The 115,343-nt window shown below is 35.0% G+C and carries 116 protein-coding genes, 1 tRNA gene and 3 pseudogenes (2 of these 120 cut by a window edge); 63 read left to right on the top strand and 57 right to left on the bottom strand.

Translation table 11 applies throughout. The features are described 5' to 3' along the window. From V4D31_RS00545 to V4D31_RS00585, 9 genes are all read left to right on the top strand, one after another. Nucleotides 1–987: the final stretch of a bifunctional acetate--CoA ligase family protein/GNAT family N-acetyltransferase gene (locus tag V4D31_RS00545; protein ID WP_353686298.1), read on the top strand. It extends 1,710 nt beyond the left edge of the window; the window shows 987 of its 2,697 coding nt (coding positions 1,711–2,697); its start codon lies off the left edge, out of view; it ends in the stop codon at nt 985–987. Next, on the top strand, nt 984–2,336 hold the full coding sequence (locus V4D31_RS00550) for a sigma-54 dependent transcriptional regulator (RefSeq protein WP_353686299.1): 1,353 nt from the start codon (nt 984–986) through the stop codon (nt 2,334–2,336). The genes V4D31_RS00545 and V4D31_RS00550 overlap by 4 nt, the downstream gene beginning before the upstream one ends. A 57-nt stretch (nt 2,337–2,393) precedes the next feature. Then, entirely contained in the window at nt 2,394–4,232 is a 1,839-nt protein-coding gene (locus V4D31_RS00555; RefSeq protein WP_353686300.1) for a putative nucleotidyltransferase substrate binding domain-containing protein, read from the top strand. Between the two features lie 70 nt (nt 4,233–4,302). Beyond that, the gene (locus V4D31_RS00560) at nt 4,303–5,241 is read left to right on the top strand and encodes a TIGR01212 family radical SAM protein (RefSeq protein ID WP_353686301.1); all 939 of its coding nucleotides are present in this window, start codon (nt 4,303–4,305) and stop codon (nt 5,239–5,241) included. Next, nucleotides 5,186–6,712, top strand: a complete 1,527-nt coding sequence (locus V4D31_RS00565) for a YifB family Mg chelatase-like AAA ATPase (RefSeq protein WP_353686302.1) — start codon at nt 5,186–5,188, stop codon at nt 6,710–6,712. The genes V4D31_RS00560 and V4D31_RS00565 overlap by 56 nt, the downstream gene beginning before the upstream one ends. Then, entirely contained in the window at nt 6,712–7,284 is a 573-nt protein-coding gene (locus V4D31_RS00570) for a cation:proton antiporter (RefSeq protein ID WP_353686303.1), read from the top strand. The genes V4D31_RS00565 and V4D31_RS00570 overlap by 1 nt, the downstream gene beginning before the upstream one ends. Beyond that, the gene (glgB, locus tag V4D31_RS00575; protein ID WP_353686304.1) at nt 7,269–9,173 is read left to right on the top strand and encodes a 1,4-alpha-glucan branching protein GlgB; all 1,905 of its coding nucleotides are present in this window, start codon (nt 7,269–7,271) and stop codon (nt 9,171–9,173) included. The genes V4D31_RS00570 and glgB overlap by 16 nt, the downstream gene beginning before the upstream one ends. Beyond that, a complete protein-coding gene (locus tag V4D31_RS00580) occupies nt 9,166–10,710 on the top strand; it encodes a glycosyltransferase family 39 protein (RefSeq protein ID WP_353686305.1) in 1,545 nt (514 codons plus the stop codon). The genes glgB and V4D31_RS00580 overlap by 8 nt, the downstream gene beginning before the upstream one ends. 61 nt (nt 10,711–10,771) lie before the next feature. Continuing rightward, complete coding sequence (locus tag V4D31_RS00585; protein WP_353686306.1) at nt 10,772–11,290, top strand: phosphatase PAP2 family protein; 519 nt, start codon at nt 10,772–10,774, stop codon at nt 11,288–11,290. Here V4D31_RS00585 and V4D31_RS00590 read toward each other — a convergent pair. After that, a complete protein-coding gene (locus V4D31_RS00590) occupies nt 11,287–11,472 on the bottom strand; it encodes a twin-arginine translocase TatA/TatE family subunit (protein WP_353686307.1) in 186 nt (61 codons plus the stop codon). The genes V4D31_RS00585 and V4D31_RS00590 overlap by 4 nt on opposite strands. Nucleotides 11,473–11,809: 337 nt before the next feature. Here V4D31_RS00590 and V4D31_RS00595 point away from each other — a divergent pair, with 337 nt between their 5' ends. The 19 genes from V4D31_RS00595 (at nt 11,810) to panD (ending at nt 28,543) form a co-directional block, all read left to right on the top strand. Next, nucleotides 11,810–12,817 (top strand): hydrogenase small subunit, encoded by a 1,008-nt coding sequence (locus tag V4D31_RS00595; protein ID WP_353686308.1) that lies wholly within the window; start codon nt 11,810–11,812, stop codon nt 12,815–12,817. An 18-nt stretch (nt 12,818–12,835) separates the two neighbouring features. Further along, nucleotides 12,836–14,506, top strand: a complete 1,671-nt coding sequence (locus V4D31_RS00600; protein WP_353686309.1) for a nickel-dependent hydrogenase large subunit — start codon at nt 12,836–12,838, stop codon at nt 14,504–14,506. Between the two features lie 68 nt (nt 14,507–14,574). Continuing rightward, nucleotides 14,575–15,063, top strand: coding sequence for a HyaD/HybD family hydrogenase maturation endopeptidase (locus V4D31_RS00605; protein WP_353686310.1), 489 nt, complete (start codon nt 14,575–14,577; stop codon nt 15,061–15,063). Then, entirely contained in the window at nt 15,036–15,290 is a 255-nt protein-coding gene (locus V4D31_RS00610) for a HypC/HybG/HupF family hydrogenase formation chaperone (RefSeq protein ID WP_353686311.1), read from the top strand. The genes V4D31_RS00605 and V4D31_RS00610 overlap by 28 nt, the downstream gene beginning before the upstream one ends. After that, nucleotides 15,272–15,493, top strand: a complete 222-nt coding sequence (locus V4D31_RS00615) for a sulfurtransferase TusA family protein (RefSeq protein ID WP_353686312.1) — start codon at nt 15,272–15,274, stop codon at nt 15,491–15,493. Before V4D31_RS00610 ends, V4D31_RS00615 begins: the two co-directional genes overlap by 19 nt. Nucleotides 15,494–15,495: 2 nt before the next feature. After that, nucleotides 15,496–17,397, top strand: a complete 1,902-nt coding sequence (locus tag V4D31_RS00620) for an ATP-binding protein (protein ID WP_353686313.1) — start codon at nt 15,496–15,498, stop codon at nt 17,395–17,397. A 5-nt stretch (nt 17,398–17,402) separates the two neighbouring features. Beyond that, entirely contained in the window at nt 17,403–17,951 is a 549-nt protein-coding gene (gene dcd / locus V4D31_RS00625) for a dCTP deaminase (protein ID WP_353686314.1), read from the top strand. Then, entirely contained in the window at nt 17,948–18,655 is a 708-nt protein-coding gene (gene pyrF / locus V4D31_RS00630; RefSeq protein WP_353686315.1) for an orotidine-5'-phosphate decarboxylase, read from the top strand. The genes dcd and pyrF overlap by 4 nt, the downstream gene beginning before the upstream one ends. Then, complete coding sequence (locus V4D31_RS00635; protein ID WP_353686316.1) at nt 18,652–19,545, top strand: GGDEF domain-containing protein; 894 nt, start codon at nt 18,652–18,654, stop codon at nt 19,543–19,545. The genes pyrF and V4D31_RS00635 overlap by 4 nt, the downstream gene beginning before the upstream one ends. A 78-nt stretch (nt 19,546–19,623) precedes the next feature. Further along, nucleotides 19,624–19,821 carry a HepT-like ribonuclease domain-containing protein gene (locus tag V4D31_RS00640; RefSeq protein ID WP_353687104.1) on the top strand — a complete coding sequence of 66 codons (198 nt, stop codon included), beginning with the start codon at nt 19,624–19,626 and terminating at the stop codon, nt 19,819–19,821. After that, nucleotides 19,802–20,371: an orotate phosphoribosyltransferase gene (pyrE, locus tag V4D31_RS00645; RefSeq protein WP_353686317.1), complete on the top strand. Its 570-nt coding sequence runs from the start codon at nt 19,802–19,804 to the stop codon at nt 20,369–20,371. The genes V4D31_RS00640 and pyrE overlap by 20 nt, the downstream gene beginning before the upstream one ends. Further along, nucleotides 20,368–21,117, top strand: coding sequence for a hypothetical protein (locus V4D31_RS00650; protein ID WP_353686318.1), 750 nt, complete (start codon nt 20,368–20,370; stop codon nt 21,115–21,117). Before pyrE ends, V4D31_RS00650 begins: the two co-directional genes overlap by 4 nt. A gap of 59 nt (nt 21,118–21,176) precedes the next feature. Next, nucleotides 21,177–21,932 carry a YebC/PmpR family DNA-binding transcriptional regulator gene (locus V4D31_RS00655; RefSeq protein WP_353686319.1) on the top strand — a complete coding sequence of 252 codons (756 nt, stop codon included), beginning with the start codon at nt 21,177–21,179 and terminating at the stop codon, nt 21,930–21,932. A gap of 1 nt (nt 21,933) precedes the next feature. Beyond that, entirely contained in the window at nt 21,934–22,545 is a 612-nt protein-coding gene (locus tag V4D31_RS00660; RefSeq protein WP_353686320.1) for a DUF502 domain-containing protein, read from the top strand. Further along, complete coding sequence (gene glmU, locus V4D31_RS00665; protein ID WP_353686321.1) at nt 22,545–23,900, top strand: bifunctional UDP-N-acetylglucosamine diphosphorylase/glucosamine-1-phosphate N-acetyltransferase GlmU; 1,356 nt, start codon at nt 22,545–22,547, stop codon at nt 23,898–23,900. Before V4D31_RS00660 ends, glmU begins: the two co-directional genes overlap by 1 nt. Beyond that, on the top strand, nt 23,900–25,741 hold the full coding sequence (glmS, locus tag V4D31_RS00670) for a glutamine--fructose-6-phosphate transaminase (isomerizing) (RefSeq protein WP_353686322.1): 1,842 nt from the start codon (nt 23,900–23,902) through the stop codon (nt 25,739–25,741). Before glmU ends, glmS begins: the two co-directional genes overlap by 1 nt. Before the next feature lie 35 nt (nt 25,742–25,776). Then, a complete protein-coding gene (locus V4D31_RS00675) occupies nt 25,777–27,876 on the top strand; it encodes a UvrD-helicase domain-containing protein (RefSeq protein ID WP_353686323.1) in 2,100 nt (699 codons plus the stop codon). A 2-nt stretch (nt 27,877–27,878) separates the two neighbouring features. Continuing rightward, entirely contained in the window at nt 27,879–28,166 is a 288-nt protein-coding gene (gene gatC, locus V4D31_RS00680) for an Asp-tRNA(Asn)/Glu-tRNA(Gln) amidotransferase subunit GatC (protein ID WP_353686324.1), read from the top strand. 17 nt (nt 28,167–28,183) lie between these two features. Then, nucleotides 28,184–28,543: an aspartate 1-decarboxylase gene (gene panD / locus V4D31_RS00685; protein WP_353686325.1), complete on the top strand. Its 360-nt coding sequence runs from the start codon at nt 28,184–28,186 to the stop codon at nt 28,541–28,543. On the opposite strand, the gene bioD is transcribed toward panD, so the two are convergent. Continuing rightward, complete coding sequence (gene bioD, locus V4D31_RS00690; RefSeq protein WP_353686326.1) at nt 28,534–29,256, bottom strand: dethiobiotin synthase; 723 nt, start codon at nt 29,254–29,256, stop codon at nt 28,534–28,536. The genes panD and bioD overlap by 10 nt on opposite strands. 82 nt (nt 29,257–29,338) lie before the next feature. Here bioD and V4D31_RS00695 point away from each other — a divergent pair, with 82 nt between their 5' ends. Together V4D31_RS00695 and V4D31_RS00700 are read left to right on the top strand one after the other, a co-directional pair. After that, on the top strand, nt 29,339–29,914 hold the full coding sequence (locus V4D31_RS00695) for a hypothetical protein (protein ID WP_353686327.1): 576 nt from the start codon (nt 29,339–29,341) through the stop codon (nt 29,912–29,914). Beyond that, complete coding sequence (locus V4D31_RS00700; protein ID WP_353686328.1) at nt 29,901–30,554, top strand: HAD-IA family hydrolase; 654 nt, start codon at nt 29,901–29,903, stop codon at nt 30,552–30,554. Before V4D31_RS00695 ends, V4D31_RS00700 begins: the two co-directional genes overlap by 14 nt. On the opposite strand, the gene V4D31_RS00705 is transcribed toward V4D31_RS00700, so the two are convergent. The 6 genes from V4D31_RS00705 to rpmB are packed head-to-tail and all read right to left on the bottom strand — an operon-like array spanning nt 30,549 to nt 32,505. Then, nucleotides 30,549–30,920 carry a DVU0772 family protein gene (locus tag V4D31_RS00705; protein WP_353686329.1) on the bottom strand — a complete coding sequence of 124 codons (372 nt, stop codon included), beginning with the start codon at nt 30,918–30,920 and terminating at the stop codon, nt 30,549–30,551. The two genes, V4D31_RS00700 and V4D31_RS00705, sit on opposite strands and share 6 nt — an antisense overlap. A gap of 4 nt (nt 30,921–30,924) precedes the next feature. Further along, nucleotides 30,925–31,248, bottom strand: coding sequence for a ferredoxin-thioredoxin reductase catalytic domain-containing protein (locus V4D31_RS00710; protein WP_353686330.1), 324 nt, complete (start codon nt 31,246–31,248; stop codon nt 30,925–30,927). Nucleotide 31,249: 1 nt separating this feature from the next. Beyond that, nucleotides 31,250–31,504, bottom strand: a complete 255-nt coding sequence (locus V4D31_RS00715) for a glutaredoxin family protein (protein WP_353686331.1) — start codon at nt 31,502–31,504, stop codon at nt 31,250–31,252. After that, a complete protein-coding gene (locus tag V4D31_RS00720) occupies nt 31,497–31,844 on the bottom strand; it encodes a hypothetical protein (RefSeq protein WP_353686332.1) in 348 nt (115 codons plus the stop codon). Before V4D31_RS00720 ends, V4D31_RS00715 begins: the two co-directional genes overlap by 8 nt. Before the next feature lie 11 nt (nt 31,845–31,855). Beyond that, a complete protein-coding gene (locus V4D31_RS00725) occupies nt 31,856–32,314 on the bottom strand; it encodes a DUF721 domain-containing protein (RefSeq protein ID WP_353686333.1) in 459 nt (152 codons plus the stop codon). A 2-nt stretch (nt 32,315–32,316) separates the two neighbouring features. Next, on the bottom strand, nt 32,317–32,505 hold the full coding sequence (rpmB, locus tag V4D31_RS00730; protein WP_353686334.1) for a 50S ribosomal protein L28: 189 nt from the start codon (nt 32,503–32,505) through the stop codon (nt 32,317–32,319). Nucleotides 32,506–32,589: 84 nt separating this feature from the next. Between rpmB and infB the strand changes: the two genes are divergently transcribed. Genes infB through V4D31_RS00750 form a run of 4 tightly spaced genes read left to right on the top strand, consistent with a single transcriptional unit; the run spans nt 32,590 to nt 37,023 of the window. Beyond that, nucleotides 32,590–34,848 carry a translation initiation factor IF-2 gene (infB, locus tag V4D31_RS00735; protein ID WP_353686335.1) on the top strand — a complete coding sequence of 753 codons (2,259 nt, stop codon included), beginning with the start codon at nt 32,590–32,592 and terminating at the stop codon, nt 34,846–34,848. Between the two features lies 1 nt (nt 34,849). After that, entirely contained in the window at nt 34,850–35,206 is a 357-nt protein-coding gene (gene rbfA, locus V4D31_RS00740; protein ID WP_353686336.1) for a 30S ribosome-binding factor RbfA, read from the top strand. Continuing rightward, a complete protein-coding gene (locus V4D31_RS00745) occupies nt 35,203–36,228 on the top strand; it encodes a bifunctional oligoribonuclease/PAP phosphatase NrnA (RefSeq protein ID WP_353686337.1) in 1,026 nt (341 codons plus the stop codon). Before rbfA ends, V4D31_RS00745 begins: the two co-directional genes overlap by 4 nt. Nucleotides 36,229–36,243: 15 nt before the next feature. Beyond that, nucleotides 36,244–37,023: a ParA family protein gene (locus V4D31_RS00750; RefSeq protein WP_353686338.1), complete on the top strand. Its 780-nt coding sequence runs from the start codon at nt 36,244–36,246 to the stop codon at nt 37,021–37,023. Here the strand turns inward: V4D31_RS00750 and uvrC are convergent. From uvrC to V4D31_RS00795, 9 genes are read right to left on the bottom strand one after another with little or no spacing between them, the layout of a single operon-like run. Further along, nucleotides 37,016–38,779: an excinuclease ABC subunit UvrC gene (uvrC, locus tag V4D31_RS00755; RefSeq protein ID WP_353686339.1), complete on the bottom strand. Its 1,764-nt coding sequence runs from the start codon at nt 38,777–38,779 to the stop codon at nt 37,016–37,018. The genes V4D31_RS00750 and uvrC overlap by 8 nt on opposite strands. Before the next feature lie 12 nt (nt 38,780–38,791). After that, on the bottom strand, nt 38,792–40,867 hold the full coding sequence (locus V4D31_RS00760) for an adenylate/guanylate cyclase domain-containing protein (protein ID WP_353686340.1): 2,076 nt from the start codon (nt 40,865–40,867) through the stop codon (nt 38,792–38,794). Next, nucleotides 40,857–41,900, bottom strand: coding sequence for a FecR domain-containing protein (locus tag V4D31_RS00765; RefSeq protein ID WP_353686341.1), 1,044 nt, complete (start codon nt 41,898–41,900; stop codon nt 40,857–40,859). The genes V4D31_RS00760 and V4D31_RS00765 overlap by 11 nt, the downstream gene beginning before the upstream one ends. 16 nt (nt 41,901–41,916) lie before the next feature. Continuing rightward, a complete protein-coding gene (locus tag V4D31_RS00770; RefSeq protein ID WP_353686342.1) occupies nt 41,917–42,720 on the bottom strand; it encodes a tetratricopeptide repeat protein in 804 nt (267 codons plus the stop codon). Continuing rightward, nucleotides 42,710–43,600: an MlaD family protein gene (locus tag V4D31_RS00775; RefSeq protein WP_353686343.1), complete on the bottom strand. Its 891-nt coding sequence runs from the start codon at nt 43,598–43,600 to the stop codon at nt 42,710–42,712. The genes V4D31_RS00770 and V4D31_RS00775 overlap by 11 nt, the downstream gene beginning before the upstream one ends. After that, a complete protein-coding gene (locus V4D31_RS00780) occupies nt 43,587–44,216 on the bottom strand; it encodes an ATP-binding cassette domain-containing protein (protein ID WP_353686344.1) in 630 nt (209 codons plus the stop codon). The genes V4D31_RS00775 and V4D31_RS00780 overlap by 14 nt, the downstream gene beginning before the upstream one ends. Further along, a complete protein-coding gene (locus tag V4D31_RS00785; RefSeq protein WP_353686345.1) occupies nt 44,213–44,884 on the bottom strand; it encodes an ABC transporter permease in 672 nt (223 codons plus the stop codon). Before V4D31_RS00785 ends, V4D31_RS00780 begins: the two co-directional genes overlap by 4 nt. Continuing rightward, entirely contained in the window at nt 44,884–46,518 is a 1,635-nt protein-coding gene (locus V4D31_RS00790) for a transglutaminase domain-containing protein (protein ID WP_353686346.1), read from the bottom strand. Before V4D31_RS00790 ends, V4D31_RS00785 begins: the two co-directional genes overlap by 1 nt. A gap of 47 nt (nt 46,519–46,565) precedes the next feature. Further along, on the bottom strand, nt 46,566–46,826 hold the full coding sequence (locus tag V4D31_RS00795; RefSeq protein ID WP_353686347.1) for a hypothetical protein: 261 nt from the start codon (nt 46,824–46,826) through the stop codon (nt 46,566–46,568). Nucleotides 46,827–47,109: 283 nt separating this feature from the next. Between V4D31_RS00795 and V4D31_RS00800 the strand changes: the two genes are divergently transcribed. From V4D31_RS00800 to V4D31_RS00850, 11 genes and pseudogenes are all read left to right on the top strand, one after another. Beyond that, the gene (locus V4D31_RS00800; RefSeq protein ID WP_353686348.1) at nt 47,110–49,014 is read left to right on the top strand and encodes a DUF294 nucleotidyltransferase-like domain-containing protein; all 1,905 of its coding nucleotides are present in this window, start codon (nt 47,110–47,112) and stop codon (nt 49,012–49,014) included. A 1-nt stretch (nt 49,015) separates the two neighbouring features. Then, complete coding sequence (locus V4D31_RS00805; RefSeq protein WP_353686349.1) at nt 49,016–49,705, top strand: 3'-5' exonuclease; 690 nt, start codon at nt 49,016–49,018, stop codon at nt 49,703–49,705. A 16-nt stretch (nt 49,706–49,721) separates the two neighbouring features. Further along, entirely contained in the window at nt 49,722–50,018 is a 297-nt protein-coding gene (locus tag V4D31_RS00810) for a DUF485 domain-containing protein (protein WP_353686350.1), read from the top strand. Continuing rightward, complete coding sequence (gene actP / locus V4D31_RS00815) at nt 50,018–51,556, top strand: cation/acetate symporter ActP (RefSeq protein WP_353686351.1); 1,539 nt, start codon at nt 50,018–50,020, stop codon at nt 51,554–51,556. Before V4D31_RS00810 ends, actP begins: the two co-directional genes overlap by 1 nt. A 36-nt stretch (nt 51,557–51,592) precedes the next feature. Then, a complete protein-coding gene (gene acs, locus V4D31_RS00820; RefSeq protein WP_353686352.1) occupies nt 51,593–53,560 on the top strand; it encodes an acetate--CoA ligase in 1,968 nt (655 codons plus the stop codon). 85 nt (nt 53,561–53,645) lie between these two features. After that, a complete protein-coding gene (locus V4D31_RS00825) occupies nt 53,646–56,981 on the top strand; it encodes a helicase-related protein (RefSeq protein WP_353686353.1) in 3,336 nt (1,111 codons plus the stop codon). Continuing rightward, nucleotides 56,978–58,426: pseudogene (locus V4D31_RS00830) on the top strand (DUF1156 domain-containing protein); the annotation flags it as partial. The gene V4D31_RS00825 and the pseudogene V4D31_RS00830, both read left to right, overlap by 4 nt. 38 nt (nt 58,427–58,464) lie before the next feature. Then, the gene (locus V4D31_RS00835) at nt 58,465–58,827 is read left to right on the top strand and encodes a nucleotidyltransferase domain-containing protein (RefSeq protein WP_353686354.1); all 363 of its coding nucleotides are present in this window, start codon (nt 58,465–58,467) and stop codon (nt 58,825–58,827) included. Then, complete coding sequence (locus V4D31_RS00840) at nt 58,824–59,072, top strand: HepT-like ribonuclease domain-containing protein (protein ID WP_353686355.1); 249 nt, start codon at nt 58,824–58,826, stop codon at nt 59,070–59,072. The genes V4D31_RS00835 and V4D31_RS00840 overlap by 4 nt, the downstream gene beginning before the upstream one ends. Nucleotides 59,073–59,230: 158 nt before the next feature. Further along, nucleotides 59,231–60,439, top strand: a pseudogene (locus tag V4D31_RS00845) (DNA methylase); the annotation flags it as partial. Next, nucleotides 60,436–62,967 carry a DUF499 domain-containing protein gene (locus tag V4D31_RS00850; RefSeq protein ID WP_353686356.1) on the top strand — a complete coding sequence of 844 codons (2,532 nt, stop codon included), beginning with the start codon at nt 60,436–60,438 and terminating at the stop codon, nt 62,965–62,967. The pseudogene V4D31_RS00845 and the gene V4D31_RS00850, both read left to right, overlap by 4 nt. 3 nt (nt 62,968–62,970) lie before the next feature. On the opposite strand, the gene V4D31_RS00855 is transcribed toward V4D31_RS00850, so the two are convergent. Beyond that, a tRNA-Leu gene (locus V4D31_RS00855) sits at nt 62,971–63,052 on the bottom strand. Between the two features lie 172 nt (nt 63,053–63,224). Here V4D31_RS00855 and V4D31_RS00860 point away from each other — a divergent pair. The 5 genes and pseudogenes from V4D31_RS00860 (at nt 63,225) to aroD (ending at nt 67,016) form a co-directional block, all read left to right on the top strand. After that, nucleotides 63,225–64,745: an NAD(P)H-hydrate dehydratase gene (locus tag V4D31_RS00860; protein WP_353686357.1), complete on the top strand. Its 1,521-nt coding sequence runs from the start codon at nt 63,225–63,227 to the stop codon at nt 64,743–64,745. Next, nucleotides 64,742–65,518, top strand: coding sequence for an RNA methyltransferase (locus V4D31_RS00865; protein ID WP_353686358.1), 777 nt, complete (start codon nt 64,742–64,744; stop codon nt 65,516–65,518). The genes V4D31_RS00860 and V4D31_RS00865 overlap by 4 nt, the downstream gene beginning before the upstream one ends. A gap of 195 nt (nt 65,519–65,713) precedes the next feature. Beyond that, nucleotides 65,714–65,875, top strand: coding sequence for a hypothetical protein (locus V4D31_RS00870; RefSeq protein ID WP_353686359.1), 162 nt, complete (start codon nt 65,714–65,716; stop codon nt 65,873–65,875). Nucleotides 65,876–65,896: 21 nt separating this feature from the next. Beyond that, nucleotides 65,897–66,124 (top strand): annotated as a pseudogene (locus V4D31_RS00875) (sugar nucleotide-binding protein); the annotation flags it as partial. Nucleotides 66,125–66,335: 211 nt separating this feature from the next. Further along, nucleotides 66,336–67,016 (top strand): type I 3-dehydroquinate dehydratase, encoded by a 681-nt coding sequence (gene aroD / locus V4D31_RS00880; protein WP_353686360.1) that lies wholly within the window; start codon nt 66,336–66,338, stop codon nt 67,014–67,016. Between the two features lie 38 nt (nt 67,017–67,054). Here the strand turns inward: aroD and pstS are convergent, their stop codons facing one another. After that, nucleotides 67,055–68,059: a phosphate ABC transporter substrate-binding protein PstS gene (pstS, locus tag V4D31_RS00885; RefSeq protein ID WP_353686361.1), complete on the bottom strand. Its 1,005-nt coding sequence runs from the start codon at nt 68,057–68,059 to the stop codon at nt 67,055–67,057. Nucleotides 68,060–68,259: 200 nt separating this feature from the next. Here pstS and phoU point away from each other — a divergent pair, with 200 nt between their 5' ends. Next, nucleotides 68,260–68,964, top strand: coding sequence for a phosphate signaling complex protein PhoU (gene phoU / locus V4D31_RS00890; RefSeq protein ID WP_353686362.1), 705 nt, complete (start codon nt 68,260–68,262; stop codon nt 68,962–68,964). On the opposite strand, the gene V4D31_RS00895 is transcribed toward phoU, so the two are convergent. The 6 genes from V4D31_RS00895 to V4D31_RS00920 all read right to left on the bottom strand — a co-directional run bounded on the left by V4D31_RS00895 (nt 68,950) and on the right by V4D31_RS00920 (nt 71,626). Beyond that, on the bottom strand, nt 68,950–69,285 hold the full coding sequence (locus V4D31_RS00895) for a hypothetical protein (protein WP_353686363.1): 336 nt from the start codon (nt 69,283–69,285) through the stop codon (nt 68,950–68,952). The genes phoU and V4D31_RS00895 overlap by 15 nt on opposite strands. After that, nucleotides 69,282–69,716, bottom strand: coding sequence for a hypothetical protein (locus V4D31_RS00900; protein ID WP_353686364.1), 435 nt, complete (start codon nt 69,714–69,716; stop codon nt 69,282–69,284). Before V4D31_RS00900 ends, V4D31_RS00895 begins: the two co-directional genes overlap by 4 nt. Beyond that, nucleotides 69,713–70,486, bottom strand: coding sequence for a prolipoprotein diacylglyceryl transferase (lgt, locus tag V4D31_RS00905; protein WP_353686365.1), 774 nt, complete (start codon nt 70,484–70,486; stop codon nt 69,713–69,715). Before lgt ends, V4D31_RS00900 begins: the two co-directional genes overlap by 4 nt. Next, nucleotides 70,458–70,715, bottom strand: a complete 258-nt coding sequence (locus V4D31_RS00910) for a hypothetical protein (RefSeq protein WP_353686366.1) — start codon at nt 70,713–70,715, stop codon at nt 70,458–70,460. The genes lgt and V4D31_RS00910 overlap by 29 nt, the downstream gene beginning before the upstream one ends. A gap of 17 nt (nt 70,716–70,732) precedes the next feature. Further along, nucleotides 70,733–71,419 (bottom strand): bifunctional demethylmenaquinone methyltransferase/2-methoxy-6-polyprenyl-1,4-benzoquinol methylase UbiE, encoded by a 687-nt coding sequence (gene ubiE / locus V4D31_RS00915; RefSeq protein ID WP_353686367.1) that lies wholly within the window; start codon nt 71,417–71,419, stop codon nt 70,733–70,735. Nucleotides 71,420–71,485: 66 nt separating this feature from the next. After that, nucleotides 71,486–71,626 (bottom strand): hypothetical protein, encoded by a 141-nt coding sequence (locus V4D31_RS00920; RefSeq protein WP_353686368.1) that lies wholly within the window; start codon nt 71,624–71,626, stop codon nt 71,486–71,488. A 244-nt stretch (nt 71,627–71,870) separates the two neighbouring features. On the opposite strand from V4D31_RS00920, the gene V4D31_RS00925 reads away from it, so the two are divergent. The 9 genes from V4D31_RS00925 (at nt 71,871) to tyrS (ending at nt 83,812) form a co-directional block, all read left to right on the top strand. Beyond that, nucleotides 71,871–73,817 carry a tetratricopeptide repeat protein gene (locus V4D31_RS00925; RefSeq protein ID WP_353686369.1) on the top strand — a complete coding sequence of 649 codons (1,947 nt, stop codon included), beginning with the start codon at nt 71,871–71,873 and terminating at the stop codon, nt 73,815–73,817. Between the two features lie 11 nt (nt 73,818–73,828). Continuing rightward, complete coding sequence (locus V4D31_RS00930) at nt 73,829–74,122, top strand: hypothetical protein (RefSeq protein WP_353686370.1); 294 nt, start codon at nt 73,829–73,831, stop codon at nt 74,120–74,122. Nucleotides 74,123–74,175: 53 nt separating this feature from the next. After that, on the top strand, nt 74,176–76,944 hold the full coding sequence (locus V4D31_RS00935) for an AAA domain-containing protein (RefSeq protein ID WP_353686371.1): 2,769 nt from the start codon (nt 74,176–74,178) through the stop codon (nt 76,942–76,944). 292 nt (nt 76,945–77,236) lie between these two features. Then, nucleotides 77,237–77,587: a preprotein translocase subunit YajC gene (gene yajC / locus V4D31_RS00940; RefSeq protein WP_353686372.1), complete on the top strand. Its 351-nt coding sequence runs from the start codon at nt 77,237–77,239 to the stop codon at nt 77,585–77,587. A 9-nt stretch (nt 77,588–77,596) separates the two neighbouring features. Then, nucleotides 77,597–79,219: a protein translocase subunit SecD gene (gene secD / locus V4D31_RS00945; protein ID WP_353686373.1), complete on the top strand. Its 1,623-nt coding sequence runs from the start codon at nt 77,597–77,599 to the stop codon at nt 79,217–79,219. Next, nucleotides 79,216–80,121, top strand: a complete 906-nt coding sequence (gene secF / locus V4D31_RS00950) for a protein translocase subunit SecF (RefSeq protein WP_353686374.1) — start codon at nt 79,216–79,218, stop codon at nt 80,119–80,121. The genes secD and secF overlap by 4 nt, the downstream gene beginning before the upstream one ends. A gap of 1 nt (nt 80,122) precedes the next feature. Beyond that, nucleotides 80,123–81,793 carry a single-stranded-DNA-specific exonuclease RecJ gene (recJ, locus tag V4D31_RS00955; protein ID WP_353686375.1) on the top strand — a complete coding sequence of 557 codons (1,671 nt, stop codon included), beginning with the start codon at nt 80,123–80,125 and terminating at the stop codon, nt 81,791–81,793. Further along, nucleotides 81,790–82,584 carry a 3-methyl-2-oxobutanoate hydroxymethyltransferase gene (gene panB, locus V4D31_RS00960; RefSeq protein WP_353686376.1) on the top strand — a complete coding sequence of 265 codons (795 nt, stop codon included), beginning with the start codon at nt 81,790–81,792 and terminating at the stop codon, nt 82,582–82,584. The genes recJ and panB overlap by 4 nt, the downstream gene beginning before the upstream one ends. Nucleotides 82,585–82,600: 16 nt before the next feature. Next, complete coding sequence (gene tyrS / locus V4D31_RS00965; protein ID WP_353686377.1) at nt 82,601–83,812, top strand: tyrosine--tRNA ligase; 1,212 nt, start codon at nt 82,601–82,603, stop codon at nt 83,810–83,812. A gap of 40 nt (nt 83,813–83,852) precedes the next feature. Here the strand turns inward: tyrS and flgE are convergent, their stop codons facing one another. The 16 genes from flgE to V4D31_RS01045 form a co-directional block, all read right to left on the bottom strand. Further along, entirely contained in the window at nt 83,853–85,136 is a 1,284-nt protein-coding gene (gene flgE, locus V4D31_RS00970; protein WP_353686378.1) for a flagellar hook protein FlgE, read from the bottom strand. 13 nt (nt 85,137–85,149) lie between these two features. Then, complete coding sequence (locus V4D31_RS00975) at nt 85,150–85,563, bottom strand: flagellar hook capping FlgD N-terminal domain-containing protein (RefSeq protein WP_353686379.1); 414 nt, start codon at nt 85,561–85,563, stop codon at nt 85,150–85,152. A 13-nt stretch (nt 85,564–85,576) separates the two neighbouring features. Further along, nucleotides 85,577–86,647, bottom strand: a complete 1,071-nt coding sequence (locus tag V4D31_RS00980) for a flagellar hook-length control protein FliK (RefSeq protein WP_353686380.1) — start codon at nt 86,645–86,647, stop codon at nt 85,577–85,579. Between the two features lie 95 nt (nt 86,648–86,742). Continuing rightward, nucleotides 86,743–87,198 (bottom strand): hypothetical protein, encoded by a 456-nt coding sequence (locus V4D31_RS00985; RefSeq protein WP_353686381.1) that lies wholly within the window; start codon nt 87,196–87,198, stop codon nt 86,743–86,745. Then, the gene (locus V4D31_RS00990) at nt 87,195–87,590 is read right to left on the bottom strand and encodes a hypothetical protein (RefSeq protein ID WP_353686382.1); all 396 of its coding nucleotides are present in this window, start codon (nt 87,588–87,590) and stop codon (nt 87,195–87,197) included. The genes V4D31_RS00985 and V4D31_RS00990 overlap by 4 nt, the downstream gene beginning before the upstream one ends. A 17-nt stretch (nt 87,591–87,607) precedes the next feature. Next, nucleotides 87,608–88,924 (bottom strand): FliI/YscN family ATPase, encoded by a 1,317-nt coding sequence (locus V4D31_RS00995; protein WP_353686383.1) that lies wholly within the window; start codon nt 88,922–88,924, stop codon nt 87,608–87,610. Next, complete coding sequence (locus tag V4D31_RS01000; RefSeq protein ID WP_353686384.1) at nt 88,896–89,531, bottom strand: FliH/SctL family protein; 636 nt, start codon at nt 89,529–89,531, stop codon at nt 88,896–88,898. Before V4D31_RS01000 ends, V4D31_RS00995 begins: the two co-directional genes overlap by 29 nt. Beyond that, nucleotides 89,521–90,501 carry a flagellar motor switch protein FliG gene (fliG, locus tag V4D31_RS01005; protein ID WP_353686385.1) on the bottom strand — a complete coding sequence of 327 codons (981 nt, stop codon included), beginning with the start codon at nt 90,499–90,501 and terminating at the stop codon, nt 89,521–89,523. The genes V4D31_RS01000 and fliG overlap by 11 nt, the downstream gene beginning before the upstream one ends. Then, nucleotides 90,502–92,010, bottom strand: coding sequence for a flagellar basal-body MS-ring/collar protein FliF (gene fliF / locus V4D31_RS01010; protein WP_353686386.1), 1,509 nt, complete (start codon nt 92,008–92,010; stop codon nt 90,502–90,504). Between the two features lie 6 nt (nt 92,011–92,016). Beyond that, nucleotides 92,017–92,310: a flagellar hook-basal body complex protein FliE gene (fliE, locus tag V4D31_RS01015; RefSeq protein ID WP_353686387.1), complete on the bottom strand. Its 294-nt coding sequence runs from the start codon at nt 92,308–92,310 to the stop codon at nt 92,017–92,019. A 10-nt stretch (nt 92,311–92,320) separates the two neighbouring features. Next, nucleotides 92,321–92,728, bottom strand: coding sequence for a flagellar basal body rod protein FlgC (gene flgC, locus V4D31_RS01020; protein WP_353686388.1), 408 nt, complete (start codon nt 92,726–92,728; stop codon nt 92,321–92,323). After that, nucleotides 92,728–93,063, bottom strand: coding sequence for a flagellar basal body rod protein FlgB (gene flgB, locus V4D31_RS01025; protein WP_353686389.1), 336 nt, complete (start codon nt 93,061–93,063; stop codon nt 92,728–92,730). Before flgB ends, flgC begins: the two co-directional genes overlap by 1 nt. A 60-nt stretch (nt 93,064–93,123) precedes the next feature. Then, the gene (locus V4D31_RS01030; protein WP_353686390.1) at nt 93,124–94,395 is read right to left on the bottom strand and encodes a sigma-54 dependent transcriptional regulator; all 1,272 of its coding nucleotides are present in this window, start codon (nt 94,393–94,395) and stop codon (nt 93,124–93,126) included. Next, on the bottom strand, nt 94,392–95,477 hold the full coding sequence (locus V4D31_RS01035; RefSeq protein ID WP_353686391.1) for an ATP-binding protein: 1,086 nt from the start codon (nt 95,475–95,477) through the stop codon (nt 94,392–94,394). Before V4D31_RS01035 ends, V4D31_RS01030 begins: the two co-directional genes overlap by 4 nt. Nucleotides 95,478–95,479: 2 nt before the next feature. Further along, entirely contained in the window at nt 95,480–97,060 is a 1,581-nt protein-coding gene (locus V4D31_RS01040; protein WP_353686392.1) for a tetratricopeptide repeat protein, read from the bottom strand. After that, the gene (locus V4D31_RS01045) at nt 97,044–98,030 is read right to left on the bottom strand and encodes a sigma-54 dependent transcriptional regulator (protein WP_353686393.1); all 987 of its coding nucleotides are present in this window, start codon (nt 98,028–98,030) and stop codon (nt 97,044–97,046) included. Before V4D31_RS01045 ends, V4D31_RS01040 begins: the two co-directional genes overlap by 17 nt. A gap of 137 nt (nt 98,031–98,167) precedes the next feature. Between V4D31_RS01045 and hcp the strand changes: the two genes are divergently transcribed. Next, nucleotides 98,168–99,784 (top strand): hydroxylamine reductase, encoded by a 1,617-nt coding sequence (gene hcp, locus V4D31_RS01050; RefSeq protein WP_353686394.1) that lies wholly within the window; start codon nt 98,168–98,170, stop codon nt 99,782–99,784. 131 nt (nt 99,785–99,915) lie between these two features. On the opposite strand, the gene V4D31_RS01055 is transcribed toward hcp, so the two are convergent. Then, on the bottom strand, nt 99,916–100,653 hold the full coding sequence (locus V4D31_RS01055; protein WP_353686395.1) for an ATP-binding cassette domain-containing protein: 738 nt from the start codon (nt 100,651–100,653) through the stop codon (nt 99,916–99,918). After that, entirely contained in the window at nt 100,650–101,426 is a 777-nt protein-coding gene (locus tag V4D31_RS01060; protein WP_353686396.1) for an ABC transporter permease, read from the bottom strand. Before V4D31_RS01060 ends, V4D31_RS01055 begins: the two co-directional genes overlap by 4 nt. A gap of 67 nt (nt 101,427–101,493) precedes the next feature. Between V4D31_RS01060 and V4D31_RS01065 the strand changes: the two genes are divergently transcribed. Continuing rightward, nucleotides 101,494–102,078, top strand: a complete 585-nt coding sequence (locus V4D31_RS01065; RefSeq protein ID WP_353686397.1) for a DJ-1/PfpI family protein — start codon at nt 101,494–101,496, stop codon at nt 102,076–102,078. On the opposite strand, the gene V4D31_RS01070 is transcribed toward V4D31_RS01065, so the two are convergent. From V4D31_RS01070 to V4D31_RS01135, 14 genes are read right to left on the bottom strand one after another with little or no spacing between them, the layout of a single operon-like run. Next, nucleotides 102,075–103,733: an ATP-dependent helicase gene (locus V4D31_RS01070; RefSeq protein WP_353686398.1), complete on the bottom strand. Its 1,659-nt coding sequence runs from the start codon at nt 103,731–103,733 to the stop codon at nt 102,075–102,077. The genes V4D31_RS01065 and V4D31_RS01070 overlap by 4 nt on opposite strands. Then, the gene (locus V4D31_RS01075; protein WP_353686399.1) at nt 103,734–104,996 is read right to left on the bottom strand and encodes an endonuclease Q family protein; all 1,263 of its coding nucleotides are present in this window, start codon (nt 104,994–104,996) and stop codon (nt 103,734–103,736) included. It abuts the gene before it with no gap. Next, nucleotides 104,983–105,660: a hypothetical protein gene (locus tag V4D31_RS01080; RefSeq protein WP_353686400.1), complete on the bottom strand. Its 678-nt coding sequence runs from the start codon at nt 105,658–105,660 to the stop codon at nt 104,983–104,985. The genes V4D31_RS01075 and V4D31_RS01080 overlap by 14 nt, the downstream gene beginning before the upstream one ends. A gap of 2 nt (nt 105,661–105,662) precedes the next feature. After that, nucleotides 105,663–106,370 carry a lysophospholipid acyltransferase family protein gene (locus V4D31_RS01085; protein ID WP_353686401.1) on the bottom strand — a complete coding sequence of 236 codons (708 nt, stop codon included), beginning with the start codon at nt 106,368–106,370 and terminating at the stop codon, nt 105,663–105,665. Further along, nucleotides 106,367–107,032 (bottom strand): 7-cyano-7-deazaguanine synthase QueC, encoded by a 666-nt coding sequence (gene queC, locus V4D31_RS01090; protein ID WP_353686402.1) that lies wholly within the window; start codon nt 107,030–107,032, stop codon nt 106,367–106,369. Before queC ends, V4D31_RS01085 begins: the two co-directional genes overlap by 4 nt. Next, the gene (gene plsY / locus V4D31_RS01095) at nt 107,029–107,616 is read right to left on the bottom strand and encodes a glycerol-3-phosphate 1-O-acyltransferase PlsY (protein ID WP_353686403.1); all 588 of its coding nucleotides are present in this window, start codon (nt 107,614–107,616) and stop codon (nt 107,029–107,031) included. Before plsY ends, queC begins: the two co-directional genes overlap by 4 nt. Continuing rightward, complete coding sequence (gene pgsA / locus V4D31_RS01100; protein ID WP_353686404.1) at nt 107,613–108,149, bottom strand: CDP-diacylglycerol--glycerol-3-phosphate 3-phosphatidyltransferase; 537 nt, start codon at nt 108,147–108,149, stop codon at nt 107,613–107,615. Before pgsA ends, plsY begins: the two co-directional genes overlap by 4 nt. Further along, nucleotides 108,130–109,134 carry a D-glycero-beta-D-manno-heptose 1-phosphate adenylyltransferase gene (gene rfaE2, locus V4D31_RS01105; protein WP_353686405.1) on the bottom strand — a complete coding sequence of 335 codons (1,005 nt, stop codon included), beginning with the start codon at nt 109,132–109,134 and terminating at the stop codon, nt 108,130–108,132. Before rfaE2 ends, pgsA begins: the two co-directional genes overlap by 20 nt. Then, on the bottom strand, nt 109,112–109,537 hold the full coding sequence (locus V4D31_RS01110) for an NUDIX hydrolase (RefSeq protein WP_353686406.1): 426 nt from the start codon (nt 109,535–109,537) through the stop codon (nt 109,112–109,114). The genes rfaE2 and V4D31_RS01110 overlap by 23 nt, the downstream gene beginning before the upstream one ends. After that, nucleotides 109,534–110,604, bottom strand: a complete 1,071-nt coding sequence (gene rseP / locus V4D31_RS01115) for an RIP metalloprotease RseP (protein ID WP_353686407.1) — start codon at nt 110,602–110,604, stop codon at nt 109,534–109,536. Before rseP ends, V4D31_RS01110 begins: the two co-directional genes overlap by 4 nt. Then, nucleotides 110,601–111,746, bottom strand: a complete 1,146-nt coding sequence (locus tag V4D31_RS01120; RefSeq protein WP_353686408.1) for a 1-deoxy-D-xylulose-5-phosphate reductoisomerase — start codon at nt 111,744–111,746, stop codon at nt 110,601–110,603. The genes rseP and V4D31_RS01120 overlap by 4 nt, the downstream gene beginning before the upstream one ends. A 9-nt stretch (nt 111,747–111,755) precedes the next feature. After that, nucleotides 111,756–112,544, bottom strand: a complete 789-nt coding sequence (locus V4D31_RS01125; protein ID WP_353686409.1) for a phosphatidate cytidylyltransferase — start codon at nt 112,542–112,544, stop codon at nt 111,756–111,758. After that, entirely contained in the window at nt 112,525–113,232 is a 708-nt protein-coding gene (locus V4D31_RS01130; protein WP_353686410.1) for an isoprenyl transferase, read from the bottom strand. Before V4D31_RS01130 ends, V4D31_RS01125 begins: the two co-directional genes overlap by 20 nt. 2 nt (nt 113,233–113,234) lie before the next feature. Further along, on the bottom strand, nt 113,235–114,893 hold the full coding sequence (locus tag V4D31_RS01135) for a VCBS repeat-containing protein (protein WP_353686411.1): 1,659 nt from the start codon (nt 114,891–114,893) through the stop codon (nt 113,235–113,237). Nucleotides 114,894–114,980: 87 nt separating this feature from the next. Here V4D31_RS01135 and lptC point away from each other — a divergent pair, with 87 nt between their 5' ends. Continuing rightward, nucleotides 114,981–115,343: the 5' portion of an LPS export ABC transporter periplasmic protein LptC gene (lptC, locus tag V4D31_RS01140; protein WP_353686412.1), read on the top strand. The gene runs 156 nt beyond the window's last position; 363 of the gene's 519 nt are visible here — the first part of the coding sequence; it begins with the start codon at nt 114,981–114,983; its stop codon lies off the right edge, out of view.

Consider the following 115,343-nt stretch of genomic DNA (forward strand, 5'->3'; position numbering starts at 1 on the left):
GAGCATGGAGACCCTGATGCTTCTGTTATTGTTCAACCAATGGTCATAACATATGGATACGAAATTGCTCTCGGAGCCAAAAAGGATCCAACCTTTGGCTCAGTAATTTTATTTGGTACAGGAGGCAATCTTCTTGAAGCACTTGAAGATTACTCAATAGGTCTTCCCCCTCTTAACCAGACTCTTGCAAAGAGATTGATGGAAGAGACAAAAATTTATCTTTACCTTAAAAAATACTTCTATTATGAAGATATTTTACGCAGGCTTGAAGAGACTGTGGTAAAATTTTCTTATCTTATATCAGACTTCCCCCAGATAAAGGAATTTGACATTAATCCCATATTTATCACTGATTCAGATATATTTGCCCTTGACTGTAGCATAATTCTTGATAAAACAGCACCAAAGAAAAAGGCAGTGATTAAGGGAGAGTTTTGCCCGCCCCACCTGAGTATATGTCCGTACCCAGTGCATCTTTATAAAGAAGTGGAATTGAAGGATGGAACAAAGGCAATTGTTAGGCCCATTAAGGCTGAAGATGAATCTCTTATTGCAGCTTTGCTTGGAAGGTGTTCAGAAAGAACAATAAGTTTAAGATTTTTCCAGAGAGCAATTGATTTGAGACATGAAAATTTGGTTAGATTCTGTCATGTTGACTATGATAGAGAACTTGCCTTTGTGTGCGTTATTAAGGATGGTGAGGAGGAAAAGATTGTAGCAGATGTGAGGCTTTCAAAGGATCCTGATGGCACAGATGCTGAAATGGCGATACTGGTTGAAGATGCATGGCAGGGCAAAGGAGTTGGAAAAGCACTTTGCAGTTATGCTATTGAGGTTGCGAGGGATTTAGGCGTAAAAAGAATCTGGATGGATATTTTAAAAATAAATACTTATATGCTCGGACTTTCAGATAGATTAGGCTTTAAAAAACATCATGTTGAAGAAGACAGTGTTAAAGTAGTTTTAAATCTTGATACAGTTTCATGAATGAGAGAATTCTTATAGTAGATGCAGATGGCAGTTTACGGGAGAGCTTAAGCAATTATCTTAGAAAACATAAATTTACTGTGGATACTGCAGCAACTTTTCAGGAAGCAATAGATGCTTATGCATCCTATATTCATGATTTTGTAATTGTTGAAATAGAACTTCCTGATGGAGATGGTTTAGAATTTGTAAGTAAGATTAAATCTTTAAATCCTTTAGTAAAAACTATTGTTACTACATCCTATCCATCAGTAAACTCTGCTCTTAAAGCATTGAAACTCAAAGTTGATGATTATCTTGTAAAACCATTTGTTTATGATGAGGTGCTGAAATCTTGTAAGGAAATAACAAGAAAACCTGATTTAAAGGAAATTGAAAAAACTCCTTCAACATCTGAGGAAGAATTTTTTTCAATAATCGGTGAATCAGTGGAAATTAAACTTTTGCTTGAAAAAATTAAAAAAATAGCAAATACTCCAACCAATGTTTTACTCCTTGGAGAGACAGGTACAGGAAAAGAGCTTTTTGCGAGAGTAATTCATGAAGCAAGTTACAGAAAGAAAAAAACCTTTGTAGCAATTAATTGTGCCAGTCTGCCTGAGAATCTTCTTGAAAGTGAACTATTTGGTTTTGTAAAAGGAGCATTCACTGGCGCTACCTTTGATAAAAAAGGACTTCTTGAAATAGCAGACGGAGGTACAGTGTTTCTTGATGAAATTGGCGATATGCCACTGGGGCTACAGGCAAAACTTTTGAGAGTGATTGAAGACAAGGAAATTCGCCCACTTGGCAGTGTTACAACTAAAAAGGTTGATATTAGATTTATTTCAGCTACAAATAAAGACCTTTTAGAAGAGGTAAGGGAAGGTAAATTTAGAGAAGACCTTTTTTTTAGGCTGAATGTGATAACACTTCATATTCCTCCTCTCAGAGAAAGAGGGAAAGATATAGAAATTCTTGCATATCATTTTATGAGAAAATTTGCCATAAAGATGGAAAAAGATATTAGAAAAATTGATCCACAGACAATCCAGCTTCTGCTTAAATATCCCTGGCCTGGAAACATAAGAGAGCTTCAAAATGTAATAGAGCAGGCAGTAGTATTTGCTGACTCAGATACAATAAAGCCAGAGCATCTTCCAGAGCATGTAAGACACATGAAAGTCACTTCAGAAACGAAAAAGGATATTCCTCTTATTTCAATTGAAGAATTTACAAAGGAATTTATTTTGAAATATCAGTCAATCTACACTGAGCAGGAGCTTGCAGATATGCTTGGAATAACAAGAAAGGCTTTATGGGAAAAAAGAAAAAAATTGGGACTTCCAAGACCATCAGACAAGACATGAAGTTTAAGCGAACACTGGTAATTTTAAGAATTTTGATTGTAAAATATTTTTCAAATTATGGAAGAGTTAACTCAATTTCTAAAAAATACTTATCCTTTTAATAAACTTCCTGAAGAAGAAATAAAAAACCTATCTCAATTTTTACTGAAAAAGGAGTATAAAAAAGGAGATGTAATCTTTAAAGAAGGCAATAAACCGCTTGAGTGGCTATACATAGTTATTACAGGAGAAGTTTTTCTTGAAAAGGACAATCAATTGGTTTATCATTTAAAAGAAGGAGACATTTTTGGCTATGTTTCTTTGCTGAGCGAACTTCCTCCTGCTACTACAGCAAGAGTTGTAGAGGACAGCACTGCTTTATTAGAGTTGCCAAAAAAGATTTTTCTTGAGCTTTTGTCAAAATATAATGAATTTGCGAGATTTTTTACAAAGGAGCTTGCCAAAAGAGTTCACAAAGTTCCTCAAACAAAAACCTCATTTCAAATGGAAAGACTTATTAATGTAAGAGTTAAAGATATAAAATTAAAAGAACCTTTGATTGTTGATTCAGAAACAATCCTTCAAGAAGCAATAAAATTAATGATAGAGAAAGATTCAACTTTCTGCCTTGTTAAGGTGGACAGCGAAGCTGGTATTATTACAGAAAGGGACATAATCAAAAAAGTTATTGCAAAAGACTTAAATCCACAACAGATTAAGGTAAAGGACATTGCAACATTTCCAGTAATAGAGATGTCTTCATCAGAGCCTCTTTTTAATGCTCTTCTTACAATGGCAAAGTATGGTATAAGAAAGCTTGTAATAAAAGATGGAGATTTTATTACTGGAGTGCTTGATGACAGAACAGTTATATCCCATGAAAGTAAAAACATAATTTTTCTAATAAAAGAGATTGATAAAGCAAAATCAGCAGAAGAACTTGCTTATCTATATTCTATTGCACAGGACAGCATTGTTGAAGGAGTTTTAACTGGAATGGATCCTGAGTATATTGGCAAGTATATTGCAGAGTTAAATGATCACTTTATGAAAAGAGTTTCACAACTAACAGAAAACTTAGTAGGAGCACCGCCTTGTTCATACACCATTATGGTAATAGGTTCAGAAGGAAGAAGAGAGCAAAGTCTTAAAACTGACCAGGACAATGCTCTTATTTATGAAGATTGTGGGAAGGAATATTTTGAAAAATTCTCTCAAGTTTATATTGATCTGCTTCTTAAAATAGGCTTTCCTCCTTGTCCTGGAAATGTTATGATCAGTAATCCTTATTGGAGAAAGACAAAACAAGACTGGTTTAAAGAGATAAATCGATGGATTGAAAATCCAAAACCAGAGAATGTTTTAAATATCAGTATATTTTTTGATTTCAGAAATGTGGCAGGCTCTGAAGCCCTTGTGAATGAATTGAGAGATTATGTAAAAAAGAAAGTAAAAACAAGTAAAACTTTTCTTCCTTTTCTCGCCTCTGAAGCAGTAAAGTTTAAGCCACCTCTAAGTTTTTTTAAAACTTTCATAGTTGAAAAATCAGGTGAACACAAAGGGAAATTCGATATAAAAAAGTATGGGATTTTTCCAGTTGTTCAGGGCGTAAGAGTTTTAACCCTTGATAATGAAATAACTAAAACGAATACTTTTGAAAGAATAAGAGAATTAAAAAGTAAAGGAATATTTACAGAAGAATTTGCACGGGATCTGGAAGAATCCTATAGATTTTTAATGAATTTAAGATTAAGGTCACAGGCTATACAGATAAAGGAAGGCAAAATTCCTGATAACTACATTGACCCTCATATTCTTTCTAAAAATGAAAAGGGAATTTTAAAAGACTCTTTCAAAAAGATTGAAGAATTTCAAAGACTTCTTTTTAATAAATACAATTTAAGATATTTTTCATAGTTGGAAAATGCGTCAGCAGCTTTTAATGCCAAGATTTGACTAAATTACTTGAAATATATTAGAAAAAACTATGATGAAGCGTTATTATTCCTTTGGTGAGTATCTTAAAGAAATATTTGGGAAAAAAGTCTACAAAGTAAATGTAGATGCTGGATTTACGTGCCCAAACAGGGACGGAACTCTGGGATACGGTGGATGCATTTATTGCAATAATGCCTCTTTTAGACCTCCAAGCTGCACTCCAGAACTTTCTTTAACTCAACAGATTTCAAAAGGAATAGAGCATATAAAAAGAAAATACAAGGCTCAAGCTTTTCTTGTTTATTTTCAGCCATATACAAACACCTATGCACCAATTGAAAAACTTGAGATACTTTATAAAGAGGCTCTTTCTTTTCCAGAGGTTGTAGGACTTGCCATTGGAACAAGGCCTGATTGTGTTGATGAGGAAAAACTTGAACTCCTCAGAGAGCTTTCAAAAACTCATTTGATAATTGTTGAGTATGGATTGCAGTCAATTTATGATAAATCTCTAAAATTTATTCATAGAGGCCATGACTATGCAACATTTCTTAAAGCAGTGTATGATACACATGAAAAAGGAGTTCTTGTTGGAGCTCATATAATTGTGGGTCTTCCAACTGAAACTTATGAAGAGTCTCTCTCTATGGCAGATGAGATAAACTGTCATCCAATAAAGTTTCTCAAAATTCATCAGCTTCAGGTGGTAAAAAACACTGTTCTTGCCCGTATTTATGAGAAACATCCTTTCAAAGTTTTTGAATATGAAGAGTATCTTCAGTTTGTCGTTGATTTTCTCGAAAGACTTAGCCCGGATATTGTAATTCAAAGACTTTTTGCTACATCTCCTGATGAAATTTTAATTGCACCAAGATGGAATCGCACAAAGCAGCAGATTTTAAATGACATAGAAAGAAAGCTTGAGGAAAGAAATGCTCGCCAAGGTTCAAAGTGCTCATCTATTAGGAATAGAGCCTTATGCTGTTGATGTAGAAGTTGATATAGCTCAGAGAGGACTGCCTCATTTTAACATTGTAGGACTTCCTGATACAGCAGTCAAAGAATCCCGTGACAGAATAAAAGCTGCTTTTAAAAATACAGGATTCCCTTTTCCTATAAAACAGATTACTGTTAATCTTGCACCAGCAGACCTGAGAAAAGAAGGCTCTTCATTTGACCTTCCTATAGCCATAGGAATCTTAGCTGCAGAAGGGCATATTCCAAAGGAGTCGCTCAGAGATTTTTTGATTGTTGGAGAGTTATCCCTTGAAGGTAAGGTAAGAGCTATAAAAGGAGCTTTATGTATTGTATCAAAATTAAAGGACGGAGAAGTTAAAAAAATAATAATTCCCAGGAGTAATGCTTCCGAGGCAGGAGTTGTTAAAGATGTAGATGCATATCCAGTGGAAACTCTTCAAGAGGCAGTGGATTTTTTAAAAGGTGAAAAATTCATTAAACCCTTTAAAACAGAAATTAATTTTTATGATGATGTCAATTATTATGAAGATCTTTCAGATGTGAAAGGTCAGTTTCAGGCAAAAAGAGTCCTTGAGATTGCAGCTGCAGGCGGGCATAATATTTTATTTATTGGTCCACCTGGAAGCGGCAAAAGCATGTTGGCAAGAAGGCTACCAGGAATAATGCCACCTATGACAGTTGAAGAAGCCATTGAGACAACAAAGATACACTCTGTAGCAGGGCTTCTTCCAGATAATGCTGGATTAATTTTAAAGCGTCCTTTTAGGTCTCCCCATCATTCATCAAGCGATATTGCATTAATTGGTGGTGGACAGATTCCAAAACCTGGAGAAGTATCCCTTGCTCATAATGGCGTGCTTTTTCTTGATGAGCTTCCAGAGTTTAAAAGAAATGTCTTAGAAGTTTTAAGACAGCCCCTTGAAGATGGCTTTGTAACTGTTGCCCGCAGCTATGCCACTGTGCAGTTTCCTTCAAGATTTTTATTAGTGGCAGCAATGAACCCCTGCCCATGCGGACATTACGGCGATAGTGTTAAACCATGCAGTTGTACTCCTCAAATGATAATTCGTTATCGTTCAAAAGTTTCAGGTCCTCTTGTTGATAGAATTGATATGCACATTGAAGTTCCCAGAGTAAACTATCAGGAGCTGAAAAATGATACCCCATCAGAAAGTTCAAGCAGTGTGCGTGAAAGAGTAATAAGAGCAAGACAAATTCAATTAAAAAGATTTAAAAATGAAGGAATATACTGTAATGCCCACATGAAAACAAAACATTTGAGAAAATTTTGCATGATTAATGAAGACTGCCACAGTCTGCTACAGTCTGCAATGGAAAAATTAGGATTGAGCGCAAGAGCTCATTCAAAGATAATTAAAGTTGCAAGAACAATAGCTGATCTTGAAGGCTCTGAAAACATTAAATCTCAACATGTAGCAGAGGCAATTCAATATCGCAGCCTTGAAAGGTTAAGTTTTTAATGTTTAAACTTCTTTTGAAACAGGGCGGTTTTTCTGCTGCAATTGTTGCAATCACAGGAGCATTAGCTCCTATGATTGTTGGATTTGTTATATCTTACTACATTTTTAATTTCCCATTGATGAGCTCTCTTTTTATTGGAGGAACTCTCACTGCTACGCTTCTAATACTTTATATTGGAACATTCTTTCTCTTTGCACCGATAATAGGCAAAATTTTTGCCTATTTAATAAGCTTTATTACAAAAAAGCTCAATACCCTTGATTTTGTTCCTCCTGTGATTATTGCTATAATTCTTGTCTTTGCTCTTGCTGCAGCTTTTCAGACAGACAGAGAGATTATCCATAAAATTGAAGAATCGCTTAATCCTCTTATATGGATATTTACTCCCATATTTTTTGTTTATGTGGGATTGCAGATTAATTTGAGAGCAATTGATTTTGCCTCACTACATCTCTGGGCTTTAAGTGCTGTCCTTTTAGTAGTTGCTATCGCAACCAAGTTATTAGCTGGTTTATCTGTGAAAGGGACTAAAAAAGAAAAAAACGGAGAACTTCAATGGACAGAAATGTAAGTCTTTTTAGTGATTTTGATATTTATCTTTTTAAAGAAGGAAATCATTTCAATGCTTATGAAAAGCTTGGTTCTCATATTATTGAAGTTGATGGGCAGAAAGGAACATATTTTGCTGTGTGGGCTCCAAATGCTGAAAAAGTTTATGTTATAGGAGATTTTAACGGATGGTCTCTAAATCATCCTCTTGCTCCACGTTGGGATAGCTCTGGTATATGGGAGGCTTTTATTCCTGGCGTTGATAAAGGAACAAAGTATAAATACTATATAATTTCCAAATATGGTTACCATCTTCAAAAAGGAGATCCTTACAGCTTCTTCTGGGAAACACCTCCAGCTACTGCATCAATAGTCTGGGATTTAGAGTATAAATGGGCTGATGATGAATGGATGAAAAATAGAGCTAAATACAATAGCCTTAGCTCGCCAATATCAATTTATGAAGTTCATCTTGGCTCATGGAGAAGAGTTCCTCAGGAAGGAAATAGATTTCTTACATACAGGGAACTTGCCGAATGGTTACCAAAGTATGTAAAAGATATGGGATTTACACATGTTGAAATTTTACCTGTTATGGAGCATCCTTTTTATGGTTCCTGGGGATATCAAACAATTGGATATTTTGCACCTACAAGCAGATATGGAACTCCGCAGGATTTTATGTATCTTATTGATAGCCTTCATCAGCATGGGATAGGTGTAATTCTTGACTGGGTTCCGTCTCATTTTCCTCAGGATGGTCATGGACTCAGCTTTTTTGACGGAACTTATCTTTATGAACATCAGGATCCAAAAAAAGGATATCATCCTCATTGGCACAGCTACATTTTTAATCATGGAAGAAATGAAGTTAGAAACTTTCTTATAAGTTCTGCCATTTTCTGGCTTGAAAAATATCATGTTGATGGATTAAGAGTTGATGCAGTGGCTTCAATGCTTTATCTTGATTATGGAAGGGCTCCAGGAGAATGGATTCCAAACAAATATGGAGGCAAAGAAAACTTAGAGGCAATAGAATTCATAAGAAGATGTAATGAAACAGTCTATGAAAAATATCCTGATACTCAGACAATTGCTGAAGAATCTACTGCCTGGCCACTTGTGACCCGCCCCACCTATCTTGGAGGACTTGGCTTTGGTATGAAGTGGAATATGGGATGGATGCATGACACACTGAGTTATTTTTCAAAAGACCCAGTTTACAGAAAATATCATCACAATAACCTTGCTTTCAGCATCTGGTATGCTTTTTCTGAAAACTTTGTTTTGCCTCTTTCTCACGATGAAGTTGTTTATGGTAAAGGCTCTCTTTTAAATAAAATGCCTGGAGACAACTGGCAAAAATTCGCTAATCTGAGACTTCTTTTTGGATACATGTATGCCCATCCAGGTAAAAAACTTATTTTTATGGGAGGAGAGTTTGCCCAATGCAATGAGTGGTATCATGAAGAAAGCTTACATTGGCATCTTCTTGAATATCCTCAGCATCAAGGAATTCAAAGATTGGTAAAGGATTTAAACAATCTTTATAAAAATGAACCAGCCCTTCATGAGCTTGACTTTGATCCATCAGGTTTTGAATGGATTGATTTTACTGATGCAGAGCAAAGTATAATAAGTTTTCTAAGGAAAGGAAGGGACCCAAAACAACTAATCTGTGTAGTATGCAATTTTACGCCAGTTCCGAGATTTAATTACAGAATAGGAGTTCCTTTTAGGGGTTACTGGAAGGAGGTTTTAAATACTGATTCAGAGCTTTATGGAGGAAGCAATTGTGGCAACATGGGAGGATTGATGACTGAAAACCTCTCTATACATGGAAGACCTTACTCTTTAAATTTAACTTTACCTCCTTTAGGAGTTTTATTTTTAAAATGGCAAGATGAATAAAATTGTTTTTAAAGTTCTTTTTGCAATAATTTTATTTATATCCATGTTCAGACTTGGTTCTGTAACACTTTTTGATGTTGATGAAGCAGTGTTTGCTCAGGCAACAAAAGAAATGCTTCAGAGCGGAAACTGGATAACTCCTAAATACAATGGTGAACCAAGATATGACAAACCAATTCTTTTTTACTGGTTGATGGCTTTTTCTTATAACATATTCGGAATTAATGAATTTGCTGCAAGATTTCCTTCAGCTTTATCTGGATTTACTTTGTGTATTGTTCTTTATTTTTTCTTAAGTATATTGAAAGATGACAAACAGGCTTTTTATGCTCTTGTGTCTTTTGCTTTTTCTCTTTATTACTTTGTTTACACTCATGCAGCAGTGACAGATATGGTTTTAACTTTGTTTATCAGTCTGACTCTTATGTGTTTTTATCTCTCTGTTCACAGGAATAAAAATTTTATTTACGGATTTTATATTTTTTCTGCCCTTGCTTTTCTTACAAAAGGATTAATTGGCATAGTTTTTCCCCTCGGTATCGCTTCAGTTTATTTATGCATTAAAAAGAGCTTTAAAGGATTAAAGGAGCTTTACAACTTTCGTGCGATTTTGCTTTTTCTTTTAATATCAATGCCGTGGTACGTTGCTCAAATCCTGATAAATGGTAAAGAATTTATTGAGCAATTTTTTATAAAGCATCATTTTATGCGGTACACTGGAGTTATATCCGGACATAGAGGCCCGATTTATTATTTTGTACCTGTTTTAATAATCGGAATGTTTCCCTGGATTTCTTTTGTTATAAAGGCTTTTAAAAATTTAAAAAAAGACAGTCTTGTGCAGTTTTCTTTAGTTTGGTCAGGTTTTATCTTTTTATTTTTTTCCTTTTCAACAACAAAACTTCCAAATTATATTTTGCCTGCTGTTCCTGCTTTCTCAATATTAATTTCCTGTGGTATGATTGAGATTGATAAAAATTTTTCAAAAATCTCTTATATTTTTTGTGTAATTTTTTCAATTTTAATTGCTGTTTTGTTAGTCGTAGCAAAAACAAAGGTGATGAACATTTTGCCTTATTTTAATATGAGCTGGTTTACTATACTGATATTGATAATGAGCTTATTTACCATAATAAGCATCTATGCATTATTAACAAGGAAAAAAGTATTTATGTTATTCGCAGGCTTGAGTTTCAGTTTAATTTTAGCTACTTCAATAAAAGTTTTGCCTGCCATAAATGAATATATGCAGGGAACGCTTTATAAATATAGTATTTATGCTAAACAGATTCTACAGAAAAATGATATTTTAATTACATACAAAATAAACAAGCCAAGTATTTCTTTTTATTCAGACAGAAAAATACTGAAGATTGACTCTGAAAAAGAACTGATTGAAAAAATTAAAGACACTTTACAGCAAAAACTAAGAATAGTTGTAATATCTCAAGTTAAAGATGTAGAATTTTTAAAAAGCACTGGATTAAACATGTTGAAGGAGGATAGAGATTATGCCATTTTTACATTGTCGGGCTAAAAATCTTTGGTTGTCTGTTTTGCTTATTCCCTTATTTATATTTTTTTTTGATAAGGATATAATGTTATTTATAAAAAATTTTCAGCAAAGTTATTTCAACTTTTATCAATTTTTAGAGGAACTGGATGCTGTAATGGATTTTGTGTATAAAGGTGCTTTTTTAGTAGTTTCCATTTTCACAATCTACAGTTTACTGGCAAAGAAAGAAATTGGCAGATCCCTGGCTTACGGTATTGCTGGTGTTTTAATTGTTATCCAAATAAAACACTTAATAGGAAGAGCACGACCAAAACTTGGTTTTGATCCATTTTTTGCAGGTCCTTCTTTAAATTATTTATACTCTTCTTTCCCTTCAGGGCATACTACTTTCGCTTTTATGCTTGCATCAGTATTTTCTCATTATTACCCAAAAGTTCGATATCTTTTTTATATATTTGCTACATGGGTTGGCTTTGAAAGAGTGGAAGATTTTGCACATTTTCCCTCTGATGTTCTGGCAGGAGCACTTCTTGGTATTTTTGTAGGAAAGTTTGTTTTGTTTAAACTTTCACCCAAAACAAGGCAAAATAGTTTAACTTAGCTTTTATTTTCAATCTTTGAAACTGTCTTTTCTTCCTCCTTAGATGCTTCAGCATCGGATACAGCTTTTTTAAAGCCTCTAATGGCTTCTCCGAGTCCTTTACCTATTTCAGGAAGCTTGGAGGAGCCAAAAAGAACAATTATAATTATTGAAAATAGAAATATGTCTTGATAACTGAGCATCTTTTGCCCTCCTAAATTTTTTAATCCTGAATTTTTTTAATTTTAAACTATAATTTTTAATTTTTCAATTAAAATAAAAATCTTGAAATGGCTGATAGAAAAACTTACTCTGGCTTACTCATCGTTAAAAACTATTACCAAAAAATCTCTAACTTCGCTCAACACAATAATTTCCTGATGATAATTTCAGGAGACTTATTGCCTCATATAAAAATCTATTCGAAATGAATTTTTACCTTTTTTGAATAGATTTTTATATGAGGCAATTCGGCTACTTGACAAATTAAAAAAAAATATATAGACTTTTATACAAGAAAAAATTTTTCGGGGGGCATGTATGGAAAGAGAAACAATCTATGAAGGATTGGTGCGTAAAGGGGTCTCAAGAAGAGACTTCCTGAAGTTTTGTGCTTCTACTGCAGCAGTATTAGGTCTTTCCTCTTCCTTTGTTCCAAAGATTGCAGAAGCAATCGAGAAGAAACAAAAACCCGTTGTAGTATGGCTTGAGTATCAGGACTGTGCAGGATGTTCTGAAAGCATTTTGAGAGCTTCAAAACCAACAATTGGACAGATTGTTCTTGATGTGATTTCTCTTGAGTATCATGAGACAATCATGGCTGCAGCAGGATTCCAGGCAGAAAAATCACTGCATGATGCAATTAAGAACTACAAAGGTAAATACCTTGTTGTAGTTGAAGGTGCGATTCCATTAAAGGATGGTGGAGTTTACTGCACAATTGGTGGAAAATCAGCCATTGATCTTATCAAAGAAGTATGCAAAGATGCAATGGCAGTAATTGCTGTTGGAAACTGTGCATGCTTTGGAGGTGTTCCAGCAGCAAAGCCAAATCCAACAGGTGCTGTAGGAGTAATGGATATCATTAAAGACAAACCAGTTATTAATCTGCCAGGATGTCCGCTTAATGTGGAAAACTTTACAGCCACTGTTGTTTACTTCCTCACATTCGGAAAACTGCCAGCTGTTGACAAACTCAAGAGACCTCTTTTTGCTTATGGAAAGCTTATTCATGACAATTGTGAAAGAAGAGGACATTTTGATTCAGGTGAGTTTGTAAAAGCATGGGGAGACAAAGGTCACAGACAGGGTTGGTGTTTGTTTGAAATGGGCTGTAAAGGTCCTTTTACAAATCATAACTGTCCAACAATAAGGTGGAACGAAGGAGTAAGCTGGCCTGTTATGGCAGGACATCCTTGTATCGGTTGTTCAGAGCCAAAGTTCTGGGATAATAATCTTTATGCAGAAGCAGAAAAAAATACCTTCTATGCTAAAGCAGTTGGTCTTGCTGCAATGGCTGGTATAATAAATAAAGTAAAAACAGAATAAATTATAAAGGGGGCATGTATGGCAAGGTTAGTCATTGATCCTGTAACAAGGATTGAGGGACATTTAAGAGTTGAAGCCACCGTGAATGGTGGAAAAGTAAAAGATGCATATTCTTCATGCACAATGTGGCGTGGAATGGAAATCATTCTTAAAGGAAAAGATCCAAGAGATGCATGGGCATATACACAGAGAGCATGCGGTGTTTGTACAACTGTTCATGCAATTGCATCTGTAAGAGCAGTTGAGGACGCCATAGGAGCAAAAGTTCCGGAAAATGCAAGAATCTTAAGAAATATTATAATGGCAAACCAAAATGTTCATGACCATATAATTCATTTCTATCATCTTCATGCTCTTGACTGGGTTGATGTTGTATCAGCATTAAAAGCGGATCCTGTAAAAACTTCAGAGCTTGCAAAGAGTATATCTTCATGGCCAAAAAACTCAGCCACATATTTTAAGGCAATTCAAGATAAAGTCAAGGCTTTTGTAGAGTCAGGTCAGCTTGGAATTTTCAGCAATGGATACTGGGGACATCCAGCATACAAACTTCCACCAGAAGCAAATCTTTTGGCAGTTGCTCACTATCTTGAAGCACTTGATTTACAAAGAGAGATAATCAAAATTCACGCACTTCTTGGTTCAAAGAACCCCCATCCACAGACATTTGTTGTTGGTGGACAGTCAACACCAGTTGATCCAGAAAGTCAGAATGCACTTAATGCTGATAGCATTGCATTTATGCTTAAGTATGCTGATATGGCTCTTGAATTTGTTGAGCAAGTCTACATCCCCGATCTTCTGGCAATTGCATCTTTCTATAAAGATTGGGCAGCAATCGGAGGATTTAACAACTTCCTTGCCTGTGGAGACTGGCCAGATGCAAATGGCAAAATGTATCTGCCTGGAGGAGTTATAAAAAATAAGAATTTAGCAAAAATTGAACCATTAGACCACAAAAAATTTAAAGAATACATCACCCATTCATGGTATAAGTATTCAAAGGGAGACAATGCAGGACTTCATCCATGGGAAGGTGAGACAATTCCAAACTATACAGGACCAAAGCCACCTTATGAGTATCTTAATGTTGAAGGAAAATACAGCTGGGGTAAAGCAATCAGATATGAAGATCTTCCAATGGAGGTAGGACCTCTTGCAAGAATGCTCGTTGCTTACGGGCTTGGACACAAGGATGTAAAAGAAGTTGTTGATATGGTTTTAAAGAAACTTGGAGTAGGGCCTGAAGCATTGTTCTCAACACTTGGAAGAACTGCTGCAAGAGGAATTGAGACACTTCTAATGGCAAGAAAAACAAAGGACTACATAATGGAGCTTGCTGCTAATATGAAAAAAGGAGACACAAAGATTGCTGATACTGATAAATGGAATCCTAAGACATGGCCCAAAGAGTGCAAAGGTGTTGGATTCCATGATGCACCTCGTGGAGCTCTTGCTCACTTTGTTGTAATAAAAGATGGAAAGATTGCTAATTATCAGATGGTTGTTCCGTCCACATGGAATTTATCGCCCAGGGATAACAAAGGCCAGCGTGGTCCTGTGGAAGAAGCCCTTGTTGGAACACCTGTTGCTGATTCAAAGCTTCCACTTGAACTTTTAAGAACAATTCACTCCTATGATCCATGTATGGCATGTGGTATGCATATGATTGAGATCAAAGAAGAATAGAGAAAGCTTTTTAACCAAAAAAATACCAGCCCTCCCTGCGGGGAGGGCTTTTTATTGAGGACAGTAAGATGGATATCGGTGTAATTGGAGTAGGAAATATTCTTTTAATGGATGAGGGAGTAGGTCCAAAAGTTGTTGAGATACTGAGGAAAAATTATAAGTTTGAACCAGACATTGAGCTCATTGATGGTGGTACACTGGGACTTGAACTGCTTCCATACATTGAAAAATATAAAAAAATTATTCTGATAGACATAGTTGATTTTCATAAAGAACCTGGATACATAGGCGTTTTAAAGGGAGAAGAAATTCCTCCCTATTTAAAAACAAAGCTTTCTTTACATCATGTAGGTATTCAGGATCTCTTAGAAGTTGCAAGATTGATGGATTTTATGCCTGAGGAGGTTGTGTTAGTTGGCATCCAGCCTGAGATAATTGATATTGGACTTGACCTTTCAGAGACATTAGCTGGTAAAATAAATGAGTTAATTGATGAAGTTTTAAAAATTTTAGGCAGCTGGGGGATAAAATGTGTCTTGCAGTCCCATCAAAAATAGTAGAAATTGACGGCTATATGGCAACTGTTGATGTAATGGGGTTAAGAAAGCAAGTTAGTTTAATGTTGCTTCCTGAGGAACCAAAGATTGGTGAATATGTTCTTGTTCATGCAGGATTTGCAATAAATAAAATGGAGCCAGCAGAGGCAGAAGAAGCATTGAAAATTTTTGAAAAGATATTCAGGGAAATGGAGGAACAGGAAAAAAATTGGCAGACAGAAGCTTAGATTTTTCAGGATTAAGATGTCCTATTCCTGTTCTAAAACTCAGTGCTATTTATCCAGAATTTAAAAAAGGCGAAGTTATAGAAGTTATAGGAGACTGTCCTACATTTGAAAAAGATATAAAAGCATGGGCTTTAAAACTTGGTAAAACAATCCTTAACATAGAAAAATTCGGAAACAAACTAAAGGTTACAATAAGGATTTAATAATGCAAGAGCATCCCTGTCCTTATGGTGGATATCTCAGATGCGACAATCCTTTTTGCGAACATAGATATGCTTTAAGCGAAGTTCTTCATCTTTGCAGTGATGTCTTAGAAAGAATTTCTCAGGGAGATCCATCACAAAAAATAGATTTAGAGTTTGAGCGTTATGCTGTTCAGAGATTGATTAATTCTATAAATAAAGTTTCAGAAGAAGTTTCTGCTATGATTTCCCTTACTCATGAGCTTGCAATTGGAATATGTGAGCATTTTGATGTTTTAAAAAGACTATATGAAGGAGACTTCACAGCAACTACTTCAGAGGACTATCAAATAGAAATTTTAAGAATGCTCGGACATCTGATAAATAAACAGAGAGACAGATTTGTTGAATACATAAATAAAATTAAAGAGCAATATGAAGAAATTTTGCAGCTCTATGAACAGGAAAGAACTATCCTTTCATCAATTGGGGTTGCAATTATAGTTGTTGAAGAAGACATGACAATTGAATACACAAATTCTGAGTTTGAGGCTTTAACAGGATACAAAAAAGAAGAAATTGAAGGTAAGATGAAGTGGACAGAATTTTTCTCTGAAGAGATGCTTGACAAAATGATAGAGTATCACAAACTAAGAAGAATTTCTCCATCTCTTGCTCCAAGACAGTATGAATCAAAGCTTAAGGACAGAAATGGAAAGATCAAAGATGTTCTTTTGAATGTTGGGATGGTTCCTTATACAAAAAAATCAATAGCCTCTATAATTGATATTTCAGAGAGAAAAAAGATACAGCAACAACTTATTCACTCTCAAAAAATGGAGTCTTTAGGAATGCTTTCAGGAAGAGTTGCCCATGAGTTTAACAACATTCTTACTGGAATAATAGTATTTGCTGGACTTCTTTATACAAAAATTGAAGAACCACAACTTAGAAACTTTGTTGAAAAAATTATTGATGCTGGAGAAAGAGCAAGAGATTTGGCAAAGAAACTGCTTGTATTTAGCAGAAAAGAGGAATTCGGAGAGCCTCAGGAAGTAAACTTAAATAAATATCTAAAAGATTTTTCAGAGTTTGTAAAAACTATTATTGGAAAAGACATTGAGTTTAAACTTAATCTTCCAGAAGAAGAAATTTTTTATAAAATAGATCCTTCCTATCTTGAGATAATTCTTATGAATCTTGTTACAAACGCCCGTGATGCTATGCCAGAAGGAGGAGAGCTTTCAATTGGTTTAAAAGAGATCTCTGTTGATGTTGAGTATTCATATACACATCCTCTTGTGAAGCCCGGTAACTATATTGTTATTTGTGTATCAGATACAGGAATAGGAATGGATGAGCAAACAAAGCAAAGAATATTTGAACCATTTTTCACAACAAAGCCAAAGGGTAAGGGAACAGGATTAGGTCTTTCTACAGTTTTTGGACTTGTAAGGCAGTATGATGGACACATTCATGTTTACAGTGAACCTAAAAAAGGAACAACATTTAAGATATATCTGCCTGTAAAAGAAAGAAAAATGAAACATTTAATTGATAAAAATGCATTAAAAGGAACAGAGACAATTCTTGTTGTTGATGACGATGAACATACAAGAGGTTTTATTTCTTCTTTTCTTAAAGAATACGGTTACAGTGTTTATGAAGCTAAAAAAGGAGATGAGGCTTTGGAAATATTTGAAAAACATAAAGAAGAAATTGCCCTTAGCATTGTTGACCTTGTTATGCCAGGAATCTCAGGAATAGAAGTTATGAACCAGCTCAAGAAAATAAAGCCAGATGCAAAGGTTATTATAATGAGTGGACATCCTGTTCAGTTAAAAGATGTGATTACAATGGAAAAAACAATTTTTCCAGAGGAAATTTTGTTTAGAATCAGAAACATTCTTGATAAAAAGGAGTAAAGCCTATGGTCAGAAATGACAAATGGATAAAAGAAATGGCTCGCAAGGGAATGATTGAGCCCTTTGAGGAAGGTCTTGTAAGAGAAGGTGTCATATCTTATGGAGTGAGTTCCTATGGTTATGACATGAGAGTTGCTGATGAATTCAAGATTTTTACCAACATAAACAATACAGTGGTTGACCCTAAGAACTTTGATCCTAAAAGTTTTGTTGAATTTAAGGGTGATGTATGCATTATTCCACCAAACTCTTTTGCCCTTGCCCGTTCTGTTGAGTATTTTAGGATTCCAAGAGATGTGCTCGTAATATGCATTGGAAAATCAACCTATGCAAGATGCGGAATAATCGTAAATGTGACTCCTCTTGAGCCGATGTGGGAGGGTTACTTAACAATAGAGATATCAAATACCACGCCACTTCCAGCAAAAATCTATGCAAATGAAGGTATTGCTCAGCTCATATTCTTAAAAGCAGAGGAAGAATGCGAGATCTCCTATGCTGATAGAAAAGGTAAGTACCAAGCTCAACAGGGCATAGTTTTACCAAAGATATGATTGACCCATCCCGTATAATAGTTGCTCTTGATTTTTCAAAAAAAGAAGATGCCTTACGGATAGTTGATCAACTTGAAGGAGTCATTAATTTTTATAAAGTTGGACTTGAGCTTTTTCTAAGCGAAGGACATGAGATTTTAAAAATTCTTAAAAACAAAGGTAAAAAAATTTTTCTTGATCTTAAATTTCATGACATTCCAAATACGGTTTACAAAGCTGTGCAGTCTGTGCTTCAATATGAAATTGATATGCTTACAGTTCATGCTTTAGGTGGAACTGAAATGATGAAGAAAGCAGCCCTGGCTGTAAAGGAATACTCTTACAAAGAAAATATTCCGCCTCCCAAGATTTTGGCAGTTACTGTTTTAACAAGTCTTGATGAAAAGGATCTGGTTGAAGCTCTATCTTTTCCAATTTCTCGAGAATCCTTAGTTAAAAATTTAGCCTTAAAGGCAAAACAGGTAGAATTAGATGGAGTTGTTTCTGCAGTTTCTTCAGTAAAAACAATTAAGCAGGTGTGTGGACAAGGCTTTATAGTTGTAACTCCAGGAATAAGACTGAAAAATTCTAATTTTCATGATCAAAAAGTAGTTGCCACTGCTCACGAAGCCTTCTCTGAAGGTGCAGACTACATTGTGATTGGAAGAGCCATTACACACAGTAATTTTCCTCAGAGAATGATTGTTGATATGATAAACTCATGATGCTGTGTATTTGTTCAAATAGAAAAAAATTATTAAAAAAATTGTCTGATTTTTTAAATAAAGAATTTAAAGATCTTTCCATTTCTCCCATTGACAATGAAACAGTAGAAAGGATTTACAAAATTGAGCCTGACATAATTATTATTGATTTTTGCGGAAAAGCATGCTGGAAGTTATTAGAAAAAATCACCCGTGCACCTTCTATAAGAGAAATTCCTTTAATCTTGATATTTAAGAGAAAAGAAGGAAAACTTATTGAAAAATTGTGCAATTTTGAAATTTTTGATTATGTTATAGAGCCATTGTTAAAATGCGAGATTTTAATGAAAATAAATAAGGCAGAAGAAATTGTGGGACTTAAAAAAGAGTTTAAAAGTCTCTTAACAAGAGATCCATTAACAGGAGCTTATCAAAGAGGCTTTTTAATAGAAAGAATGAATGAGGAGATTCATTGGTGCAATCTTTATAAAGAGCCTTTAACTTTGGCAATGTTTGATATAGACTTTTTTAAAAAAATAAATGATACCTACGGGCATCAAACAGGTGACAAAGTTTTAATGGAGCTAATACATCTTGCTCATCAAAGTATGCCTGAAATGGCATTGATAGGAAGATATGGAGGTGACGAATTCTGCGTTGTTCTGCCAAGCACTGATGAGATGACTGCAAAGGATATCTTAGAGGCTTTTAGACAAACAGTTGAAAAAAATGATTTTTATACATTTAAGGGAGAAAAGATTAAAGTAACAATAAGCATAGGATTCACAACATATTATGCAGAACAAAGATGTTCAATTGATGAAATAATTCAAAAAGCAGATATTGCTCTTTATAAAGCAAAGCAGCAAGGAAGAAATAGAGTAATTTTTCAGGATTTTGATGTAGAATAAAAGAAAAGAGGAGGTTGAACTATGAAAGCAGTGGCTTTGGTATTAGCAGCATTGATGCTTTTTACTGTTGCATAAGGAATATTCAGCCAAAACATATCTGAAGCGCTTTCAAGCATGGATCGTTTTAGAAATTTGCTCATACATCGTTATAAACAGATAGATTTTAAAAAAGTTTATGAATTTACAAAAAATCTGGAAGTTATAGGAGAGTTTAAAAAAACCGTAATAAAACTACTGGAGGCTGAAACTGAAAATCATGAGAGAAAAACTCATTAAGCTTATTTACGAAAAGGCATTTAAATACTCTAAAACTCCCATATTTCGGCTTACCTCTGGAGGACTGAGTAATTATTACTTTAACTGTAAAGCAGTAACCCTTTCTCCAGAAGGAATGTATTTGATAGGCAACATTATCTATGACATGATTGCTGATCTGAATGTAAAAGGCATCGGAGGCCTTACTCTTGGAGCTGACCCAATTGCTACTGCTGTAGCCTATACATCCTATCTAAGAAGTAACCCAGTAGAAGCATTCGTTGTGAGAAAAAAAGCAAAGGAACATGGCACAATGCAATGGATTGAAGGAAATATTAAGGAAGGTGATAGCGTGGTAGTTGTGGATGATGTTATTACAACGGGAAGCTCAACAATTCAGGCAATAACTCGCCTTAAGGAGGCAGGAATTTTTGTAAAAAAGGTTGTTGTTCTTGTTGACAGGCAGGAAGGTGGAAGAGAAAATATATTAAAATTTCTTGAAGAATGTGGATTTCCTGCAAATTTAGAAGCAGTGGTATTAAGGGATGATGTAATGCAGTTTAGAAAGTGAAAAAACAGATTAGATTTCAATGCATAATTCAATGCTCCTCTGTTTGTTGTGGAGGAGCAACCATTGTTACTTTAAGAGAGATTGACAGGTTTTACAGATTTTTCCCAATTACAGTCGGATTCAGAAAAATCTATCCCTTTAATTCAGTTCATGAAAATTATATAAAAAATTTTGCAATTGTATACAAAACTTCTTACATAATCGGAGACTTCATAGCTGGGAATCGTCTAAAAAAAAGATGTAGAATGCTTAAAAATTCTTTATGTTCACTGCACGGCAAATCAAAACCTCTTCAATGCAGTGTTATTCCATTTTCAGTAACTTTTCCAGAGGAGCTACAGGATCTTGTAATAACAGAAAGAAGAAGAGGAGCTTTCAAAGCATGTAAAGGATTTCATGAAGATGCTATGGTAGTATGGGACGGTGAATTTGTAGATAAGGAACTGAAAGAAAATTTTTATAAACATTTTGAAAATTTTCTCTTTCAAAGAGAGCTAATGGAGAGGATTTTCCTGAAATTTGAAGACAATCTCTTTTTTAAAAAATTCGTGCATTCGCAGAATGGTTTTTTTGAAGTTCCTATTATTCCTGAGTTTATTGATGAAATATGTCGTATTGCTTCAATGGATAAATCTGAATTTATAAAAGCGCAAAGAAGTTTATTTATTAAGGAGCTTACAGTTGGAGGTATTAAAAATTCTTTATTTATTGATGCTTTGAATGTTCTGGAAGAAGTAACAATTTGACATAAAAGGAAAAATCTTATTATTATTAAAAATATTCCATCCTTCTCGGGGAGGTTATTGTGGCAGGTCATTCCAAATGGGCACAAATCAAACATAAAAAAGCTCAGGTTGATGCAAGAAAAGGAAAAATTTTTACAAAGCTTGTAAAAGAAATATCAGTAGCAGCCCGTCTTGGCGGTGGAGATCCTGAAAAAAATCCCAGACTGAGAGTAGCCATTGAAAAGGCAAGAGAAGTAAACATGCCTATGGATAACATCAAAAGAGCAATAATGAAGGGAACAGGCGAGCTTGCTGGAACAGCATATGAGGAAGTTGTATATGAAGGCTATGGTCCTGGAGGAGTGGCACTTTTAATTGAAGCAATGACCGATAATAAAAACAGGACTGTATCTGAGATAAGACATCTTCTTTCAAAGCATGGTGGAAGTCTTGGTGAGTCAGGATGTGTCTCATGGATTTTTGAGAAAAAAGGATACATTCTTGTTGATAAAAACACAGTTGATGAAGACACACTTCTTTCAGTTGCACTGGAGGCAGGTGTTGAAGATGTGAAAAATGATCCAAAAGAGGACAGTTATGAAATTATTGTTTCACCTGAAAAATTAAAAGATGTAAAGGAGGCTCTTGAGAACGCTGGTATAAATGTCTCTCTGGCAGAGGTCACGATGTTACCTAAAAATTATGTTCCTGTAGAAGGAGAAGATGCAGAAAAAATGCTGAAACTCATGGATGCCTTAGAGGACCATGACGATGTGCAAAATGTTTATGCAAACTTTGATATTCCAGATGAGGCAATGAGCAAGGCAGAAGCATAGCATGGAACCATCTATTAGACTTACTTTTAAAAGAAAATTTATTGCCGGTCTAATAGTAACAATTCCTGTAGCAATAAGCATCTTTATCTTAATTCAAATTTTTAAAATCATAGATGGTCTTTTAGGTCCAATCTATGACTATATTTTTGGCAGACACATTGCAGGATTAGGATTTATAACAGCATTGATAATTGTATTTTTTGTAGGAGTTGTATCAACCAATGTTTTTGGGAAAAAGCTTTTAGACCAGATTGAAAAATTGCTCTTTCTTAAAATTCCCATTTTTAAAAGCCTTTATTCTTCACTGAAACAGTTAATTGATGCCTTCTCTCCTGAAAATAAAACTTCTTTTCAGAAGTTTGTAATTGTTGAATATCCAAGAAAGGACAGTTTCATGTTCGGATTTCAGACAAAGGAGTGTTTTTTAAAAGAAGGGGATATGGAAAAAAAGCTTATTGCAGTTTACATACCAACGAATAATCTCTATCTTGGAGAAGTTGTGCTTTTTGAGCCTGAAAGTGTAATTCATACAAATATTCCAGTTCAGGAAGGAGTAAAGATAATTCTTTCAGGTGGAATAGCAGCACCACAGATAATAAGAGGTGATAAATAATGGATGTGGTAATTCTGGCAGCAGGAATGGGGACAAGGATGAAATCCACGCTGCCAAAAGTGCTTCACAGGATCTTTGATAAACCAATTATAGATTATGTTATAGAATGTGCTCAGAGTCTAAAACCTGCAAGTATACTTGTCGTCGTCAATCCATCTTTAACTGAAGTGATACAATATCTTAACTCTAAAGCTATTAAAATTGTTTTTCAGAACGAACCAAAGGGCACAGCCAATGCTTTATATTCTGCTTTGCCTTACATAAAAAATGAAAAAATACTTATTCTTAATGGTGATACCCCTTTGATAAAAAAGGACACCCTTTTAAATTTTTTAAAAATTTTTGACGAGAAAGCTCAGGATTTGGCAATTCTTTCTTTTTATCCAGGCCGTGAGCATTCTTATGGAAGAATTTTGAGAAACTCTAAAGGAGATGTTGAAAAAATAGTTGAAATTACAGATTACACTGGTTCTGAATCAGGTGAGGCTAACAGCGGGGTTTATTTGGTAAAAAAAGAAGTTCTGGAGCTTGTTAAAGAGATTAAAATAAATCCTCGCAAAGGTGAATTTTATTTAACAGATATTGTGGAAATAGCCATATCTAAAGGATATAAAGTTGATGCCTATGCACTGGCACAAGAGGATGAATTAATTGGAATAAACAATCGTGAAGAACTTGCTCTTGCTATGAAATATCTAAGAGACAGAGTTGTTAAAGAGTGGATGAATGAAGGAGTTACTTTTTATGATCCAGGCTCTGTATGGATTTCTCCATCTGTAAAAATTGGACAGGACACAATAATTTACCCAGATGTTTTTCTTGAAGGAGACACCACAATTGGACGAAACTGTGTTATTTATCAGGGAACAAGAATTCGTGACAGCATAATTGAAGACAATGTTCTAATAAAAGACTGCACAGTGATTGAAAGCTCTCATGTAAAAGCAGGTTCAAAGATTGGTCCTTTTGCCCATCTAAGACCTGAAAGTGTTATTGGCAAGGAATGCAGAATTGGCAACTTTGTAGAGGTTAAAAAATCAGTAATTGGAGATAGAACAAAAGCAGCACATTTAAGCTATCTCGGAGACTCTGAAATTGGTGAAAATGTAAATATAGGAGCAGGAACAATAACATGTAATTATGATGGTAAAAGGAAGCATAAAACAATAATTGAAGACAATGTTTTCATAGGAAGTGATACGCAGCTTGTAGCTCCTGTAAAAGTTGGCAAAGGTGCATACATAGGTGCAGGTTCTACAATTACAAAGAATGTCCCTGAGGACTCACTTGCAATCAGCAGAACTCCCCAGAGAAACATTGAAGGCTGGGCAAAGAAAAAGCGGGAGAAAAAATAATGTGTGGCATTATTGGATATATAGGTGATAAAAATGCTGTCCAGATAGTGCTTGATGGATTAAGAAGGCTTGAATACAGAGGATATGACTCAGCTGGAATAGCCTGTTTATCTGATGGTAGAATTAAAACTGTAAAATGCGAAGGAAAGATTAAAGATCTGGAACAACTTATTAAAACACAGAATCCTGAACTTTTGAGTTCACAACTCTTTCTGGCAATAGGACACACAAGATGGGCAACTCATGGTAAACCATCAAGTTTAAATGCTCATCCCCATTGCTCTGGCGGAATTGCTCTTGTTCATAACGGTATTATTGAAAACTATGCTACATTGAAAGATGAATTAAAACGGGAAGGCTATAAATTCATCTCTGAGACTGATACAGAAGTAATTGCTCATCTCATAAACAAGTACAGAGCTAATTTTAATCTTGAGGAAGCAGTAAAACAGGCAGTTAAAATGCTCAAAGGTTCCTATGCTGTTGTAATAATTGAAGATAAAGAGCCTGATAAAATAATTGGCGTAAGAATGGAAAGCCCTCTTGTTGCTGGAATTATGGATAATGAAAAGTTCATTGCCTCTGATGTCTCGGCATTTCTCAATTACTGTAACAGAGTAATCTTTCTTGATGATGGTGAAATGATTGTCCTCAGAAAGGATAATTTTGAAGTATTTGATATAAATGGTAAAGAAATGAAAAAGAAAATACAGACCATTACATGGACAGCCTCAATGGCTGAAAAGGGCGGATACAAGCATTTTATGCTCAAGGAAATACATGAACAACCGAGAGCTATTGCAGATACAATAAGAGGGAGGGTTTTACCCGATGGTTCAGAGGTAGTTTATAAGGAGCTTGGAATAAGATTTGAAGAGCTTGCTCTTACAAGAAAAATATATCTTGTTGCCTGTGGCACATCCTACCATGCTTGTCTGATTGGTAAATATATGATTGAAAATATTGCAAAAACACCTGTGGAGACAGATATTGCTTCTGAATTCAGATATAGAAATGTTCCCTTTGAGCAAGACTCTCTATTTATAGCAATAACCCAGTCTGGAGAAACAGCAGACACTCTTGCAGCCTTGAGATTTGCTAAAAAATCAGGAGTAAAAACTCTCGCTATATGCAATGTAGTAGGAAGCACAGCATCAAGAGAAGCAGACGGAGTTTTTTATACCCACTCAGGTCCGGAGATAGGAGTTGCCTCAACAAAGGCTTTTACCACTCAGATTGTAGCCCTTTATCTTCTTACTCTTGCTTTGGCAAAGGCAAAGGGATTACTTGTAGAGCAAAGTTACATAAGTTTTTTAAGGAATCTTCTCATGCTTCCACGAATGGCTGAAGAGGCTTTAAAGCTTGAAAATAGGATTCAACAACTTGCAAAAGAAGTTTACAGAAAACCAAATTTTCTCTATCTTGGTAGAGGACTCTGCTATCCTGTTGCGCTTGAAGGTGCGCTCAAACTCAAAGAAATATCCTATATTCATGCAGAAGGATATGCTGCTGGCGAGATGAAACATGGACCCATTGCCCTTGTAGAGGAAGGATTCCCTGTAGTTTTCATTGTTTCAGATGATTTTTATCTTGACAAGACCCTGTCCAACATGGAGGAAATAAAGGCAAGAGATGGCTTTATAATTACTATTTCAGACAGTAAGAAGGAAAAACTCAAAAAGTTGTCCGATAGATTTATTTATGTGGAGGGAATACATACCTATCTCAACACAGTGCTTTTCAGCATTCCTCTTCAGTTACTTGCTTATCATGTGGCAGTTTTAAGAGGATGTGATGTGGATCAACCGAGAAATCTTGCAAAGAGTGTTACCGTTGAATAGTTTTATAAAAAAAATAAAATAAGAGGGGTATAGCCATGAAAGATTTCCCCCTGTCGGAATTAAATCCGGCACAGCAGGAAGCAGTTCTTTACTGTGAAGGTCCGCTTCTTGTTCTTGCAGGAGCAGGAAGTGGTAAAACAAGGGTGATTACTTATAAGTATGCGTATCTTAAAGAAGCTATGGGACTGCATCCATCTTCCATATTCACTGTAACTTTTACTAACAAGGCAGCTGATGAAATGAAGGAAAGAATCTTTAAAATCTGTAAAGGCACCCTCAAAAATCCCTGGATAGGAACATTTCATTCTCTGTGTGTAAGGATACTCCGGGCTCACATTGAAAGAATTGGTTACAAAAAAGACTTTATTATTTATGACGAAGATGACCAGGCAGGGCTGATAAAGAGAATCTTAAAAGACCTGAATATGCATGAAGCTTTATGCAAATGTGTTGTAAACAAAATAAGTAACTTGAAGTCAAATCTGGTTACTCCTGAAGATTACATTTCAAATATTGAAGGTTATGAGCTTGAAGAAAGGCTTGGCAGGATATATATGCGATACCAGACAGAACTTCAAAAATGCAATGCTCTGGATTTTGATGATTTAATTCTTTGCGTAATAAAGTTATTAAGAGAAAATGAAGATTTACTCAGGCGATACTCTGAACAATTCAGATATATACTTGTGGATGAATTTCAGGATACCAATAAATCTCAATATGAACTGTTACAACTTCTTTGCAAGTATCATGGAAATATCTGCGCTGTTGGAGATGATGACCAGAGTATTTACAAATTCAGAGGAGCAAATGTTTATAACATCCTTAACTTTGAAAAAGACTTTCCAAAGACAAAAGTAGTTAAACTGGAACAAAACTATCGTTCTACAAAGCATATAATTCTTGCTTCCACTGCTATGATTTCAAAAAATCCAATGAGAAAATCAAAAACTCTCTGGACAGAAAGAGATTGGGGAGAAAAAATTTTTTACTGTCAATTAAGCAATGAAGAGGAAGAAGCAAAATATATAGCAAAAAACATAAAAGAGCTTTATTTAAAAGGTGATTACGAATTTAGAGATTTTGCCATTCTTTATAGATTGGTTCTTCAGGCAAGAGCACTGGAAGAAGCTTTGCGAATGGAAGAAATACCCTATCAGGTAATAAGTGGAGTAAGCTTTTACCACCGTAAAGAAATAAAAGATGTGCTTGCTTATATGCGATTTATTTTAAACAAAGAAGACAATTTAAGTCTTATGAGAATAATCAATAATCCTCCAAGAGGAATTGGAGCTGCTGCTTTGTCAAAAATTGAAAATGAGGCTAAAAAACACATGATATCAAACTATGAAGCGATAAAAAAGATAATAAAAGACAATACTGTTTCAGATAATTTAAAAGAAACTCTTTTATCATTTACCAATATTATAGATAAACTTTCTGAGAAAGAGTATCAGGATGCTGCATCCATGATAAGGGATATATTGAATCTTACTGGATATCTTGAGGAAATTGAAGAGGATAGAATTCAGAATGTTTTAGAACTTCTCAGCTCTGCTGAAAAAGTATCTGTAAGAGAGTTTCTTGATAAAGTTGCTCTTCTTTCAAGCGTGGATACATGGGAAAGCAGGAAAAACGGAGTCAGCCTACTTACCCTTCATGCTGCTAAGGGGCTTGAGTTTCCAGTGGTTTTCATCGCAGGCTGTGAAGAGGGAGTTTTACCTTACTTTAAGGCGCTTGAAGATCCGGTGGAATTGCAGGAAGAAAGAAGGCTTTTTTATGTGGGGATGACAAGAGCCAAAAATCTTTTATATATTACAAGTGTAAGGCAGAGAAAGCTTTATTCAAAAGTTCAGAAACAGGAACCTTCAAGCTTTATCAAAGACATTCCGCCTGAATACTGCACATGCATCAGAAAGGATTATTCCACTTTTACTCCAGACAAAAAGGAATCAGACAAACCCAGGGTTAAGCATCCATTTGTGATAGGATGTAAAGTAAAGCATCCCACATGGGGAGTTGGAGTTGTAAGAGACTGTTATGGAGAGGGAGATGATTTAAAGGTGGTTGTTAACTTTCCAGGTATAGGAGTTAAAAAATTAGCTCCAAAAATTGTAAACTTAGAGAGGGTGTAAAAATGAAAATATCAAAACAAGAGGTAAAGCATATTGCAATGCTAAGCAGGCTTGAACTTGATGAGAAAGAAATAGAGCTTTATCAGGATCAATTAAGCCGCATTCTTGAGTATGTTGAAAAATTAAATGAGATTGATACAACCAACATAGAGCCTACATCCTATGTTATTGAGCTTAATAATGTATTTAGAGAAGATGTTGTTAAGGAGTCTTTACCGAGACAGGAAGCATTAAAAAATGCACCCCAGGCTACAGAGAAATTTTTTAAAGTCCCCAAAATAATAGAATAAATGATAAAATAAAACAAATGCTGAGAAGTTTTTTAAGAGCAAAACTGCATTTGGCAAAGGTAACAGAAACTAATTTATTTTATGAAGGCTCAATAAGTATTGATGCTGAGCTGATTGAGATTGCTGGAATACTGCCTTATGAAAGGGTGTGGATAAGCAATATGAATAATGGAGAAAGATTCGATACCTATGTTATTCCTGCTCCAAAAGGCTCAAAAATAATAGGACTTAATGGACCAGCTGCCAAAAAGGCTCAGGTAGGAGACAGAATTGTTATTTTTTCCTATGGTTATCTTACGGAAAATGAAATTCCTTTACACAAGCCCAAGATTGTAATCCTTGATGAAAATAATAATCCTGTAAAAATCTATCCATGAATTAATGCTTCAATATCAAGACTTTTTAGGGCTGTTTCGCCTATTCTGTCTTTATTTAGTTCAGATAAGTATGGAAATACTCCAAGACAGGGTATATCAAGCAATTCTTTTAAAACCTGAGGATTTGTTTTTTCAGCAATATCATTTTTTGCAGGCTCAGAAAAATTAATAATATAACCCTTTACAGAAATTTTTTTATTTTTCAATGCCTCAAGTGTAAGAAGTGTATGATTAATTGTGCCAAGAGTTGGTCTCGTTACTATTATCACAGGTAATTCCATATCCTTAATTAAATCTCTGACAAAATAAAAATTTGTTTTCTTTTTTTCTTCTTTGATAAGAGGAACCATTAATCCACCTACACCTTCAATGAGAAGATAGTCATACTTTTTCTTAAGTGTCTCAAAGGATTTAAAGATTTTATCAATGTCAACTTCTTTATTTTCAAGCCTTGATGCCACGAGGGGGCTCAATGGATTCTCCATTTTTACAGGCGTTATTAAATCAACAGAGTCATTCATCTCAGCCATGTCTCTTAAAAGCATTCCATCACTTGGTAGCAGTATTCCATCTTTGTTAAGGCACCCTGTTTCAATAACTTTCATTGCACCTACTTTTAGTCCCTTTTTTATAAAACTCCTCAGTATTGCTGCTGCAACAATAGTTTTTCCAACTCCAGTATCTGTGCCTGTAATAAAGTATCCAGTCTTCATACTAAATCCTCCCTTTCAAAGAATTTTATCGTTATATGGTATAATGTTATATAAACTAAAGGCAACCCGATATGGAGGAACTATGATAAGATTTGAAGAATTACAGATGAGAATAATGGATGCAGCAAAAAATTATCTTGATGTGTATGATATGTCCACATACATTGAGCAGTATTCCTTAAATAAAGAGAGCAAGCTTTTAATGACATTGCCGGAAATTAAACCTCCTTATCCAATAAGTGCTGCAGTGTCATTTTCTTATAATGCCCTTCAGACAAGTAGTTCTTTTCTTTATGATGAAGATGAGGAGGAACAGGACTCTGAGGAGTTTGAAAACATGGTAGAGATTGAAGTTGTTATAAACCTTCCATTTCTTGAAGGATATAATAATATAAATGAGCTTTTTGAAGAGATAGTTAATGAGCATCCTGAGCTGGATCTGGTTTTAGTAAAAAAAGAGTTCATTGGAAAAGATCTGATGGAGGAAGATAAATATGAAATTGCTTATTCCTATCCAGCTTCTCAAGAAGAATTAAAGGATCTTCAGTTTTATGAAGAGATGTTTTTTGAATTAAGCAATATCTTACGCACCATTTACGAAAGAATGAGATTTTATATTGATATGTCCTGGTATTCAGCAGAAGATGAAACTTTTTAATGAAATAAAAACAGTTCTTCTGGACATGGACGGAACTATACTGGATAAGTATTATGATGATTACTTTTGGGAGATTTATGTGCCTCAAAAATATGCTGAAAAACAAGGAATAAACTTTGAGGAAGCTCAAAGAATACTTTTTTCAATGTACAAAGCAGAAGAAGGAACTCTTAACTGGACAGATATAGATTTCTGGTCAGGTAAAACAGGTCTTGATATATTCCAGCTTAAAAAGGAAGTGGAGCATCTTATTTGTCCTCATCCAGATGCTGAAGAATTTTTAAAATTTGTAAGCTCCAATGGGAAAAAAATCTATCTTGTAACAAATGCTCACAACAAAGTAATGGAACTTAAACTTAAGAAAACAGGCTTTGATAAATATTTTCATAATTTGTTTACAGCCTTTGATATTGGCTATCCCAAGGAGAAAATTGAATTCTGGGAAATACTTAAAGAAAAACTTTATTTTGAACCAGACTCTTCAATCTTTATTGACGATACAGAAGAAATTCTCCATACAGCTAAACTTGCAGGAATAAAATTACCTATTTTAAGAGCAGTTTCTTCTGCCCGCTCTGTTCCACGACAATCAAAGCAATTTTTAACAATAATGAAATTTGAAGAAATTTTTCATTTATAAAGCTCCGAGTTCTCTTTTTAGCCACTGTTTTATCTTTTCATTTATGGGACACATTCCAAAGCATATTTTGTGCCTGTTTTCATTCACAGCTTCAATAAGCATTTCTTCAGGAATTTCATCTATTCTTGCTATGGTTTCTCCATAATCCATCTGAGTATGTCTCATTATGAACAGAACAGGCTTTGCACCTGAAGTGTCAATATATGGAATATAACCCTTAATAGGACCTTTATAAACTAATTTATCTCCTTCCTTTATACATCTTGGAGACATAACTTCTTCTGGCTCCACATCCCATAACATATTTTCTCTAAAATAGGGGTCCTCTTTTAACTCTTTAAGTGTTATTAATTCACTAAAAATCATAAAATCACCTCCCTTTATTTCTTCTTTCAGGGACAATATTTTGTTTTATCTTTCCCTCATTGTATTCTTTCGTTACATAAAGACCGCAATAGCATCTTCCATATTCTTTTATATCCTCTGCACTGTAAATGCAAGGACAGATTATATCAGCATCTGCCTTTCTGTCTCCTGAAGCCAGTCTACACGGGCATGATCTGTAACCATAGCGTTCTTCATTTTTAAGCAATCCCTTCAAAAGTTCAAATACAAACTCTTTATCCCTGTTTAGCTCCCAGCCCCTTGACATGGCATATTTTTCTAAGATTTCATAGAGTTTTTCTGGCGTCATATCAGGCATTCAGTTCCAGAATTTTTCTAAGAATTTCCTCATCAAAGCCTACTACAGCTTTCTCAACAACAACTGTTGGAAAGGTTTCCTGAGGATTGATTTTTTTCAGTTCTTTCATTGCAAGCCATTGTTCTGCACTGTCAAGAGTATCAACCTCAATTAACTCATATTCCACAGAATTATTCTTTAAGAATTCTTTTACTTTTTTACATACAGGGCATGTGCTCAATGAATATAATCTAACCCTTTTATGCATTGCCCCTCCTATTTTTGTTAAAAGTATTGTTGAGAGTTAATTGAACATCTTCAAGCATCTCAAAGTTTGCCTTTCTTATTGTTTCAAGAGGAAGCTTTAACATATTCGCCAACTCTTCAAAGGGAATTTTTGAAACATAACAGAGCTCTGCAATAAGTATCTTTAATGCATCATCTTCTATCAAAGCTTTTAATTCATTATCATCCACCTTTACATTGTCAACAGCATCTCTGAAGGACATTCCATTCTTTATGTTCTGCATTATTTTTTTCATGGCTCCTTCATAAATTTTGCTTTCTTCCTCTGAGTAATCCTTAAAAATGAAATTAAACTCTGTCATTATTAAACTCCTTAATTTTTATTTTGCCTGGATTTAATTTGATTTATAAAAAAAAGATATTTTTTTATAAGAGCTTCAGCAGTTGTTCTTATCTCCTCATCTTTTATATTTTTCGTAATATCTTCCATCCATTCTTGCTGTTCTTGAGATAAACCAGTGATTTCTTTCTCCTTACTCTTTTCTTTTTGATTTCTGTAAATTCTTCCAAAACAGAATTCCACATCCTTTATTCCATAAATATGAAGTTTTTTAACAAATTCATCTTTTAACAATATTAGCTGAGAAAGCCATACATGAGAGTTAACTACCACATAAAGAACACCATTTTTCAAATCCTTTGGAAAAGTATGCTCTTTAACAGGACAACCGAATAGATCGTCCCATCTTTTTCTTAAAAATTTTAGTGATACTGCTTCTTCTATACCAAAATTATTGAGTAAAGCAGGTAAAACTTGTCCTATTTTCTCCATGTCTAAACCGCTTTTTTGACAAGACCTGAACGAAGACATCTTGTGCATACATGCACTCTTCTTGGGCCTTTTTCAGTAACAATTTTCATTCTCTGAAGATTTGGAAAGAAATATCTTTTTGTTTTGTTATTTGCATGGCTTACATTGTGTCCCACCACTTTTTTCTTGCCACATACATAGCAGCTTGCCATTTTTCCTCCTCCTTAATTTGCATATACTTAATTATTTATGATAACATTTTATTGATTTAGAGACAAGGAGGGAAGAATTAAATTATGTCTGATAAAGCAGTTAGAAGCATAGAATTAGCTAAACAGCTTGGTGTAAAACCTTCAGAAATTGTAAAATTTGTTGAAAAAATTAGAAATGTCCAGTTTAAAAAAAGAACTACAAACATCAACATAGAACCAGAGGAAGTTGACTTAATAAAACAGCATTTCAAAGAAGAAAAACAACCAGAGAAAATGGAGGAAAAGATAGAAACAGTTGAAGTAAAAAAAATTGAAGAGACAAAAGAGATAGAGAAAGAAGAAGCGCCTAAAATTCCTAAAATTATTGAAGAAGAAATAAAAGACGAAGAAGAGATACATTTGCCAGGAAGATTTAGAAGAGAAATATCTTTTGAAAAAATTGAAAAAATAAAACCAAAACCTGTAATAAACAGAATACCTCCCAAAAAATTAGAACCAAAAAAGTGGCTTGACATAAAAGAACAAAAAAAAGTTAAAAACAAATTTAAAAAGGAAGAGTCTGTTCAGGTCCCATCAACTGCTCCGAGAAAAAAGTCTATTAAGATAGAAGAAGGCACAACAGTTAAAGAATTTGCAGAGCTTATCGGTCAAAAAGTCTCTGATGTTATAAAAAAATTCATGGAACTCGGTTACATGCCAACAATTAATCAGCCTGTTGACTTAGATGCAGCCCAGCTCATAGCAGAAAGCTTTGGAGTGAAAGTAGAGCTTGCTCAGGCTGAAGAAATTGATGTAATACAGGAGCAAGAGGATGCTCCAGAGCTACTTCAACCAAGACCTCCTATTGTAACTGTTATGGGGCATGTTGATCACGGTAAAACTTCACTGCTTGATGCAATAAGAAAAACAAAGGTAACAGAACAGGAAGCAGGAGGAATCACTCAGCACATAGGTGCTTATAAGGTTAGTCTTGCAGGCAAAGATATTACATTTCTTGATACCCCTGGACATGAGGCATTTACAGCTCTTAGAGCAAGAGGAGCAAAAGTTACTGATATTGTTGTTCTTGTTGTTGCTGCTGATGATGGAGTAATGCCACAGACAATTGAAGCAATAAATCATGCTAAAGCAGCTGGTGTTCCAATTGTAGTTGCAGTAAACAAAATAGACAAGCCAGAGGCAAATCCTCAGAGAGTAAGAACCCAGCTCAGTGAACATGGAGTTATTCCAGAAGAATGGGGTGGTCAGAATATATTCGTTGATATTTCAGCAAAAAAAAGAATAGGTATAGAAAATTTACTGGAAATGATACTCCTTCAAGCAGAAATAATGGAACTTAAAGCAAATCCAAATAAGCCTGCAAGAGGAACAATAATTGAATCCAGACTTGACAAAGGTCGCGGTCCTGTGGCAACAGTGATTGTTCAAAACGGGACTTTAAGGGTTGGAGATGCTTTTGTTGCAGGAACAACTTATGGAAAAGTAAGAGCATTAATTGATGATACAGGTAAAAGAGTTAATGAAGCTCTACCATCAACTCCTGTTGAAGTAGTAGGGTTTGAAGAAGTACCTCAGGCAGGAGACAGTTTCATAGTTGTGGAAGATGAAAAGATTGCTCGTCAGATAGCCAATGCAAGAGCACAGAAGAAAAGACTTGCCGAGATGCAAAAAGCTCAAAAACTGACACTGCAGGATTTGTATGAGAAAATTAAAGAAGGAGAAGTTAAGGAGCTCAATTTAATAATAAAGGGTGATGTCCAGGGTTCAGTGGAAGCATTGAAAAAAGCAGTTGAGGAGATAAGTCATCCTGATATTAAAGTCAGGGTTATACATACAGCTGTTGGCGGTATAACAGAATCTGATGTTAATCTTGCAGCCACTGCCAATGCAATAATAATAGGATTTAATGTTCGTCCAGAAACAAAAGCTCAAGAACTGGCTGACCAGCTTGGTGTTGACATTAAGCTTTATAGCATTATTTACGAAGTAATTGATGATGTAAAGAAAGCTTTGCAGGGAATGCTTGAACCAGAAATTAAAGAAAGAGTTCTGGGTAGGGCAGAGGTAAGAGCAGTATTTAAAATTTCAAAAGTTGGGACAGTAGCAGGTTGTTATGTTTTAAATGGAGTAATCTCAAGAGCAAGTGATGGAATAAGAGTAATAAGAGACAATATAGTGGTCTATGAAGGCAGAATAAGTTCTTTAAAAAGATTTAAAGAGGATGTAAGAGAAGTTCAAGCTGGTTATGAATGTGGCTTAACAATAGAAAACTTTAATGATATTAAAGAAGGCGATATTCTTGAAAATTATGTTCTTGAAAAAATTCCTGTAAAAGGTATTTAAAATGCATCCATATAAAAGGTCTCAAAGACTTGGAGTTCTCTTAAAAGAAGAGGTTGCTCAGATAATTTTACATAAAATAAAAGATCCCAGACTTGGTTTTGTCACAGTAACTGATGTGAAACTTTCAGATGACCTCAGACAGGCGCGAGTTTTTATCTCTGTGCTTAACTCAGAGGAAAGAGAGCTTTCACTTCAGATTTTAAATGAAGCAAAGGGATTTATAAGAAGTGAGATAGCCAGAAGACTCAGAATAAAGATAATACCCACTTTTGAATTTGTTTTTGATGAATCTATAGAGCGCGGATTTAGAATTGATCAACTTTTAAAAGAAATTAAAAAGGCTCCGGAGGAGGTTTGAAACCACCGAAAGATTTAATTAATGCAATCCAGAAGAATAACTCTTTTTTGATACTTACCCATACAACGCCTGATGGAGATGCCTTTGGTTCAGCAATTGCTTTAAAGTTTTTACTTGAACAGCTTGGCAAAAAAGCAGAAGTTTATGCAGAACCAGCCCCTCAGCAGTATCAGTTTCTTCCAGGAATTGAACTAATTAAAAACATTGAAAATTTTCAAGCCTCAAGCCTTAAGCCTGTTTTAATTCTTGTTGATTGCAATACTGTTGCCAGAATAAGCTATAAAAAAGAAATTATTGAAACCATTCAAGCTTCAGCTTTTAACACTAAGTTGATTATTGACCATCACATTGAAATTAACAAAACAGTTGATCTATCCAGTATAAAGTGGATTGAACCAGAGGCTGCAGCCACAGGCATAATGATTTATTATCTCATAAAAACACTCAATGGCAAAATAACTCCTCAAATTGCCACAGCTCTTTATACAGCAATAATTGTGGATACCGGTAATTTCCAGTTTGACAATACCACTGAAGAGGTTTTACAGGTGGCATCAGAGTTAGTAAGATGTGGAGCTAAACCTTCATATATTTATCAACAGAGTTTTGAATCGTGGAGTGAAAATAGATTTAAACTTTTTACAAAAATGCTGAATACAGTTGAAATAATACCTCCAATTGCAATAGGTTTTATAAGTAAAGAGGATTTTGAAGAAACTGAAACTTCTGAGGCAGATACTGAGAGATTTGTAGAGTTTTTGAGAATTTTGAAAGATGTCAATGTCTCAGTGCTTTTTAGAGAGGTTGAAAGAGACTTCATTAAAGTAAGCCTTCGTTCAAAGGGTGATGTTGATGTTAGCAGGATTGCGACAGAATTTGGTGGTGGTGGTCACAAAAATGCAGCCGGATTTAGAATTAAAACATCCTTTGAAGAAGCACGGAGGAGACTTATAGAAAAATTAAAAGCCTGCAATGATACATTGTTCAAAATTGTTCAAGATTGTTCAAATGTTCAAGAGTAGTTTAAAATTGTCCAAATGGGGAAAATAATAGCAATAGCCAGTCAGAAAGGTGGTGTTGGCAAAACAACAACAGCTATTAATCTTTCAGCTTCTCTGGCAGTAAAAGGTAAAAAAGTTCTTGTAATAGATTCAGATCCTCAGGCAAGTCTTACCTTTGGTTTGGGAATGAGAAAAAATGGAGAAAAAATTAAAGGACTATACGAACTTTACGCAGACAAAGCAACACTCAAGGAAGTTTTAATTCAGCCATTTAAAAATCTTTATGTAATTCCTTCAAGAATTGATCTATTCATGGCAGAACTTGAGATATTTGAAACTGAAGAGAGAGAAAAAAAACTGAAGTGTTTGCTTAAGTCCTGTAAAGAAGAATTTGATTATATTTTCATTGATTGCCCTCCCTCCTTTTCATTTCTTGCGCTTTGTGCCCTTGTTGCCTCAGACTCTGTAATAATACCTGTTCAATGTGAGCAGTTTGCTTTGGAGGCTTTGAGAGTATTTATCAAACTTTTATGGAGAATAAAAGGGAATTTTAATGAATCGCTTGAACTTGAAGGGATTCTGCTTACAATGTTTAGCAAGCATCTTACTTTAAGCAGAACCACTGCAGAGGATATAAAAAAAGTTTTTCGTTCAAAAACTTTTGAAACCTGTATACCAAGAAACATTGCCCTTGCTGAGGCCTCCATGAATGGATTGCCTGCTATTTTTTATGCTCCAGAAGCTCAGGGAAGTATTGCTTACAGGGAACTTGCAGAAGAAATCCTTCAGAAAGAAAAAGATAAACATCTCAATTAAGTGCTTCAATAACTTTTTGAGCAACTGTCAGGTTAAATCCTGGTAAAGATGCTATTTCCTCTAAGGATGCAGTCTTTATTTTTTCAATGCTGCCAAAATGTCTGAGCAGTGTAAGCCTTCTTTTTTTACCAATTCCTGGGATTTTTTCAAGAACTGACTGAAAAGTGGCTTTCTTTCTGAGCTTTTTATGATAGGATATGGCAAATCTGTGAGCCTCATTTCTTATTTTTTTTAGTAAAAGTGAAGAGGATTTTTTATCTTCAAGAAGTATCTCCTTGCCATCAGGAAAAACAAGCCTGTCAGGTTCCTTTGCAATTGCAAAACATGGTAGCTCCTCTTTCAACTCATTTATAACTTTCAATGCAGTATTTAAGTGTCCTAAACCACCATCAATAAGAATTAAATCTGGTTTTGGAACTCCTTCATCTGTGTCAAACTTTCTTACAACTCTTAAGACAATCTCCTTCATGGCTGAATAATCATCAATTCCCCGGGGTTCCTTTATTTTTAAATGTCTGTAAAAATTTTTGCTAAAGTTTCCGTCTTCCCAGTAAATGAAACTTCCCACAGAATGAGCTCCAAAAAGAGTTGATACATCAAAGGCACCAATTTTGGAAGGAGTTTCTATAAGATTAAGTCTCTGTTTAAGCTCTTCAAGTGTAGTCTCTACTGGTGAAAGCTTTGATTCTATATGAATTTTTGCATTATTTAATGCCATATCAAGAAGTGCTCTTTCTTCTTCAGAAGAAGGAGTTTTGAATTCAACAGGAGCACCTCTTTGAACTTTTAGCCATTCCTTTATTTCATCAAGACTTTCCGGTAATTTTTTCATCATAATCGTTGAAGGAATCAGTAAATCCTTTGAATAGAGAGCCTCAACTACTGAGCTGATGAGCTCTCCTTCATTTTCATAAAAAGCCTTTTTAACTATCCAGTCTTTTGAGCCAATAAGCAAGCCATTCCTTACAAATAAAACATTGACGGATATTTTTGAATTTTTCATATAAAGCCCTATAACATCCATGTCTTCAATAGCTTGAGAGACCACTCTCTGTTGAGAAAATATCCTTTCAAGTCTTCTAATCTGATCTCTAACAACAGCAGCTTCTTCAAATTTAAGTTCCTGAGCAAGTTTTTGCATCTTTTCATACAATCTATCAAGTAACTCAGTTTTTTTACCCTTTAAAAATAAAACAACCTCTTCAACTCCTTTCATGTAATCTTCTTTTTTTATTAAACCAGCACATGGAGCAGGACATCTTTTCATCTGATATTGAACACAAGGACGAATAGGTTTGTTTAAATTGTATTTGCAGGTTCTTATTGGAAAATTTCTTCTTATAAATGATAAAGCTTCCCACATTGATTGAGCAGGAACATAAGGACCAAAATATAAATTACCGTCTCTCTTTGGCTTCCGAACAACATCTATTCTTGGCCAGTCTTCAGTAATTGTTATTCTTAGGTATGGATAATTTTTATCATCTCTTAATAAAACATTGTAAGGTGGTTTATACTCTTTTATAAGGTTTGCTTCAAGAACAAGGGCTTCATACTCATTTGATGTAACAATGTAGGAGAAATCCTTTACAAACTGAACCATTTTTTTCTTTCTTTCGTCAAGTTCACTGCTTTGAAAGTAACTCTTGAGCCTGTTTTTAAGATTTTTTGCCTTTCCAACATAAAGAACCTTTTCAGAGGCATCCTTAAAAATATAAACTCCTGGCAAAGAAGGCACCGTGGTTAAATCAATCATATAATTATTGTATTACTTTTCTCTGGCGGTGTAAACTTTATCCCAGTCTGATGCAGGAGGATTCTGAAGATAGTGCTTGCATCTTTCTTCATAAACAACAGAAGCTTTATCATTAAATTTTTCTTTAATATAGCTAAATATTTCCATCGCTTCTTTAAACCTGCAATTTCTGTAAAGATTTAAAGCTTTTTCAAAATCTTTTATGGCAGGCTCAAAAGCAGTGTTTTCCACAACTTCATATATCTTTACAGGTTCCTTTTTACCTTTAACCCTTATCAGATCAAGTTCTCTTGTAATAAACTTTTCTTTCTGTTTTAAAGCATTGAAAGTGCTTTCACTTATTATTATTTTTGTTCCATAAAATTTATTTAATCCTTCAAGCCTTGATGCTAAATTTACTGAATCTCCAATGGCAGTGTAGTCAAATCTCATATCTGTGCCCATATTTCCTATTACTGCCTCTCCTGTGTTTATTCCTATTCCAATGTCTATCTCAGGAAAACCAATTTTTTTAAACTTTTCATTTAAAGCTTTAAGTTCCTGTATCATCTCTAATGCTGAAAGCACAGCCTGCTGTGCATGTTGAGGAAGTTCAACCGGCGCGTTATATATTGCCATTATGGCATCACCAATATATTTATCAAGCATCCCTCTGTGTTTAAGAACAATCTTTGTCATTGGGTCAAGATAACTATTAAGAAACATTACGAGTTTTTCAGGTTCAAGTTGCTCTGAAAGTGTAGTAAAACCTCTTATATCTGAAAAAAGCACAGTTATTGTTCTTTTTTCTCCGCCAAGCTTTAATGCATAAGGATTTTTCATTATTATGTTAACAAGTTCGGGTGAGACATAGCTTGAGAAGGCTTTTTTAAGAAACCTGCTTTTTTTCTCAATTATTAAATTTCTGTATGCCTCTGAAAGCACATAACACAAAGAAAGAGCAGCAAAAGGATAAATTAACGAGAGATTTAAAAAGTAATTTTTGAATATAAAAAGATTGACAAGATATGTTAAAAACGAAAAAGCCATAAAGATGCTGAGTGAAAGAAAAGTTCTTGATACTCTGGTAAAAATAAAGCTTAACAAAATTGCAGGCACTGTGATAAATAAAATATCAATCAGTGTAACCCATGCATTGTATATCAAATACTGCTTTTTAAGGATATTTGATACAGCGGTTGCAGATATTTCAACTCCAGGCATAACAGGATCCACTGGAGTACTACGAATGTCAGCGATGCCTATTTCTGTGGCACCAATAAAAATTATTGAGTCCTCAGGAATCTGCACCTTCCCATCCATAACATCAACTGCTGACAATGTTTTAAATGTGCCAGCCTTTCCATAATAGTTAAGCGTAAGACTGCCAGATTCATTAACAGGCACGGTTTCATATCCAATTTTTATGCTTTTTATTCCATATTGAGCTAATTCAACAATGATTGGCGCATCTTTAAATTGAGAGACTGCTTTAAGTGCAAGATGGGGATAAAGCTCTCCATTGTAAAGAGCGAGCAGATTTATTTGTCTGTAAACTCCATCATTGTCGGAGAGAATATTGAAAAAACCCCCCTGAGCTTTTATTGAGGGAATGTTAAGCTCTGCATAGGAAAATTCTCGGACTGGCAAGGTTTTTACATCTTCCTCTGTTTTGATTATTTTTATTCTTGATTGTCTAAGATTTTCATAAGATACGGGATTGATATATGTTTCATCATCTCTGAAATAATATCCCACAATCGCATTTTTATTTACTGCGTCAGAGAGAATTCTGTCAGACTGAGGACTGGAGACTTCGGAAAAAACAATATCAAGGGCAATGACTTTTGCTTTTTTAAGATTTTCTATTAATTTTGCGATTATTTTTCTGTCCCAGGGCCATCTTCCAAGTCTGTCAATGCTTTTTGAATCTATGGCAACAATTAAAACTCTTTTATCAGGCTCCAGATTTCTCCTGAGACGGAACCTTACATCTTTAAGTTTCAGGTCAAGTGATGTTAAAAAATCAATCTTTAAAATGTATAAAAAAGAAACAATGAAAGCTGAAACAAAGCCAATGCACAGAAAAATCAAAAGTTTACTTTTCATATTCAAGGAGTTTCAAAATTGTCTCTATATTTGTCAAATATTTTCCATCAGGATACTCCTTTTTATACTGAAGAAGCCTTTGTTTTGCCTGCTTTTTAAACCCCATTTCATAAAGAGTAATTCCAGCAAGATAAAGTGCTGTTTCAGCCTGAGAAAGCTCTGGATACTCCTCAAGCACAAGCAGATATTCAGCCAGTGTAGCTTCATGATTTTTTAAAAATCTTGAATAAACAGCTCCTCTTTCAAGCCTTGCATCTGCTCTTATTCCTGAATTATCACTCAGGTCAAGAGCTATCTGAAATACATAAAGTGCTTCTTCATATTTCCCGGCATCAACAAGATAATGTCCATAATTTATATTCCATCTTGCAATTATATTTGGCAATTCACCTGAAATCTCCCATTCTTTCGGTGCAGTTGCTCCTGTAATCTGTGAAAGTCCTATCTTTGCATCATAAAGAAGTGTGCCTTTTTCTACTTTTACAGGCTCTGTAGGAGTAAGTCCTCTTGTATTTTCAATCATTGTATCAGGTTGGAGAGGTTTTTCAACTGTATCATATCCTGAGATGTATGCTGTATCTTCATTGCCGAAAAATACATTAGCCTGTCCTTTTGCAAGCATCATAAATTCTGTTCCTTTTATTCCTGCCACTGCTGTGGGAGTCTTAACCCTGAAGTTTGTTGTCTGTCCTGCAAGTTTTACAACGGTTGCTCTTATTTTACCCTGAGTTACATAAAAAACCCCGCTTTTTCTGCCTCTTTCAAGCAAATACTCTGAAATCTCAAGTTCCGTGTTATCAGAAAGAGTAAACTTACTTCCATCGCTGAGTTTTAAACTTACCCAGCTTTTTGGCTCTGTTTTTATCCAGGAACCAGAGTTTAACAATAGCCCTGCTTTTGCTTTTTTATAGGGAATACCTGAGTGCTCTCTGTAAAGAACATTTCCTTCAATTTTTTCAATCTCTCCAATTGCTCCATAGGCAATTGCTGATAAATAAAATATTGATAAAATAACAAAAATTACTGCTTTCATAACTACCTCCTGTTTTTTACTCAACATCATCTTTGTTAAGTCCTTTCCAGATTTCGTGGGCTTTCATAAAATATTCTTTTGCTTTTTCCCGGTCACCAATTTTTTCATAAAAAATGGCAAGAGTTTGCATATCAAGAGCTATTTTTTTCGGAATTGCCAGTTCTCTGTCAATTTCCAGTGCTCTAAGAAGATAGCTTTCTGCTCTTTTTTTGTCCCTATCTGAATAAACAATGCCAAGAAGTCTTAATGAATTTGCCGCTTCAATTCTGCTTATTTTCTGGTTAATTTCAATTGCTTCATTGAGTAATTTTTCAGCTTCATCATTTTTATTTTGCTTTATCTTAACTCTTGCAAGAAGATTTAATGATTTTATCCTTATGATGGGGAACTTTGAAAAAATGAGTTTTCTTAAGAGCTCTTCCGCATCCTCATTGACAATAAAGCCTATTCTTGCCCTTTCAAAATCAAGCTCTTCAATGGTATCCTCGGGTAAAGATGCTTTCCTGGAAAGCTCTATTGCTGTGTCAATAAATTTTTTAGCCTCCTTTATCTGGTCCTCTGATGTATAAAGCCTTGACAGACTTATTAAAATTATGACAGTGGCATTGTCATCCTGAATTAAACGGGATTTTTTTAAAGCCTCTGTGTAAAGATGTTTTGCTCTTTCATTTTGTCCTCTTTCAAAGGCTTTATTTGCCTGTAGAATCAAATTATTCAACTCTGTTATCCTGTAAGGTTGCTCAATAGGTGCTTTATAGCATCCCTGAATGATGAAAAAGAATAAAAGAATTACTCCTGAACTTTTCAATCTATTTTTCATAGGTATCTGCCTCTACAGGCTTTATTTCCTGTCTTTTAATTCCTTCTCTTATGGGCCATAGCCCTTTTATGCTCTGAAGTATATCATCAATGTCCTGCATGCTTTTTTTTGCCTTTTCAACCATTATGGGTAAGTCCTCCTTTGTTACTTCTCTAATTGCTGTTGCTGTTTCATTAAGTTCTTGAGAAAGTTTTTGAAGAGATTTTATAAGATCAGTAAGTTCCTGTATTGTTTTTTCTGATTTATCAGCTATTTCAGGTGTTTTCCTGTTAAGCTCTCTAACAAGCCTGTTAATTTGCTCTGTGGTCTCTATTAAATTTCTGGATATTTTCTCAATGTTTTCAATGCTTTTTTTGATGTTACCCTGTGGTTCATTGATATAGTTTATCGTTTCCTTTATACCCTGAAGAATCTCGGAAATCTCTCCCTTGAGTTCTCCTGCAATCTCTTCAATCCCAGCCTGCTTGAAAAACTTTATTGATTGACCTGGCTTTAGAGGCTTTCCGTCTCCAGGCAAAATTTCAATGTAAGACTCACCAATAAATCCCTCCTTGTCAAAAATTGCCACTGTGCCTTCCTTGAACCATTTAGCATGATTTTTTTCTATGGAAAGGACTACTTTTACAAACCCATTATCCTGAAGTTGCATATCTTTAACTCTTCCAATTTTGAATCCTGATACTTTAACAGGCATGCCATTGTAAAGTCCTGTTGCCTTTGTTGTCATAAAGTAGAAGTTTTCTGTCTTTATAAATAGTTCTGTCTTTTTTGCAACGAAAAAAAGAAGGATGCTCATTCCTGTGAGAGCTATTGCAATAAATAGAAAAACTTTACTTTTGAGAAAAACAAATCTTGGATCTGTCTGATTAATTTTCTGCATATTTAATTAAATCTGCCTTTTCAATTAATAAACTTTCTCTTTCTGAATCAAGAATGTAAAGCAGTGTTTTACTACCTGCCAATTCCTGTATTTTCTCAATAAGCCACTTTTTCTTTGATTCTTCAAGTCCATAAAGGGGATATTCCAAGATAATGATTTCAGGATTCATTAAAACTGCCCTTGCAATTCCTATGATCCTTTTTTCAAAATTTGTAAGCTCTGCAACACTGCTCATTGGTTCTTTTTTAAACTCAAGTTTTCTAAGTAATTCAATCCCTTTTTTAATAATTTTTTCCTCATCATCCAATTTATGATAAAGAGCAGGAAGTATTAAATTTTCCCATGCCTTTAAATTACTTATGAGTCCTCCTGTTTTGAAAACAATTCCTGTTTTTTTTCTTAATTTAAAAAGGTTATCCCTTGTTGTTTCTTTCAGGTTCTTTCCCATGAATATGATTTCTCCTTTTTCAGGATTTTTAATACCTGTAATGATTTTTAAAAACTCATTTCCTTGCTCTTCCTTTTCAAAAATAAAAACAGTTTTTGAACCTTTTTCAATCTCAAAGTTCATTTCTTTTTTAATAAATTCACCAGTTACATCAATAGCTTTTATCATTCAATAATTTTCGCAATAAAGTCTATTATAACATCAAGCAGAAACAATGAAAAAAGACTTCCAGCAACAGCTTTTGTTGCTCTCTGGGGCACTTCAGTGGGACTTTTCATAACAGAAAGCCCATGCCACATACAAATTAGAGCAATAGCAAACCCGAAAACAAAAGACTTTGTAAAAGATATAACGACTTCTTTAAAGGAAAACTTTGATACAATAGCATCTCCGTAATCTGAAAAAGAAACTCCACTTATAAGAGTTGCCAGAAAAATGCCCCCAAACAAGGCTGTAAGCTGAAAATATAAAGAAAGAACAATAGCAGAACATATCATCCCATACAGTCTTGATTTTATTAAATAAACTTCAGGCTTTATTCCCATTGCTTCAAGATACTCAATTTCTCTGCCAAGTTTCATTGTTGCAAGCTCTGTAGCAATTGCAGAACCACTTCTTGCAAGAATTATAAGTCCTGTAAAAAAGGGACCAATTTCTCTAAGAACAAGCCATAAAAGTATCTTACCAATCACATTGCTTGAGCCTACACCTGCTATTGAGGCTGTTTGAAGAACTATAACAAAGCCTATTAACAATCCTGAGATTGTTACTGCAGGAACTGCCTGAATTCCTGTGAAGTATATCTGTCGTAAAAGAACTTCTCTAACAGGTGACATCACTGTCTTTTTGCCCTCACTTTGAATACAAAGTCATAGTTTAAAATATCTTCCCATCGGTATCCTTTAAGAGTTGAACGGGTATCATCAGCATCTCCGTAGGGATTTCCCGGGATGAAAAACCAATTCATAATCACATCTCCAGAATGCCTTAGCACTATCCAGTATCTGCCTTTTTCTATCCTTACCTTATCGGGGAAGGTAAAATCAATCCAGTAATAACCTGGTTTTTTCTGAATGCTTTCAAGAAATACAGGATTTGATCTCACACCTTTAAGTCCGGGCTTACTGTTTTCGTCATATACAAGATCAACATACACAGTTCCATCACCACCGAATTTTCTCATTGCAAGTGAAATTTTTTCAATCTCTAATGGTTCATCAACTTTGAATGCCTGCGCATAGATATATTTTGATGTAACATACTCTGCTGTTTCCTTATCAAGTATTTTCATTGCTTTGTCTCCTGAAATCTGATATAGTTCAACGAGATTTGGGAAATCCATATTCCCGAATTCAAATACTTTTTCTTTTGGCAGTGATGGAGGTGGTGGAGGAGGTGGTGGTGCAGGCTGTAATTCTGTTTCCTTTTTAACTATCATTTTATTACTTAAAAGATAAGATTTGGGATAATTCTCTGAAGCTTTAGGTGCTATGTGAATTTTATCAAAAAGAAACTTTGCCTGAACTGTTTCACTGTATGCTGGTAAGTATGGAGAAGCTCTCCATGTATCATTGACTTCATCTGATTCAAGAGCGTGGGTTTGTTTTATGTGTCTTGTTGATGTAAATTGTTTTGACTGTTGAGGGTCATAACTTAGCCATCCAAGATCACTAAAGTAAATTTCAATCCATGCATGTCCTCCCTGCCCCATGCTTTGAACAAGAAAGCTTTTACCAAGAGGAATTTTCCACGACTCTTTTAAAGATATGCCACCAACTACTCTTGCAGGAATTCCAGATGCTCTTAGCAGTGCTACTGCAAGATGGGCAAAGTTCTGACAGTTTCCTTTGCCTGTTTTCAATGTCCATAAAGCATCAAAATGGGGAGGATTATATGTATATTTTACATTGTCAGCAACCCAGTTAAGTATTCTTGTTACAGCTTCATATTCTGTTGTTGCTTTATCTGTAAGTGCACGGCTAAGTTTTATAATTTCAGGATTTTCTGATTGCACCAATGCTGTAGATTTTAGAAAAAGTCTCTCTGACTCTGGAATATTTTTTAAAGGAAACTCTGCATGAGAATTCTCTGCTTTTATTTCAGATCCAACAAAGACTTCAAATCTTACTGTTACTGTTACAGATTTATAGAGATTTCTCCAGCTTGCAATACCCCAATGATTTCCATATCTATCAATTTCCTTTTCAAATTTTTCTGGCTCTGGCTCAATTTTTATATCAAGACTTTCAATTCTCTGAGACACGAACTTATTTGTGAAATCTTTTGGAAGGGCAAATCTAAAACTCAAGCTTTCAAGAGGCTTTGTTACTTCAAAACGCATTTGCTGGATTAGTTGGATTTTGCTTTGAAGAGAACCTTCAAGAATAAGAGTTTTTGAAAAAGCATTATATGCATTGACAAGGAAGCTTACAAAAATTATTAAAGTTATCAATATCTTAAATTTTTTCATCTAATTTCAATTTGATTGGGCAGGCATCAGCCTGCCCAGTTTTTGGATTAATCACACACATTATTTGTGCATTTGCCGCTGCAGCACTGGCTATTGGAGGTGCACCACCATCCAGAAGGCGTGCATGGTTTGACAGCAATTTTTAACACATCTTTTTGAGTATCACCTTGAGATACAGGACAATAATCAGTTTTTTCATGAGAACTTACAGCCTTGAACTCCTTATTCTGAGCAACAGCATAACCCATAATAAGCACTGTTATCATCGCAGCCATCAAAACAAGTAAGTAAACCTTCTTTCTTACCATTTTAATACCTCCTTTTAAAATTTTTGCTGAGGCTTTAAAAAGCCTATGCTAAATTTTATACTACTTCGTTAAAAACTTCAAGGTAATTTTCACATTTGAACCCTTGAACACTTGAACATTTGAACTATTTTTAGAAAAAGGTGCTTGGAATGACAGTAAGAAAAATGTAACTTTTCTACACTTTATAATGTAACTTTTCGTAACCTTTTAAAAGGTGTCTTTTTGTAACTCTCTGAATTTTAAAGTTTTTTAAATTTGGCATTTTTTTTGCATTTATTACAAAATGATGGTCAAAATAATAGAAGATACAATAGAATTTCTTAAAAATGTTCCACCCTTTGAGTTTTTAGATACAGAGATTATAAACTCTGTAGCAGTTAAAACCTCTATGGAGTACTATCCAAAGGGCACCTATATACTCATTCAAGATGGTTCACCGAGCGAATTTCTTTACATTATAAAAAAAGGTGGAGTAAAAGTTTACAGACGAGCTAATGCAGAAGAAGTAACAATTGATTTTCGAAGTGAAGGTGATTCATTCGGCTTTGTATCTTTAATAAGTGGAGACAAATCCCGAGCCAATGTTGTTGCTATAGATGATACAATTTGTTATCTAATTCCGAAAGATACGATTCTGAATCTCATAAACAAATATCCTGAAGTAAGAGATTTTTATCTGAAGTCTTTTATGAATATATATCTTGATAAAAAATATGCTGAAGAAACTTCAAAACGAGCTTTAACAGGCACAGTTGATAAGCTTCTTTTTACTACCAGTGTTGAAGAAATCGCATCCAAAAATGTTATTTCCATACCAGAGCATACTCCAATAAGAGAAGCTGCTGGGATAATGTGTGAAAATAGAATAAGCTCTCTCATTATAATGAATTCTGAAGGAATTCCTGTTGGAATAATAACAGACAAAGACCTTAGAAGAAAGGTAGTTGCAGCTGCAAGAGATGTTAATGAACCTGTTAAAAACATAATGAGCTTTCCGATAATCAAAATTGATGCAAAGGATTACTGTTTTGAAGCAATTGTCAGAATGCTCAAATATAACATTCATCATCTTCTTGTAATTAAAAATGGTCAAGTTAGTGGAATAATTACAAATCATGACATCATGATGCTTCAAGGTCTTTCTCCAGTGACAATAGTAAGAGATATAGAGATGCAGCAAAATATTGAGGGAATTATTAATGCTTCAAAACAAATTACTAATCTTGTTGGGAATTTACTTCAGCAAGGAGCAAAAGCGAGCAATATTACAAGAATCATTGCGGAAATTAATGACAGAATAGTTAGAAAAATAATTCAATTTGCTGAAAGAGAATTTGGACCTGCTCCAATTCCTTACTGCTGGATAGCTCTCGGGTCTGAAGGAAGAAAAGAGCAGACCTTCAAAACTGACCAGGACAATGCTTTAATTTATGCAGAACCACCAGCAGGACAGGAAGAATCAATAAGAAGATATTTTCTTGAATTTACGAGCTATGTTAAAGAAAATCTTCTTAAATGCGGATTTCCAGCATGTCCAGGAGACATTATGGCAAGCAATCCAAGATGGTGTCAGCCTATTAAAGTCTGGAAAAAATACTTTTCACAGTGGGTATACACACCAAAAGGAGAATCAATAACTCTTTCCAATATATTTTTTGATTTTAGAGCTATTTATGGAGATTTTTCTCTTGAAGAATCTCTCAAGGACTATCTTTTAAATATCGTTAAAGACCAGCGAGTTTTTTTAGGTTATCTTGCAAATCTTGCTGTAAAAAACAAGCCTCCCTTAGGATTTTTCAAAACTTTTGTAGTTGAAAAAAGCGGAGAACATAAAGACAAGCTTAATATAAAAATAAAAGGCATTGCCCCAATTGTTGATATTGTTAGACTTTTTAGCCTTGAAAAAGGCATAAGAGAGACTTCTACCTTAGAAAGAATTGAAGCACTTAAAAATAAACACGCAGTAGTTAAAGACTATGCAGAAGAAATAATTTACGCATTTGAATTCCTGATGCTTTTAAGAATAAAGCATCAGTATGAGCAGGTAATTCAAGGAAAGATGCCAGATAATTTTATAAATCCGGAAACACTGAGCAATCTTGAAAAAAAGTTGCTCAAAGATACATTTCATCTTATATCAAGGCTGCAGGATATTTTAATTGAAAAATATAAGCTTATGATTATTTGAAATGTTTTCAATTTTTAAGAAAAAGAGAAAAATTCCTGAATACAAAGGAGTATCAATTGCTGATACAGAGTTTACAGTTGTTGATACAGAGCTTACAGGGCTTAGTGAAATGAAAGATACCATTATTGCAATAGGGTGTATAAAAATGAAAGGTAAATCCATAAAAATAGGAGAGATATTTTACAGAACTATAAAACCAGAGAGTTTTGTAAAAAAAGACAGTATATTGGTTCATGAAATTACACCAACAGAGCTGGAAGTCTGTCCAGAAATATCTCCGATATTAAGAGAATATCTTTCCTTTGTAAAGAATTCAGTAATTGTAGGGCATTGTGTATCAATTGATATTGCTTTTTTAAAAAAAGCTATTCGCGAATATCTTAAACAACTCTACGAGCCTGTATCGATAGATACATTTTGCATTTATAGTTGGCTTATTCAGAAGGGTTTATTACCTGAAAGTTTTTTAAAAAACAATTCATTAAAAGATGTTGCTTTATCACTCGGGATTGAACCAAAACAATTACATGATGCTTTATCTGACGCATTTATTACTGCTCAAGTTTTTCAAAAGCTTGTAACATTGCTTGGAAATATTAAGATTTATACACTCCAGGAAATTATGGACATAGGCAATCCCAATATATCCGGATATATGGGAGTTAATAAAAATCAAACATTTCAATTTTAAGAAGGAGGGATTCAAGATGAATGAAAAAATTTTGAATTCAACGGAATTCAAAAGTCTTGTAAGAAGTAAAAATGCGATTTCTCTGATTCTTACAATAGCTGAGTTAGTTGTTTATTTTGGTTTTGTTCTGCTTATAGCTTACAGCAAAGAGTTCCTCGGTCAGAAAATCTATGGACCAGTTACTGTGGGTATTCCAATTGGAATCGGAGTAATAGTTATTTCGTGGATTTTTACAGGAATTTATGTAGCATGGTCAAACAAGAAATATGATCAAAAAGTAGCAGAAATTAAAGAAAAATTAGGAGGTGAATAATGCAAACAGTTTTAGGACAACCAACTTTAACAGGTATATTTTTCTTTCTTTTATTTGTATCAATAACCCTTTACATTACCTATTGGGCTGCAAAAAGAACAAGAACAACAACAGAATTTTACGCAGCAGGAAGAAGTATAACAGGATTACAAAATGGTTTAGCTCTGGCTGGAGACTACATGTCTGCTGCAAGCTTTCTTGGAATAGCTGGATTGGTCTCCCTTAAAGGATACGATGGATTAATTTATGCAGTGGGTTGGCTTGTTGGCTGGCCAATTGTTACGTTCCTCATAGCAGAACCATTAAGAAATCTCGGTAAATATACTTTTGCAGATGTTGTTGCTTACAGACTTAAGCAAAGACCAATAAGAACAGCAGCAGCAACAGGAGCTTTAATAACAGTGCTTTTTTATCTCATTGCGCAAATGGTTGGTGCAGGCTCATTGATAAAGCTTATGTTTGGTCTACCCTACGAGGTTGCCATAATAATTGTAGGTTGTCTTATGATAGCCTATGTTCTTTTTGGTGGGATGCTTGCTACTACATGGGTTCAGATTATAAAAGCTTTTTTACTATTAGGTGGTGCTACTTTGCTGGTTTTGCTCACTCTTTATAAGTTTGGTTTCAATTATGTTGAACTATTTTCAACGGTCACAGCAAAGTATGGAGATAAATTTGTTCAGCCTGGTGGCTTAATAAAAAATCCAATTGATGCAATATCTCTTGGAATTGCTTTGATGTTTGGAACTGCAGGGCTGCCTCATATACTCATGAGATTTTACACTGTTCCAGATGCTAAAGAGGCAAGAAAATCAGTATTTTACGCAACAGGATTCATTGGATATTTTTATATCCTCACATTTACAATAGGTTTTGGCGCAGCTGCATTAGTAGGACAACAAATTATAAGTAAAATTGACAAAGGTGGCAACATGGCAGCTCCTCTTTTAGCAGAGGCACTGGGTGGAGAAATTTTCCTTGGATTTTTAGCTGCTGTTGCTTTTGCAACAATACTTGCAGTGGTTGCTGGTTTGACCTTAGCAGGTGCTTCAGCAGTATCTCATGACATTTATGTTGGTGTTGTTAAAAGAGGAAAGGCAGATGAAAAACAAGAAGTAAGAGCAGCTAAGATTGCTACTTTATGTCTTGGCGTACTTGCTATAATTCTCGGTATAGTATTCAAAGGTCAGAATGTAGCTTTCATGGTAGGATTAGCCTTTGCTGTAGCTGCTTCTGCAAATTTCCCAGCATTGCTAATGTCAATTTTCTGGAGAAAGTTTACAACCACTGGAGCTGTATGGAGCATTTATACAGGGTTGATTTTGAGTGTGGTTTTAATCATTTTAAGCCCTACTGTATGGGTTGATATTCTTAAAAATCCTCAGCCAATATTTCCACTAAAAAATCCGGGGATAGTTTCTTTCTTTGCTTCCTTTGCTATTGGTATTTTAGTATCTCTTTTAACACAAGAAAAAGAAGCTGAGGCAAAATTTGAATCTGAAAAAATTAGATCCTACATTGGAGTTGGAGCAGAATAAAATGTTAAAATCAATAGAAAAAAGGGAGGTAAAACTATGACACAAGGGATTGATGTATTACTTAAAGAGCAGAGGACATTTCCTCCACCAAAAGAAATTTCAGAAAAAGCTTATATTAAAAGCATGGCTGAGTATGAGGCAATATATAAAAGGTCAGTAGAAGATCCTGAAGGTTTCTGGGCAGAGATAGCAGAGCAAAATATTTCATGGTATAAAAAGTGGGATAAAGTCCTTGATTACGATTTTAATAAGCCGTATATAAAGTGGTTTATAAATGGAAAGCTCAATGTATCCTACAACTGCCTTGACCGTAATCTTGATTCTTTAAGAAACAAAGCAGCCCTCATATGGGAAGCAGACGATGGAGAAGTAAGGACTTATACCTACTGGCAACTTTACAGAGAAGTCAACAGATTTGCCAATGTTTTAAAAAAATTGGGGATAAAAAAGGGCGACAGAGTAGCTGTTTATCTTCCCATGATACCTGAGCTTCCAATTACAATGCTTGCCTGCGCAAGGATTGGAGCAATTCACAGTGTTGTATTTGCAGGATTCTCAGCTCAGTCTCTCAGAGACAGAATCAATGACTGCGGAGCAAAAATTTTAATAACAGCGAATCAGGGAGTAAGAGGTGGAAGAATTGTTCCCTTAAAAGCAAATACTGATCAGGCATTGGAAGGAACACCATCTATAGAAAAAGTCATAGTTGTTAAAAGAACACCAAATTTTGTTGATATGGACCCTCAAAGAGATTTTTGGTGGCATGACCTTATGAATGATCCTGAAATTAGCAATTATTGTGAACCAGAAGTGATGGATGCGGAAGATCCTCTTTTTATACTTTACACATCGGGTTCAACAGGAAAACCAAAGGGAGTTCTTCATACTACAGGTGGATACTTAGTTTATGTAAATATCACCTTCAAGTGGGTTTTTGACTATAAACCTGAAGAAACATTTTTTTGTACAGCAGACATTGGATGGGTAACAGGACATAGTTATATTGTTTATGGTCCATTGAGTGCTGGAGCAACATCTCTTATGTTTGAAGGTGTTCCCACATATCCAAATCCTGGTAGATTTTGGGAAATTGTTGAAAAACATAGAGTAAACATATTTTATACAGCACCTACAGCAATCAGAGCACTCATGAGAGAAGGACAGCAGTGGCCCTACAAATATGATCTTTCAAGTTTGAGAATCCTTGGAACAGTTGGAGAACCAATTAATCCAGAGGCATGGATGTGGTATTACAACCATGTGGGAAGACAGCGTTGCCCTATAGTTGATACATGGTGGCAGACTGAGACAGGCGGATTTATGATTACACCTTTACCTGGGGCAATGACTCTTAAACCTGGCTCAGCTACAAGGCCATTTTTTGGAGTTGTTCCAAAAGTGCTTAAGGAAGATGGTTCTCCTGCAGGGGTTAATGAAGGAGGATATCTTGTAATTGAAAAACCATGGCCAGGAATGCTTAGAGGAACATGGGGAGATCCTGAAAATAAGAGAATCAAAGAAGTTTATTTCTCAAGATTTCCAGGAAAATACTTTACAGGAGATGGAGCCAGAGTTGATGAAGATGGAGATTACTGGCTAATGGGAAGAATTGATGATGTTATAAATGTATCTGGTCACAGAATAGGAACAGCAGAGGTCGAATCTGCTCTGGTTGCTCATCCTGCAGTTGCAGAGGCTGCTGTCGTAGGATTCCCTCATGAAATAAAAGGTGAAGGAATTTATGTTTATGTTGTTTTAAAAGAAGGATATGAACCATCAAAGGATTTGGAAAAATTACTGATTTCTCATATAAGGCAGATGATAGGACCCATTGCTACACCAGATAAAATCCAGTTTGCAGGAGGACTTCCAAAAACAAGAAGTGGTAAAATTATGAGAAGAATCTTAAGGAAAATAGCCTCAGGTTCAATTGAAGAGCTTGGCGATACATCCACTCTTGCAGATCCTTCTGTTGTAGAGGAATTAGTTTCTGGCCGAAAATAATATTTCAAAAGTAGTGGGGTAATTTCAAGTTACCCCACTACTTTTTTCATTGAAAAAATTCCCTCGATTTGATAACATTTTCATAATGTTAAAAGAAGGTTCAATAGTTGAAGCACCCTTTTGGCCAGAACCTGTTGAAATTAAAAAGATTGAAGAAAGAAGCAATGGTCTTAACATAATTGGTTCTACTCTTTATTCACGCTCTCATGTAGATGATATAATCCCTTATGATGAAGTGAAAAAGATAAAAACTAAAGATTTTTTACTTACCTTTACAGGTAATGCTGAGGAAGTATTCCTGGCTATTGAGTATTTGCGTTTTTGTTATGCTTCGCTTTTTGACCCTTTTTTAGCAATGAATATCTCCAAAATTGATCCTCTTCCTTTTCAAATAGAGGCTGTTTATGGTTATGTGCTCAAATTACCAAAGATAAGGTTTTTAATAGCTGATGACCCTGGTGCTGGTAAAACCATAATGGCAGGATTGATTGTTAAAGAACTTAAACTAAGAGGAATAATCAATCGCATACTTATTGTAGTGCCTGGACATCTTAAAGATCAGTGGAGGCGAGAGCTTAAAGAAAAATTTCAAGAGACCTTTACAGTGGTAACTCGTCAGGTAATGGATGCCCATTATGGAGAAAATATATGGGAAAGAGAAAATCAGATTATAACTTCAATTGATTTTTTAAGACAGGAAGATATTTTAAAAACTCTAACTACTATTCACTGGGATTTAGTGATTGCTGATGAAGCTCATAAAATGGCTGCATACAGTTATGCAAACCGAGTATCAAAAACACATAGATATAAAGTAGGTGAAGTTTTATCAAAAAATACAAAACATTTTCTATTTTTAACAGCTACACCTCACAAGGGCGATCCTGAAAACTATAGACTTTTGCTTGACCTTTTAGAACCTGGATTTTTTGCTACCACAGAGATGGTTCAGGAATCAATACAAAAAAGCGAAAATCCTCTGTTTATAAGAAGGCTTAAAGAAGACCTTAGAGATTTTGAAGGTAAACCTCTTTTCACTAACCGTTATGCAAAAACACTTAAATTTAGACTATCTGAGAGAGAAAAGATTCTTTACAATAAGGTTTCTGAATATGTTTTATCGCAATACAACAAGGCAATACAGTCAGACAAGAGAAAAAATGTCGCATTTGCTCTTGTTATTTTACAGAGAAGGCTTGCATCAAGCATCTATGCTCTCAACTGTTCTTTAAGAAGAAGAAAACAAAAGCTTGAGCAATTGTCTGATATTAAGCCAGAGGTTGTTTTTATAAATATGGACAAATATGAAGACTATGAAGACTACGAAGAAGCAGAAAGATGGCAAGAAGAAAACAACTGGGAAACCCTGAGTGTTGCTAAAAACAGAGAAGAATTAAAGATGGAGATTCAAATCTTAAATGAGTTGATAAACCTATCAGAAGAACTTATAAGGAATGAAGAGGAAGTCAAGCTAAAACAACTCAGAGAGGCAATAAAAGAAGGTTTCAAGAAAATAGAGGAAATCAATGGAAACAAAAAGATTATCATTTTTACTGAATCTAAAGACACAATGGATTACCTTTATAAAAAGATAAAATCCTGGGGCTACTCTGTCAACTTTATTCATGGTGGAATGGCTCTTGAGCAAAGGATTGAAGCTGAAAAGATATTTAAAAATCAGACAGAGGTGATGGTTGCTACAGAAGCAGCAGGTGAGGGTATAAATCTTCAATTCTGTCACATAATGATTAATTATGATATTCCATGGAATCCAAACAGACTTGAGCAGAGAATAGGAAGAATTCATAGATACGGACAGAACAAGGACGTGTTTATGTTTAATCTTGTTGCTGAAGATACTCGTGAAGGAGAGGTTTTCTCAAAACTCTTTGATAAACTTGATGAAATAAAAGAAGCTCTTGGCACAGATAAAGTGTTTGACATAATTGGTGATGTATTTTACGGAAAAAATCTTTATCAACTTATAGTTGATGCAATAACTCAGGCAAAAACAATAGATGAGATCATAAAAGAAATTGACATCAAGATAGATGAAAATTACATAAGAGAGATTAAGGAAGTGCTTGGTGAAAGCCTTGCAACCAGACACATTGACTACACAAGAATTAAAGAAATGGCAGAGAAAGCAAAAGAGCTGAGGCTCATACCTGAGTATGTGGAGGAATATTTTAAGAAAGCTTTTGAAAAAGCTGGTGGAAAATATAAAAAACGAAAAGACGGATTTTTAAGTATAGAGCTTATTCCTTATGAGATAAAACAGATTGCCAGTGATACTAATTTTAAAAATAAATTTGGATTAATAATGTCTTCCTATCCAAAGATAACTTTTGACAAGGACATAGCCTTTAAAAATCCTGAAGTTGAATTTGTTTCTTTTGGACATCCTCTTTTTGAAGCATTGCTTGAGTGGGTTAAAAAAGAGTATCTTGGAAGTCTTCATCAGGGAGCTGTTTTTGAAGACCCTGAAGGAAGGCTTAACGGTTATGTATATTTTTACGAAGGAGAAATAAAAGATGGTAAGCGTGATGTAGCAGGGAAAAAATTAATAGCTTTATATGATGATGGAAAACAAATAAAAGAGCTTAATCCATCAATTATATGGGATCTTGTCCCGGCAAAAGCAAATAATCAATTTGAAATACTCAATAATAAAAAAGACCAGCTCAAAGACTTTGCCTATGAAGCCCTTAAATCCTACAAGGAAGAAATCCTTAAGGAAAGACAGAGGCAGGCTGATATAAAAAATAAATATGGAGTTACATCTCTTCAATATCTCATAAACGAGCTTGATGCAGATCTCGTAGAACTTTATGAAAGACAGGATAGAGGGGAAAAAGTTGATGTTGTCATAAGAAATAAAGAAGAAAGAAAAAAGCATTATGAACAGGCACTGAAGAATCTTCATAAAAGCATAGAACAGGAAACCAATCTTGTGGTATCTATGCCAAGGTTTGTTGGAGCAATATATGTAAAACCTGCAAAAGCAGAAATGGTTTCTGATGAAGAGATTGAAAAAATCGGAATGAAAATAGCAATGGAATATGAACTATCTCAGGGCAGACAGCCTGAGGATGTTTCAAAGGAGAACCTTGGCTTTGATATTAGGTCAAAGCCTGCCTGCCAAAGCCTTGGCGCAGGCAGTGGCAACGGACAGACAAGGTATATAGAAGTAAAAGCAAGACGGGATGAAGGTGAAGTGGCATTAACACCTAACGAATGGTTTAAAGCAAAAAGATTTAAAGAGCAATACTGGCTTTATGTTGTTTCCAATGCAGTTTCAAATCCTGTTTTGACTGTAATAAATAATCCAGCTGAGAATTTAAATGTGCATGAGAAGGTTGAGGTTGTGAGGTTTGTAGTGTCGTTAGAGGAATGGAAGAATAAAGGGGTGAAGGCATGAAGAAAACATTCATAGAAGTAAGTTTTCCTGTTAAAGAAGTAAGCGAGGAATCAGCAAGGGAAAAGAACATAAGGCATGGGCATATTTCCACGCTGCATATCTGGTGGGCAAGAAGACCTTTAGCATCTTCAAGAGCAACTTCTTATGCCGCACTAATTCCTGCTGCATCTGAAGACCCTACGGAATGGAATAAAAAATGGCAGTTCCTTATCAAGCTTTCAAAATGGGAGAATTCTTTAAATCCAGTTGTTATTGAGAAAGCAAGAAAAGATATTTTAGAAGCAAATGGGGGCAAAGTCCCAAGGGTTCTCGATCCGTTTTCTGGCGGTGGCTCTATTCCTCTTGAAGCTTTAAGGCTTGGTTGTGAAGTTCATGCAGTTGAGTATAACCCTGTGGCAGTTTTGATTTTGAAATGCACTCTTGAATATCCGCAGAAGTATGGAAAGCTGAAAGAAGTAAGCAAAGATTTGGGCTTGATAAAAGGAAGCGAAGTAAAGAATCCGTTGCTTGAGGATGTGAAAAAATGGGGAAATTGGGTTTTAGAGGAAGCAAGAAAAGAGATTGGAAGATTTTATCCTTCCGATGAAGATGGTTCAATTCCTGTGGGCTATATCTGGGCAAGAACTGTTCCCTGTCAGAATCCTGCTTGTGGAGCTGAAATCCCTCTTATGCGTCAATTCTGGCTTGCAAAGAAGGATAATAAGAAAGTTGCATTGAAACCTTTTGTAAAGAATGGTAAGGTTGAATTTGAAATAGTAGGACAGGCGTCCTCGCCTGTCTTTCCAAAAGATTTTGAACCTGAAAAAGGGACGGTATCAAGGGCAATTGCTCATTGTCTGGTTTGCGGTTCAACAGTTGATGACAAAACAACCAGAAAACTGTTTCAGCAAGGAAAAGCAGGGCAGAGGATGGTTGCGGTGGTTTTGCACCACGCCAAAAGGCAGGGAAAGACTTACAGGTTGGCAACTGAAAGGGATTTGGAGGTTTTTAAGGAGGCGGAGAAATATCTTGAAGAAAAAAGAGCAAAACTTATGGATGAGTGGGGAATTGATCCTGTGCCTGATGAACCTTTGCCACCTAAAGAAACTCTTGGTTTTCGGGTTCAGCGATATGCGATGCTAAAATGGGGCGACCTTTTCAACTCCCGACAGAAGCTTGCGCTGATTACTTTTGTGGAGAAGGTGAGGCAGGCGCATCAGAAGATGATTGAAGAAGGATATGATGAAGAATATGCAAAGGTGGTGGTGAGTTATTTGGGTCTGGGAGTAGGGAGAATTGCGGACTATAATTCAACTTTATGTATATGGAATATTTTAAGAACCATGCCTGCTCATACATTTGGGAGGCAAGCACTACCTATGACATGGGATTTTATGGAAACAAATCCTTTTAGCAATTCTTCTGGTAGCTGGAGTGAATCTTTTAATTATATTATAAATGTCCTCTCCCATCTTTCCCAAATTCCGCCAGTGGAGGAAGAAAAATGAAGGAAGTTGATAAAATCCTTGAAACAATCAAAAATTATCCCAAGTTGATTGCAGTATATCTTTTTGGATCCTATGCCAAAGGTGAAGAAAAACCTATTTCCGATATAGACATAGCAATAATACTTAAAGACCCAGAAAAAAATGATGAAGCCGAAATAGGTAGTCTTTATTCTGAAAAACTTGATGTTGTCTTGTTCCACAGATTGCCTTTACATATACAATATGAAGTTTTTAAGTATGGTAAAGAAATCTATGTAAAAGATGAGGAATATCTTTTAGATCTGAAATTGAGGATTCTTAAAAATTATCTTGATTATTCAAGAGTTTTTGAATTTATGAGGTCAGAGGTATTAAAATGAAACTTGCTGAGAACATTCTAAGATTTGAGAAGCACCTTGAGGGAGCAATAAGATTAAAAGATAAGAATATTTCAGATTATCTCGTCTATAATACACTCGCTATGGAATGCTTTCAGGCTGTGAATGCGCTTATAGAAATTGGGGAATATATAGTTGCTAAGAATAAACTTGGTTTTCCGTCATCATACAGAGAAATTTTTGAACTACTTGAAGAGAGCGGATTTATTACTAAAAATGAGTTATAAGATGTAAAAAGATTGGTGTTTTTGAGAAATCTTATTGCACACGAATACCAAAGAATTTCAGAAGACGAATTACAGGAGATGCCAGATTTACTATGTAAAATAAGACCTTTTGTAGATAGAACCAAAGAGGAGGGTAAATGAAAAAATTGTATCTACCTCAAGTAACCCAATCCTCCGCCACTTCTCTTCCCTATCCCGACAACTACTTCGATGCAGTATTCACAGACCCGCCTTATTATGATAATGTGCCTTACTCTTATCTTTCTGATTTCTTTTATGTATGGTTGAAGCGCTCGATTGGGGATTTGTATCCAGAATTATTTTCAACTCCGCTGACTCCAAAATCCAAGGAGATTGTTGCCTATTCAAATCAAGAAGGTGGGTTTGAGGCTGGGAAAAAATTCTTTGAAAATATGCTCAAAAAATCATTTCAGGAAATTTATAGAGTGTTAAAACCAGAGGGTATTGCAACAATTGTTTATACCCATAAATCTACCTCTGGTTGGGAGACATTGATAAACTCGCTTTTGGATTCTGGACTTGTTCCAACTGCATCATGGCCAATTGATACGGAGATGAAATCAAGGTTAAGGGCACAGGAATCCGCTGCTCTTGCATCTTCAATCTACTTTGTTTGCCGCAAGATGAAAAGACAAGAAATAGGCTGGTATAACAAAGTAAAAGATGAGATAAAGAAACACATCTATCAAAAACTTGAGAGATTATGGCAAGAAGGCGTCTCTGGAGCAGGCTTCTTTATTGCGGGTATAGGTTCTGCAATTGAAATATTTGGCAAATATGAGAAGGTTATGGATTATGAAGGAAATATCATAAGGGCTGATAAACTCCTTGAATTTATCCGAGAAATAGTAACGGATTATGCAGTTAGACAAATTTTGCACAATGGCATTGCTGGGGAACTTTCTCCACTTACAAGATTTTATTTACTCTGGCGATGGACATATGGTGAGGCAAAAGTTGAGTTTGATGAAGCAAGAAAACTTGCCCAGTCAACAGGGATTGATTTAGCAAAAGAGTGGAACAAGGGATTTATAATAAAAGATAAAGAGTTCATAAAGGTTTTAGGACCCCATGAAAGAGATTTGGCAGAACTTGAAGATTCAAATGAACTAATAGATGTGCTTCATTATGTGCTCTTATTATGGAAAGAAGGAAATGGAGAGAAAATGAAGAAGGTTTTATCTGATAGCGGCTTTGGAGCCAAAGATACTTTTTACAGAGTTGCCCAGGCAGTCTCTGAAACTCTATCTATTGAAAGCAAAGAGAAAAAACTTCTTGATGGTTTTCTCTCAGGCAAAGAGAGGTTGATAACTGAAATAAAAAAACAGAGGAGGTTGTTTGAATGAAACCATTTTCAACTGTAGCAATACCCCATAGAGACATACAGGAAGGTAAATTTAAAATGGAAACCTATGCTGCTGATCTCTGGGAAGTAGCAAAGGGAACTGCTTCAGAAGAATACAGAGACAGAGATATATTTCTTTCAAGAACTTATGAAACACAGGGGTTAAAACAGATTCTTAATGAGGCAGAAAAGAGACTTAAAGGAGCTCCTTCAGACTCGGTAATACAGTTGCAAACTCCCTTTGGTGGTGGCAAAACTCACACATTGATTTATCTTTATCATAAAGCAAAGCAATGGGGAGCAAAGGTTTTCGTTTTTTCAGGTGACAAATCAGAAGTAAAGGAAGGTACTATATGGGAAGAAATGGAAAAACAGTTAAGTGGAAAGATTGATAGATTTAAAGGCGAGGTGCCACCCGGAGGTGAAAAATTAAAGGAGTTTTTGAAAGAGCATGAGCCTGTTTTAATTTTAATGGATGAGTTGCATTCTTATCTTACTGCAGCGCTCGCAAAAAAGGTTGGAGACAGCAATCTTGCAACACAAAGTCTGGTTTTTATTCAAAATTTAACAAATGTTGTAAAGAGTCTCGATAAAACAGCGCTTTTTATGAGTCTTCCAGCAAGCTGTCCTTATCCAGATGAGACTTCAGAAGCACTCCTTCAAAGTTTAAAACAAATTGCAGGAAGAGTTGAAAAAATTTACACTCCTGTAAGTGATGAAGAAGTGGCAGATGTGATTCGTAGAAGACTTTTTTCAAGGATTGAAGAAGATAAAGCAAGAATGATTGTTAAAGAATTTGTGGATTATGCTGAAAAGGAAAGGCTTTTACCTGAAGGCATGGAAAAGTCCCTTTACAGAGATAGATTCCTGAAGAGCTACCCTTTTCAACCAGAGGTTATTGATGTTCTTTACAAAAGATGGGGTTCTTTCCCAACATTTCAGAGGACAAGAGGAGTGCTAAGACTTCTTGCAATGGTTGTTCATTCACTCATCAATTCAAAAAAACCATATATCAGAGTTGCAGACTTTAATCTCTCTAATGAAGAAATTAGAAGAGAACTCATTAAACATATTGGTTCAGAATATGACAGTGTAATTGCCCAGGATATAACATCGCCTAATTCAGGAGCAAAAAGAGTAGATAGAGCCATGGGTGATAGTTATCTACCTTACTGTTTTGGCACTTCTGTAGCAACAACAATTTTTATGTATTCTTTTTCCGGAGGTCCTGATAGAGGTGCTACAATAGGAGAAATAAAGCTTTCCTCAGTGGAAACCTCTGTAAGTAGCAGCATAGTGGTGGAGACAGTTGAAAAGCTTAAAGAGCATCTTTTTTATCTTTCTGATCACGGACTTTTCTTCACAAATACGCCGAATTTATATAAGATACTCCATGATAAAATGGAAACCCTCAATTCTGAACAGATAAATTCCACTGAAAAGGAACTTCTTAAAGAACATCTTGGAAATTGCCTTGAAAACTATATATGGCCTGGAGATTCCAGAGACATTCCAGATACTCGAGCGTTGAAACTAATCATTCTTAACAAAGAGAATGGATTGAATGATATATTTGAAAACTATGGAGAAAGACCGAGAATTTATAAAAATACCCTTATATTTCTCCTTAAGGATTCCAGTCAAATAATAAGATTTAACAATGAAATAAAAAAAATGCTTGCATGGAAGTTGATTGAAAAAGACAAAAACATAAGGCTTACCGATAATGAGAAAAGAGAAATAAAGGAAAAAATAAAGAAGTCCGAAGAATTACTAAAAGGTGCATTAAGGGATTTATACAGAAAGGTTTATTTGCCTTCAAGAGAAGGTTTTAAGGAAATTGATATGGGGATCAGTACCTATGGATCTGGCAGAACGATTGATAAAGAGGTATATGAGAGATTAAGACAGGATGAAGAGCTTGCATTAAATATTGCACCAGTATTTTTACTTGATAAATATTTAAAGAGCGGGCAATATGTTGAGACAAAAAAAATATATGAGGCATTTCTTAAGGTTCCAGGCGAGATGCGAATACCATCTGATGAGGTTCTTAAAACAGCTATCAAAAAAGGAGTAAGAGAAGGTATTTTTGGAATGGGCAGACTGAATAATGGAAATCCTGTATGTGCTTATTTTAAAGAGGACTGCGAAGTTGAACTTTGCGATGGAGAGATTTTAGTTAGAAAGGAAATTTGTGAGGAAAAGATAGAAAACAAATATAAAGCAGATACAACTGAAAAAGTAGAAAAAACAATAAATGAGGAAATAACTTACGAGCCTGGATATAAAAAGCCTTCTCAGCTTGATTTGTTTTCTCATATGAGATTTGAAATAAGAGTGCCGTCAGGGAAGCTTTCAGACTTTACGCGAACTCTCAGATATATTAAAGATAAATTCAAACATGTATCAATAAAGATAAGCCTTGAGGCTTTAGAAGGACAGATTTCCAAATCAGAATATGAGGAAAAGATAAAAGAGGCTTTTCAACAATCAGAGATAATAGTGGAGAAAGAAGAACTTGAATAATAATGCCGAAGGCGGGACTCGAACCCGCACGGGTTTCCCCACACGCCCCTCAAACGTGCGTGTCTACCAGTTCCACCACTTCGGCTACTTATAATAATAGCAAGAATCTCACAGTTGTTTCAAGATTTTAATTGAGATTGCCAATAGAAACTTCATTTTCTCTTCTTAGTAGAAGTTTTAAGCCCTTGAATTCTTGAACAACTTTGAACACTTGAACCATTTTATTGCAAAGGAATTTGATATGCTATAATTTATTTATGAAAGTTGTTACATCTTTTGAAATGGCAGAAATTGACAGATTAACAATTGAGCATTATGGTATTCCATCAATGGTTTTAATGGAAAGAGCTGCTTTAACTGTTTCAAAGCATGTTCTTAAATTTAATCCTGAAAATGTAATTGTTCTTGCAGGACCTGGAAATAATGGAGGTGATGGTATTGCCTGTGCAAGATTGCTCAAAAATAAAATTAAAAATATAAAAATTTTTCAGCTTTTTTCTGAAGATAAACTCTCAAAGGATTGCAAAGCCCAGCTTGATATAGCAAAAAAATTTGGAGTGCCAGTAGTTGAAGGTTATCCGAAAGATGATGAAATACTCAGTGCAGATGTTGTTATAGATGCAATATTTGGCACAGGACTTAAAAGAGCAATTGAAGGTGAACTTGCTCAATTTATTGAAAAACTTAATTCTTTTCAAAAATTTATTGTGGCTGTTGATATTCCATCAGGAGTATCTTCAGATACAGGAGAAGTTCTTGGAGTTGCTTTAAAAGCAAACACAACACTAACATTCGGGCTTCCAAAAAGAGGGCATCTCCTTTTTCCTGGCAGAGGCTGCACAGGTGAGTTATTTGTTGAAGATATAGGCTTTCCACAGGAATTAACAGAATCTGAAAATTTAAAGATTTGTACAATTGAACCCTCTTTTGCTCGCTTACTTATTCCTCCAAGACCAAAGTATTCCCATAAAACAAAATACGGGCATGTTCTTGTAATTGCAGGCTCTACAGGGAAAACAGGAGCAGCTTTAATGACATCAAAGGCAGCATTAAGGACAGGTTCTGGCCTTGTAACAATGGCAGTTCCTGCAGCACTCAAGGTTGTTTTTCAAAGTAAGGTTCTTGAAGAAATGCTTCTTCCACTTGCATGCACAACAAATACTCTTTCAAAGCAGGCTTTACCTGAAATTCTTGATTTTATAAACGAAAGGGCAAATGTTGTTGCTTTTGGTCCTGGAGTAGGAGTAAATGAGGATATTGAAGTTATTTTAAAAGCTCTTATTGAACAATGTCCCTGTCCCATAGTGATTGATGCTGACGGAATTACAGTTCTTGGAAGAATTATAAATATTTTGGAAAAAGCTACTTCTCAGATTGTTCTTACACCTCATCCAGGTGAGTTAAGCAGGCTCATAAATATTTCAGTAAAGGAAATTGAAAAACAAAGAATTGATATTGCTCAAAAGGTAGCGAAACAATTAAATGTTGTGCTTGTTTTAAAGGGAGTGCCTACAGTGGTTGCAGAGCCTCAGGGCTGGGTTTATTTAAATACAACAGGAAATCCTGGGATGGCAACAGGAGGTTCTGGAGATGTTCTTACAGGCATAATTGCTTCACTTATTGGTCAAGGATTGGCTCCTTTTTATGCATCTGTGCTTGGTGTTTATCTTCACGGATTAAGTGGAGACATAGCTGCCAGAGCAAAGGGCTATCATGGACTTATTGCAGGAGATATCATAGAAAGCATTCCTGAAGCATTTATTGAGCTAACTAAATGAAATGGATTCAAAGCATTGAAAATCCTTTTATCAAAGAAATAAGAAGGATCAAAAAACAACCCAATGAAAAAATTTTTATTGAAGGAATAAATCTGATTGAGTCAGCTTTAGAGTCTTGTTTTGTTCGGATTGAAAAAGTGCTTGTTACAAAGCAATTTATGGAGAAATATGGCGAAAAATTTTTCCAAGACAAAGAACTTGAAATTGTGGGAATCTCGGAAGAGATCTCAAAGAAAATCTCTGATACAGTTACGCCACAGGGTATTTTTTCAGTGGCAAGCTTTAAAATGAAAAATCTCAACGAAGTTAAAAATCCGACACTTATCACTATTGTAGACAAAGTTCAAGATCCTGGAAATCTTGGAACAATCATTCGTGCTTCTGAGGCTCTTGGTGCAGATGCTGTTTTAATTATACCTGGAACGTGTAATCCTTTGTCAGGCAAGGTTTTAAGAGCTTCAGCTGGAAGCATATTTTTTATCCCTGTGATAAAAGCCTCTGTTAGGGAAACTGAAGAATTCATTGCTCAGTGCAGGCTTACTCTTGTAATAACGGACTTAAAGGCAAAACTACTTTGCTTTGATATGGATTATACTCAGCCGATAGCAGTTGCTTTTGGAAATGAATCTCATGGAGTAAGTGAGGAGCTAAGAAAAATAAGCCATATAAACTGTAGAATCCCTCATAAAGGGAAAACAGAGAGTCTTAATGTTGCTATGGCTGCTACTGTGCTTCTTTATGAGGTCCTTCGTCAACGATTTAAAGCTTTTTAAATTTTTACTTTTTTATGTGATTTCAAGCAGTTAAGTAATTTTTTTCTTATTCCGAGCACCTCGACGGTGCAAGGAATCTCTGACTCTTTTTCCTGAACTGATTAAATAATAATTTGAATTATTGAGCACATCCTTGAAAATCCTACAATTACTCAGAAAGGTCTAGGAATTCAGAATTCAGAGTATTTGTTACAGGTGAATTATGCGGCTTTAGAATCTCTTATTGCAAGACAAAACAGCATGGAAAACGAAATTAAAGAACTCAGAAAAATGATTTATGAAACGAACAAACGTATTGACGAGACCAACAAAAGAATTGATGATACTAAAACCAGTATTATAAAAAAAGATTGTTAATCAAATAAGACAAAGGTTTGTGAAGAATATCTTATCTTTAGAACAAGCTGGGTATATGGAGAAGGTAATCAGAATTTTCTTTATAAACTTGAAAAGTGGGCTCAGAATCAGGAGCATTTGAAGATTGCAATTGATGAGTTTTCTGTTCCTACATCTAAGAGGACAATTGTTGAGGTGACGCTAAAGGTGATTAATGCTGGCCTTGTAGGGCTTTATCATCTTGTAAACAATGGCTATGCTTCCCGTTACATGGACAGAAGAGTTAAAAGAGCTTTTACATTCCATCATTGTTAGGCAGAGTTGAGAAGCGATTATTTTTAAGCCCTGTTTGCCTTAGCACAGTAGATTGTATGCTACTCAGGTTATTAGAGCTACCTACAGGCTTCTTCCGAACTGGGTGGTGTTGTAGTGTATGCAATTGAATTTTTTTGTATTAAATGTTTAAAGTTTCAATATGGATATGAAAACTCCAGCTATAGCAGTTGTATTGAATGACCGAGATGTTTTATCTCTAAATAAAAATTTATTGAAAGAGGTAGACCTGATTGAGCTTAGAGTTGATATGTTTGAAAACATTGACAGAGTTGAAGAGATTTTTGCCATTGCAAAAGAAAAATTTGGGGTACCATTACTTTGCACTGTAAGAGCTCCAGAGGAAGGCGGTAAAAAGAAATTTGATAATAGATTAAATATTTACGAAAAGGTTATTCCATACTGTGATTTTTTTGATATAGAAATTTTTGCTGAGGAAGCAAAAGCTTTAAGGCAACTAAGCAAACAGAATAATATAAAATTGATTCTTTCATATCATAGATTTGATTTAACTCCTTCAGAGCATGAACTTGAGGGGATTTTTGAAATAGGAAAAAAACTTAATGGAGACATTATAAAAATTGCAACGATGATTAATACAAAAGAGGATGTAGAAACACTCACATTTTTTTTATTAAGGCATAAAAATGACAAAGTGATTGTTATAGGGATGGGTGAAAATGGAAAGATTACTCGTATATTATTCCCATTTTTTGGCTCATTGATTACTTATGCGAGCTTAAACTTATCCTCTGCTCCTGGGCAGATTGCTTTACAGGATATGATAAATATTTTCAAGAAAATTGGCTTAACAGATAAAAAAAGATAGCCCGAAGAAATTCTCTTCGGGCTTAAGAAATGCTAAGTTTACTTTATATATGTTTTCCAGTATGCTCTTATATTGTCTTTAACAGACTTAGGTAAAGGAACATAATCAAGTTTTTTAGCAGTGCTATCACCATTTTGGAAAGCCCAATCAAAGAATTTTATGACGGACTTATTTACATCTGTTTTTTCTCTTGCAAGAAGAATATAGGTTGCTCCAGTTATGGGCCAGGCTTTTTTACCAGGTGCATTTGTTATCCAAGTATAAAAATGTTTTTCTGGATTAAGATCTGCGGTAGCTGCAGCTTCAGCAAAGCTTTCAAAAACAGGAGCAACGACCTGTCCTGCTTTATTTTTAAGTTTTACTGTAGAAAGTTTATTTTGTTTTGCATATGCAAACTCTACATATCCAATGGAATAAGGAGTTCTTTTCACATAGTTAGCAACTCCTTCATTACCTTTACCCCCAAGTCCTGTTTTCCAGTTTACAGAAGTTCCGTAGCCGACAGAGTTTTCCCATTTTTTACATACTTCACTTAGATAGTGTGTGAATATGGCAGTTGTTCCAGAACCATCAGAGCGATGAACCACTGTGATTGGTTTTGCTGGAAGATTTAGATTTGGATTGAGGGCTTTAATTTTTGGATCATTCCATTGCTTAATCTCACCAAGAAATATTTCACACATGGTGGTTCCATCAAGAACCAATGTGTTAGACGGAATTTCCGGCATATTAACAATAGGAACAACACCACCGATTACAGCAGGAAATTGAAGAAGTTTAGATTTTTCAAGCTCCTCAGGTTTAAGTGCCATATCAGAGGCACCGAAATGCACTGTTCTCTCTGTAATCTGTCTGATTCCTCCACCAGAGCCAATTGACTGATAGTTAATTTTAATTCCTGTTACTTTGTGATAATCTGCTGCCCAGCTTGAATAAAGTGGATAAGGGAAAGTAGCTCCTGCTCCATTGATCATCTCAGCAGAATGCGCGAGCGTGACAGTAAACATCAACACAACAGCACAAACAAAAAATAAATACCTCATAGAAATACCTCCTTTTCAGGATTTTTTCAGGACAATGTCCTTTTTTTGCCATTCCGGGCATTCTCAGTTGCCTTATTTAGATAATATCACAGGTTATGTTAAAACAAAGTTACAGCAATATTAAATTTTTGTTAAATACCTACCATTTAAGGGGCAAAAATTGTTAAAATGCTTTAAGTTACTACCATAAGGAGGTATAGATGGGAATTTTGGATAATGAGTTAAGAAAATTGAAGGAAAAAATACTTATACTTGGTTGCCTTGTTGAGGAAGGAATTAGAAAATCGGTTAAGGCATTGATTGATAGAGAGATTGACCTTGCAAAACAGGTTATTTCAAGGGACAATCTAATTAATGGACTTGAAGTTGAGATAAATGAAGATTGCATAAAGCTTATTGCATTGAGACAACCAATGGCAAAGGATTTAAGATTTATCACCACTGCTATGAAAATAATCACAGATCTTGAGCGAATGGGAGATTTTGCAGTCAACATAGCTGAAAGAGCAATAGAGCTCGCACAGGAGCCTTTTTTAAAACCTTTTGTAAATATTCCAAAAATGGCTGAAATTGCAGAAAGCATGGTTGAGGATGCAATAAATGCCTTTGTTAAGGAAGATGTAGATTTGTGCTATGATGTGATAAAAAGAGATGATCAGGTTGATGAGCTTTTAAAAACAAATCATAATGAATTAATTGGTCTTATGATTAAAAATCCAGATATTATTTCTCTCGCTTTAAAAAGAATGTTTATTGCTAAATACCTTGAAAGAATTGCAGACCATGCCACAAATATAGCTGAGATGGTTATTTACATGGTGGAGGGCAAAATGATAAGAGGAAGTTTTGTTACAGAGGAAATTCACAAACTTTGTCTGGAAGACTTCATGTCAAGGCAGAAATAGATTTATTTCATATATGCCGATGCTTACTTTCTCAGCGAGCCCTTCTTTCCATAGAGTCTCTGTTATTTTTAGCTTTTCTTCCTTTGGAACAATAATAATCATTTTGTTCCCCTTTGAAAGCAATTCCTTCCATTTAGCTATTCTATCAGCACTTATTTCTTTTTCTGTGATGATATCAATATATCCGATAACCATTCCATAGCTTATAATTTTTAAATCTGGTGGAGTCTCTGTTACCGGCTCTAATTCCTGTTGAATTCTGCCCAGCCTTTGTTTAAGTTGCTGAATTAAAAGCTCTTTCAGATATTTTTCTGTGCTCATTTTTTCTTCCTCAATTTTGTAATATCTACAACTTTTCCTTTATCTTGCATGTCGCTCTGCTTAGAAGACTCTTTTATTTGTTCTTCTTTGTTGATTTTTCTCACTACAGGCACTGAAAGCTGAACTCTCAGATCAGGGGAGAAAACTACAGCAATAGCATTTACAGGTATGTAGCATTTCTCAGGTGTGCTACCAAATACAAGCGTGGCAGTAATTGCATCATTTTCCCAGCTGAATTTCATTCTACTGTTAAAGACCAGAACAAGGCCTCTTTCCTTTTCCTCAGGAAGAAATCCTCTTTTACCTATTACCACGCTTTCATCATAATCAACAATGATAAAGACTCTGCCAGCAAGTTCAAGCAAATCAAAAAAGGTTTGTTTTTTCAATTCATTGAGCTTTTTGATTAACTCATCTGTAAACTCAATCATTTTCTAACCCTGTAAAGGAATAAACCCAGACCTGCTAATATCATAATACTGCATAAAACCTGTCCCATTGTGAATATGCCGAGAATGTATCCAATCTGAGGGTCTGGCTCTCGGAAAAACTCTACAAAAAAGCGAAAAACTCCATAAAGAATTAAAAATAACGATGAAACAATACCAGAGCGGTTAAATTTATCCTTTAAAAACCAGAGACTTACAAAAAGAACAACACCCTCCAGTGCAGCTTCATAAAGCTGACTTGGATGTCTTGGAAGAGGTCCTCCTTCAGGGAAAATCATAGCCCAGGGAACATCAGTTATTCTTCCAAAGAGTTCTCCATTAATGAAGTTACCGATTCTGCCAAGTCCGAGCCCAATTGGTGCAGTAAGAACGAGCATATCAGTGAGTGTGAAAAAGTCAAACTTTTTCGCCCTTGTAAAAAGCCATGCTGAAACTATGACACCAATAACTCCACCATGAAAAGACATTCCACCTTGCCAGATTGCAAAAATATTGAGAGGATGTTCAATGTAGTAGTGAAGATTATAAAATATCACATATCCAAGCCGTGCACCTAAAAGAAGCCCTAATATCAGGTAAAAATATAGATTCTCAAGAAAGTCCTTTTCAACCCTGAAACCTCTTTTTTTAATTTCCCTTCTTACAATGAGATAGGAGCATATAAAACCGATAAGATACATCAGTCCATACCATCGGATTGAAAGAGGACCTATTTTTACAATTTCAGGACTTATGTTTGGATAGGGAATCATAGTTTAGTTTATCTTTTCTCAATAAAAGAAGCTGATTGAAAATTTTCAACATTTCTGCAGATAGAATTCCTGGCTTAATAAAATGAAGGGAAAAAGTTGTTTTTGCTCCTTCATTGAAATCACCCCTTACCATTGAACCAAAGGCTGTAACTGATATGAGCTCATGTCCAAGTGCTTTTTTGAGCCTGGCAGTAATTTTTTTAAGCGCTTTCTTTTCCTCTGAAAACATAATTTATTTTATCATAATTAATTTTTCTTTCCCACATAGATGTATACGCAACCGAAACTTAATGAAATAGTTTTTATATTACTAAAGCCGCAATTTTCAAGAAGTTTTATAAATTCATGGGGCTTATAAAATCCATCAATTGATGAGCCAAGATATTCATAAGCAGAACGAACTGAAAAAAAAGATGCAATAAATGGAACAATTTTTTTTAAGTACAAAAGATAGAGGTTTCTAAAAAATCCTTCTGGAAGGGAAAACTCAAGTATAACAATTTTGCCCCCTTTTTTCATAACTCTGTAAATCTCCTTCATTGCAGACTCTGTGTCATGCATATTTCTTATACCAAAAGCACAGGTCACAGCATCAAAGCACTCATTTCTGAAAGGAAGTTTATAGCCAGAGGCAACAATTGGAGAAAAAATAGCATTTTTAATGTTTTTTTTAATTTTTTTATTTCCAGCCCTTAACATTTCAAAACTTATATCAACACCGACAACTCTTGCCCCGCTTTTTAATAATGCTGTGGCAGAATCTCCGGTTCCTGTGGCAAGGTCTAAAACAATTGGTGTACTGTCATTTATTGCTTGTTCTGCCATTTTTTTTCTCCAGAAAAAGTCTTGTCCAAAGGAAAGCAGATGATTGAGAAAATCATATCTGCGCACAATCCTGTCAAACATAGATTTAATCTGTTGAGTTTCTTTCATATAATGAATTATAGCATATTCTTCAATACCGTATTGCCTCACATAAAAATCTATTCGAAATTGATTTCATTGCCTCATATAAAATTTTATCCCTCTTACAGCAGTTGCTAATTTAAAAAGTTTGTCTTGAAGCTGTAAAATCCTTTTTCTTAACTCTGTAGGATTTAATTTTTCATAAATCTCCTTTAATTCCTCTTTTATTTCCATGGCTATATCCTCTTGTTCAAGAACTCTCTCAAAAGGAGTTTTTACCTTTTTTTGACACCTTGTTGTCCTTGCATCCCTTGTGGGTACGAAAAGGAATCTGTTTAGAAGAAAGCAAGCATATGAGCGATTATTAAGATATTCCATTTTGAGTAGATTTTTATATGAGGCAACGAAAATTTCAAATAGATTTTTAATGAGGCAATTTAGTATTATAAATCAGTATTACAAAGCAGGAGGAAAGCAAATGAAAAAAGTGTTTTTATCTTTTTTCATTTTTTTACTTTTAACAGGCATATCCCATGCCCAGATGGAAATTAAAAATTGTTTTAACTACTTCAATGCAGGCGATTATAAGAGGGCTATTGAATCAGGTAAAAGGGCAGTAAAACTTTATCCAAGAAGCGTGGGTGCTTATTTTTGCTTGGGAGCGGCTTATTCTAAAACTGGACAGATAGACCTTGCTATTGAGAGCCTTAAGAAGGCAGAGGCTTATACAACAAGAGATGATGATTTAATGTCTATCTACGGCTGGCTTGGAAGTAATTATCTCGACAAAGGTGATTTAGACAATGCCCTTTTCTATCACAACAAAAGCCTTGATTTAGCAAAAAAACTGGGAGACAGAAAAGGAGAGGCAGCTGAACTTAATAACATAGCATTGATTTTTCGTAAAAAAGGGGAATTTGATAAGGCATTAGAATATTACGAAGAATCCTTGAGATTAGAGACAAATAAAAAAGAAAAAGCCGCTATATACCACAATATAGCAGTTATCTACGAGGATAAAGGGGATTATAACAGAGCCATTGAATACTTTAAGAAAGCGATTGAAATATCTGAGAGATATGGAGATTATCACGGCAGTGGTAAGATGATGCTTAACCTTGGGGATACTTATAGAAAAATCAAAGATTTTGAAAAGGCATACTTTTACCTTGATGAGGGCCTCAAAAGGGTTAAAAAGGTTGGAGATAAATACTGGGAAGGAGGTGGGTTAAAATGCTTTGGCTGGTATTTCAGAGATAAGGGAGACATAAAACTTGCAAGGGAATACCTAAACAGGGCATATGAGATTTTTAAGTCCATTGGAGCTGAAGGAGATGCTTTAGAGGTATTATCTTCGCTTGCCTTACTTGAACAGAAAAAGAAAACAGCCTATGGAGGGATAGAGATAGGTTCAAAGGGTGTAAAGGCTATGGTGCTTCAGCTTTCTCCAGCAGATGAAGAGGGTTTTTACAATGTGGAGGAAAAATTTAGAAGAAGCATAAACACAGGGATTATTACAGGGGTCAAAGAAACAGGGCTTTTTGCTGAAGATGCCATAAAAGAGACTGCTGAGGCTGTGAAAGAGCTTTTCAACACTATTAAAGACAAATATGGAGTTAATGAAAATAATATATTCATCGCAGGAAGCAGTGCTCTTGTAAATGTAAAAAACAGGGATGAGTTATCAAAAAGGATAAAGGAACTAACAGGCAAGGGCACTGTCTTTATCACCAAGGAAGAGGAGGTTTTTTACAACATCATCGGCGCTGTTCCTGATAAATATCGGTCAAAAGCAATAGTGATAGACATAGGCAGTGGCAATACAAAGATTGGCTATCTTGAAGGCTCAGATGGAAATACGAGAACCGTATCAGTAGAGATACCTTATGGCGCTGTCTCTTTCACAGACCTGATACAGAAAAATGTAGGGACTCAAAAAGAGTTTCCTATTGTAGCAGAAAAACTGAGTCAGACAGAGGTAGCACAGGCTTTACAGAAAGAAAGCCAGAGAAAGCCAGCCCTTAAAAATAGAAATCCAGTTTTTATGCTTGGTGGCACAGTATGGGCAATGGTAACCTTGCTTTATCCTGAAAAACAGGATGCTTTTGTAAAGCTCACTCAGGCAGATATAGAGAAATTTTACAGGGAGATTAAAAGTGCTCCAGATAAGCTTCTAAATCCAGATCTTTCAAAGATAAAGGACGAAGATAAAAGAAAGTGGGCAACAAAACAGATACAAGCTGTAAAAGATACTTTTAGTCAGGAAAATCTTCTTGCTGGTGCTGTTCTTATGAAAAGAATAGCTGATACCTTAGAGTTAAAAAACAAGAAGATATACTTTTCTCGTTATGGGAGCTGGCTATGGGGTTATATTGCCTCAGCAGGTGTCTTTTTTGAAGAAGAGAAAAAATCAATACAGAAATAAGGAGGAAGGATATGTTAAAAACAATAGTTTATGGCTTGCTAAGCACTTCTTTACTTGTTTCTTTAACGAACATTGCCTTTGCAGAGGATGATACATATGTCAAGATTCAGGAAATGGTCAATGACCTCGGCAGTCCACCTGAAAGAGCAAAGAATAATGGTAAATGGCAGAAGTGTGTTGATGGCGGTAGAAAAAAGATAACCATAAAGAGAACTAAAGGTGGAACGACCTATGAAGGCATATATGAAAATTGCAAAGAATGGGGCAGGTTAAGAAATGGACATGTGATAATAACTACTCGGTGAATAGAGTATATCGCGTAGAAATCCATCATTCCTTCCAGTGTTAAAATTAAATTATGAATAATCAAGAACTGGCAGTCAGTTTAATTGACTATTACATAGCTTTTTTATCTCATGAGAAAACCAAATTTATTATATCCGATGACCCTGAAAACTTAGTTTTTTTGAGTGAGAATTATATTGCTGAGATAGTAAAGAGTATCAAACAAAAGGGTTATCGCAATTTTGATTTATTTCAAATAATAAAAGATGAAGAAGTAGTTGCGAGAATTAAAGAACTTATTGAAAAAACTCAATCAGAAATAGAGAAAAGCTTCAAATTAGCCTTTGCCTTTCCTGTTTTTAAAGATAAAGAAAAGAGTGCTTATTGTGCTTTATCAAAATATGATCTCGACTTGAAGAAAGATGGGAAACTGGTTATTTGTCCAGAAGAAATTAACAAAAAATTCATTGAAAAACTAAAAGAAATAGACCCACAAAATAAAAAAATTCAAGAATTAGAAATTCTAACACAGAGAGAAGATCACACTAAAGATTTTGAATTTTATTTAACCTTTTTAGAAATCTTTGCAGGATTAAGTCATATTCATTTATTACCACTTCCCGAACCGCTCTCCTCCTGTGCAGTAGGCTTCACTTTATTGAATAACTTCAAAAAACTCAAAGATCGCTTAATTTTAAAAAACAAGGATTATGAAACAACTTATAAAGATAAAACAACCTCTAATGAGAAGCTTGTAGACCTGAATGAAGAGCAGTTGGGCTTTATTTATATTTATCCAGACTCGTATTATACAAAAAATCTTTGTTCAGATTTGAAGAAGATAAAAAACAAAATAAAAAGCGATAGGCAGATGGAAAAGAAGATTTGCCAACTATGGGACTATAAAACTAAAACATTCAATAGGAATAATCAATACAGATATGCTTTTTTAGAGAATGAATTAACTCGCTCCCAGCAAGAGGCATATAACACTATAATAAACAATTTCCTATCTCTTATTGAGGGACCTCCTGGTACAGGGAAAACTCAGTTGATCGTTACTTTTGCTGCTGATATGATGTTAGCTAATAAAAAAGTAGTAATAACAAGTACAAATAATAAGGCTGTGGATAATGTATATCAAAAATTAAAAGAGTTTGATGAAAAAAACAAAAGTCATTTTAAAACAGGCAAAATTCTTCGTGGATATTCAAGACTTGGTAGCGAGAGTTATATAAAAGAGTTTGCTAAGGAGTTAAAGGAATTTATTGATGAAGTAAAACAAATCCCGGATGAGAAAATTGAAGAAAACATTAACTCACTCACAAACGAAGTAAACATTTTGAGAGACTTTATAGATAAATATTATCAAATTAAACAAATTTCTTATGATGAATACAAAGAATATTTTAAAGATTCCCAATTAATGGAAGATTTTGTTAGAGAACAACTCAAAACATTGAAATATTTAATTGAAAGACTCAATAAATGGTATTTAAATTTATTTCCAATTAACTTATTAATAGGCAAAAAATACAAAGAAGATCTGGCAAAATTCTGTGATGAAAAGGGTCTTTGTTTACCATCACTTAGAGATAGAAAATATCTCTCCTGTAAAGAAATCTACAATAGGGAAAAGGATACATTAGATTTACTGGATAAATTATGTGAATTAAATTTGATTAAAAAAGAATTTAAAAACCTTACTGAAAAAGTAAAAATTCTTATTAATGAAAATGAGGAGGATATAGATAAGCTTTTTGAACTTGCCCGAAAATTTTACTACATAAGAAAAAAAGAATTAAATTACTGGCAATTGGCAAATGACAAAGATTGGATTAGCAAAATAAAAGATTGGATTAGCAAAATAGATTCTAATAAAATAAAAATAAATAAGGGGCAGCTTTGGGGATTGGAAGACTACATTTTCAAATACGCTCCTGTCCTCATTACTACAGCTCTTAGTTCTCCTGTAATTTGTAAACCAGCCGTAGACCTAATTGATTATGTCATTGTAGATGAAGCAGCTCAGACCCTCTTTTGTTATACATTCTCACTATTTATAAGAGGAAAACAATTTGTAGCTATTGGAGATAATAATCAACTTGGTCCTGTTGTGACAAAGAAAGACTATATTTCTCTTCCTCAGAATATCAAGCCATATTTGTCCTGTGATAAAAGCGTATATGATGTTATAGAAGCAATAACCAACAAAACCTCCTTTATAAGATTAAAAGAACATTTCAGATGTGCCAGACCAATAATAGAGTTCTGTGATAAGCTAATAAAATATGATTTAGAAATAAAAACAGAGGCAGAGAAGCTGGAAATTAAAAATTCCAGAATATCCCATTTATTTAAACAGCACTTAGCTTTTATAGATGTTAAGGGAAGATCAAGAGGTAACAAAAGCAAATACAACGAAGAAGAAATCAAAGTAATTGTTGATTTGATTTCGGAGCTTAGTAACGAAATAAAGTTAGAGCAAGTGGGGGTTATAGCACCTTTCAGATTGCAGATTGAGAAATTAAAAGAAAGAATGAAAGATTTTAAGGAGTTAGCTCTTGGCACAATCCATACATTTCAAGGAGAGGAAAAAGATATCATTATTTTAAGTTGTGTTTGCGGGAATGCGAAAGAATTTCAAAATAGTAGACTTCTACCAGATAAAAGACTGATGAATGTAGCAGTTTCAAGGGCAAGAAAACATCTCATTGTTGTAGGCAACAAAGAGGCTATAGAACATATACCTGATGATGGCATAAGAAAATCTCCTATAAAAGAGCTTTTGAATCACATTTCAAAAGAAGGGATAGTAGTGAATGGAGATATTTTTAAGTGAAAGGCATTATAAGGAATCCACTCATGGCAGAAGACATCAAGAACTCTCTCAAAAGGAGTTTTTACCTTTTTCTTGACACCGTGTTGTCCTTGCATCCCTTGTGGGTACGAAAAGGAATCTGTTTAGAAGAAAGCAAGCATATGAGCGATTACTAAGATATTCCATTTTGAGTAGATTTTTATATGAGGCAATGAAAATTTCAAATAGATTTTTAATGAGGCAATTCGAATACTTGAGATTTTTTGCTTAAGCTTGCTACTATAAAAAGATTTAAAAATTTTGGAGGTGGATTATGAACTTTTTAAATTTAATATCAGAGGCATATGCAATGGGCCCCACACCACAAGGTGCAGCACAGGGTGATCCCATTATGAGCCTTATTTTAAGCGTTTTACCCCTGGTTTTAATCATTGTTGTTTTTTATTTTCTCCTTATCAGGCCTCAGCAGAAAAGAGCAAAAGAACACAGGCAGATGCTTGAAAATCTTAAAAGAGGCGACAAGGTAATCACAGTGGGTGGAATATATGGAGTTGTTGAGTCTGTAAATCCTAATACAGTGGTTTTAAAAATTGCAGAAAATGTAAAAGTTAAATTTTCAAAGCAGGCTGTTGCTTCATTGAGACCTTCAACTGATGAGGATTAGTAAACAAGAATGAGAAAAGGCATTTATCTGAGAATTGCACTAATACTGGCAACTGTTGTTTTAGCATTTATTTTCTTTTTGCCAAATACTCCTCTTTTTGATTACATGCCTCAGTGGTGGAAAAAAAATATGCCTCACAAAGGAATCGTTCTTGGGCTTGACTTAAGAGGAGGTTCTCATCTTGTTTTTGAAGTTGACATTAAAAGGGCAAGACAAATAACAGTTGAAAGAATAGGCATGCATCTTCAGAGCCTTCTTGAGAAAAAGGGGATAAAAGCTTCAGTAAAAATCTCAGATGAAAAAATAATTATCCAGCCAGTAAACGATGAAGCGAAAAAGCTGGTAAAAGAAAACTATCCTGATCTTTCTATTTCCGTTCAGGGTAATAATCTTTTATGCGAACTTCCAGAAAGTGCATTCAAAAGAATAGAGACAACGTCTGTTGAACAAGCAATAGAAGTAATTCGTAACAGGGTTGATCAGCTTGGAGTTGCTGAACCAATAATACACCGTCAGGGTGAAAATGAAATAGTTGTCCAGCTTCCCGGAGTAAAGGATCCGAAAAAAGCTCTTGAAATTATTGGCAAAACTGCTCAACTTGAGTTTAAGCTTCTTGATGAAGAAACTCCTCTGTGGAAAGAGCTTCCTTCACTTATTAAAGCAGGTGAGGAAGAAAGCTTTCTCAATAAATGGAAAAGTAAACTTCCAGAGGGTGATGAACTTGTCTTTCAAAAAATTGTAAATAAAGAAACTGGAGAGGTTTATAAAAGACCCTATATTGTAAAAAAAGATGTTTTACTTACAGGAGACCTTCTTGCTGAAGCCCATGTAAGCATTGATCAAAGATTTAACGAACCTTATGTATCTTTGCGTTTCAACGATGCAGGAGCAAAGATCTTTGAAGAGATTACAGCAAAGTATGTAAAACACAGACTTGCCATAATTCTTGATGGGAATCTCTATTCAGCTCCTGTAATTCAGGAAAGAATTGAAGGTGGAAATGCTCAGATTACAGGAAATTTTTCTATGGAAGAAGCGAAAGACCTTGCTATTGTTCTCAGAGCAGGTGCACTACCTGCACCTGTAAAGCTTATTCAAAATGTTACTGTGGGTCCAACTCTTGGTAGAGATTCTATTGAAGCTGGCAAAATGGCTGTTATTTTTGCAGCAGTGTTTGTTTCACTGTTTATGGTTTTTTACTATAGACTAAGTGGTGTAATTGCAGATTTTGCTTTGATACTTAATATTATTCTTCTTATCGGAGCACTGGCTGCTTTAAATGCAACGCTTACGCTTCCAGGAATTGCAGGAATTGCTCTTGCAATTGGAATGGCAGTGGATTCTAATGTTCTTATGTTTGAAAGAATAAGAGAAGAACTCAGAGTCGGAAAAACTCCAAAAGCAGCGATTGAATCAGGATATAAAAAAGCATTCTGGACAATTTTTGACTCCCATGTAACAACTCTTATAACAGCAGCAGTTCTTTTCCATTTTGGTTCAGGACCTATAAAGGGATTTGCAGTTACTCTTTCACTTGGAGTGGCTATCAACTTGTTTACTGCTTTAATAGGCACAAAAACAGTTTTTGACTTTATATACATTGGAAAGGAGCGAAAGAGCCTGAGCATATGATCCAGATACTTGGCAAAACAAACATTGATTTCTTAGGAAAAAAATACTTTGCCCTCGGACTTTCCTGTTTAATGATAATTGTTGGAATTTTTGCAATTTTTCAGATTCATGCTGGCAGGGCAAATCTTGGTGTTGATTTTGCTGGAGGATTAAGTCTTCAGGTGAAATTTTCTCAGCCTATAACACTTGCAGAGGTAAGAGCAGCGCTTGATAAGGCAGGGATAAAAGATGCTGATATACAGGAGCTTCCAACAGAAAAGAAAATTCTCATAAAGCTGAAAAAACAAAAAGAAAATGCCTACGAGGCAGTTGAAAATGCTATTAAAGAAAACCTTTCCAATAAAGAGCCTGTGGTTGAATCAATAACTGAAATTGGTCCAAAAATTGGAGAACGAACGAAAAGGGATGCTACTGTGGCAATTGCTGTTGCTACATTGGGAATACTTTTATACATTGCAATAAGATTCAGATTCCATTTTGCAGTCGGTGCTACTTTTGCAACCTTTCATGATGTTATGGCTTTACTGGGAATCTTTTATATTCTTGATAAGGAAATAAATCTGATTTTTATAAGTGCTCTTTTGACAATAGCTGGATACTCTCTCACTGACACAGTTGTTGTGTTTGATAGAATTCGTGAAAATCTTGGCAAAGTGGCAAAAGGAACAATGACCCTTGAGGCATTGATGAACAAAAGCATAAATGAAGTTTTATCAAGAACAATTATAACATCTTTTACAACATTCATTTCATCATTTGCTTTATTTTTATTCGGAGGAGAAGTCTTGCACGACTTTGCCCTTGCAATGATGATTGGAATAGTTATTGGAACCTATTCCTCCATATTTGTAGCAAGCCCTATTGTGCTACTACTTGGCAAAAATTCTCTGTTAAAGAAATAAGATGCAATACAGCGAATGGGTGGTTGTTAAGACAAATCAGGAATATCTTGAGTATCTGTCGAGGTTTTTGAATATATCAATTCCTGTGGTACAGGTTCTTGTTTCAAGGGGTCTAAAAGATGTAAATGAAATTTACTCCTTCCTAAATCCTTCAATGGATTTAATTGATCCCTTCAGTATTTCAGGAGTTTATGAAACTGTACGAATAATAAAGGAAGCTGTAAAATCAGGCATAAGGATTTTTATAAATGGAGATTATGATGCTGATGGATTAACAGCTACTGCAATTCTTTATGACATTTTGAAAAAGATGAAGGCTCAGGTTTTTTATCATATTCCCCATAGAATTCATCATGGATATGGTTTAACTCAAACAAGTATTGAAGAGGCAAAAAAAGTAGGGGCAAAGCTCATTATAACTGTTGATTGTGGAATAAGAGACTTTGAAATGGTTCAATACGCAAAAAAACAAGGAATACAGACAATCATTACAGACCATCATGAACCATTGACAGTAGACGGTAAGCTTGTTCTTCCCGATGCTCTAATCATAATCAATCCTAAAGTTGATGAAAACTCACCATATACATCTCTGGCAGGTGTCGGAGTTGCTTTCATGCTTGCTATGGCTTTAAATTCTGAAGAAGCCATGCAGTATCTTGACCTTGTAACACTTGGAACTTATGCTGATATGGTTCCTCTTAATACTGTTAACAGAGCATTAATAAAGCAAGGATGGCAGCTTATAGAAAATCCATGTAGAGTATCAATCAAGACATTAAAAGATATTGCATCAGTTTCTGGCAACATTAAAAAATTTCACATGAGCTATTGTCTTATACCGAAAATTAACGCACCTGGAAGAGTTGATCATGCAGCAGATGTGGTGAAATTCTTCGTTTCAGAGAATTTTGAAGAGATTGAAACTATTGGCAAGTGGATAAATCAGATGAATTCTTTAAGACAGAAAACAGAAGAAAAAATTATGGAAGAAATTGAAAAAAAGCTTGAAACAGAGTTTAATGACGAACCAGTTATTGTTTTATGGGGAGACTGGCATATTGGAGTTGTTGGCACAGTGGCAAGCAAACTTCTTGATAGATTTAACAGACCTGTATTCATAATGGCAATAGACGAAAACAAAGCAAAGGGTTCTGCAAGAGCTCCCAATGGTGTAGATTTACAGAAAATGCTTGGCAGTTGTAAAGACCTGCTTATACGCTTTGGAGGTCACAAGCAGGCAGCAGGAGTAATGCTTTATAAAGAAAAGCTTAATGAATTCAAAGAAAGGCTTTGCAAATTAGCAGGAAGCATGGACATGGAACCCCAAAATGTGCTTCAGCTGGATGCTCAGGTCAGTCTATCAGAGGTCAATGAAAAAGTAACAGAAGAGATAAAGCTTCTTGAACCTTTTGGAGAGGGGAATCGTGAACCTCTATTTGGAGCAAAGGAGCTTACTGTGGTAAATTTAAGAAAGGTGGGCAGTAATCATCTTAAAATGTCTTTAAGGCAAAATGGGAAATATATTCCTGCAATAGGTTTTGACATGGCAAAAGAACCAATACTTGAGGGATGCCTTATTGATGCAGCATTCACTCCAGTGATAAATGAGTGGGAGGGAGTAAGAAGCCTTCAACTTCAACTTAAGGCAATTAGAAGGACACAACAATGAGATTTACAGTAACAGATTTATTAAATAAAAAAAAGCAAAAGCAGAAAATTACCATGCTTACAGCCTATGACTACATGACTGCTCATCTTGTTGATGAAGCGGGAATAGATATGATTCTTGTGGGGGATTCTCTTTCAATGGTTATTCAGGGAAATGATACAACCCTGCCTGTAACAATGGAAGAGATGCTGTATCATACAAAGATTGTTGTAAAATCAACGAAAAGAGCAATGGTTGTGGCTGACATGCCTTTTATGTCTTATCAGGTAAGTGTTGAAGAAGCAGTAAGAAACGCAGGAAGATTTATCAAGGAAGCTGGTGCACAGGCTGTTAAACTTGAAGGTGGAAGGGAAATTCTTTTTCAGGTAAAAGCTATTACAGAAGCAGAGATTCCTGTTATTGGACATCTTGGTCTTACACCTCAGGCAGTGCTCAGAATGGGAGGATACAGACTTCAGGGTAAAACAGAAGAGCAAGCAAGAAGAATAAAAGAAGATGCTTTAAGACTTCAGGACAAGGGTGCTGTGGCAATAGTTCTTGAAGTAATTCCAAAGGAGCTTGCTCAGGAGATAACTGAAAGCCTTGAAATTCCAACAATAGGGATTGGAGCAGGTCCTTATTGTGATGGACAGGTTCTTGTAATTCATGACTTGTTAGGACTGTTTGAAAAATTTACACCAAAATTTGTAAAAAAATATGCGAATTTAAGAGAGGAAATTTTGAAAGCAATAAGACAATACAAAGAAGAAGTTGAAAAAGGCGAGTTCCCTGCCGAAGAACATTCTTTTTAGGTTGAAGGAGTTAGAGATGCTACAGCCTGAAAAACAATTTGAAATTATAAAAAGAGGAAGCGTTGAAATAATTCTTGAAGAAGATCTAAAAAGAAAACTTGAAAGAGCTTACAAAGAAAAAAAACCCTTACGAGTAAAAGCAGGTTTTGATCCAACTGCTCCAGACATTCATCTTGGACATACTGTTCTTCTTGAAAAAATGAGACAGTTTCAGGAGCTGGGGCATGAGGTAATCTTTTTAATTGGTGATTTTACAGGAATGATAGGAGATCCCTCTGGCAAAACAGAGACAAGAAAACCTCTTACGAGAGAGGAAGTGCTGAAAAATGCTGAAACATATAAGGAACAGGTTTTTAAAATTCTTGATCCTGAAAAAACCATTGTCCGATTCAACAGTGAATGGTTTGGCTGTATGTCAGCCCTTGATATGTGTAGGCTTGCAGGTGCTGAGACAGTTGCAAGAATGCTTGAAAGAGAAGACTTTAAAAAACGCTTTACAGAAGGCAAGCCAATAAGTATTCTTGAGTTTCTTTATCCGCTGCTTCAGGCTTATGACTCTGTTTATTTAAAAGCAGATGTAGAGCTCGGTGGCACTGATCAGAAGTTCAATCTCTTAATGGGAAGACAGTTGATGAAAATGTATGGAATAGAAGAACAGGTTATAATCACAATGCCTCTTCTTGAAGGGCTTGACGGTGTGCAGAAGATGTCTAAAAGTCTTGGTAACTATATTGGAATAAACGAACCTCCTGATGAAATGTTTGGAAAAATAATGTCAATAAGTGATGAGCTGATGCTCAAGTATTACGAACTTTTAAGCCACATATCAATTGAAGAGCTTAATGAATTGAAAAATGGTATAAAGGAAGGCAGAATTAATCCAAGAGATGCAAAAGAGGCTCTGGCAGTTGAGCTTGTCAGTATATATCATGGCAGTGTAGCAGCAGAAAAAGCAAGGCAGAGATTTATTAAACTTTTCAAACAGAAAGAGATTCCCGAAGACATTCAAACTGTAAAAGTAAAGGATGAAGGATATGGAGTATGGCTTCCAAAAATCCTTAAAGAACACGGTGTTACAAAAAGCACATCAGAGTCAATAAGGCTTATTGAGCAGGGCGCAGTCAGGGTTAACAATGAGCAAATCATGAACTCTGACATAAAACTTAAAGCTGGCGAGTATATTGTAAAAGTAGGCAAAAGAAGATTTATCAAAATAATAGTGAACTGAATATAAATCAATTCAAAAAATTCACATAATCTCCTACCCCCTATCTTACAATGTTCATTAATTCATTTAGTATATTGTCAGTTGTTGTAATTACTCTTACATTTGCCTGATAGGCTCTTTGAGCTGCGATCATTCGGATAAATTCCTCTGCAAGATCTACATTGCTTGATTCAAGAGAGTTTGCATATACAGAGCCAACTCCAACTGTTCCAGGTGCACCGTAGGTTGGTCCACCAGAACCATAGGATTCAAGAAATAGATTTTTCCCAACTTTTGTGAGATTATGAGCTGCAACAAACTTTGCCAGAACAACCTGGGCAACTTTTTTAACCTGACCGTTTGTAAATACACCTGATATAACTCCATTTTGATCAACTGTTATTGCGATAAGATTTCCAGCAGTGTATCCATTCTGATTTTGAAATACCACAGCATTGGGTGAACCATACTGAGTTGAGTCTGTAAAATCAAAGGTAATATTCTGCGGATTAGTAGCTCCCCAGGCTGAAAAATCAAAGCTTGCCTGAGGATTGGTTGGTGAAACTGTAGTAAGTTTTCCATCCGAACTAAATGTTAAGGTTATAGGCTGTGTTCCTGGTGTGCCAGAGTCAAAGTCTATTTCTTGATAGTTTGGGGTTCCTGTTGCACTACTGTTGTATATAACATGTGCCTCCCATGTGTTTGCTGCAGTTTTTACAAAATATGTATAAACAAGATGGGGATTGCCAAGACTATCATAGACTGTTATTGCTGTTGAAAAATTATATACTGACGAATTTGGTAGATTTGCTCCTGGAGTAAAACTCCATGTTTTAATATCATCTCTTGAGTCAAGATTTACCTGAGTATTTATTTTATTAGTTGCAGAGGGTTCGCTCATCAATCCTGCAAGATATACATCATTAATTTCACCTGTTACATTTCCAGTTGCATCCATTTTGTATGCTTGAAGCCTGTATCCATTGGGATCAACGATATAGCCATCTTTGTCAAGTCTGAACTGACCTGCACGGGTGTAGTAGGTTGGACCATTCAGTTGCCTTACAACAAAAAATCCATCTCCTTCTATTGCTAAATCAAGAGGATTTGCAGTTGTTTCAAGAGTTCCCTGGGTAAACATTTTTTGAATATCTATAATCATTGTTCCACGGCCAACCTGCATTGCAGAGGCTCCACCAAGAGTCTGGCTCAGGATATCTCCAAAATTAGCCCTGCTTGCTTTAAAACCAACAGTGTTTGCATTGGCAATGTTATCTCCTATTACTGAAAGGGCAAGTCCGTTTGCATTCAGTCCACTTATTCCTGTAAAAAGTGATGTTAACATACTATCACCTCCCTTAGGATTTTATTCCCTGAATTTCATCAAGAGATATGGTCTTGCTTCCCACATCAATTTTGAGTTTTCCATCTTGATAGCTTATTCCTTTTACTGTGAATTCTTCTGAAGAGGTTGTTGTAATTGTTTTATCAATTAGAGTTGCTCCAACCAATAAAGCATCTTCTTTTGTTTTTGTAGATATAAAACTATTTAGTGTGTCTCCGATATTAATAATCTGTTCAAGAGCTGAAAACGTTGCAAGCTGTCCTACAAATTGAGTATTATCCAATGGATTTAATGGATCCTGATACTTAAGCTGTGCTGTAAGAAGCTTTAAAAATGCTTCTTTATCAATTTTGTTGTTGCCAGTACCTGTTGTTTTTGGTTGCACTGTGTAAAGAGGATTATTAAATATGCTTGTTACATCTGCCATTTTTTATTCCTCCTTATACGAAATATTCAAAAAATTTTTGATTGCCTCTGTATTTTCTCTGTCCCTGACCATTGTAGGAATCAGAATATCCGCGATAATCCTTCATCAAATCAAGCAAGAAATCAGAGACTTTTATGCCTGAAGACTGAAGATTGCTTTTAATTTCCGGGATAAGAGCTGTAAGTGCCTCCTTTACATGGGGATAATCAACTTTCATATCAGCCCTGAGACCTGCATTGTCCATAGAAAGCTTAATCAGTATTTTACCAAGCTCTGGTGGTTCAAGCTGAACTACAACTGTTTTTTGAGAACTGGATACAGCCTTAAAAACTATATCTGAGACTTCACTTATCCGTGTAAAGGGAAGTTCAATTTTTTGCTCAAAATTTTTAATTTCATTGGTTCTGTCCTGAATATTGTGAAAAATATTTAATTGTGATGATAGCTCTTTGTTATTGAGGGTTTTTTTCATGATATAAGCATTTGGAAATTCTGAGTTATCACTGTCGCTTCCTGAATAGGTCTTAACAGCATTTAAGAGGAAAGTTGAAGGAGTTTCTTCGTGTAGTTTACCCTGACAGGAAGATGTTGGATTAAAAAGAAATTGCTCAGAATTATCCTTGTCTGAGTAATTTTGAACCGTGTTTGATAATTTTGGACTGTATATGTGTTGATTTTCTTTGTTTAAAAGGATTTTATTATCAAAATTTTCAAGTAAACTCTGAATTTCAGAGTTGTTATTCTGGGATTTAAGATTTTGCAAAAGACTGTTCAATTCTTTTATTTCTATCTGACCTGACTGAAGAAGTCTGACATAGGCTTTTAATTCAGAAGAAAACTCTAAAGACTGAAAGAGTTCCTGAAAGTTTTTGATATCCTGCAATAGAAAGTTGTGAAAAGAGGCAAATGGAAAAATAAATGGATTGTTATTTATTGAAGCTTTGGTTGAGAGGTCTTTGTTTTCAAAGAAAAGCTGTAGTAGTTCATTGAAAATCTCGTCAAATCCTGTAGATTTACTTTTTGCTACTGCCTGATTTTTAATTATATTTAATAGCTCCAGATTTATGTTTTCTGTTAACATCATACCAAAAAACAATTCAATCTTTATGCCAGTTTTAGTTTATTGATTTTAAAAGGTTTTTTATATTGAAAACGCAGATTATGAAGAGAAAAATTTTCCTACCTGGATGACTTTTCCTTTATTGAAACGATTTTCTTAGAAAGAATAGCTGCTTTTTCTGGATTTATATTGGCAAGAATTTTCCCTGCCTGACGTGGTTTTATTGCAAGAAGCAAAGCTACTGCAGTGTCTTCATCAAGTTTTTCAATTCTTGAAGCAGCCTCTTCAGGAGGCATTGCTTCGTATATTTTTGCAAGTCTCTGATAGTTTTCCTGCTGAGATTTTTCAAGCTGAGCTTTAAGTTCCTCCTGCTGCTTAATCTTTGCTTCAATCTCGCTCTTAAGTTTTTTCAACTCCTCGGTCTTTTTAGCAATATCTTCCTGAAGAATCTTCAATCTGTCTTCTTCTATGGATGTAGTTTGTTTATTTGATGTCTGCTGACCGATTAAAGTGCCTGCTGCCAATCCTAAAACAAGAATTAATATGGAAAGAATAATTGCTCTTTTAAACATCATTTACTCCTTACCTGACTTAAAAATACATCGGAAATTAGTTTCTCTTCAAGTTTTTCCAGATGTATTTTTATTCTGCTAATGAGTTTATCATAAAGCTGCTCAATTTTTTTTCTTTCTTTGAAAGCTTCTTCATAAACCTGCCTCTGGGCTTCCAGTTCATCATCTATTTTTTTTATGATTTCTCGAGTTTCCTTTAACTGTGTCAAAAGATACTGCATTTCATCATAAATTGAAAGGAGTTCCACTGAAGTTGCTTCCTTAAGAAAATCTAAAGAGCTGAATCTTTCCTCAAGCATTCTTAAGTATTCCTCCAGTTTTTGCCTTTCCGATAGGATGTTTATAAACTTCTGTTTTTCAAGCTCTTCTTCCCACTCTTTTAATCTGAGTATCATATTTAATGTATTTACATTCATTGCCCTTCAAATAAACTATAAAGCTGATTAAGACTTTCCTGAAAGCTTACTCTTTCATTTATATCCTGCCTTAAAAAATTGTTTATTTTATTCATCATCTTAATGGCAAAATCAACCTGTGGATTTGTTCCTTCTTTGTATGCACCTATGTTTATGATGTCTTCATATCTTGAATAGATTGCAAGAAGCTCAAGAAGCCTTTGAGCATACTCAAGATGTTTTTTATCTACCACATCTTTCATCAACCTGCTTATGCTTTTCAGTGGATCAATTGCTGGATAGTGATTTCTATTTGCAAGCTCTCTACTTAAGACTATATGCCCATCAAGAATTGCTCTTGATGCATCTGCAACAGGATCTGTAAGATCATCTCCTTCAACAAGTACTGTGTATATTCCTGTTATGGAGCCACCATTTTTCGTAACTCCCACTCTTTCAAGAAGCTTGGGCATTAAGTTGAAAACACTTGGCGGATATCCTTTCATTGTGGGAGGCTCACCTGCTGCAAGCCCGATTTCTCTCTGAGCCATTGCAAAACGGGTAAGGGAATCCATAAGTAAAAGTACATGTTTACCCTGCTGTCTGAAATACTCTGCTATGGCAGTTGCTAAAAAAGCACCTCTAATACGCGCAAGTGCTGGAGTGTCAGAGGTTGAAACAACAACAACTGATTTTTTTAATCCATCAGCAAGATCATTTTCAATAAATTCTCTTACCTCTCTGCCACGTTCGCCAATCAGTGCTATTACATTTATATCAGCTGATGTGTATCTTGCAATCATTCCAAGAAGAACACTTTTACCAACTCCGCTTCCTGCCATAATTCCTATTTTTTGTCCTTTTGCACAGGTGACAATAGCATTTATAGCTCTTATCCCAAGATCAAGGGGCTCTCTAATTATTTCTCTTTCAAGGGGGTTAATGGCCTCTTTATATATTGGAAAAGGCTTTCCTTTTAATGGCTCTTTACCATCAATTGGCTTTCCTGTTCCATCAATTACTCTTCCAAGAATATCATCACTCAGAGGGATGTAGCTCTGTTTTCCATTTACAGCAATTTTTGCTCCTGTTTTTATTCCATAAATCTCACCAAGAGGAGAAAGTAAAACTGTACCATTTTTAAAACCTACGACTTCAGCTTCAATCCGATTATCTTCACTAATAATTTCACAGATGTCTCCAATACTTGCATTTATTCCAACACTTTCAACAATGAGTCCAACAGCCTTTGTTACTTTACCATAAACTTTTATTGGATTTAGTTGTTCCAGAGCCTTGTGAGCTTCATTGAGAAAGGATTGAATTGAGAGCATTTTCTATCTCCTTAAGTCTTTGCTCAACTGTTGAAACAATATGTTGAGATTGAGTTTCAATTGAACAGCCTCCTTTAATCTCATCTGAAGGCTCTATCTGAATGCTTGCTCTGTCAATTTCAAGTTCATCAATTTTTTGAGAGATATAATCATAATCCTCTGGACTAATTTTTATAATGATTTTTTCCTCACTTAAAGGGATGGTTTTCAATGCTTCTTTAACAATTGAAAGAGTTGCTTCTTTATCAAGAGAAATTTTTGTAGCTACAACTTTTTCTGCTATCTGAAAGGCGAGTTTTAAAATCTGTGGCAGAAGAGATTCTATCTGCTTATGTTTAAATTCTCGGAGCTCCTTTATTAAGTTTTTAAAAACTTCCGTAGTTTTTGAAAGTTCATCAGATTTTTCTTTTATCTCCTTTTGGCCTTTGTTAAAACCTTCTTCGTAGCCTTTTTTAACTCCTTCATTAACTCCTTCTTTATAGCCTTTGTTAAAACCTTCTTCGTAGCCTTTTTTTATAATTTCTTCATTAATTTTACTTTCCTGTGGAGTCTTTTTATTTTCATCAAAGGAAAGTGGCACATAGGGTCTAACTTTTCTATGTAACAATTGCCTCTCCTCCTCTTTTGCCAACAACAATTTTGCCTTCTTCTTCAAGTTTTCTTGCAACCCTCACAATGTTCATCTGCGCCTTTTCAACATCGCTGACACGAACAGGTCCTTTTGCTTCCATTTCTTCTTTAAGTATTTCAACTGCTCTCTGAGACATATTCCTGAAAATCTTTTCCTTTAATTCTTCAGAAGCCATTTTAAGAGCAAGGGCAAGGTCATCAGTTGAAATCTCTTTAAGAATTGTTTGAATTCCTCTATCATCAACATATAAAAGATCTTCAAAGGTAAACATAAGCTTTCTTATTTCATCAGCTAAAATTGGATCTTTTTCTTCAATATTTTTAAGAATTAACTCTTCACTGGTTCTGTCCATCTGATTGAGAATTTCAGCAACTGTTTTTATTCCACCAATTCTTCTTGATTGCGTGTATGAGCGAAGCTGACTCTGCAAAACATCTTCAAGTTCAGTTAAAATTGTGGGAGAAATCTGGTCAAGATTTGCAATTCTTTGAGAAACCTCTATTTTAAGCTGCTCAGGGAATCTGCTTAAAACTTCTGCTGCCTGTGTTGGCTCTAAATGGGCAAGCACAATTGCTATTGTCTGAGGATGCTCTCTTTGAAGCATTGTTGCTATGCTCTGAGAATCAAGCCATCTAAGAATATCAAAGGCACTTGCTCCACTTTCAATCTTACTTATGAGCTTTGCGGCCTGCTCCTCGCCAAAAGCCTTTGTAAGTATTGTTTTTATGTATTCCTCATCAACCATAACAGGAGCAGCTCCAATTTTTTCAGCAAACTCTTTAAGCACTGCTTCAGCTTCCTCAGGAGTAAGTTTTATTCTTGACATCATTGGAATAATTCGAGCAAGTTCAATGGGATCAAAATGTTTGAAAAGCTCTGTTGCTGCATCTTCACCAATTAAAGAAAGAAGTGCTGCAACTTTTTCTATGCCTGAAAACTTTCTCATTTACTCGCTTATCCACTCTCTTAGAATGGCAACAACTTTTTTGGGATTTGTTTTTGCTATTTGCCTTATTTCCTCTTTTATATCTCTTTCTACCGGAGGAGGCACTGCTTCTTCAGATATAACAATTTCTTTTTTGACTTTTTCTTCAACAGGCTTTTTAAGTAACTCAATGAGTGGTTTTACAACAAAAAGAATTATAAGTGCAACAATAATCAGAGGTATCAGATATTTAAGAACTGTTTTTGCTATGCCTATATAATCAATCCCTGGTTTTTCTTCCGGTATGACTTCAAAGGGCATGCTTTCCACTATCACATAATCACCTCTTTCTTTATTATATCCTATGGCTGCCTGAACAAGCTCCTGATATTTTTTTATCTCTTCTTCACTTCTTGGAACATAAACTTTTTTACCCTTTTCTTCTCTATAAGTTCCATCAACCAGAACAGCTACAGATATCTTTTTTATCTGACCTGTGGATTGCAAAATTTTGCTTATACTTTTGCTTACTTCATAATTTATGCTTTCCTGCTGTTTTTGAGATTGCACAGCCTGAGTAGTAGCACCTGGAGCCTGCCCGGGTTGATTTGACAGCACTCCAGGAATTCCTCCTGGTTGAGGAGACATTGTCTTTTCCTGTGAACGCTGTTCCTGCCTTATTGCAATTGTATCTGGATCGTATTTTTCTTCAACCTTTTCAACCTTTGAAAAATCTATATCTGCAGAAACCCTGACTATTGCTTTTCCTTTTCCAACAATGTTTTCAAGCATGCTCTGAAGATTTTTTTCATAGGTTTTTTCAATGTTTCTTTTGTATTCAATCTGAGAAGCCTCAACAAGCTGTGTTGGGTCTTTTGGTGCGGAAAGAAGATTGCCATACTGGTCAATAACAGTTACATACTGAGGAGAAAGTCCTTCTACACTGCTTGATACGAGATGAACTATGCTTGAAACCTGCTCCTTTGTAAGGGTTCTTCCTGGCTTAAGTTTAAGCACAACAGAGGCTGTTGGATGGTCTTCCTTTTCTGTAAATATTGTTTTTTCTGGAATTGCTATGTGAACTCTTGCCTCGGAAACTTCCTGAAGCTGTTTTATTGTTCTTTGAAGCTCACCTTGCAAAGCCCTTATATAGTTTATACGCTGAGAAAACTCTGTAAGTCCTATCTGAGTTTTATCAAATATTTCAAAGCCAACTCCACCTCCTGAAGGAATCCCATGGGCAGCCAGTTCAAGCCTCAATTCGTAAACTTTATCAGAAGGCACATATATTGCATTATCTTTTACTTGATATGGAACTTTTTTCTCCTTAAGCTTATTTATTACATTTCCTGCATCCTCTGCAGAGAGATTGCTATACAAAACTTGATAATCCTGCTTTGGTAGCCATAAAATTAATGTGAAGACAATAGCAAAAACAATTACAGCAACTCCTGCAAGAGCCAGCTTTCTGCTTGCTGGCATATTTTTAATATTTTCTAAAGCTGTTTTAATTCTATCAATGGCTGGCATTTTTTATTAAACCTGCATGCGAGAGATCTCTTCGTATGCTGTTATTACTTTGTTTCTGACCTGAATGAGTGTTTGAAGGCTGATATCAGCCTTTTGCATTGCCAGCACAACTTGATGAATACTTAATTCACCTTTTGCAAAAGCTTCAATTGCATTTTGAGCCTCCTGCTCTACCTGAGATGCCTCTTTTATAGCATCCTTTAGAACCTGTTCAAAGGATTCTTTCTGCGTTCCCTGTAAATTCTGTAATTCCTGCAATGTCTTATTTAGAGTTTCACTTATGTTTTTTATCTCTGTCACAGCTGCCCTCCTAAATTCTTAATAAATCAATTGTTCTCATAAACATATCCTTATATGAGTTAATCATCGTAAGATTTGCTTCATAGGCACGGGAAGCAGAAATAAGATTAATCATTTCTTCCATTGGATTTACATTTGGATATCTTACATATCCATCTTTATCTGCATCAGGATGCCTGGGGTCATAAACAATTCTCGGAGGTCTCTGGTCTTGTACTATTTTAACCACATCAACACCCTGAGAAATCTGGTCATACATGTATGTCATAAAAACAACATCCTTTCTTCTATAGGGACCTCCTTCCGGAGTTCTTGTTGAGTTTATGTTTGCAAGGTTTGAAGCAATTACATTGAGCCTTATTTTCTGGGCTTCAAGCCCAGTTGCTGCCACCTTGAGAGGTAAAAATATATCCTTCATTATCTACCTCCTTTGATTGCATCTTTAATCATGCGAATTCTTGCTGAAAGAAGCTGAGTTGCAGTATTATACATGAGCATTGTCTCTGCAAATTTTGTCATCTCTACTTCTATATTAACAGTATTTCCATCTCTGTTTGGCATAGTTGTTTTAGCTTCAATTACTTTATAACTCCCTGTATCGTTTTCAACTGCTCTTTTTAATTCTTCCTGAAAATTTATGTCCTTTGCTTTATAACCTGGTGTATCAGCATTTGCTATATTTGAAGCAAGAATTTTTTGCCTGTAGGCACATATATCCATTATTTTCTCAAGAATTTTTATTGAACTGTCCATTTTTTACACCTCTACCTTTAGAGATTTCTTAACCAGATATAAGCAAAATTCGTGCCTGAATTATAAATCTTTGAGTCCGTATTCATTTATTTTGTTTCTCAATGTTCTCACACTTATTCCAAGAATTTTTGCAGCCTTTGTTCTATTTCCCTGAGTTTTCTTAAGAGCGTCAATTATTAAATCCTTTTCTGCATCTTTTATTTTGCCAATTTTTATTGATTTTTTTCCCTCAAAAAAAATCTCATCCTCAGGAACCCTTAATTGTCCATCTGGACTCAGGACAGCAGTCCTGTAAATGAAATTTTCAAGTTCTCGGACATTGCCCTGCCAGGAATTTTCAAGTAAGTATTTTTTCATCTCCTCTGTAATGATGAAATTTTTTGACATCTTATTTGAAAGCCTCTTTAAAAAAAACTCAGCAAGAGGAATAATATCTTCAGTTCTTTCTCTAAGTGGAGGAATTCTTAATGGAAATACATTTATTCTATAAAAGAGATCTTCTCTGAAATTGCCTTTTTTTACCTCCTCCCAAAGGTCTTTGTTTGTTGTAGCAATTATTCTTACATCTACACGAACAGGTTTTGTACCACCAACTCTGTCAACTTCCTTTTCCTGAATAACCCTTAAGAGCTTTGCCTGAAGTCTATATGCCATCTCACTTATCTCATCAAGAAGAATTGTTCCTCTATTGGCAAGCTCAAATTTACCTAACTTTCTTTCAGTAGCTCCAGTAAAGGCTCCTTTTTCATGTCCAAAAAGCTCTGCCTCAAGAAGTGTTTCAGTAATGGCTGCACAATTTATTGCAACAAAAGGCTGATTTGCTCTCGGGCTATGCTTGTGAATGTATCTTGCAATAACTTCTTTACCAACCCCGCTTTCTCCTGTTAGCAGGACTGTAATGTCTGTTTTTGCTATTTCTCTTGCAATTTCAAGGATTCTTCTCATTTGTGGAGCCTCTGCAACAATTTCATCCTCTTCAGGGATAAGCCTGAAGACAAGAGATTTCAGAGTATCCATTGAAAAAGGTTTCATAATATAGTCCACTGCACCAAGCTTCATTGCTTTCACAGCATCTTCAACAGAGCCATATCCTGTAATCACGATTACAGGAGTAAAAATTCCTCTTTTTCTTATCTCAGCAAGAAACTCAAGACCACTCATTCTGGGCATTTTTACATCAGTTATGATCAAAGAGAAATCACTCAGGTTAACTGATGAAAGAACATAGGAAGGGTCTCTGTAATAATGAGAAGCAAAGCCAAAACGAGACATTGCCTCTTTTAGGGCAAAGCCCATGTCAGGTTCATCATCTATTATAAGAACAGATTTCATTTCAATGGTAAATAAATTGCAAATTCTGTGCCTTCATTAATTCTACTTTTTACTTCAATTCTTCCCTGGTGAGCAGAAATTATACTTGCTGTAATACTAAGCCCAAGTCCTGTGCCTCTGTCTTTTGTGGAGAAAAAGGGATCAAAGATTTTATCAACTATTTCACTGTCAATTCCATGACCAGTGTCTTTAATGGTAAGCCTGACAAAATCACCATCATTACATGCATCAATAGTAATTGTTCCACCCTCTGGCATTGCTTGATATGCATTAACAAACAGATTTATCAATGCCTGCCTCATAAGAGAAGAATCAAGGTGAAGAAAAATTATTTCTTTTATTCTGTTTTCAATTTCTATCCCAACTCTGCTAAAAAGTTCCTGAAACTCCTTTATTATTTCATCAATCAATTCATTGAGGCATATAAAAGTTTTTTTGGGAGTTATCCCCCTTGTAAAACTCAACATATTTTCAAGGGTATTTCTTAACATCTTTACAGAGCTTGAGATTCTCCTTGCATAATCTCCATGAATTCCTTCTTTGAGGTCTTCAGATATCATATTGGCAAAAAGCTCAATGCTTCCAAGAGGATTTCTTATTTCATGGGCTATTTTCATTACAAGAGAGCCCATTGCACTGAGCCTTCTGTTTCTTTCATTTTCTGCTTCAAGTTCCTTTATTCTCGTAATGTCTTTACAGAGAAAAACTCTGCCGATTTTATTTCCTTCTGAATCAACAACCTCTGATTCTGAGACTATTGCATAAAAAGGCTTTCCAAGGTCTGGATAAATCATGTCTGCCTGAATTTTTATCGGTAAATCTCTTTTGCCAATAACATTTTCTGCTTTAATATTAAAGAGATTTTCACCTGCTCGATTGATTAATCTTATGACACCTTCGCTGTCAAAAAATACAACAGCTATATCAATGCTTTCAATTATGCTACTAAGCAGTCTTTTTTTCTGTTCAACCTCCTCTGTAAGAAGTTTTACTTTTTCTTCAAGAAGGCTGTAATATTTAATTAAAGCTTCAGAGGCTGTGTTAAATTTTAATAGTGCTTCCTTTAAAAGTTTTTCCTGCATGGCTAATGAAGAAGCGCCTTTGCTGCTTCTGAAAGCTTTCCTCCCGAAGCAGCAACCTTTTCAAGATATTTTTTATCATGGGCAAGTTTGCCATACTGATAGTATGCCCACATGAGAGATTCACTGTCTTTAATTCCAAGCTCTATCGCTTTTTTGTAATAGTGAATTGCCTCTTTTGTTTTTTTAGAAAGATAAAAATAGTCAGCAGCTTTAAGTGATGCTTCTGCATTGCCAAGCTTTGATGCTTCAAGCCAGTAATGAATAGCTTTTTTTCTATCTCCATTTGAATATTCAAGATCTCCTAATAAAGTTAGAACCTCAGTGTCATTTATTGATTTTGATACTTTTCTTAAATAAGAAAGTGCGGTAAGTTTATCTCCTTCCTGAGCAAGAATCTGAGCATAAAGAGCAGTTGCTTGAAGATTTTTCTCTTTAAGAGGCTCAAGAAGTTTTTTAGCTTCTTTATATTTACCCTCTTTTATCAGAATCTTTGAATAGGGAATCACTGCTTCTGTCCTTCTTGGACCTGTTTGAATCTTCCTTAGTAGATTTTTAGCCTCATTGTATTTTCCCTGAGAAATGAGAAATTGAGCTGATTGAATTAGCAGAGATGAATCTACTGATAAAAAGGGATATATTTTAACAATATAATAAGCAGCTTTTTCCGGGCTTTCATGCATGATGATTTTTAAAAATTCTTCAATTTTTCTATTTTTAAGCTCCTTATCTCTGAATAAGAAAAGCATTCTCAATGCATCATCATAGTTCTTGTTGTTCATGTAGATTGAGTAAATCTTGAGTCTTACATCATCCGTGGGAATGTAAAAGTAAATCTCTTTTCCTATTTTTAAAGCTTCCTCAGTTCTTCCTTGAGAGAAATACATTTCAAAGAGCATTTTTTTTGCCCTGATTGTATCGGAAAGCCTAATAGATCTTTCAATGAATTTTTTCAGAACATTCTCTGCTTCTGTGAACTTATTTGCTTTTATCAAAACCTCTGCTCTGTCAAGGTCATAAAGGGATTTTCTCAGTTTCAGATTTTTATTAAACTCCTTTAAAGCCTCATCAGCCCTACCTGACATGGCAAGATATTTTATTCTCAATAAAGCATTATCTGGCTCATTAAAATCTTTCCTGTCAAGCCTGTCAAGCACCTGTTGGACTGTTTTTAAATCACCCCTGTAAAGTGCGATCCATCCTCTGCCAATCATTGCCTGCTTTTCAAAAGGTGGTTGAACTTTTTCAAGATAATACTCTGCTTCCCTGAGTCTTCCAATTTTGAAATTTGTTAATCCCATGTAGAGATTTGCTTCATTAACAGCAGGAGAGTTTTTAAAATCCCTCAAAATTCTCTTTAACGGAATTGTGGCTTCATAGTAATTTCCAAGGAAGTATTCTGCCTTTGCGAGACCTAAAAGTGCTTTATCTGCAAATTTTGGGTCTTCAGTAAACTTTTGAAAAAACTCCTTTGCCTGTAAATAATTCTCAGTTTTTAAAAAATCCTCACCCTTTTTAAGAGCATCATCTGCACAGGTAATGCTGAAAAATAAAATAATGGCAATGATACTAATCAGAGTTTTCATTGTCTTTAATGCCAAGTCTTTTCATTTTTTCAATAAGTGTTGTTCTGTTTATGTTAAGATACCTGGCTGCTCTACTTTTAATCCATCTATGCAGATTTAAGGCATGTAAAATTAGCTTTTTCTCGTACTCCTTTAAAACTTCATTAAGGTCTATTCCTGCACTGAAGGGATTTATATCGTCAGAAACTGTTTTTGGAAGTAAACTTTCCCCGAATTTTATTTTTTCAGGAAGGTCTTCCACAGTAATAACTCCACCATCATTTAAAACATAAAGTCTTTCAATTAAATTTTCAAGTTCACGGACATTTCCAGGCCAGTGATAGTTTAATAAAACTTCCATTGCCTCTTGCTTGATCTGCAGTGAATAGCCAAATTTTTTTGAAAACTTATCAATAAAATAATCGCAAAGAAGGGGTATATCTTCTTTTCTTTCTCTCAATGGAGGAATTACTACAGGAACAACATTCAGTCTCCAGAAAAGGTCTTCTCTGAATCTTCCTTCTTTTACTTCATTTTCTAAGTCTTTGTTTGTTGCTGCTATAATTCTCACATTTACATGAATAGACTTAGTTCCTCCTATTCTTTCAAAAGCTTTCTCCTGAAGGACCCTTAATATTTTTACCTGAAGATGAACGGGCATGTCACCTATTTCATCAAGAAAGATTGTTCCTTCATTTGCAACTTCAAATCTACCAAGACGCTGGGTATTTGCGCCAGTGAATGCTCCTTTTTCATATCCAAAGAGTTCTGATTCAAGAAGTTCGGAAGGTATGGCAGCACAGTTAACAGGAATAAAAGGCTTTTCTGCTCTCAGGCTTTTAAGATGAATCATCTTTGCAACAAGCTCCTTACCTGTTCCGCTCTCTCCCATTATCAAAGCAGTGGTATCAGTTCTTGAAAGCTTATCAATAAGTGTGAGAATTCTTTTAATTTGAACTGATTGCCCTACAATCACAATTTTATCCTTCATGTCATAAATATGACATATTAAAAAACAAAATTTCAATAAAAGTTGCAGATCTTATTGAAAATATGATTTAAATCATATTTTTTGCTGATTAAATAGAGTAAAATTAGTTATAAAAATACTTCTTAGGAGGTTTATCTATGTTTTGTAGACAATGTGAACAAACAGCAAATCAGGTAGCATGCACAAAACTGGGTGTATGTGGGAAACAGCCAGATACAGCGTATCTTCAAGATTTGTTAATCTACTGCCTTCAGGGACTTTCTACTTATGCAAAGGAAGCACTGAGGGAAAACAGGCTGGACAACAAAGTTAAAAGATTTACTGTTGAAGCTCTCTTTGCAACACTGACAAATGTTAATTTTGATTCTGAAGCAATAAGAAATTTTATCAATGAAGCAGTAAAAATCAGGGAAGAACTAAAAAAGAAAGGCTATAACGTTAAGGAAACAGATGCCTGTCGCATATTTCCTGTTGATTCAATGGAAGAACTGGTAAAGCAGGGCGAAGAGGCAAATAGAAAGTTATTCCAGAATTCTTCAGATGCTGACATCCAATCGCTTAAAGAGACTACTCTTTATGCAATAAAAGGAATCGCAGCCTATGCTGACCATGCAGCAATTCTTGGAAAAGAAGATGACTCTGTCTACGCCTTTATTTATGATGCCCTTGATGCCATGCAGAGAGACGGAGATATGAATTACTGGCTTAATATGGTTTTGAAAGCCGGAGAGGTTAATCTAAAAACAATGGAACTGCTTGATGCTGCCAACACTGGCAAATACGGACATCCTATTCCTACAGCAGTTCCACTGGGTTATAAAAAAGGCAAGGCAATTGTGGTCTCTGGTCATGACCTGAGAGACCTTGAGCTTCTTTTACAACAGACAGAAGGAAAAGGTATATATATTTATACCCACGGAGAGATGCTTCCCTGTCATGGATATCCTGAACTGAAGAAATATAAGCATTTTTATGGACATTACGGCACAGCATGGCAGAACCAGCAGAAGGAATTTGCTCAGTTTCCTGGAGCAATTTTAATGACCACTAATTGCATTATAAAGCCACAGGAGTCCTACAAAGATAGAATCTTCACAACAGGTGTTGTTGGCTGGCCAGGGGTAAAGCACATTGAAGATAAAGATTTTACTCCAGTAATTGAAAAGGCGCTTGAATTGCCAGGTTTTCCAGAAGACAGGGAAGGAAAAACCGTAATGGTAGGCTTTGCAAGAAATGCTGTTTTAAGCTTTGCTGAAAAGGTAATTGAGCTTGTTAAAGCTGGTAAAATAAGACATTTCTTCCTTGTTGGTGGTTGTGATGGTGCAAAACCAGGCAGAAGCTATTACACAGAGTTTGTTGAAAAATCTCCGAAAGACACCGTTATTCTTACTCTTGCCTGTGGTAAATTCAGATTTTTTGATAAAGAACTTGGTTCAATTGAAGGAATTCCAAGACTTCTTGATGTGGGTCAATGCAATGATGCCTATTCAGCAATTCAGATAGCTCTGGCACTTTCAAAGGCTTTCAATGTAAGTGTAAACGAGCTTCCACTTTCTTTAATCCTTTCTTGGTTTGAACAGAAAGCAGTTGCAATTCTTACAACACTGCTTTATCTCGGTATTAAAAATATTCGTCTTGGGCCAAGCCTTCCTGCCTTTGTAAGTCCTAATGTTTTGAAAGTTCTTGTTGATAATTTTAGTATAAAAACAATCAAAACAGCGGATGAAGACTTAAAAGAAATACTGGGATCATAAAAATGCGATAAAGGAAAAAACTGTCTTTCGCTTTTCCTTAGAGGTTGGTTTACAATTCTGCACTTGACCTTTTCTTCAAAAAGTCAAAGACTTTTTGGAGAAAAGGTCTCTGTTTTGTTGGCTGAGTATTGCTAAACTTTAAAAAATAGCTCTTTTATGAAATCCTTTACAGCAGGAATTTTGGTTTTAATAAGTTCTTCTTTATTGCCATCAAATACGATATATCCATCTTTAAGAAAAATAAATCTATTGCAGAGTTGCCATGCTATATAAACTACATGAGTTATTATCATGAAACCTATATTTTCTCTGTCTGCTAAATCTTTAATCAGCTGAATAATTCTTTCAGAATTGATGGGATCAAGTCCTGCGGTTGGCTCATCATATAAAAACATCTTTGTTTTTCCAACTGCCAGGGCACGGGCAATGGCTACTCTACGGTGCATACCTCCGCTGAGTTGTTCTGGCATAAGTTCCTCTGCATCTTCAACTCCTACGCGTTTGAGCAATTCCCTTACCCTGCGATAAATTTCTTTATCAGGAAGCTTTAAAAGTTCTCTCATGAAAAAAGCTACATTTTCCTTTACAGGTAAAGAATCAAAAAGAGCACCTTCCTGAAAAACAATGCTAAATTTTCTTCTTATGGGAATAAGTTCTTCTTCACTTAGTCTGGTTATATCAATGCCATCAATTATAATTTTTCCTTTATCTGGAGTGATTAAACCCAGAATTAATTTTAAAATGGTTGTTTTTCCCCCACCGCTTTCACCAAGAACAGCTATTCGCTCATCAAATTTTGCAGTAAAGCTTACACCTTTGAGCACTTCTCTGTCTCCGTAAGAGAACCATACATCATCAAAGATTATCATACAGTAAACCCCAGTGCATAGAGTAAAGTTCTTGTTAGTATAAAATCAGTTGCGATTACAACAACAATTGATGTAACAACTGCTTTTGTGGTTGACCTTCTTAATCCTTTTGCACCTCCTCGGGTTGTAAGCCCGTAAAAACAGCTTATACAAGAGATAAGATACCCGAATATAAAAGGTTTTATTGAACCGGAGAAGACATTTTGAAAATTTAATTCTCTGATAATGCTTGACCAGTAAAAGGAACCACTCTGATTACTGACAAAAACTGCTATGTAGTAGCCTCCAAAAAGACAGACGAGGTCTCCTATTATTGTAAGACATGGAAGCATTATAACTGAGGCAATTACTCTTGGAATCACAACTTTTCTAACTGGATCAATTCCGTAGACTCTTAAGGTGTCTATTTGATGCCCAAGAATCATTGAGCCAATTTCTGCAGTCTGCCCAGCACCAACTCTGCCTATAAAGACCAGTGCTGTTACAAGGGGACCAATTTCTCTTATCACTGCAATTCCTACAATTTTACCTGTATACATTTTTAATCCAAGCCTGCTGAGCTCTGCACTTAGTTGAAGACTTAGTGCCATTCCTACAAACAGACATACCAGAGATATAATAAAAACAGAAGCAGAGCCAGCATATTCCATCTGCTCAATTATTTCATCAAAATAAATAGGTTTTTTAAAAAGTTTTAAAATAGAATTTATGCAGACAAAATAGAAATCCTGCAAGTCTGCCAGTGTTTTTTTTACCTTGCTATCTTTTCTCATAAGGCGTAACAATATCTTAACATAAAGAGTTTATAATAGAATAAAACAAAATCAGAGGAGGTGTAGTATGTCTAAAAAAATTTTAATGATTGTTGGCGATTTTGTGGAAGACTATGAAGCAATGGTGCCGTTTCAGATGCTTAAGATGGTGGGACATACTGTTCATGCAGTTTGTCCAGGGAAAAAAGCAGGTGAGACTGTAAAAACTGCTGTGCATGATTTTGAAGGAGATCAGACATATACAGAAAAAAGAGGTCATAATTTTATGTTAAATGCTGATTTTGAGAAAATTAAACCTGAAAATTACGATGCCCTTGTAATTCCAGGTGGAAGAGCTCCTGAATATCTGAGGCTTAACGATAAAGTATTAGAAATAGTAAAACATTTTGTTGAATCTGATAAACCTGTAGCTGCTATATGTCATGGAATTCAGCTTTTGACTGCTGCCAATGTTATAAAAGGCAGAACTCTTACTGCCTATCCAGCAGTAAAAGCAGAAATTTTACTTGCCGGTGGAAAATGGTGTGAGGTGAATGCTACGTTTTCAAATGCCTGTGTAGACGGTAATATTGTAACTGCACCTGCCTGGCCAGCTCATCCAGAATGGATAAGAAAATTTCTTGAGCTTCTCGGCACAGAAATAAAAGCTTAAAAAAGACCTTTTTGCATTGGTCCGGTTCTGTCTGCCCGGACCTTTTTTATCTGTATGTATTCTGCTGGTATATCTTTAAGAAAAGAAGAAACAGACAGAGGTATTTTTTTGCCGTTGATAACTCTTTGCCTTGAATGAATAAGTATTAAATCATCCATTGCTCGGGTCATTCCAACATAAAAGAGTCTTCTTTCTTCCTCTATGTCAATATCAGGTGCCATAGTGTAAGGGATAAGACCTTCATCAAAACCTGCAATGAAGACAATGGGAAATTCAAGACCTTTTGAACTGTGCAGAGTAAGGAGGCTTACTGCATTAAGGTTTTCTGGAAAAAGATCAATAGGTGTCAGTGCTGAAATTTCATCAATGAATGCCTGAATCTGCTCTATGAGTTTGCCATTTTTATATGCTCTTGCAATGTTGCTCAACATAAAGATTTCTATGTCTGACAAATCTTCATAGCTTCCAGATGATTCAAGAAAGTCCTTTAATGGCATATTTGTAAAAAGTTTTTCCGATGAGTTAGTCATTGCTTCAGTAAGTTTTCTTATTATTGAAGATATCCAGTGATCTGCATCTTTCTTTATTGTTTTCACGGGGATTCCTTCTTTTTTTAAAAAATCCTTAATGATTTTCAGCTGATTATTTGTTCTTGTAAGAACTGCAAAACTTGAAAAACTATAAGATGTTTCTTCTTTATTTTTATAGAGTTCTGTAAAATCTGTTGCACCAAGCCTTGACTTTATTTCTTTAACAATGGTTTTGGCTTCCTCATATTCGTCCTCAACTTCAAAAAGGATTAGAGGAGATTTTATTTCTCTTGTAGCTTCAATTCTTTTAGAAAACCTTTTTGTATTAGCTGTGATAAACTTATTTGAAGCTTCTATTATATTTTTTTGCGAACGATAATTAAGAGATAGATTTATAAGAGTTAAATCTGGAAAATCTGAAGGTAATTTTAAAAAAAGTTCAATTTCTGAGCCTCTGAAAGAATAAATAGCCTGGTCAGGATCGCCAAATACTGCAAGACAGCCATCTTGCTTAAGAAGTCCTATTATAAGTTCATACTGAATCTTATTTATGTCCTGAAATTCATCAACAATTATATAAGAAAAGAGAGCTGGAATCTCTTTTTTATTGATTAATTCAAGAGTTTTTAGCAATAGGTCATCAAAATCAAGAAGATTAAGCTGTCTCTTTTTTTCTTCGTATTTTTCATAGACTGGTAAAATTTTTTCATCCAGAGGGACACCTGTATTTTTGAATTTTGTTATTTTTTCAATTGCTTTATCAGCATTTTTCCCATATAAATCAGAGATTATTTCTTTCTGTTTTGTCCTTGTGCATAATTGAAAATGCTTTTGTTTATCTGGTAAAAATTCCTTTAAAAGTTTTAGGCACAAAAGATGAAAGGTGCCAATAAAAGGTGTGTTTTCTTTTTGTCTCAAGCTATTTATAACTCTCTGCTTCATTTCAATGGCTGCTTTTTGTGTGAAAGTAAGGGCTGCAATTTCTTGAGGATTTATGCCCTGTTGCAATAGATTAATAATTTTTGCAGTAATTGTAAGGGTTTTTCCAGTTCCTGGACCTGCTAAAACACAGCAGATTTTGTCGTTAGTTTCTGCTGCTATTTTTTGATTTCTGTTAAGATTCATTTAAAAAAGGATTGCCTGCCCTTTAATTTCAGTTTCAATAGATTCACCGAAAACTTTTATTCTACCATATGCTCCATCATATCCAGCTTCTACATAAACTTTGCCTTCTCTCATTCTTTCAATTGCCTCTGCCAGTTTAGAATCAAATTTTTCAATTTCTTTTAAATCTTTGTGTAAAAGTATATTATATTCACTTCCGAGTTTATAAAGGGCTTTCATATATGTGTCAAATACTGATTTAGACTGGGTAGAACTATTTTTTATTTCAGCAATTATTTCAGATAAAGGGATTATAGATTTAAAAGGAAGTGCTTGTGGTGGTTTAAATCCTTCAGGCCTGTCTGAAAGAACTTCAACTCTGTGCATTACTCCAACAGTAACTTTTTTCCCGCATACAGGGCATAGATAGTTTCTTTTTATTGTCTCTTTTGGTGAAAGTCTTACTCCGCATGATCTGTGTCCATCATAATGATATTTCCCTTCTTCAGGGAAAAACTCTACAGTGCCAAGAAATCCCTTGCGTATCTTTATTGCTTCGGTAATCGCATTGTAGTTCATCTCAGTGTCAAAGATGTTTGCTTCTCTTCCAATTTTTGTAGGTGAATGGGCATCAGAATTTGAAACAAGAAGTACTCTGTCAAGCTCACTAAGACGCCAGTTCATTGGTGGATCTGAACTCAGGCCTGTTTCAATTGCATAGATGTAAGGAGTAAGTTCTTCAAAGCATTCACTGAGGCTGTCAAACCCTGACTGAGAACCAAACACGGAAAAATGAGGAGTCCATGCATGGGCTGGAATTATCATTGAAGATGGTGAAATGTCAATGATAATTTTCATTACTTCCTTCGCATCAACTCCAAGAATGGGTCTTCCATCTGAACCAAGACTTCCTATTTGAGATAAGGCATGATTTATTTTTGTAACATCCCTTAATGATGGTGATAAAATTAAAAGATGAATTTTCCTTAATTTATTATTTTTTTGATAAATGCAGCTTATTTCAGAGGAAAGGATAAAAAATATATCCTCTTTGCAGGAATCGGGTACATCAAGGCGATATTGTTTTTTCAGGGTAAAAAGTCCATTTCCTTCCTCATTTAATTTTTTTTCTATTTCCCTGAGCCATTCTGGATGGGTGAAATCACCTGTCCCAATTAGTTTTATACCTTTGAGCTGAGCCCACTGTTCAATTACTTCAGGAATCATTTCTTTGCTTGTTGCTCTGGAGAATCTGGAATGAATATGAAGATCAGCGTAGAACATTTATTAGAATAACATCCAGTTCTTGAGCTTTTTTTATGGCACCCTGTGTTTTTTCTTTGCAGACCACAACAGCTACTGTGTCAGTATCTGTAGCTTTTTTAAAAATCTGGGCTCTTCTATAAGCCCTTTCTACATCTCTTTTATCAGCTTTTACAGAGGCTTCAGCGATTAGAAAAACTTTTTTTGCTGGGTCTTCTGTTAAAACTCCTGTTGCAACAAGGTCAACATCAAGAGCATCCTGTCTTTCTTCGAAGGTAATTTTGTTTTCATCAAGGGCGTCATCTAAAATTTCTGCATACTTTTCAGCACTTAAGACCTTACATCTTCTTATAATATGACCAAAAAGTGACGGTGCCTTATCCTTTAATTTCATTTCAAACATGTCACCTTTAAGCATTCCAACATCATCCTTTAATACTTTTACATCCTGTTTAAGGACAGCCACATCCTGTTTAAGGACAGCCACATCTTCTTCTAATTTGTCTACTTTTTTCTTTAAAGGTTTAAATTCGTTTTCTATGAATTCCTCAAATTTTTTCGGTAGTTCAATGAGTTCAGTAGTTAAAATAAGTTGCCTCAGCTCTTCAAGCCATTCTGGATGAGTTTTGAGAACTCTGACAAGGTCGTGAAAAGTTTCAATTCTATCATTAGCTTTAACTTGCATGATCAATTATAACATTTTTTAAGAGAGTTTTCTATAAATTGAATGACCTGCATATGCTCCTTAAGTCCTTTATTTTCAACATAAAGGGGACTACCGATGAAAAAACACACAGGTTTTGAAGGATCAATTTTACCAAAGTCTTTAAAAATTTTGCCTATTCCCCATGCATCTGTTCTTAAAGCTATAGGCACAGCGGGAACGTGAGCTTTTTTTGCAAGCTTTATTCCAAGAGTGTTGAACTTTATTGGGTCAAAAATAATCTCACGGGTTGCTTGAGGAAAGACGATTACAGATATTCCTTCCTGAAGCCTTTTTAATCCTTCAGTTATGACTACTTTATAGTCTTCTCTGGGATTTTTTCTTGTAACAGGAATTGGATTCAGAGCAGACAAAATCTTTCCAAAAAAGGGATAGTTAAGCAAAGATTTCTTCACTACAAAAGTTACTCTGAATTCTTTCCCAATTACACCGGGAAGAACCAGTGTTTCAAGGGTGCTCATGTGATTTGCTATAAAAACACATGGAGATTTTAAATTTTTGAGGTTTTCTTTACCTGTAATGGTGATTTTACAACCTACATTTCTTATCATATCAAGAATTTTTAAACCATCAATTACCAATTCTTCATAGCTGTATTTACCTTTGTTTGCCTTGATTGCGCTTAGAATTATTTTTTTTATTACATTTGTATGTATTGTGAGTGTAATCATTTAAGCAAAGGATCTTTTATACCAGCTTCTTCAAAGGCTTTTAATCTAAACAAACAGCTTGGGCATTTAAGACATGGTTTTGGAGGATCACCCTGTGGATCATAGCAACTCCATGTAAGAGAATAATCAAGCCCGAGTTCAATTCCTTTTTTAATTATTTCTGCTTTTGTAAGATAAAGAAGAGGAGCATGAATTTTAAACTGCAATTTGCCTTCTACTGAGATTTTTGTTGCAAGATTTGCCATGCGTTCAAAAGCTTGAAGATATTCGGGTCTACAATCAGGATATCCAGAATAATCAACAACATTAGCACCTATAAAAATGAATGGTGCATTTAAAACTTCTGCCCATGCGAGGGCAAAACTCAGAAATATAGTATTACGGGCCGGAACATAGGTGACAGGAATTCCTTCCTGTGTTCCTGCTGGCACATCTATCTCTGATGTTAAAGCTGAACCTCCGATTTTTCTTAAATCAAAGGAAATGATTAAATGCTCTTTTACTCCTATATGTTTTGCCACCTTTTTAGCAAAATCAAGCTCTATTCGATGTCTTTGAGCATAATCAAAGGAAATCGCATAACATTCAAATCCTTCATTTTTTGCTATGGCAAGTGTGGTAGATGAATCAATTCCTCCGCTTAAAAGCACAACAGCTTTCATTTGTTTTCTCCGATTCTTGGTTCAGTTCCTTTAATCAACCTCTTTATATTTGAAATATGTCTTGAATAAATGAGAATTGTAAAGAGCCATGCAAAAATCAAAAACTCCTTGGGATAGTTTATAATGATTACATTCAAGGGAAGCAAAGCAAAGCAGACAAGTGCTCCAAGAGAAGAGATTTTGCTAATTTTAACAGTAATTATCCAGATAAAAACTGTAATAAACCCGGCTAAAGGCATATAGGCTAATAAAACTCCGATAGATGTAGCAACTCCTTTGCCTCCTTTAAACTTAAGAAAAGGCGTAAAACAGTGTCCAAGTACAGCTGAGATACCTGCCATCCCAAGCAAAACAGGATCTGAAGTGATGGCTATTTTAAAAATTAAGACAGGTATAAAACCTTTTGATATATCAAGCAATAAAGTAATTAATGCCTGTTTTTTGCCAATGACTCTCATTACATTTGTTGCACCAATATTTCCACTTCCAGTTTTTCTCAGATCAATTCCTTTTGCTTTACCAATAAGATAACCCCATGGAATAGAGCCAAACAAGAAGGCAATTATACATAAAAGTGCGCTCATTTTATGCTCCTCCAGAAGTGGAAAATATATTTAATTCCAGAAAATACAGCTACAAATGTAGCAATGTATATTAAAATAAGTCCTATATCGTAAAGGTCAACTCCGTATATTTCCTCTGCAATGAGAAGTAGTAAAATTGATATCATCTGAAGTACGGTTTTTGCCTTACCAGCAGTTTCAGCAGGAATAACAACTCCACGAGATAAAGCATAAAAACGCATTGTGGTGATTATAAATTCTCTTAAAACAATAACAGTGGCTATCCATGCAGGAACTCTTGCTATGTCAACAAGGATAATTAAGGCAGATATTACAAGAAGTTTGTCAGCAATAGGGTCTAATATAATTCCTAATTTTGTTATCTGACGAAATTTTCTTGCCAGATATCCATCAAGAAAATCTGTTAAAGAAGCAATAAAAAACAGTACAGCACCCAATTGCGGATTTGTTGGTGTTTCTATTATAAAAATCGGGATAATAAGTATGCGTATAATCGTTAATGTTGTTGGAAGATTAAAAATTTGAGTACTCATCTATGAATTTATCCCAAAGTCCCTTTGCTTTTAAGATTATATCACAGATTTCCCGCACAGCACCTTTTCCAGCTTTGTTTAAAGTTATATAATCAACTCTTTTTTTGACCTCTTCATGAGCATCTTCTGGTGCAAAGGAAAGCCCTGCTCTTGTAAGCATGGATAAATCAATTATATCATCACCCATCGCTGCTATTTCTTCTTTTTTTAATTCATATGTTTTAACTATTTCATTGAAAATTTTTAATTTTTCCCTTGTTCCTTGATAAATTTCTGTAATTCCGAGCTCTTTCATTCTTCGTTGTAGTGCCTTTGAATGCCTGCCAGTAATTACTGCAATATTTACACCTGCTTTATGAAGCATAACAAGCCCATGGCCATCTCTTACATTAAAGATTTTAAACTCGTTGTTTTCTTCATCAAGTATTATGTCTCCACGAGTTAAAACTCCATCAACATCAAGTATGAGAAATTTTAATTTTTTTGCTTTTTCAATGATTTCAGCTGGAGGCTGTGACTGTTGAGTTTTATATTTATTCAGAATTCTATTTATTATTTCAGTTGTAGAGACTCCCTCAAAATACGGAAGGCTGTAAACTTCTTTTACAATGTCTGCGCCTACAATATGTTCTACCTTCCAATCTCCGCCTTTAACAATAACATCAGGTTGAAGATATTTAATAAGATTGTATGGAGTATCTTCATCAAAAAAAGTGACAAAATCAACCATCTGAAGAGATGCAATCACTTCTGCTCTTTCATTTTCTGGATTAATTGGTCTTGAGGGTTTAATTCTTCCCACGGATTTATCAGTGTTTAAGGCAATAATAAGAATATCTCCCATTTTTTTTGCTTCTTTAAGATATCTTATATGCCCAACATGGATTATGTCAAAGCAACCATTTGTAAAAACAATTTTTTTCCCTTCTTTTTTTAATTTGTCTATTTCTTTTTTAAGTTTTTCAGGATTTAGTATTTTGCTCATAGATTTTCTCTATTGCTTTTTTCAAGATTTCTTTGTCAGTTTTATATGTAATTTTTTTCATTGCTTCTTCAGGACTGAACCACTCTGCGGAGTTGATTTCCCACTGAGGCATTATCTGTCCGCCTGTGTATTTTACAAGAAAATATTTTACGGTTTTAAAGTATTTTTTCCCATCCATGACAAACCAGTAAGAAGTTTCTCCAATTTCATCAACTATCTTACCACTTATGCCTGTTTCTTCTTTTATTTCTCTTAATGCAGTTTCATGAGGACTCTCTCCTTTTTCTATCAATCCCTTTGGTAAAGCCCATATTTTGCCTTCCTTTGTTGAAATCAGGAGTATTTTTAAATCATCGTTTTCAAATTTGTAAACAACTCCTCCAGCTGAAAATAGTCTTTTCATCGGAACATCTTCCCTGGATGTAAAAGTCTCAGAATGTCATTGTAAAAAGCAAGCATCATCAAGGCAACTAAAAGTGCTATTCCAATTTTTTGGGAAACTGCAATGAATTTTTCACTTACAGGTTTTCTTCTTACTGCTTCAATTAAGAAAAATAAAATATGCCCACCATCAAGTACTGGAATTGGCAAGAGATTGAGCACTCCAAGATTTATGCTAATTATTGCTGCAAAGCTTAAAAAACTTACCATGCCCTGCTCAGCAGTTTTACCTGCAGCCTGAAATATGAGGATAGGACCTCCTATGACCTCTGTTGAAACAACTCTTTGAAAGATTTTTACGATAGTAAGATAAGTAAGCTCTACAATTTCATAACACCTTTGGATAGATATTTTAAGAGCAGAAAGAGGATTTTCTTTTTTGATAAAGACTGCCTTTTCATCTGGTTTTATTCCGATTTGCCCAACAAAAACTTTTTCTCCAAAAATATTTTTAACTTCCTTTTCCTGAGGCGTTATCTGAAGTTGAATGATTTCACCGTTTCTTTCAATTTTGAAATTGAGATTTTTATTTGGATTCTGCTGGATGAACTGAGCCATATCAAACCAGTTTGAGATTTTTTGCCCTTCAATCTCTACAATTTTATCGCCAGTCTTTAATCCTGCCATGTAGGCAGGTGAATTTTTCATAACTTCTCCTATTACTGGTTTAATTACAGGAACTCCGTGAACAAATACAATCCAAAAAAGAATGACTGCACCAAGAATATTAAAAAAAGGACCTGCAAAAACAATGAAAATCTTTTTATAAACTGGCTGGTGCTTGAAAGATCGCGTTTCATCAATTACTTCATCTGTTGGTTCTTCCCCATACATCTTTACATATCCACCAAGAGGAACAGCACTCAGTAGATATTCTGTTTCTCCAATTTTTTTTCCTATCACTTTTGGTCCGAAACCAATTGAAAATTTAAGCACTCTTACTCCGCTTATCTTAGCAGCTAAAAAATGTCCAAATTCATGAATGAATATTAAAAAACCAAAAAGAATTATTGCATAAATAAAATTCATTTTTTTATCTCCTTCAATGCTTTTTTTCTTGCCCAGCTATCAACTTCAAGGATTTCTTCTATACTGTCAGGATTAAAAACCCTGTGGGCATCCATAACTTTTTTAATCAATTTGGGTATCTCATTAAATTTTAACTTTCCTGAAAGAAAAGCATCAACAGCAATCTCATCAGCTGCATTTAAAACCACTGGCATACTGCCTCCAATCCTGACTGCTTCATAAGCAAGACTGAGGCATGGGAAAACCTCTGTATCAGGTAATTCAAAGTTAAGCTCTCGTAAGGCTTTCCAGTCTATTGGAGAAATTATATCTGGAAGCCTCTCTGGAAGGGATAGTGCCAGTGCAATAGGTGCTTTCATATCAGGGTTGCTTATCTGGGCGAGATAGGTTCCGTCAATAAATTCAACAAGGCAATGCACAATACTTTGAGGATGAATCAATACTGCAATGTTTTCAACAGGTATGTCAAAGAGAAAATGTGCTTCAATAACCTCAAATCCTTTATTCATAAGGGTTGCTGAATCTATGGTAATTCTCTTCCCCATCTTCCATTTTGGATGATTTAGTGCTTCCTGAGGAGTTACATTTTCTATTTCACTGGTTTTTTTCCCTCTAAAAGGTCCTCCAGAGGCAGTAAGCCATATTTTTCTTATATAAGGTTTATTGCATCCATTAATGCACTGAAAAACAGCACTGTGTTCGCTATCAACAGGAATTATCTGAGCTCCGCTGTGGTTAGCTTGTTTTTTTATTAAGTCACCAGCCATTACAAGGCTCTCCTTATTTGCGAGTGCTACTACTTTGCCAGCCTTTACTGCTTCAAATGTGGGTAGAAGACCTTCTGCACCAACAATGGCTGAAAGAACAATGTCTGCTTCTTTAAGTCCTGCAATCTCGCATACTCCTTCAGTTCCGCAGAGTATATTTAATGATTGTATTTCTTTCTTTAACTTTTCACAGGCTTTTTTATCATAGACTGCTACATACTCTGGTTTAAACTCTTCAATCTGCTCTTTAAGAAGGTTAATGCTGCTTTTTACAGCAAGTCCCAGTACCTTAAATTTTTCAGGAAATTGCCTTATTACCTGAAGAGCATTTTTACCTATAGAGCCTGTGCTACCAAGTATTACAACTTTTTTCAATGCATTCTCCTACATAAGCCTCATAAAAAAATAAAGTAAAACTCCAGCAAAAAGCATACTATCTATTTTATCAAGAACTCCACCATGTTCTGGAAAAAGAAAGCTTGAATCCTTTACCTGAGCATCTCTTTTAAACATTGATTCAACAAGATCACCAAATATGCTGATAAAGCCAATTAAAAAACCTGCTATTAAAAGCTTGACAAAAGGCTTTGACAGTAAAAAATTTCCAAATAATAAAGAAGCAATTATTCCACCTACTATAGAACCATAAGCACCAGCCCATGTTTTTTTGGGGCTTACCTCTGGATAAAGCTTCTTTTTCCCGAATCCCTTTCCAATGTAATAGGCAAAAGAGTCTGCTGACCATACAACAGCATACAAATATATAATCCATTGCCATCCATGCTCTCTTAAGAACCAGTGAAAAACGAGTAACGAAGGAATATAAAGAAGTCCAATCATAACAGGAGAGATTTCAGAGAGCGCATACTGAGGCTCTTTTTTTGATATTAAACGAATGATAGTTATTACTGCAAAGGCTGTAGCATAATAATTCAGTGCAAACTGGGGATAAACACAGTTAAGTAAAAAAATGATCACAGAACAGAAAATTCCAAAACCAATCCAGAAACCATGAGTCTTATACATTTTTAAAAATTCCCACATTCCTGTAGCACAAACTGCTGTAAGGAATGCTAAAAAGAAGTAGGGCGGTAGCTTTACAATCAATAAAAGTAAAAGAGGAAGCGTTATTAATGCAACAAGAATTCTTTTTTTATGACCCTGCAAATTCACTTACTTTTCCAAATCTCCTCTGTCTTTTTTTAAAATCAAGAATTGCTTCTGTAAACTCCTCTTCAGTGAAATCTGGCCAGAGGGTTTGTGTAAAGTAAAACTCTGAATAGGCAGACTGCCATATTAAAAAATTGCTAAGTCTTTGTTCACCTGAAGTTCTTATTATAAGATCAGGCTCTGGAGACCCGGCTGTGTCAAGCATAGATGAGAATAAGCTTTCACTGAGTTCATCAGGTTTGATTTGATGTTCAATTATTTTTTTTACTGCTCTTAAAATTTCATCCCTTCCGCCATAACTTATGGCAAACTGTGCAGTAAGAGTACTACACTGTCCTGTTATTTGCTCTGTTTCCTCAATTATTTTAAGGACATCTGAAGGCATCATCTGACGATTCCCTATCATTTTGAACCTGACTCCCTGGGAAAGAAACAATTGAGTTTCTTTTTTTAGATGATTTTGTAATAACTCCATAATTATTTCAACTTCTTTTTTGGGTCTTTGCCAGTTTTCTATTGAAAAGGCATAAAAAGTAACAATATCAATATTCAATCTTATAGCAGCACGGATAATTTCTTTTACTTTTTCAACTCCTCTTTTATGTCCTTCATAACGAGGCAGTCCTCTCATCTGTGCCCATCTTCCATTTCCATCCATTATTATTCCAACATGCTTTATAAATCTGCCCATTTTTAATATTTGAAGGAAAGTATATGTAGAATTGTCTCAAAAGGATTCTCTCCCTGAAGAAGCCTCTTTGGATTGAAGCCAAAAGGAGGCTTGACAAGAACAAACAATTTATCTGATGAAACAGCATAGTCAAGTATTTCTCCTGACATCTCTTCTGTAACGGATGTATCTTCAATCCCGATTCCTGTCCATTGAAGAAGATGTAATGTAGAGCTTTTGTATCCCAAAGTTGAAACATTTACAAGCCCTAAAAGAGGTTTTTTCTCTATAACTATTACTCCATTACTTAAAGGTTTTATTCTGCTTTGAACTTTCCATTTTCCGAGGCTTAACATGGCAATTCCAGTTTGTTTTTCATACTGTAGCCCGTATCCAAGAGGTTGCTGTGAGCGCCAGAGAGAAACACCTTTTTTGTTGTATACTGCGAGAGAGCCATCATCTTCCCATTTAAACATAATATTGCCGAAAAGATAAAAATCATAGATATTTGCTTTAACTGGAAGTTTAAACACACCCTGAGACTGATACCTTGACTGTTGAGCTGTTATATAAAAAATCTCTCCATCAAAACCAGAGGAAGGAGAATACTTCTGAGCAATTAATTTTCCATCATAGATTCTTAAAAATACATCATTAAGTCTGGCAATTTCATTGAAACCATCGCTAACCCACTTAATTATTAGTGAAATAACTCTTTCATCCTTCTTTATTGTTATTACTATCTCGTCTTTGCTGTCTCTGTCAATATCACCTGTATCAAACCAGAGAATATCACCACCTACTGGAATTGAATAGTTACTCTTGAGTTTCAGGTCAACATCTATGGTGTAGAGGCTTATTTCACTGTCTGAGGCAATTAAAATTTGATTTTGACTTGTTCCGTCAAAATTGCCAACAGCTACCCTGTTAATGCTTCTTGAAAGTCTGAAGGAAAGAAGTGTGTGCCCTTCAGGGACTATTAATGAGGCATATTTCTTTCTTAACTCACTCAAAGCTACTTGATTGAGTTCAATTTCTGAGTGTGAAAAAAGTTTTTTATCCTTTATCCAGTAAAGCTCTTGAGAAATCTTCAGGTTTCCATTCTGTTTTGATTGTTTAAGGAAGAGTAAGACATCAGCGTTCCCAGACTGTTTTAAAACTTTTTCTATATCTGTTACATTTACAGGAGCATCAATAAGTTCAAATCTCTCAGTATCTTTCAGTTCCCTGTAATAGCCTTCACCGACTGCCCATTCAGTATCTCCTTGAGCATATAAAATTTTAATTTTTGATTTCGGTATTTTGAATAAAAGTGGTTCGCTGGAGGAAATATTTCCTTCTAAAACCTCAGCCACAGAAGAGTTTTCTTCAACGCTTATAACTTCAGCTAAACCAACTATTTTTTCTGATTTACCTATAACCTGTCTTGTTACAGGATGAATTAAAGGAACAGTCTCTTCAAAAATAACCACTCTCTGTCCTTTTCTTATTCCATCTTTAAAGCCTTTATCAAGAGAGAGTTTGTTTTCTTCCAGTTTTACAACTTTACCAGTAATTATAGGGAAGTAGGATAAAAGAGTTTCTTTAAAATTTTTAAAATAGTCAACTTCTGCATAACAAGGTTTTGCATAAATTAAACACAGCAGAAAAAATATCACTATTCCATTTTTTATAAAATGCATTTTAAAGTTTAAACTAAATTGCTCTTACAAGTCAAAAGTTTTCCTTAATCGCACGGGAAAGGTTTTTTATGGTATATTTAAACAGAGATGAAAAAACTGATTTTGATTTTTTCGAGTATATTTTTTGTGGTGATTTTGTTTGTAGTGTTTAATTATCTGGACAAAGAGCATCCTATTAAGGTAAAGGTTTCAATGGAAGGTTCTTTTTTTAGAGATGCTCAGTTTATTCAGAAAAAAGATGGGCAGTTGAAACTACAACTTTTTTCAAAAGAAGCTTTAATGAGTGATGATGGGAAGTTAATGGATTTACGGGAGCTTACAATGTTTTTCCCTGAAAAAAATCTTACTGTAAAAGCCAGAAAGGGATTTTACTGGATTGAATCCGGCGACCTTATTTTAAGTGAAGGAATAGAAGGATTTTCAAAGGACTATAAAATTTATGGCACAGAG

Origin of the sequence: Thermodesulfovibrio sp. 3462-1 (genome assembly GCF_040451425.1) — a bacterium.
Classification (GTDB): Bacteria; Nitrospirota; Thermodesulfovibrionia; order Thermodesulfovibrionales; family Thermodesulfovibrionaceae; genus Thermodesulfovibrio; species Thermodesulfovibrio obliviosus.

What these genes read in the sequence shown, in the direction of transcription:
- V4D31_RS00975 (WP_353686379.1), bottom strand. Translation starts at nt 85,563, where the DNA reads ATGGCAGATGTAACAAGCATATTTAATAATCCTCTTTACACAGTGCAA.
- V4D31_RS00835 (WP_353686354.1), top strand. Translation starts at nt 58,465, where the DNA reads ATGAAGGAAGTTGATAAAATCCTTGAAACAATCAAAAATTATCCCAAG.
- V4D31_RS00620 (WP_353686313.1), top strand. Translation starts at nt 15,496, where the DNA reads ATGCAAGAGCATCCCTGTCCTTATGGTGGATATCTCAGATGCGACAAT.
- hcp (WP_353686394.1), top strand. Translation starts at nt 98,168, where the DNA reads ATGTTTTGTAGACAATGTGAACAAACAGCAAATCAGGTAGCATGCACA.
- V4D31_RS00895 (WP_353686363.1), bottom strand. Translation starts at nt 69,285, where the DNA reads ATGAGCACAGAAAAATATCTGAAAGAGCTTTTAATTCAGCAACTTAAA.
- V4D31_RS00710 (WP_353686330.1), bottom strand. Translation starts at nt 31,248, where the DNA reads ATGACGCCAGAAAAACTCTATGAAATCTTAGAAAAATATGCCATGTCA.
- V4D31_RS00560 (WP_353686301.1), top strand. Translation starts at nt 4,303, where the DNA reads ATGATGAAGCGTTATTATTCCTTTGGTGAGTATCTTAAAGAAATATTT.
- V4D31_RS00715 (WP_353686331.1), bottom strand. Translation starts at nt 31,504, where the DNA reads ATGCATAAAAGGGTTAGATTATATTCATTGAGCACATGCCCTGTATGT.
- V4D31_RS00760 (WP_353686340.1), bottom strand. Translation starts at nt 40,867, where the DNA reads ATGAAAAGTAAACTTTTGATTTTTCTGTGCATTGGCTTTGTTTCAGCT.
- V4D31_RS01085 (WP_353686401.1), bottom strand. Translation starts at nt 106,370, where the DNA reads ATGATTACACTCACAATACATACAAATGTAATAAAAAAAATAATTCTA.
- V4D31_RS00610 (WP_353686311.1), top strand. Translation starts at nt 15,036, where the DNA reads ATGTGTCTTGCAGTCCCATCAAAAATAGTAGAAATTGACGGCTATATG.
- V4D31_RS00765 (WP_353686341.1), bottom strand. Translation starts at nt 41,900, where the DNA reads ATGAAAGCAGTAATTTTTGTTATTTTATCAATATTTTATTTATCAGCA.
- V4D31_RS00930 (WP_353686370.1), top strand. Translation starts at nt 73,829, where the DNA reads ATGTTAAAAACAATAGTTTATGGCTTGCTAAGCACTTCTTTACTTGTT.
- V4D31_RS00795 (WP_353686347.1), bottom strand. Translation starts at nt 46,826, where the DNA reads ATGGTAAGAAAGAAGGTTTACTTACTTGTTTTGATGGCTGCGATGATA.
- glmU (WP_353686321.1), top strand. Translation starts at nt 22,545, where the DNA reads ATGGATGTGGTAATTCTGGCAGCAGGAATGGGGACAAGGATGAAATCC.
- V4D31_RS00725 (WP_353686333.1), bottom strand. Translation starts at nt 32,314, where the DNA reads ATGGAGAAAATAGGACAAGTTTTACCTGCTTTACTCAATAATTTTGGT.
- V4D31_RS00660 (WP_353686320.1), top strand. Translation starts at nt 21,934, where the DNA reads ATGGAACCATCTATTAGACTTACTTTTAAAAGAAAATTTATTGCCGGT.
- infB (WP_353686335.1), top strand. Translation starts at nt 32,590, where the DNA reads ATGTCTGATAAAGCAGTTAGAAGCATAGAATTAGCTAAACAGCTTGGT.
- V4D31_RS00700 (WP_353686328.1), top strand. Translation starts at nt 29,901, where the DNA reads ATGAAACTTTTTAATGAAATAAAAACAGTTCTTCTGGACATGGACGGA.
- V4D31_RS00900 (WP_353686364.1), bottom strand. Translation starts at nt 69,716, where the DNA reads ATGATTGAGTTTACAGATGAGTTAATCAAAAAGCTCAATGAATTGAAA.
- rseP (WP_353686407.1), bottom strand. Translation starts at nt 110,604, where the DNA reads ATGAATTTTATTTATGCAATAATTCTTTTTGGTTTTTTAATATTCATT.
- tyrS (WP_353686377.1), top strand. Translation starts at nt 82,601, where the DNA reads ATGCTACAGCCTGAAAAACAATTTGAAATTATAAAAAGAGGAAGCGTT.
- V4D31_RS00590 (WP_353686307.1), bottom strand. Translation starts at nt 11,472, where the DNA reads ATGCTCAGTTATCAAGACATATTTCTATTTTCAATAATTATAATTGTT.
- V4D31_RS00995 (WP_353686383.1), bottom strand. Translation starts at nt 88,924, where the DNA reads ATGCTCTCAATTCAATCCTTTCTCAATGAAGCTCACAAGGCTCTGGAA.
- V4D31_RS01055 (WP_353686395.1), bottom strand. Translation starts at nt 100,653, where the DNA reads ATGATAATCTTTGATGATGTATGGTTCTCTTACGGAGACAGAGAAGTG.
- pyrE (WP_353686317.1), top strand. Translation starts at nt 19,802, where the DNA reads ATGAGAGAAAAACTCATTAAGCTTATTTACGAAAAGGCATTTAAATAC.
- V4D31_RS00635 (WP_353686316.1), top strand. Translation starts at nt 18,652, where the DNA reads ATGATGCTGTGTATTTGTTCAAATAGAAAAAAATTATTAAAAAAATTG.
- glmS (WP_353686322.1), top strand. Translation starts at nt 23,900, where the DNA reads ATGTGTGGCATTATTGGATATATAGGTGATAAAAATGCTGTCCAGATA.
- glgB (WP_353686304.1), top strand. Translation starts at nt 7,269, where the DNA reads ATGGACAGAAATGTAAGTCTTTTTAGTGATTTTGATATTTATCTTTTT.
- secF (WP_353686374.1), top strand. Translation starts at nt 79,216, where the DNA reads ATGATCCAGATACTTGGCAAAACAAACATTGATTTCTTAGGAAAAAAA.
- V4D31_RS00925 (WP_353686369.1), top strand. Translation starts at nt 71,871, where the DNA reads ATGAAAAAAGTGTTTTTATCTTTTTTCATTTTTTTACTTTTAACAGGC.
- V4D31_RS00770 (WP_353686342.1), bottom strand. Translation starts at nt 42,720, where the DNA reads ATGAAAAATAGATTGAAAAGTTCAGGAGTAATTCTTTTATTCTTTTTC.
- V4D31_RS01130 (WP_353686410.1), bottom strand. Translation starts at nt 113,232, where the DNA reads ATGGGCAGATTTATAAAGCATGTTGGAATAATAATGGATGGAAATGGA.
- pgsA (WP_353686404.1), bottom strand. Translation starts at nt 108,149, where the DNA reads ATGAGTACTCAAATTTTTAATCTTCCAACAACATTAACGATTATACGC.
- fliG (WP_353686385.1), bottom strand. Translation starts at nt 90,501, where the DNA reads ATGAGAAAGTTTTCAGGCATAGAAAAAGTTGCAGCACTTCTTTCTTTA.
- phoU (WP_353686362.1), top strand. Translation starts at nt 68,260, where the DNA reads ATGGGAATTTTGGATAATGAGTTAAGAAAATTGAAGGAAAAAATACTT.
- V4D31_RS00805 (WP_353686349.1), top strand. Translation starts at nt 49,016, where the DNA reads ATGTTTTCAATTTTTAAGAAAAAGAGAAAAATTCCTGAATACAAAGGA.
- V4D31_RS01135 (WP_353686411.1), bottom strand. Translation starts at nt 114,893, where the DNA reads ATGCATTTTATAAAAAATGGAATAGTGATATTTTTTCTGCTGTGTTTA.
- V4D31_RS00790 (WP_353686346.1), bottom strand. Translation starts at nt 46,518, where the DNA reads ATGAAAAAATTTAAGATATTGATAACTTTAATAATTTTTGTAAGCTTC.
- V4D31_RS00585 (WP_353686306.1), top strand. Translation starts at nt 10,772, where the DNA reads ATGTTATTTATAAAAAATTTTCAGCAAAGTTATTTCAACTTTTATCAA.
- fliF (WP_353686386.1), bottom strand. Translation starts at nt 92,010, where the DNA reads ATGCCAGCCATTGATAGAATTAAAACAGCTTTAGAAAATATTAAAAAT.
- rbfA (WP_353686336.1), top strand. Translation starts at nt 34,850, where the DNA reads ATGCATCCATATAAAAGGTCTCAAAGACTTGGAGTTCTCTTAAAAGAA.
- gatC (WP_353686324.1), top strand. Translation starts at nt 27,879, where the DNA reads ATGAAAATATCAAAACAAGAGGTAAAGCATATTGCAATGCTAAGCAGG.
- V4D31_RS01030 (WP_353686390.1), bottom strand. Translation starts at nt 94,395, where the DNA reads ATGAAATCTGTTCTTATAATAGATGATGAACCTGACATGGGCTTTGCC.
- V4D31_RS00695 (WP_353686327.1), top strand. Translation starts at nt 29,339, where the DNA reads ATGATAAGATTTGAAGAATTACAGATGAGAATAATGGATGCAGCAAAA.
- V4D31_RS00600 (WP_353686309.1), top strand. Translation starts at nt 12,836, where the DNA reads ATGGCAAGGTTAGTCATTGATCCTGTAACAAGGATTGAGGGACATTTA.
- V4D31_RS00605 (WP_353686310.1), top strand. Translation starts at nt 14,575, where the DNA reads ATGGATATCGGTGTAATTGGAGTAGGAAATATTCTTTTAATGGATGAG.
- V4D31_RS00920 (WP_353686368.1), bottom strand. Translation starts at nt 71,626, where the DNA reads ATGGAAATAAAAGAGGAATTAAAGGAGATTTATGAAAAATTAAATCCT.
- V4D31_RS00985 (WP_353686381.1), bottom strand. Translation starts at nt 87,198, where the DNA reads ATGATGTTTAAAAGAGCAATTATTCTTTCCATATTAATTCTTGTTTTA.
- V4D31_RS00595 (WP_353686308.1), top strand. Translation starts at nt 11,810, where the DNA reads ATGGAAAGAGAAACAATCTATGAAGGATTGGTGCGTAAAGGGGTCTCA.
- V4D31_RS01040 (WP_353686392.1), bottom strand. Translation starts at nt 97,060, where the DNA reads ATGAAAACTCTGATTAGTATCATTGCCATTATTTTATTTTTCAGCATT.
- V4D31_RS00865 (WP_353686358.1), top strand. Translation starts at nt 64,742, where the DNA reads ATGAAATGGATTCAAAGCATTGAAAATCCTTTTATCAAAGAAATAAGA.
- V4D31_RS01110 (WP_353686406.1), bottom strand. Translation starts at nt 109,537, where the DNA reads ATGAAAAGACTATTTTCAGCTGGAGGAGTTGTTTACAAATTTGAAAAC.
- V4D31_RS00570 (WP_353686303.1), top strand. Translation starts at nt 6,712, where the DNA reads ATGTTTAAACTTCTTTTGAAACAGGGCGGTTTTTCTGCTGCAATTGTT.
- dcd (WP_353686314.1), top strand. Translation starts at nt 17,403, where the DNA reads ATGGTCAGAAATGACAAATGGATAAAAGAAATGGCTCGCAAGGGAATG.
- flgC (WP_353686388.1), bottom strand. Translation starts at nt 92,728, where the DNA reads ATGAAGGATATATTTTTACCTCTCAAGGTGGCAGCAACTGGGCTTGAA.
- aroD (WP_353686360.1), top strand. Translation starts at nt 66,336, where the DNA reads ATGAAAACTCCAGCTATAGCAGTTGTATTGAATGACCGAGATGTTTTA.
- panD (WP_353686325.1), top strand. Translation starts at nt 28,184, where the DNA reads ATGCTGAGAAGTTTTTTAAGAGCAAAACTGCATTTGGCAAAGGTAACA.
- V4D31_RS00860 (WP_353686357.1), top strand. Translation starts at nt 63,225, where the DNA reads ATGAAAGTTGTTACATCTTTTGAAATGGCAGAAATTGACAGATTAACA.
- bioD (WP_353686326.1), bottom strand. Translation starts at nt 29,256, where the DNA reads ATGAAGACTGGATACTTTATTACAGGCACAGATACTGGAGTTGGAAAA.
- panB (WP_353686376.1), top strand. Translation starts at nt 81,790, where the DNA reads ATGAGATTTACAGTAACAGATTTATTAAATAAAAAAAAGCAAAAGCAG.
- V4D31_RS00980 (WP_353686380.1), bottom strand. Translation starts at nt 86,647, where the DNA reads ATGATGTTAACAGAAAACATAAATCTGGAGCTATTAAATATAATTAAA.
- recJ (WP_353686375.1), top strand. Translation starts at nt 80,123, where the DNA reads ATGCAATACAGCGAATGGGTGGTTGTTAAGACAAATCAGGAATATCTT.
- V4D31_RS00780 (WP_353686344.1), bottom strand. Translation starts at nt 44,216, where the DNA reads ATGATAAAAGCTATTGATGTAACTGGTGAATTTATTAAAAAAGAAATG.
- queC (WP_353686402.1), bottom strand. Translation starts at nt 107,032, where the DNA reads ATGAAAGCTGTTGTGCTTTTAAGCGGAGGAATTGATTCATCTACCACA.
- V4D31_RS00840 (WP_353686355.1), top strand. Translation starts at nt 58,824, where the DNA reads ATGAAACTTGCTGAGAACATTCTAAGATTTGAGAAGCACCTTGAGGGA.
- V4D31_RS01060 (WP_353686396.1), bottom strand. Translation starts at nt 101,426, where the DNA reads ATGAGAAAAGATAGCAAGGTAAAAAAAACACTGGCAGACTTGCAGGAT.
- V4D31_RS00810 (WP_353686350.1), top strand. Translation starts at nt 49,722, where the DNA reads ATGAATGAAAAAATTTTGAATTCAACGGAATTCAAAAGTCTTGTAAGA.
- V4D31_RS00800 (WP_353686348.1), top strand. Translation starts at nt 47,110, where the DNA reads ATGATGGTCAAAATAATAGAAGATACAATAGAATTTCTTAAAAATGTT.
- V4D31_RS00850 (WP_353686356.1), top strand. Translation starts at nt 60,436, where the DNA reads ATGAAACCATTTTCAACTGTAGCAATACCCCATAGAGACATACAGGAA.
- pstS (WP_353686361.1), bottom strand. Translation starts at nt 68,059, where the DNA reads ATGAGGTATTTATTTTTTGTTTGTGCTGTTGTGTTGATGTTTACTGTC.
- plsY (WP_353686403.1), bottom strand. Translation starts at nt 107,616, where the DNA reads ATGAGCGCACTTTTATGTATAATTGCCTTCTTGTTTGGCTCTATTCCA.
- V4D31_RS00825 (WP_353686353.1), top strand. Translation starts at nt 53,646, where the DNA reads ATGTTAAAAGAAGGTTCAATAGTTGAAGCACCCTTTTGGCCAGAACCT.
- actP (WP_353686351.1), top strand. Translation starts at nt 50,018, where the DNA reads ATGCAAACAGTTTTAGGACAACCAACTTTAACAGGTATATTTTTCTTT.
- lgt (WP_353686365.1), bottom strand. Translation starts at nt 70,486, where the DNA reads ATGATTCCCTATCCAAACATAAGTCCTGAAATTGTAAAAATAGGTCCT.
- uvrC (WP_353686339.1), bottom strand. Translation starts at nt 38,779, where the DNA reads ATGATTGATTTAACCACGGTGCCTTCTTTGCCAGGAGTTTATATTTTT.
- V4D31_RS00565 (WP_353686302.1), top strand. Translation starts at nt 5,186, where the DNA reads ATGCTCGCCAAGGTTCAAAGTGCTCATCTATTAGGAATAGAGCCTTAT.
- V4D31_RS00785 (WP_353686345.1), bottom strand. Translation starts at nt 44,884, where the DNA reads ATGTCACCTGTTAGAGAAGTTCTTTTACGACAGATATACTTCACAGGA.
- V4D31_RS00675 (WP_353686323.1), top strand. Translation starts at nt 25,777, where the DNA reads ATGAAAGATTTCCCCCTGTCGGAATTAAATCCGGCACAGCAGGAAGCA.
- ubiE (WP_353686367.1), bottom strand. Translation starts at nt 71,419, where the DNA reads ATGAAAGAAACTCAACAGATTAAATCTATGTTTGACAGGATTGTGCGC.
- flgE (WP_353686378.1), bottom strand. Translation starts at nt 85,136, where the DNA reads ATGTTAACATCACTTTTTACAGGAATAAGTGGACTGAATGCAAACGGA.
- V4D31_RS00720 (WP_353686332.1), bottom strand. Translation starts at nt 31,844, where the DNA reads ATGACAGAGTTTAATTTCATTTTTAAGGATTACTCAGAGGAAGAAAGC.
- pyrF (WP_353686315.1), top strand. Translation starts at nt 17,948, where the DNA reads ATGATTGACCCATCCCGTATAATAGTTGCTCTTGATTTTTCAAAAAAA.
- V4D31_RS00580 (WP_353686305.1), top strand. Translation starts at nt 9,166, where the DNA reads ATGAATAAAATTGTTTTTAAAGTTCTTTTTGCAATAATTTTATTTATA.
- V4D31_RS01075 (WP_353686399.1), bottom strand. Translation starts at nt 104,996, where the DNA reads ATGTTCTACGCTGATCTTCATATTCATTCCAGATTCTCCAGAGCAACA.
- V4D31_RS01035 (WP_353686391.1), bottom strand. Translation starts at nt 95,477, where the DNA reads ATGCAGGAAAAACTTTTAAAGGAAGCACTATTAAAATTTAACACAGCC.
- rpmB (WP_353686334.1), bottom strand. Translation starts at nt 32,505, where the DNA reads ATGGCAAGCTGCTATGTATGTGGCAAGAAAAAAGTGGTGGGACACAAT.
- V4D31_RS00935 (WP_353686371.1), top strand. Translation starts at nt 74,176, where the DNA reads ATGAATAATCAAGAACTGGCAGTCAGTTTAATTGACTATTACATAGCT.
- yajC (WP_353686372.1), top strand. Translation starts at nt 77,237, where the DNA reads ATGAACTTTTTAAATTTAATATCAGAGGCATATGCAATGGGCCCCACA.
- V4D31_RS00990 (WP_353686382.1), bottom strand. Translation starts at nt 87,590, where the DNA reads ATGATACTCAGATTAAAAGAGTGGGAAGAAGAGCTTGAAAAACAGAAG.
- rfaE2 (WP_353686405.1), bottom strand. Translation starts at nt 109,134, where the DNA reads ATGAGCAAAATACTAAATCCTGAAAAACTTAAAAAAGAAATAGACAAA.
- V4D31_RS01070 (WP_353686398.1), bottom strand. Translation starts at nt 103,733, where the DNA reads ATGAATCTTAACAGAAATCAAAAAATAGCAGCAGAAACTAACGACAAA.
- V4D31_RS01045 (WP_353686393.1), bottom strand. Translation starts at nt 98,030, where the DNA reads ATGAAGGATAAAATTGTGATTGTAGGGCAATCAGTTCAAATTAAAAGA.
- V4D31_RS00910 (WP_353686366.1), bottom strand. Translation starts at nt 70,715, where the DNA reads ATGTTTTCAGAGGAAAAGAAAGCGCTTAAAAAAATTACTGCCAGGCTC.
- V4D31_RS00750 (WP_353686338.1), top strand. Translation starts at nt 36,244, where the DNA reads ATGGGGAAAATAATAGCAATAGCCAGTCAGAAAGGTGGTGTTGGCAAA.
- V4D31_RS00775 (WP_353686343.1), bottom strand. Translation starts at nt 43,600, where the DNA reads ATGCAGAAAATTAATCAGACAGATCCAAGATTTGTTTTTCTCAAAAGT.
- acs (WP_353686352.1), top strand. Translation starts at nt 51,593, where the DNA reads ATGACACAAGGGATTGATGTATTACTTAAAGAGCAGAGGACATTTCCT.
- V4D31_RS00550 (WP_353686299.1), top strand. Translation starts at nt 984, where the DNA reads ATGAATGAGAGAATTCTTATAGTAGATGCAGATGGCAGTTTACGGGAG.
- V4D31_RS01080 (WP_353686400.1), bottom strand. Translation starts at nt 105,660, where the DNA reads ATGCAAGTTAAAGCTAATGATAGAATTGAAACTTTTCACGACCTTGTC.
- flgB (WP_353686389.1), bottom strand. Translation starts at nt 93,063, where the DNA reads ATGGACAGTTCAATAAAAATTCTTGAGAAAATAATGGATATATGTGCC.
- secD (WP_353686373.1), top strand. Translation starts at nt 77,597, where the DNA reads ATGAGAAAAGGCATTTATCTGAGAATTGCACTAATACTGGCAACTGTT.
- V4D31_RS01065 (WP_353686397.1), top strand. Translation starts at nt 101,494, where the DNA reads ATGTCTAAAAAAATTTTAATGATTGTTGGCGATTTTGTGGAAGACTAT.
- V4D31_RS00555 (WP_353686300.1), top strand. Translation starts at nt 2,394, where the DNA reads ATGGAAGAGTTAACTCAATTTCTAAAAAATACTTATCCTTTTAATAAA.
- V4D31_RS00705 (WP_353686329.1), bottom strand. Translation starts at nt 30,920, where the DNA reads ATGATTTTTAGTGAATTAATAACACTTAAAGAGTTAAAAGAGGACCCC.